This is a genomic window from Microbacterium thalassium (assembly GCF_014208045.1).
Classification (GTDB): domain Bacteria; phylum Actinomycetota; class Actinomycetes; order Actinomycetales; family Microbacteriaceae; genus Microbacterium; species Microbacterium thalassium.
In genome coordinates this window covers 2574129-2687119 of record NZ_JACHML010000001.1, presented here as the reverse complement: position 1 = coordinate 2687119, position 112991 = coordinate 2574129, and the positions used below count along the sequence as shown (strand labels likewise).

The 112991-nt window shown below is 71.5% G+C and carries 111 protein-coding genes, 4 tRNA genes and 2 pseudogenes (2 of these 117 cut by a window edge); 84 read left to right on the top strand and 33 right to left on the bottom strand.

The features are described from left to right. Positions 1-144 carry the 5' portion of a 1-acyl-sn-glycerol-3-phosphate acyltransferase gene (locus HD594_RS12440; protein WP_184751259.1) on the bottom strand. It extends 450 nt beyond the left edge of the window, so the window shows 144 of its 594 coding nt (coding positions 1-144); it begins with the start codon at positions 142-144; its stop codon lies off the left edge, out of view. 74 nt (positions 145-218) lie between these two features. Between HD594_RS12440 and HD594_RS12435 the strand changes: the two genes are divergently transcribed. The 7 genes from HD594_RS12435 to HD594_RS12405 all read left to right on the top strand — a co-directional run bounded on the left by HD594_RS12435 (position 219) and on the right by HD594_RS12405 (position 6031). Beyond that, complete coding sequence (locus HD594_RS12435; protein WP_184751258.1) at positions 219-2375, top strand: ATP-dependent DNA helicase RecG; 2157 nt, start codon at positions 219-221, stop codon at positions 2373-2375. Between the two features lie 35 nt (positions 2376-2410). Then, a complete protein-coding gene (coaD, locus tag HD594_RS12430) occupies positions 2411-2908 on the top strand; it encodes a pantetheine-phosphate adenylyltransferase (protein WP_184751257.1) in 498 nt (165 codons plus the stop codon). 51 nt (positions 2909-2959) lie between these two features. Continuing rightward, positions 2960-3514 (top strand): YceD family protein, encoded by a 555-nt coding sequence (locus HD594_RS12425; RefSeq protein WP_184752840.1) that lies wholly within the window; start codon positions 2960-2962, stop codon positions 3512-3514. A gap of 2 nt (positions 3515-3516) precedes the next feature. Beyond that, a complete protein-coding gene (rpmF, locus tag HD594_RS12420) occupies positions 3517-3726 on the top strand; it encodes a 50S ribosomal protein L32 (RefSeq protein WP_045297913.1) in 210 nt (69 codons plus the stop codon). Positions 3727-3745: 19 nt separating this feature from the next. Continuing rightward, on the top strand, positions 3746-4465 hold the full coding sequence (gene rnc / locus HD594_RS12415; RefSeq protein WP_184751256.1) for a ribonuclease III: 720 nt from the start codon (positions 3746-3748) through the stop codon (positions 4463-4465). Next, positions 4458-5402 (top strand): bifunctional DNA-formamidopyrimidine glycosylase/DNA-(apurinic or apyrimidinic site) lyase, encoded by a 945-nt coding sequence (gene mutM, locus HD594_RS12410; protein ID WP_184751255.1) that lies wholly within the window; start codon positions 4458-4460, stop codon positions 5400-5402. The genes rnc and mutM overlap by 8 nt, the downstream gene beginning before the upstream one ends. Positions 5403-5521: 119 nt before the next feature. Further along, entirely contained in the window at positions 5522-6031 is a 510-nt protein-coding gene (locus HD594_RS12405; RefSeq protein WP_184751254.1) for a hypothetical protein, read from the top strand. A 392-nt stretch (positions 6032-6423) separates the two neighbouring features. Here HD594_RS12405 and HD594_RS12400 read toward each other — a convergent pair. After that, positions 6424-6714 (bottom strand): annotated as a pseudogene (locus tag HD594_RS12400) (GNAT family N-acetyltransferase); the annotation flags it as partial. On the opposite strand from HD594_RS12400, the pseudogene HD594_RS12395 reads away from it, so the two are divergent. Next, a pseudogene (locus HD594_RS12395) lies at positions 6700-7056 on the top strand (zinc finger domain-containing protein); the annotation flags it as partial. The pseudogenes HD594_RS12400 and HD594_RS12395 overlap by 15 nt on opposite strands. Before the next feature lie 55 nt (positions 7057-7111). Further along, complete coding sequence (locus HD594_RS12390; protein ID WP_184751253.1) at positions 7112-7642, top strand: hypothetical protein; 531 nt, start codon at positions 7112-7114, stop codon at positions 7640-7642. A 1-nt stretch (position 7643) separates the two neighbouring features. On the opposite strand, the gene HD594_RS12385 is transcribed toward HD594_RS12390, so the two are convergent. The 3 genes from HD594_RS12385 to HD594_RS12375 all read right to left on the bottom strand — a co-directional run bounded on the left by HD594_RS12385 (position 7644) and on the right by HD594_RS12375 (position 10153). Then, positions 7644-8744 (bottom strand): GNAT family N-acetyltransferase, encoded by a 1101-nt coding sequence (locus HD594_RS12385; protein ID WP_184751252.1) that lies wholly within the window; start codon positions 8742-8744, stop codon positions 7644-7646. Next, the gene (locus HD594_RS12380) at positions 8741-9823 is read right to left on the bottom strand and encodes a GNAT family N-acetyltransferase (RefSeq protein ID WP_184751251.1); all 1083 of its coding nucleotides are present in this window, start codon (positions 9821-9823) and stop codon (positions 8741-8743) included. The genes HD594_RS12385 and HD594_RS12380 overlap by 4 nt, the downstream gene beginning before the upstream one ends. A gap of 78 nt (positions 9824-9901) precedes the next feature. After that, on the bottom strand, positions 9902-10153 hold the full coding sequence (locus tag HD594_RS12375; RefSeq protein ID WP_184751250.1) for a hypothetical protein: 252 nt from the start codon (positions 10151-10153) through the stop codon (positions 9902-9904). Between the two features lie 470 nt (positions 10154-10623). Between HD594_RS12375 and smc the strand changes: the two genes are divergently transcribed. Genes smc through HD594_RS12360 form a run of 3 tightly spaced genes read left to right on the top strand, consistent with a single transcriptional unit; the run spans position 10624 to position 15610 of the window. Then, entirely contained in the window at positions 10624-14169 is a 3546-nt protein-coding gene (smc, locus tag HD594_RS12370) for a chromosome segregation protein SMC (RefSeq protein ID WP_184751249.1), read from the top strand. A gap of 16 nt (positions 14170-14185) precedes the next feature. After that, positions 14186-15058 (top strand): signal recognition particle-docking protein FtsY, encoded by an 873-nt coding sequence (gene ftsY / locus HD594_RS12365; protein ID WP_184751248.1) that lies wholly within the window; start codon positions 14186-14188, stop codon positions 15056-15058. Positions 15059-15109: 51 nt separating this feature from the next. Beyond that, a complete protein-coding gene (locus HD594_RS12360; RefSeq protein WP_184751247.1) occupies positions 15110-15610 on the top strand; it encodes a DUF2004 domain-containing protein in 501 nt (166 codons plus the stop codon). A 1-nt stretch (position 15611) separates the two neighbouring features. Here the strand turns inward: HD594_RS12360 and lipA are convergent, their stop codons facing one another. Together lipA and lipB are read right to left on the bottom strand one after the other, a co-directional pair. Continuing rightward, a complete protein-coding gene (gene lipA, locus HD594_RS12355) occupies positions 15612-16640 on the bottom strand; it encodes a lipoyl synthase (protein ID WP_184751246.1) in 1029 nt (342 codons plus the stop codon). After that, entirely contained in the window at positions 16637-17275 is a 639-nt protein-coding gene (gene lipB, locus HD594_RS12350) for a lipoyl(octanoyl) transferase LipB (RefSeq protein ID WP_184751245.1), read from the bottom strand. Before lipB ends, lipA begins: the two co-directional genes overlap by 4 nt. A 125-nt stretch (positions 17276-17400) precedes the next feature. Here lipB and HD594_RS12345 point away from each other — a divergent pair, with 125 nt between their 5' ends. Together HD594_RS12345 and ffh are read left to right on the top strand one after the other, a co-directional pair. After that, positions 17401-18399 carry a TetR family transcriptional regulator gene (locus HD594_RS12345; RefSeq protein WP_184751244.1) on the top strand — a complete coding sequence of 333 codons (999 nt, stop codon included), beginning with the start codon at positions 17401-17403 and terminating at the stop codon, positions 18397-18399. 59 nt (positions 18400-18458) lie between these two features. Further along, positions 18459-20024 carry a signal recognition particle protein gene (gene ffh, locus HD594_RS12340; RefSeq protein ID WP_184751243.1) on the top strand — a complete coding sequence of 522 codons (1566 nt, stop codon included), beginning with the start codon at positions 18459-18461 and terminating at the stop codon, positions 20022-20024. 6 nt (positions 20025-20030) lie between these two features. Here ffh and HD594_RS12335 read toward each other — a convergent pair whose 3' ends face one another. Further along, positions 20031-20501 (bottom strand): methyltransferase family protein, encoded by a 471-nt coding sequence (locus HD594_RS12335; RefSeq protein WP_184751242.1) that lies wholly within the window; start codon positions 20499-20501, stop codon positions 20031-20033. After that, positions 20498-21661: a glutamate--cysteine ligase gene (locus HD594_RS12330; RefSeq protein ID WP_184751241.1), complete on the bottom strand. Its 1164-nt coding sequence runs from the start codon at positions 21659-21661 to the stop codon at positions 20498-20500. The genes HD594_RS12335 and HD594_RS12330 overlap by 4 nt, the downstream gene beginning before the upstream one ends. A 203-nt stretch (positions 21662-21864) precedes the next feature. Between HD594_RS12330 and rpsP the strand changes: the two genes are divergently transcribed. The 8 genes from rpsP (at position 21865) to treZ (ending at position 31854) form a co-directional block, all read left to right on the top strand. Further along, positions 21865-22287, top strand: a complete 423-nt coding sequence (gene rpsP, locus HD594_RS12325; RefSeq protein ID WP_184751240.1) for a 30S ribosomal protein S16 — start codon at positions 21865-21867, stop codon at positions 22285-22287. Further along, positions 22287-22517: an RNA-binding protein gene (locus tag HD594_RS12320; protein ID WP_184751239.1), complete on the top strand. Its 231-nt coding sequence runs from the start codon at positions 22287-22289 to the stop codon at positions 22515-22517. The genes rpsP and HD594_RS12320 overlap by 1 nt, the downstream gene beginning before the upstream one ends. A 1-nt stretch (position 22518) precedes the next feature. Continuing rightward, positions 22519-23181, top strand: coding sequence for a ribosome maturation factor RimM (gene rimM, locus HD594_RS12315; protein ID WP_184751238.1), 663 nt, complete (start codon positions 22519-22521; stop codon positions 23179-23181). A 30-nt stretch (positions 23182-23211) separates the two neighbouring features. Next, entirely contained in the window at positions 23212-23889 is a 678-nt protein-coding gene (trmD, locus tag HD594_RS12310) for a tRNA (guanosine(37)-N1)-methyltransferase TrmD (protein ID WP_184751237.1), read from the top strand. A gap of 141 nt (positions 23890-24030) precedes the next feature. Then, positions 24031-25461 (top strand): pyruvate kinase, encoded by a 1431-nt coding sequence (pyk, locus tag HD594_RS12305; RefSeq protein ID WP_184751236.1) that lies wholly within the window; start codon positions 24031-24033, stop codon positions 25459-25461. A gap of 90 nt (positions 25462-25551) precedes the next feature. Beyond that, the gene (gene glgX, locus HD594_RS12300) at positions 25552-27774 is read left to right on the top strand and encodes a glycogen debranching protein GlgX (protein WP_184751235.1); all 2223 of its coding nucleotides are present in this window, start codon (positions 25552-25554) and stop codon (positions 27772-27774) included. After that, complete coding sequence (gene treY / locus HD594_RS12295; RefSeq protein ID WP_184751234.1) at positions 27771-30101, top strand: malto-oligosyltrehalose synthase; 2331 nt, start codon at positions 27771-27773, stop codon at positions 30099-30101. The genes glgX (HD594_RS12300) and treY overlap by 4 nt, the downstream gene beginning before the upstream one ends. Positions 30102-30111: 10 nt before the next feature. Then, the gene (gene treZ / locus HD594_RS12290) at positions 30112-31854 is read left to right on the top strand and encodes a malto-oligosyltrehalose trehalohydrolase (protein WP_184751233.1); all 1743 of its coding nucleotides are present in this window, start codon (positions 30112-30114) and stop codon (positions 31852-31854) included. Here treZ and map read toward each other — a convergent pair. Further along, on the bottom strand, positions 31851-32633 hold the full coding sequence (gene map / locus HD594_RS12285) for a type I methionyl aminopeptidase (protein ID WP_184751232.1): 783 nt from the start codon (positions 32631-32633) through the stop codon (positions 31851-31853). The genes treZ and map overlap by 4 nt on opposite strands. Positions 32634-32753: 120 nt before the next feature. Between map and HD594_RS12280 the strand changes: the two genes are divergently transcribed. The 10 genes from HD594_RS12280 (at position 32754) to HD594_RS12235 (ending at position 40680) form a co-directional block, all read left to right on the top strand. Beyond that, on the top strand, positions 32754-33251 hold the full coding sequence (locus HD594_RS12280; RefSeq protein WP_184751231.1) for an MFS transporter permease: 498 nt from the start codon (positions 32754-32756) through the stop codon (positions 33249-33251). Positions 33252-33418: 167 nt separating this feature from the next. Beyond that, positions 33419-33766 carry a 50S ribosomal protein L19 gene (gene rplS / locus HD594_RS12275; RefSeq protein ID WP_184751230.1) on the top strand — a complete coding sequence of 116 codons (348 nt, stop codon included), beginning with the start codon at positions 33419-33421 and terminating at the stop codon, positions 33764-33766. Positions 33767-33905: 139 nt separating this feature from the next. Next, positions 33906-34697 carry a signal peptidase I gene (lepB, locus tag HD594_RS12270; RefSeq protein ID WP_184751229.1) on the top strand — a complete coding sequence of 264 codons (792 nt, stop codon included), beginning with the start codon at positions 33906-33908 and terminating at the stop codon, positions 34695-34697. Beyond that, complete coding sequence (locus HD594_RS12265; protein ID WP_184751228.1) at positions 34694-35353, top strand: ribonuclease HII; 660 nt, start codon at positions 34694-34696, stop codon at positions 35351-35353. Before lepB ends, HD594_RS12265 begins: the two co-directional genes overlap by 4 nt. A gap of 23 nt (positions 35354-35376) precedes the next feature. Further along, positions 35377-35700, top strand: coding sequence for a DUF2469 family protein (locus HD594_RS12260; RefSeq protein WP_184751227.1), 324 nt, complete (start codon positions 35377-35379; stop codon positions 35698-35700). 109 nt (positions 35701-35809) lie between these two features. After that, positions 35810-36178, top strand: a complete 369-nt coding sequence (locus tag HD594_RS12255; protein ID WP_184751226.1) for a YraN family protein — start codon at positions 35810-35812, stop codon at positions 36176-36178. Beyond that, complete coding sequence (locus HD594_RS12250) at positions 36175-37701, top strand: YifB family Mg chelatase-like AAA ATPase (RefSeq protein WP_184751225.1); 1527 nt, start codon at positions 36175-36177, stop codon at positions 37699-37701. The genes HD594_RS12255 and HD594_RS12250 overlap by 4 nt, the downstream gene beginning before the upstream one ends. Next, positions 37698-38906, top strand: coding sequence for a DNA-processing protein DprA (dprA, locus tag HD594_RS12245; RefSeq protein WP_184751224.1), 1209 nt, complete (start codon positions 37698-37700; stop codon positions 38904-38906). Before HD594_RS12250 ends, dprA begins: the two co-directional genes overlap by 4 nt. 162 nt (positions 38907-39068) lie before the next feature. After that, entirely contained in the window at positions 39069-39683 is a 615-nt protein-coding gene (locus tag HD594_RS12240; protein WP_184751223.1) for a hypothetical protein, read from the top strand. A 91-nt stretch (positions 39684-39774) separates the two neighbouring features. After that, positions 39775-40680 carry a tyrosine recombinase XerC gene (locus tag HD594_RS12235; RefSeq protein WP_184751222.1) on the top strand — a complete coding sequence of 302 codons (906 nt, stop codon included), beginning with the start codon at positions 39775-39777 and terminating at the stop codon, positions 40678-40680. A gap of 7 nt (positions 40681-40687) precedes the next feature. On the opposite strand, the gene HD594_RS12230 is transcribed toward HD594_RS12235, so the two are convergent. Next, positions 40688-41242, bottom strand: a complete 555-nt coding sequence (locus HD594_RS12230) for a murein hydrolase activator EnvC family protein (protein ID WP_184751221.1) — start codon at positions 41240-41242, stop codon at positions 40688-40690. Positions 41243-41553: 311 nt separating this feature from the next. Between HD594_RS12230 and rpsB the strand changes: the two genes are divergently transcribed. The 9 genes from rpsB (at position 41554) to HD594_RS12185 (ending at position 48289) form a co-directional block, all read left to right on the top strand. Continuing rightward, on the top strand, positions 41554-42471 hold the full coding sequence (gene rpsB, locus HD594_RS12225; protein ID WP_184751220.1) for a 30S ribosomal protein S2: 918 nt from the start codon (positions 41554-41556) through the stop codon (positions 42469-42471). Between the two features lie 100 nt (positions 42472-42571). Next, positions 42572-43399: a translation elongation factor Ts gene (gene tsf / locus HD594_RS12220; protein WP_184751219.1), complete on the top strand. Its 828-nt coding sequence runs from the start codon at positions 42572-42574 to the stop codon at positions 43397-43399. 82 nt (positions 43400-43481) lie between these two features. Further along, a complete protein-coding gene (gene pyrH, locus HD594_RS12215) occupies positions 43482-44201 on the top strand; it encodes a UMP kinase (protein ID WP_184751218.1) in 720 nt (239 codons plus the stop codon). A gap of 51 nt (positions 44202-44252) precedes the next feature. Further along, on the top strand, positions 44253-44807 hold the full coding sequence (gene frr / locus HD594_RS12210; protein ID WP_184751217.1) for a ribosome recycling factor: 555 nt from the start codon (positions 44253-44255) through the stop codon (positions 44805-44807). 10 nt (positions 44808-44817) lie between these two features. Beyond that, on the top strand, positions 44818-45858 hold the full coding sequence (locus tag HD594_RS12205; RefSeq protein ID WP_184751216.1) for a phosphatidate cytidylyltransferase: 1041 nt from the start codon (positions 44818-44820) through the stop codon (positions 45856-45858). After that, entirely contained in the window at positions 45855-46421 is a 567-nt protein-coding gene (locus HD594_RS12200) for a DivIVA domain-containing protein (protein WP_184751215.1), read from the top strand. Before HD594_RS12205 ends, HD594_RS12200 begins: the two co-directional genes overlap by 4 nt. 75 nt (positions 46422-46496) lie before the next feature. Further along, on the top strand, positions 46497-47270 hold the full coding sequence (locus tag HD594_RS12195) for an aggregation-promoting factor C-terminal-like domain-containing protein (protein ID WP_271171258.1): 774 nt from the start codon (positions 46497-46499) through the stop codon (positions 47268-47270). Positions 47271-47274: 4 nt separating this feature from the next. Continuing rightward, a complete protein-coding gene (locus HD594_RS12190) occupies positions 47275-47559 on the top strand; it encodes a hypothetical protein (protein WP_184751214.1) in 285 nt (94 codons plus the stop codon). A 1-nt stretch (position 47560) separates the two neighbouring features. Continuing rightward, complete coding sequence (locus tag HD594_RS12185; RefSeq protein ID WP_184751213.1) at positions 47561-48289, top strand: alpha/beta hydrolase; 729 nt, start codon at positions 47561-47563, stop codon at positions 48287-48289. 1 nt (position 48290) lies between these two features. Here the strand turns inward: HD594_RS12185 and HD594_RS12180 are convergent, their stop codons facing one another. Then, positions 48291-49361 carry an AI-2E family transporter gene (locus HD594_RS12180; protein ID WP_184751212.1) on the bottom strand — a complete coding sequence of 357 codons (1071 nt, stop codon included), beginning with the start codon at positions 49359-49361 and terminating at the stop codon, positions 48291-48293. 176 nt (positions 49362-49537) lie between these two features. On the opposite strand from HD594_RS12180, the gene HD594_RS12175 reads away from it, so the two are divergent. Together HD594_RS12175 and HD594_RS12170 are read left to right on the top strand one after the other, a co-directional pair. Beyond that, entirely contained in the window at positions 49538-51355 is a 1818-nt protein-coding gene (locus tag HD594_RS12175) for a DUF8094 domain-containing protein (RefSeq protein WP_184751211.1), read from the top strand. Next, positions 51352-52269 carry a tetratricopeptide repeat protein gene (locus HD594_RS12170; RefSeq protein WP_184751210.1) on the top strand — a complete coding sequence of 306 codons (918 nt, stop codon included), beginning with the start codon at positions 51352-51354 and terminating at the stop codon, positions 52267-52269. The genes HD594_RS12175 and HD594_RS12170 overlap by 4 nt, the downstream gene beginning before the upstream one ends. 60 nt (positions 52270-52329) lie before the next feature. On the opposite strand, the gene glgB is transcribed toward HD594_RS12170, so the two are convergent. The 3 genes from glgB to glgX (HD594_RS12155) are packed head-to-tail and all read right to left on the bottom strand — an operon-like array spanning position 52330 to position 58720. Next, complete coding sequence (glgB, locus tag HD594_RS12165) at positions 52330-54501, bottom strand: 1,4-alpha-glucan branching protein GlgB (RefSeq protein ID WP_184751209.1); 2172 nt, start codon at positions 54499-54501, stop codon at positions 52330-52332. After that, positions 54498-56579: a maltotransferase domain-containing protein gene (locus HD594_RS12160; RefSeq protein ID WP_184751208.1), complete on the bottom strand. Its 2082-nt coding sequence runs from the start codon at positions 56577-56579 to the stop codon at positions 54498-54500. The genes glgB and HD594_RS12160 overlap by 4 nt, the downstream gene beginning before the upstream one ends. 59 nt (positions 56580-56638) lie before the next feature. Beyond that, positions 56639-58720 (bottom strand): glycogen debranching protein GlgX, encoded by a 2082-nt coding sequence (gene glgX, locus HD594_RS12155; RefSeq protein ID WP_184751207.1) that lies wholly within the window; start codon positions 58718-58720, stop codon positions 56639-56641. A 58-nt stretch (positions 58721-58778) separates the two neighbouring features. Between glgX (HD594_RS12155) and HD594_RS12150 the strand changes: the two genes are divergently transcribed. From HD594_RS12150 to HD594_RS12135, 4 genes are read left to right on the top strand one after another with little or no spacing between them, the layout of a single operon-like run. Then, positions 58779-59963 (top strand): cysteine desulfurase family protein, encoded by a 1185-nt coding sequence (locus HD594_RS12150; protein WP_184751206.1) that lies wholly within the window; start codon positions 58779-58781, stop codon positions 59961-59963. A 9-nt stretch (positions 59964-59972) separates the two neighbouring features. Further along, positions 59973-61073: a tRNA 2-thiouridine(34) synthase MnmA gene (gene mnmA / locus HD594_RS12145; RefSeq protein ID WP_184751204.1), complete on the top strand. Its 1101-nt coding sequence runs from the start codon at positions 59973-59975 to the stop codon at positions 61071-61073. Positions 61074-61111: 38 nt separating this feature from the next. Next, positions 61112-63409, top strand: coding sequence for an NAD-dependent DNA ligase LigA (gene ligA / locus HD594_RS12140; protein WP_184751203.1), 2298 nt, complete (start codon positions 61112-61114; stop codon positions 63407-63409). A 25-nt stretch (positions 63410-63434) separates the two neighbouring features. Beyond that, on the top strand, positions 63435-63767 hold the full coding sequence (locus HD594_RS12135; RefSeq protein WP_184751201.1) for a YciI family protein: 333 nt from the start codon (positions 63435-63437) through the stop codon (positions 63765-63767). On the opposite strand, the gene HD594_RS12130 is transcribed toward HD594_RS12135, so the two are convergent. After that, positions 63768-65468, bottom strand: coding sequence for a long-chain-fatty-acid--CoA ligase (locus tag HD594_RS12130; RefSeq protein WP_184751200.1), 1701 nt, complete (start codon positions 65466-65468; stop codon positions 63768-63770). It lies immediately after the preceding gene. A gap of 55 nt (positions 65469-65523) precedes the next feature. On the opposite strand from HD594_RS12130, the gene gatC reads away from it, so the two are divergent. The 6 genes from gatC (at position 65524) to HD594_RS12100 (ending at position 71138) form a co-directional block, all read left to right on the top strand. After that, positions 65524-65823, top strand: a complete 300-nt coding sequence (gene gatC, locus HD594_RS12125) for an Asp-tRNA(Asn)/Glu-tRNA(Gln) amidotransferase subunit GatC (RefSeq protein ID WP_184751198.1) — start codon at positions 65524-65526, stop codon at positions 65821-65823. 12 nt (positions 65824-65835) lie between these two features. After that, positions 65836-67347 (top strand): Asp-tRNA(Asn)/Glu-tRNA(Gln) amidotransferase subunit GatA, encoded by a 1512-nt coding sequence (gene gatA / locus HD594_RS12120; RefSeq protein WP_184751197.1) that lies wholly within the window; start codon positions 65836-65838, stop codon positions 67345-67347. Beyond that, the gene (gatB, locus tag HD594_RS12115) at positions 67347-68876 is read left to right on the top strand and encodes an Asp-tRNA(Asn)/Glu-tRNA(Gln) amidotransferase subunit GatB (RefSeq protein ID WP_184751196.1); all 1530 of its coding nucleotides are present in this window, start codon (positions 67347-67349) and stop codon (positions 68874-68876) included. The genes gatA and gatB overlap by 1 nt, the downstream gene beginning before the upstream one ends. Before the next feature lie 70 nt (positions 68877-68946). Continuing rightward, on the top strand, positions 68947-70206 hold the full coding sequence (locus HD594_RS12110) for a DNA polymerase IV (RefSeq protein ID WP_184751195.1): 1260 nt from the start codon (positions 68947-68949) through the stop codon (positions 70204-70206). 43 nt (positions 70207-70249) lie between these two features. Continuing rightward, on the top strand, positions 70250-70570 hold the full coding sequence (locus HD594_RS12105; RefSeq protein WP_184751193.1) for a hypothetical protein: 321 nt from the start codon (positions 70250-70252) through the stop codon (positions 70568-70570). Beyond that, positions 70545-71138 (top strand): nucleoside/nucleotide kinase family protein, encoded by a 594-nt coding sequence (locus HD594_RS12100; protein WP_309297728.1) that lies wholly within the window; start codon positions 70545-70547, stop codon positions 71136-71138. Before HD594_RS12105 ends, HD594_RS12100 begins: the two co-directional genes overlap by 26 nt. A 15-nt stretch (positions 71139-71153) precedes the next feature. Here HD594_RS12100 and HD594_RS12095 read toward each other — a convergent pair whose 3' ends face one another. The 6 genes from HD594_RS12095 to HD594_RS12070 form a co-directional block, all read right to left on the bottom strand. Then, positions 71154-71651 (bottom strand): DUF2017 family protein, encoded by a 498-nt coding sequence (locus HD594_RS12095; protein WP_271171260.1) that lies wholly within the window; start codon positions 71649-71651, stop codon positions 71154-71156. Then, a complete protein-coding gene (gene clpS, locus HD594_RS12090) occupies positions 71648-71944 on the bottom strand; it encodes an ATP-dependent Clp protease adapter ClpS (RefSeq protein WP_184751189.1) in 297 nt (98 codons plus the stop codon). Before clpS ends, HD594_RS12095 begins: the two co-directional genes overlap by 4 nt. Further along, entirely contained in the window at positions 71941-72294 is a 354-nt protein-coding gene (locus HD594_RS12085; protein WP_184751188.1) for a metallopeptidase family protein, read from the bottom strand. Before HD594_RS12085 ends, clpS begins: the two co-directional genes overlap by 4 nt. Next, positions 72295-72370 (bottom strand) — tRNA-His (locus tag HD594_RS12080). A gap of 37 nt (positions 72371-72407) precedes the next feature. Next, complete coding sequence (gene orn, locus HD594_RS12075) at positions 72408-73034, bottom strand: oligoribonuclease (RefSeq protein ID WP_184751187.1); 627 nt, start codon at positions 73032-73034, stop codon at positions 72408-72410. A 47-nt stretch (positions 73035-73081) separates the two neighbouring features. Further along, a tRNA-Arg gene (locus HD594_RS12070) sits at positions 73082-73154 on the bottom strand. 101 nt (positions 73155-73255) lie between these two features. Between HD594_RS12070 and HD594_RS12065 the strand changes: the two genes are divergently transcribed. Together HD594_RS12065 and yczR are read left to right on the top strand one after the other, a co-directional pair. Continuing rightward, positions 73256-73468: a methyltransferase gene (locus HD594_RS12065; RefSeq protein WP_184751185.1), complete on the top strand. Its 213-nt coding sequence runs from the start codon at positions 73256-73258 to the stop codon at positions 73466-73468. Between the two features lie 131 nt (positions 73469-73599). Continuing rightward, a complete protein-coding gene (gene yczR / locus HD594_RS12060) occupies positions 73600-75021 on the top strand; it encodes a MocR-like transcription factor YczR (RefSeq protein WP_184751184.1) in 1422 nt (473 codons plus the stop codon). A gap of 6 nt (positions 75022-75027) precedes the next feature. Here yczR and HD594_RS12055 read toward each other — a convergent pair whose 3' ends face one another. Then, positions 75028-75345: a hypothetical protein gene (locus HD594_RS12055; RefSeq protein ID WP_246414024.1), complete on the bottom strand. Its 318-nt coding sequence runs from the start codon at positions 75343-75345 to the stop codon at positions 75028-75030. Positions 75346-75564: 219 nt separating this feature from the next. On the opposite strand from HD594_RS12055, the gene HD594_RS12050 reads away from it, so the two are divergent. The 5 genes from HD594_RS12050 (at position 75565) to HD594_RS12030 (ending at position 79693) form a co-directional block, all read left to right on the top strand. Then, entirely contained in the window at positions 75565-76065 is a 501-nt protein-coding gene (locus HD594_RS12050; protein ID WP_184751183.1) for a single-stranded DNA-binding protein, read from the top strand. A gap of 38 nt (positions 76066-76103) precedes the next feature. Further along, positions 76104-76670 (top strand): DUF6993 domain-containing protein, encoded by a 567-nt coding sequence (locus HD594_RS12045; protein WP_271171261.1) that lies wholly within the window; start codon positions 76104-76106, stop codon positions 76668-76670. A 77-nt stretch (positions 76671-76747) separates the two neighbouring features. Further along, complete coding sequence (ettA, locus tag HD594_RS12040; RefSeq protein WP_184751181.1) at positions 76748-78427, top strand: energy-dependent translational throttle protein EttA; 1680 nt, start codon at positions 76748-76750, stop codon at positions 78425-78427. After that, entirely contained in the window at positions 78420-78926 is a 507-nt protein-coding gene (locus HD594_RS12035; RefSeq protein ID WP_184751180.1) for an acyl-CoA thioesterase, read from the top strand. The genes ettA and HD594_RS12035 overlap by 8 nt, the downstream gene beginning before the upstream one ends. A gap of 119 nt (positions 78927-79045) precedes the next feature. Next, positions 79046-79693 carry a DedA family protein gene (locus tag HD594_RS12030; protein ID WP_184751179.1) on the top strand — a complete coding sequence of 216 codons (648 nt, stop codon included), beginning with the start codon at positions 79046-79048 and terminating at the stop codon, positions 79691-79693. On the opposite strand, the gene HD594_RS12025 is transcribed toward HD594_RS12030, so the two are convergent. Further along, positions 79665-80513 (bottom strand): acyl-CoA thioesterase, encoded by an 849-nt coding sequence (locus HD594_RS12025; protein ID WP_184752829.1) that lies wholly within the window; start codon positions 80511-80513, stop codon positions 79665-79667. The genes HD594_RS12030 and HD594_RS12025 overlap by 29 nt on opposite strands. A gap of 132 nt (positions 80514-80645) precedes the next feature. Here HD594_RS12025 and HD594_RS12020 point away from each other — a divergent pair, with 132 nt between their 5' ends. Further along, complete coding sequence (locus HD594_RS12020) at positions 80646-81323, top strand: DUF8185 domain-containing protein (RefSeq protein ID WP_184751178.1); 678 nt, start codon at positions 80646-80648, stop codon at positions 81321-81323. A gap of 12 nt (positions 81324-81335) precedes the next feature. Here the strand turns inward: HD594_RS12020 and HD594_RS12015 are convergent, their stop codons facing one another. From HD594_RS12015 to pepN, 4 genes are all read right to left on the bottom strand, one after another. After that, positions 81336-83006: an FAD-binding dehydrogenase gene (locus HD594_RS12015; RefSeq protein ID WP_184751177.1), complete on the bottom strand. Its 1671-nt coding sequence runs from the start codon at positions 83004-83006 to the stop codon at positions 81336-81338. 38 nt (positions 83007-83044) lie between these two features. Then, positions 83045-83524 carry a globin gene (locus tag HD594_RS12010; RefSeq protein ID WP_184751176.1) on the bottom strand — a complete coding sequence of 160 codons (480 nt, stop codon included), beginning with the start codon at positions 83522-83524 and terminating at the stop codon, positions 83045-83047. Further along, positions 83521-84615, bottom strand: coding sequence for a mechanosensitive ion channel family protein (locus HD594_RS12005; RefSeq protein WP_184751175.1), 1095 nt, complete (start codon positions 84613-84615; stop codon positions 83521-83523). Before HD594_RS12005 ends, HD594_RS12010 begins: the two co-directional genes overlap by 4 nt. 70 nt (positions 84616-84685) lie before the next feature. Beyond that, entirely contained in the window at positions 84686-87229 is a 2544-nt protein-coding gene (pepN, locus tag HD594_RS12000) for an aminopeptidase N (protein WP_184751174.1), read from the bottom strand. A 114-nt stretch (positions 87230-87343) separates the two neighbouring features. Between pepN and HD594_RS11995 the strand changes: the two genes are divergently transcribed. From HD594_RS11995 to HD594_RS11965, 7 genes are read left to right on the top strand one after another with little or no spacing between them, the layout of a single operon-like run. After that, complete coding sequence (locus tag HD594_RS11995) at positions 87344-88516, top strand: ferrochelatase (RefSeq protein ID WP_184751173.1); 1173 nt, start codon at positions 87344-87346, stop codon at positions 88514-88516. 10 nt (positions 88517-88526) lie between these two features. Then, the gene (locus HD594_RS11990; RefSeq protein WP_184751172.1) at positions 88527-89072 is read left to right on the top strand and encodes a ribose-5-phosphate isomerase; all 546 of its coding nucleotides are present in this window, start codon (positions 88527-88529) and stop codon (positions 89070-89072) included. Next, positions 89072-90076 carry an Fpg/Nei family DNA glycosylase gene (locus HD594_RS11985; protein WP_184751171.1) on the top strand — a complete coding sequence of 335 codons (1005 nt, stop codon included), beginning with the start codon at positions 89072-89074 and terminating at the stop codon, positions 90074-90076. The genes HD594_RS11990 and HD594_RS11985 overlap by 1 nt, the downstream gene beginning before the upstream one ends. A 3-nt stretch (positions 90077-90079) precedes the next feature. After that, positions 90080-90718, top strand: a complete 639-nt coding sequence (locus HD594_RS11980; RefSeq protein WP_184751170.1) for an FMN-binding negative transcriptional regulator — start codon at positions 90080-90082, stop codon at positions 90716-90718. Beyond that, the gene (locus HD594_RS11975; protein WP_184751169.1) at positions 90715-92223 is read left to right on the top strand and encodes an amidohydrolase; all 1509 of its coding nucleotides are present in this window, start codon (positions 90715-90717) and stop codon (positions 92221-92223) included. Before HD594_RS11980 ends, HD594_RS11975 begins: the two co-directional genes overlap by 4 nt. Positions 92224-92267: 44 nt before the next feature. Further along, positions 92268-94412 carry an acyltransferase family protein gene (locus tag HD594_RS11970; RefSeq protein WP_184751168.1) on the top strand — a complete coding sequence of 715 codons (2145 nt, stop codon included), beginning with the start codon at positions 92268-92270 and terminating at the stop codon, positions 94410-94412. Positions 94413-94421: 9 nt separating this feature from the next. Next, a complete protein-coding gene (locus tag HD594_RS11965; protein WP_184751167.1) occupies positions 94422-94967 on the top strand; it encodes a gamma carbonic anhydrase family protein in 546 nt (181 codons plus the stop codon). Positions 94968-95070: 103 nt separating this feature from the next. Here the strand turns inward: HD594_RS11965 and HD594_RS11960 are convergent, their stop codons facing one another. Next, positions 95071-95844: a glycosyltransferase family 2 protein gene (locus HD594_RS11960; protein ID WP_184751166.1), complete on the bottom strand. Its 774-nt coding sequence runs from the start codon at positions 95842-95844 to the stop codon at positions 95071-95073. Between the two features lie 254 nt (positions 95845-96098). After that, on the bottom strand, positions 96099-96827 hold the full coding sequence (locus HD594_RS11955) for a hypothetical protein (protein ID WP_184751165.1): 729 nt from the start codon (positions 96825-96827) through the stop codon (positions 96099-96101). Between the two features lie 195 nt (positions 96828-97022). On the opposite strand from HD594_RS11955, the gene HD594_RS11950 reads away from it, so the two are divergent. The 10 genes from HD594_RS11950 to HD594_RS11905 are packed head-to-tail and all read left to right on the top strand — an operon-like array spanning position 97023 to position 105068. Next, positions 97023-97463 (top strand): hypothetical protein, encoded by a 441-nt coding sequence (locus tag HD594_RS11950; RefSeq protein ID WP_184751164.1) that lies wholly within the window; start codon positions 97023-97025, stop codon positions 97461-97463. Next, on the top strand, positions 97460-98377 hold the full coding sequence (locus HD594_RS11945; RefSeq protein WP_184751163.1) for a hypothetical protein: 918 nt from the start codon (positions 97460-97462) through the stop codon (positions 98375-98377). Before HD594_RS11950 ends, HD594_RS11945 begins: the two co-directional genes overlap by 4 nt. Then, positions 98364-99707 (top strand): V-type ATPase 116kDa subunit family protein, encoded by a 1344-nt coding sequence (locus HD594_RS11940; protein ID WP_184751162.1) that lies wholly within the window; start codon positions 98364-98366, stop codon positions 99705-99707. Before HD594_RS11945 ends, HD594_RS11940 begins: the two co-directional genes overlap by 14 nt. Beyond that, positions 99704-100141, top strand: a complete 438-nt coding sequence (locus tag HD594_RS11935; RefSeq protein ID WP_184751161.1) for an ATP synthase subunit C — start codon at positions 99704-99706, stop codon at positions 100139-100141. Before HD594_RS11940 ends, HD594_RS11935 begins: the two co-directional genes overlap by 4 nt. Positions 100142-100144: 3 nt before the next feature. After that, complete coding sequence (locus HD594_RS11930; protein ID WP_184751160.1) at positions 100145-100372, top strand: V-type ATP synthase subunit F; 228 nt, start codon at positions 100145-100147, stop codon at positions 100370-100372. After that, complete coding sequence (locus HD594_RS11925; protein ID WP_184751159.1) at positions 100369-100905, top strand: hypothetical protein; 537 nt, start codon at positions 100369-100371, stop codon at positions 100903-100905. Before HD594_RS11930 ends, HD594_RS11925 begins: the two co-directional genes overlap by 4 nt. Continuing rightward, positions 100893-102626: a V-type ATP synthase subunit A gene (locus tag HD594_RS11920; RefSeq protein ID WP_184751158.1), complete on the top strand. Its 1734-nt coding sequence runs from the start codon at positions 100893-100895 to the stop codon at positions 102624-102626. Before HD594_RS11925 ends, HD594_RS11920 begins: the two co-directional genes overlap by 13 nt. Then, positions 102623-104041 (top strand): V-type ATP synthase subunit B, encoded by a 1419-nt coding sequence (locus tag HD594_RS11915; protein WP_221446616.1) that lies wholly within the window; start codon positions 102623-102625, stop codon positions 104039-104041. Before HD594_RS11920 ends, HD594_RS11915 begins: the two co-directional genes overlap by 4 nt. Beyond that, positions 104038-104649: a V-type ATP synthase subunit D gene (locus tag HD594_RS11910; protein ID WP_184751157.1), complete on the top strand. Its 612-nt coding sequence runs from the start codon at positions 104038-104040 to the stop codon at positions 104647-104649. Before HD594_RS11915 ends, HD594_RS11910 begins: the two co-directional genes overlap by 4 nt. Continuing rightward, complete coding sequence (locus HD594_RS11905; RefSeq protein WP_184751156.1) at positions 104646-105068, top strand: universal stress protein; 423 nt, start codon at positions 104646-104648, stop codon at positions 105066-105068. Before HD594_RS11910 ends, HD594_RS11905 begins: the two co-directional genes overlap by 4 nt. A gap of 48 nt (positions 105069-105116) precedes the next feature. Here the strand turns inward: HD594_RS11905 and HD594_RS11900 are convergent. Continuing rightward, positions 105117-105187 (bottom strand) — tRNA-Gly (locus HD594_RS11900). A gap of 136 nt (positions 105188-105323) precedes the next feature. Between HD594_RS11900 and HD594_RS11895 the strand changes: the two genes are divergently transcribed. From HD594_RS11895 to clpX, 5 genes are all read left to right on the top strand, one after another. Next, positions 105324-105397 (top strand) — tRNA-Pro (locus HD594_RS11895). 83 nt (positions 105398-105480) lie between these two features. Continuing rightward, a complete protein-coding gene (gene tig, locus HD594_RS11890; protein WP_184751155.1) occupies positions 105481-107022 on the top strand; it encodes a trigger factor in 1542 nt (513 codons plus the stop codon). Between the two features lie 156 nt (positions 107023-107178). Beyond that, positions 107179-107766, top strand: a complete 588-nt coding sequence (locus HD594_RS11885; protein WP_184751154.1) for an ATP-dependent Clp protease proteolytic subunit — start codon at positions 107179-107181, stop codon at positions 107764-107766. A 32-nt stretch (positions 107767-107798) separates the two neighbouring features. After that, positions 107799-108470, top strand: coding sequence for an ATP-dependent Clp protease proteolytic subunit (locus HD594_RS11880; protein WP_184751153.1), 672 nt, complete (start codon positions 107799-107801; stop codon positions 108468-108470). 187 nt (positions 108471-108657) lie between these two features. Beyond that, positions 108658-109926 (top strand): ATP-dependent Clp protease ATP-binding subunit ClpX, encoded by a 1269-nt coding sequence (gene clpX / locus HD594_RS11875; protein ID WP_184751152.1) that lies wholly within the window; start codon positions 108658-108660, stop codon positions 109924-109926. Positions 109927-109959: 33 nt separating this feature from the next. Here clpX and HD594_RS11870 read toward each other — a convergent pair whose 3' ends face one another. Both HD594_RS11870 and HD594_RS11865 read right to left on the bottom strand, forming a co-directional pair. Next, complete coding sequence (locus HD594_RS11870; RefSeq protein ID WP_184751151.1) at positions 109960-110439, bottom strand: GyrI-like domain-containing protein; 480 nt, start codon at positions 110437-110439, stop codon at positions 109960-109962. Positions 110440-110498: 59 nt separating this feature from the next. Further along, on the bottom strand, positions 110499-112541 hold the full coding sequence (locus HD594_RS11865) for a M3 family metallopeptidase (protein WP_184751150.1): 2043 nt from the start codon (positions 112539-112541) through the stop codon (positions 110499-110501). A 146-nt stretch (positions 112542-112687) separates the two neighbouring features. On the opposite strand from HD594_RS11865, the gene HD594_RS11860 reads away from it, so the two are divergent. Then, positions 112688-112991 carry the 5' portion of an ArsR/SmtB family transcription factor gene (locus tag HD594_RS11860; RefSeq protein ID WP_184752824.1) on the top strand. It continues 299 nt past the right edge of the window, so the window shows 304 of its 603 coding nt (coding positions 1-304); its start codon is at positions 112688-112690; its stop codon lies off the right edge, out of view.

The following is a 112991-nucleotide window of genomic DNA, read 5'->3' as shown; positions in this document are numbered from 1 at the left end:
CGCGATCGCCAGCATCAGCACGAAGTCCCAGTTCGAGGTGTGCGGAGCGCCGATGAGGACCGTGGGGCGAGTGGGGGCGGGCTCGGTGGACAGGGTCCAGCGGCTGAACGTCCAGTAGACGCGGGCGATGAGGGAGCGGATCACCCATCCACCGTAGGCGGGCCGGCTGGGCGTCCGCCGCACGCTCCGGCGTCCGGGCCGGTGCCTAGACTCGTCTCATGTCGTCGTTCTCGCTCGATTCGCGCCTCGACGGCGCGGTGGGCGGCAAGACGGCCGCCGCGCTCGAGCGCGCGTTCGGCGTGCGCACCGTGGGCGACCTGCTGGCGCACTACCCGCGTCGCTACGCGCGTCGCGGCGAGCTGACGCCCATCGTGTCGCTGCCGGTGGGCGAGCCGGTGACGATCGTCGCCGATGTGCGGCGCGTGAACGAGCGGCGGATGCAGAACCGCAAGGGCTCCCTGCTCGAGGTCCTGATCGGGGACGGCAACGGCGAGCTGTCGCTGACCTTCTTCAACCAGTCCTGGCGCGCGAAGGACCTGCGTCCCGGGCGACGCGGCATCTTCGCGGGCAAGGTGGGGGAGTACCGCGGCACGAAGCAGCTGGCGCACCCCGACTACGAGCTGTTCGACGACGAGCTCGAGGCGCAGGTCACCGCGGCGAGCTACGCCACCGTGCCGATCCCCATCTATCCCGCCACCTCGACGATCGCGAGCTGGCAGATCACGAAGATCATCCAGCTGGTCCTCGACGGTCTGGGGGACGTCCCCGATCCGCTCCCCGACTCCCTGCGGGTGCGCGAAGGGCTGCTCGACGCGCGCACCGCGATCGAGCGGATCCATCGACCCGAGAGCCTCGATCAGGTGGAGCCGGCCCGCGCGACGCTGCGCATGCACGAGGCGTTCGTGCTGCAGACGGCGCTGCTTCAGCAGCGCGCGTTCGTGCGCGCCCTGGCGGCGACGTCGCGGCCGCCCGGCGAGCTGCTCGAGCGGTTCGATGCGGCGCTGCCGTTCTCGCGCACGCCCGATCAGCGCTCCGTCGGCGATCAGATCGAGCGGGACCTCCAGGGCGACTGGCCGATGAACCGCCTGGTGCAGGGCGAGGTCGGCTCCGGCAAGACGCTGGTGGCCCTGCGGGCGATGCTCCAGGTCGCCGAGAGCGGCGGGCAGTCCGCGCTCATCGCGCCCACCGAGGTGCTGGCCGGGCAGCACCTGCGATCGATCGCACGCATGCTCGGCCCCGACCTCGCGCCCGAGCTCATGCCGACGCTGCTGACGGGGCAGCTGCCGGCGGCCGAACGGCGCCGGTCCGCGCTTCGGGCGGCAGCCGGGCAGGCGCGCATCGTGATCGGCACGCATGCGCTGCTGAGCGAGTCGACGACGTTCGCCGACCTCGGGCTCGTGGTCGTCGACGAGCAGCACCGGTTCGGCGTCGACCAGCGCGAGCAGCTGCGGGCCAAGGGCTCGTCGCCGCATGCGCTGGTGCTCACCGCGACGCCCATTCCGCGCACGGTCGCGATGACCGTGTTCGGCGACCTCGACGTCTCGACGATCCGCACGCTGCCGGCGGGCCGCGCCGGCATCGAGACGTTCGTCGCACCGCTGGCCGAGAAGCCGGCCTGGTTCGCGCGCGTGTGGGACCGCATCGCCGAAGAGGTGGCGACGGGCCGGCAGGCCTTCGTCGTCTGCCCGGCGATCGACTCCGAGGCCCTCAGCAAGGACGACACGGCCGACGATCTCATCGAGTCCGCAGAAGGCCAGCGCACCCGCTGGGGCGTCGTGCAGACGGCGAACCTGCTGGAGCGTCATCCCGCGTTCGACGGCATCCGCGTCGAGATCCTCCACGGCCGCATGCCCGGGGAGCAGAAGGACGCCGTCATGCAGGCCTTCGCGCGAGGCGAGATCGACGTGCTGGTGGCCACGACCGTGATCGAGGTCGGCGTCGACGTCCCCAACGCGTCGACCATGGTGATCCTCGAGGCCGACCGCTTCGGCGTGTCCCAGCTGCACCAGCTTCGCGGGCGCGTGGGACGCGGGTCCTTCGCCGGACTCTGCCTGCTCGTGACCGAGGCCGAGGCGGGGTCGGTCGCCAGGGAGCGCGTCGATGCCGTGGCCGGCACCACCGACGGCTTCGAGCTCGCCGAACGCGACCTCGAGCTGCGGGGCGAGGGCGACGTCCTCGGCGACGCGCAGTCGGGCGTGCGGTCCTCGCTGCGCCTGCTGCGCGTCGTGGCCGACGCCGACATCATCGCCCGGGCGCGCGTCGCCGCGGAGTCCGTGCTCGACGAGGACCCGGCGCTGCTGAGACATGCGGCGCTGGCGGCGGCGCTCGAGCGGCGCGTGGGGATGCAGGAGCGGGCGGCACTGGCCAAGACCTGAGAATCGGTCCTCGGGGGACCGGCTAGGCTGGCCGCGTGAACCCTCGGATCGCCGTCGTCCCCGGATCGTTCGACCCGCCGACCCTCGGGCATCTGGATGTCATCCGGCGCGCTGCATCGCTCTACGACGAGCTGCACGTGCTGGTCGTCCACAATCCCGACAAGGAGGCCATGCTGCCGATCGCCCAGCGCCTCGCGCTGCTGGAGCAGTCGGTCGCCGACGCCGACGTCGACGGGAACGTCGTGGTCGCGTCGTGGAGCATGGGGCTGCTGGTCGACTACGCGGTCGACGTCGACGCGGGCGTGCTCGTGAAGGGCATCCGGTCGCAGGTCGACGTCGCCTACGAGACGCCGATGGCGATCGTGAACCGGCACCTCGCCCACGTCGAGACGGTCTTCCTGCTTCCCGACCCCGCTCATGCGATGGTGTCGAGCTCGCTCGTGCGCCAGGTCGCGGCGCTCGGCGGCGACGTGTCGGCCTTCGTGCCGCCGTCGGTCGCCCGCTTCCTGGATGCCGGAGGGGCGGCCGGCTGAGCCGCAGCGGGTGCTCCGCCGCTACGATGGGGGATCGTGGTCAGGAAGCACATGACGGGTCCGTTCGTCCTCCCCGTCCGAGACATCGAGAACCGCCCCGGCGAGTCGCGGGAGATGACCATCGAGGCCCCCGCGCCGGCCAAATGGGGCGAGGGGCTCGTGGCCGTCGAACAGGGCGAGCCGGTGACGGTGGACGTGCGACTGGAGTCCGTCCACGAGGGGATTCTGGTCACCGCCGACATCGATACGACGTACACCGGGGTGTGCTCGCGGTGTCTCACCGACATCGCACAGCCTGTCGAAGTCGAGTTTCAGGATCTTTTCGCGTATCCTGGATCGGAAGCAACTGACTTCGAGGTTCAAGACGACCACGTGGATCTTGAAACTCCCGTCAGGGATGCGATCGTCCTGTCGCTTCCGTTTCAGCCGGTGTGTCAGCCGGATTGCCTCGGCCTCGATCCGGCCACGGGCGAGAGACTGACCGAGAGCACCGACACGCAGAAGGGCTCGCCCATCGATCCGCGCTGGGCCGCGCTCCAGGACTTCACCTCAGACCACGACGACGATGCGCAGCGCACCGACGTCGAGAACACAGAAGAGAGCTAGTCATGGCAGGTAACCCCCCGAAGCGGAAGGTCTCGCGCTCCAACACCCGCTCGCGCCGCGCGCAGTGGAAGGCCGAGGCTCCCACGCTCGTCAAGACCGTCGAGAACGGCAAGACCGTCTACAGCCGCCCGCACCAGGCGAAGGTCGTCACCGACTCGCAGGGCACCGAGCTGTTCCTCGAGTACAAGGGCCGCAAGGTCGCCGACGTCTGATCGCCGGGAACGGCGGATCGTGACCGAGGTCACAGCCGCGGATCGCGCGAGCTCCGAGCCCGCGACCGCGCATCCCCTTTCACAGAAGCTCGGGGTCGACATCGACCCCGAGCTTCTGCTGCTCGCGCTGACGCATCGCTCCTGGGCGTACGAGCACGGCCAGGCGCCGCACAACGAGCGCCTCGAGTTCCTCGGCGACTCCGTGCTGGGTCAGGCCGTGACCGTTCAGCTTTACCGCGCGCACCCCGACCTCGACGAGGGGATCCTCGCCAAGCGCCGCGCCGGCGTCGTGTCGACGGTGGCCCTGGCCGAGATCGCGCGCGGCATCGGTCTCGGCGAGCACCTGCGGCTCGGCCGCGGCGAGGAGCTCACCGGCGGTCGCGACAAGGACTCGATCCTGGCCGACACGATGGAGGCCGTCTTCGGCGCCACCTATCTGTCGGCGGGTCCGGATGCCGCCACCGCGCTCGTCCTGCGGCTCGTGCAGCCGCTCCTGGACGACCCCGAGCGCGTGGGCGCCGCTGTCGATCCCAAGACGACGCTGCAGGAGCTCGTCGCCCGTCTCGGCGCGCCGCCGCCGCAGTACGAGGTGACCGCGAGCGGGCCGGACCACAACCGCTCCTTCACCGCGACCGTGACGGCCGCGGACGCGCAGGCGACGGGAACCGGCACCAGCAAGAAGCAGGCCGAGATGGCCGCCGCGCTGACAGCCTGGCGCGACCTGAGCGGGCGTGCCTGAGCTTCCCGAGGTCGAGGTCGTCCGCGCCGGCCTCGAACCCGCCGTCACGGGCGCCTTCGTCGCCGACGTCGAGGTGCTCGACGAGCGCGCGCTGACGCGGCATCCGGGAACGCCGGCCGACTTCGAGGGCCGGCTTCGCGGGCGCACGATCGCCGCCGCGGCGCGTCGCGGCAAGTTCCTCTGGCTCCCGCTCGCGCCCGCCGGGCCGGAATCCGGCGACAGTGCCGTGGTGGCGCACCTCGGCATGAGCGGGCAGCTGCTGTTGCGCGAGCCGGGGGCGCCGCGCGAGCGCCATGAGCGGGTCCGCATCGCCGTCGAGCACCCGAGGCACGGCGAGCTGGCGGTGGTCTTCGCCGATCAGCGCACCTTCGGCTCGCTCGCGATGGACGCGCTCGTGCCGACGCCCGATGCCGCGGCCGGCGGCTTCGGCTCAGCCGATCCTCGCGTGCCGACCCAGGTCGCCCACATCGCCCGCGACCCCCTTGACCCGGCGTTCGCCGACCGCGCGTTCCGCGCGACGCTCGGGCGGAAGGACTCCGCGGTCAAGCGGGTGCTGCTGGACCAGACCGTCGTCAGCGGGATCGGCAACATCTACGCGGACGAGGCGCTGTGGGCGGCGCGGATCCACCCCGAGACCCGTGCCGGGTCGCTGCCGACGCGCGCCGTCAACAGGCTGCTGGCCGAGGTCCGCGCCGTGCTCGAGAAGGCGCTGGCCGAGGGCGGGACGAGCTTCGACGCGCAGTACGTCAACGTCAACGGCCAGGCCGGGTACTTCGCCCACTCGCTCAACGCGTACGGCCGCACCGGCGAGCCGTGCCCGCGGTGCGGCCGGCCGATCGCGCGCGTGTCGTTCACGAACCGTTCGAGCCATTTCTGCCCCCGCTGCCAGCGGCGGTCACGCGGCGTCGCCGTGGACGACGGCACTCCTCGCGTCTGAACACGTCGGCGTGTGCGCAGGATCGGGCTGCGTCCCGGCGTCGTCACGCGCCCGATTGACACGGACGCACGCTCCGGTAACGTGGTCGCCACGTGCACGGCTCACGACGGGATCGGTCGATGACGGACGAGACACGGGAACCACACGGTGCGGGTGTCACGCGTCGGACGGTGACGCGGGCGGTTGCCTGGGCCGCGCCGGCGATCCTGATGGCGTCGCCCGTCCCGGCCTCCGCGGCCAGCGTTCCACCCGCCCGCGTGACAGCGCGGTGCGGGGTGGGGTCCGACCTGACCGGCTACATCGATGTCTCGATCACGGACGCCCCGCTCGGAGCCCGGCTCAATCTCTCACTCGTACGCCAGACTTTCGACGGAACGCTGTCCGTGGTGCCCCCGAGCGGCTGGAGGGGGCAGGGCGGCCTCAACTCGTGGATCGGCTCGGCGACCCTCACGACCGTTCCCTACGAGGCCACGTTCACGCTGTCCTGGCAGGTGCTGGACACCTCACGGTCCTATGGTGTCAGCGCAGGCCTCTACGTCGACAATCAGTATGTCGGCAATCCTCACGGCTTCGCCGGGATGAGTGGCCTTCCAGGTGACGATGGCTGGAGAACCTGCTACGCATTCTGACCCCGGGCCGTGCGGGAACACTCGTTCCCGTGCAGGGCGGTGCGGCCGAGGTCGACGCCGCGGCGCAGTCTTCCACGCCGGGAAGCGGCTGTCGACGGCGCGGATCCAACCCGAGGTCTTCTCGCGGGGTGGCCAGGCTCGACCCTGGTGACGGCGTGACCGTCGCCGTCGTCTCGAGGGGGCCTCGATGGATTCCGCACAGAACGCCACCGAGCGCGTGGTCACTCGACGCTACCTCCGGCGCGGGCCGGTCGAAGTGGTCGTGTCCCGCGTCGTGCAGGTACGACGCGTTGCTCAGGCGCGCGAGGTCGGCGAAGACGCCGAGATCGGCCCGCGCGACCGCTGGCGGATCCGGGACCGGGGTCAGCTCGATCGAGGCATCCCGACGACGGTCATGTCAGCACCTTCTTCCATGCGCCGTTGTAGGCGATCGGGACGAACCCGATCGCCTCGTTGATGTCGAGCATCGGCCGGTTCTCCTCGGCGTTGTAGGTGAGGACCCGCGGCGAGTCGGGTGCGACCCGGCGCCAGCTCATCAGCGCCGCGCACTTTACGAGCAGCCCGAGGCGATGGCCGCGGTGTTCCTTGAGCACGAGCGTGTCCTCCTGGTGTGTGGCGCGCGTGCGATCCCTGCCGATCACCAGCTCGTTGAAGGCGACCAGCTCGCCCGACGCGAGCTGCTGGACCAGACCGTGGTCAGCGGCATCGGCAACATCTACGCGGACGGGGCGCTGTGGGCGGCTCGGATCCACCCCGAGACCCGTGCCGGGTCATTGCCGACGCGCGCCGTAGGCCGGCTGCTGGCCGAGGTCCGCGCCGTGCTCGAGAAGGCGCTGGCCGAAGGCGGCACGAGCTTCGACGCGCAGTACGTCAACGTCAACGGCCAGGCCGGGTACTTCGCCCACTCGCTCAACGCGTACGGTCGGACGGGGGAGTCATGCCCCCGCTGTGGACGCCCGATCGTCCGCGTGTCGTTCACGAACCGGTCGAGCCACTTCTGCCCCCGGTGCCAGCGGGTCCGGTAGGGTGAGAGCAGGCGACGGGGACCCCGTCGCCTGTTGTCGTCTCGAGGGGGGACTCATGGAGTACACCGAACGCGCGACCGATCGGTCCGTCAGCCGGAGAACGGTGACGAAGGCCGCGGCCTGGGCGGTGCCGGTGATCGCCGTCGCCGCGGCCGTGCCCGAGGCGACCGCGAGCGAGACTCCCACCGGAGGCGCCGGTGCGACCGGCAACGTCTCGGTCCAAGGCTCGTGCAACGGCACGGGCAGCACGGGCACCATCACCGTCACCCTCGGCCCGTTCCCACTCACGGCGCAGGTGGCGATCACGCTGACGCACACCGGAGGCGGCTCGTTCACCGCGACGCCGGGCTTCCCCATCAACAGCGGCACCGGCACGGCAGCCGACCCCTACATCGTCGACGCCCCCGGCGGCCCGTTCGCCGGCGTGATCAGCATCGCGTTCCAGCTCGGGCACAACCAGACCGGAACGGTCTCGGCGAGCGTGGCTCCCATCGCGCCGTACACGATCACCGGCGACCTGACGGGGTATGTCACGAAGCGCCGCGACGGCAACAGCAGCAACTACAACCAGTGCTCCGCCGGCTGACTCATCGGCCGCCGACGGTCTTCTGCCATGCGCCCGCGTAGGACGCGGGGACGAACCCCATCGCCTCGTTGACGTCGAGCATGTAGCGGTTCTCCTCGGCGTTGAACGTCGACACGCGCGGTGAGTCCGGCGCGATCGCCGTCCACCGCAGCAGGTTCTCGCACTTGACGAGCGTGCCGAGCCGGCGGCCGCGGTGCTCCCGCAGCACGAGCGTTCCCCACTGCCGCGTCGCGCTGCGCGGGTCCTCGCCGATCGCGAGCTCGGTGTATGCCGCGACGGCGCCCGTCGGGATGTGAATCGCGACGGCCACGCCGATCGTCAGTCCCGCGTCGGCGGAGTTCGCGTCGCGCCGCCTCACCCGTGCGCCGTCCCACTCCTCCTCCGGCCACACGAAGTCGCCTGTTGGCGCATCGGTCGACAGGCGCGAGATCGCGTACGCGTATCCCTCGAGGTGCTCGTCGGGCGTCGGCGTCGTCCACGTGACGACACGGTAGTCGGGCCCTGCCGCGGTCGCCGCGGCATCCCGCATGCGCGCGATCGGCGCCATGTCGCCGGCGAGATCGAGCACGCTGTTGCGCTCGACCTGCTGCAGCACGTAGCCGTGGTCGAGCATCAGGCGGGTCTGCCGGTCGCCGGCGGGAACCGATCCGCTGCCGGTCGGCGAGGCGATGCTCTCGCCCGACGCGCCGGGCCGATGAATGGTGAAGGTCTGCAGCACGGGACGACCCAGCTCGACGGCCTTGCGCTCGATGGCGGCGAGCAGCGACTCCTCGATGCCCTCACCCCAGCGATTCGGCTCGAGCCAGATGTCGAACTCGACGTTCGGCGCGCCATCGTCCAGCGGCATGACCGCCACCGCGGCGCCCACCGTGACGCCGCCGCGTCGGGCCAGCACGCCCGAGTGCACGCGATCGGCCCGGTCCACCCAGCGCGTGATGAGCTCGAGCGCCGGGCGGTCGAAGTGGTCGTGCCCGGCGTCGTGCCGGCAGGACGCGTTGGCGAGGCGTGCGAGCTCGGCGAACACCCGCAGGTCAGCCCCCGCCACCGACGGGGGATCGGGAACCGGCGTCACCTCGATCGAGGCATCCGCGACGACGGTCATGTCAGCACCTTCTTCCATGCGCCGTTGTAGGCGATCGGGACGAAGCCGATGGCCTCGTTGATGTCGAGCATCGGCCGGTTCTCCTCGGCGTTGTAGGTGAGGACCCGCGGCGAGTCGGGTGCGACCCGGCGCCAGCTCATCAGCGCCGCGCACTTCACGAGCAGCCCGAGGCGATGGCCGCGGTGCTCCTTGAGCACGAGGGTGTCCTCCTGGTGTGTGGCGCGCGTGCGATCCCTGCCGATCACCAGCTCGTTGAAGGCGACCAGCTCGCCCGACGCGATGTGCTGGGCCGCCGTCACCTGCAGCAGCCGGCCGCCGTCGAGGTGGATGGCGTCGTGGCGTGCGACGCGTGCGGCATCCCAGTCCTCCTCGTCGAAGTCGAGGCCGGCGGCGGGGGCGTCGGTGATCATGCGGGACTTCATCCACCCGTACGACGGCGCGTACTCCGCGGGAGTCGGCGGCGACCAGCGCACCAGGCGGTAGCCGGATGCCGCCTCCTGCGCCTCGGCCAGCAGGCGCTCCACGACGTCGAACGAGCCCTGCAGGTCGAAGGCGCTGTTGCGCTCGATCTGCTCGAGGGCGTACCCGTGCCGCAGGTAGAACCGCGCCGCGTGGTCGTGCGGGATCTCGCCGAAGCCGGTCGGCGCCGACAGCTGCGGGCCCGCCGCTGCGGGGTGCTCGGCCCACGACTGCAGGACCGTGCGGCCCCGCTCGCGCGCCGTGCGCTCGACGAGCTCGTACGCGGCGGAGCCGATGCCCCGACCCCACGCGTCGTGGAGCAGCTCGATGAGCCAGAAGGCGACGGTCGACTCGTGCTCGAGGGGGAAGTCGAGTCCGATGCGGCCGACGACGCGTCCGTCGTCGAGCACGATCCACATGCGACGCTCGGTGTCGGGCGTCGAGGGCAGATACGGCAGCAGTTCGTCGGGCGCGATGGCGTGGTCGTGGTGGCCCGAGATCTCGCGGTACACGGCGTTGCGCACGCGCACCATCTCGAGATAGTCGCCGGCGTCCGGCGCATCGATGGAGGTCGGAAGGACGAGCGGGCGCAGTTCCACGCTCGTGAGGGTGTCAGGCATGTCCAGAGGTTCGTTTCGTCTCGTCGTGACTTCGGGGGAGGGGCCGGGCGGGCCCGCCGGGTTGCCGGCGGACCCGCTTCAGCGCAGTGGCGCCTGCAGCGCGAGCGACTGCCAGTGCTGCTCGCGCGCGGCTCGGGCGGCGTCCTGCTCGCGGTGCCGGCTGTGGCGCGCGCGATCGGGCGCGGGTCGGGAGCGCTCGCTCCACAGCAGCAGCCGGATGCCGATCGCGAACGCGATGCGGTCCAGCGGCGAGGGACGGCGCGATGACGGATGGTGCTGCAGCTCGCTCGGCAGTGCCGGACTGCGCTGCGGCGCGATGAGGGTGTTCATGATGGTGTCGCTTCCTTGTGGGAGGTGGGTGCCCGGACGATCGCCGGGCGAGAACCGTGCCGCAGCACGGAGGGAGGGCGAGAGTGCGCGCCGGATGGGGCGCTTCTCAGCGGTGGCGCAGGGACGTCACGCCCGGAAATGGGCGGAGTTCTCCTGTGCGGAGGTCAGATGGCGGTGTGAACGCGACCGTTCTGACGCACCCCGAAGGAGACGGCTCCCGTGGGCGTGACGCATCCAAGCATCGGCATGAGCGTCTGCGTTGCGTAAGTGATCATCGGGGGCCTCCTCTCGACTTCGGTTGCGGGAATGAACACTATCCCCGCCGATGACGGCGCGTCAAGGATTCTCCCAGAATCGACGCCCGACGGGCGTGTCGCCCGGGTACGCGTCTTCGTCGGCTCGCCTCGACGGCGCAGGCCCCGCACTCGGGTAGCGTGGTCCGGTAATCGACCGGGGCGGAGGGCGCATCCATGCACCTGAAGAGCGTGACGCTCAAAGGGTTCAAGTCGTTCGCGCAGCCCACCGCCTTCGCGCTCGAGCCCGGCGTGACGTGCATCGTCGGCCCCAACGGATCCGGCAAGTCGAACGTCGTCGACGCGCTCGCGTGGGTCATGGGCGAACAGGGCGCGAAGACCCTGCGCGGCGGCAAGATGGAGGACGTCATCTTCGCCGGCACGGCCACGCGCGGCCCGCTCGGCCGCGCCGAGGTGCAGCTCACGATCGACAACTCCGACGGCGCTCTGCCGATCGAGTACACCGAGGTCACGATCAGCCGGACCCTCTTCCGCAACGGCGCCAGCGAGTACGCCATCAACGGCGAGGGATGCCGGCTGCTGGACGTGCAGGAGCTGCTGAGCGACTCGGGTCTGGGCCGTGAGATGCACGTCATCGTCGGCCAGGGACGCCTCGACAGCGTGCTGCAGGCGACCCCCGAGGACCGGCGCGGCTTCATCGAGGAGGCCGCCGGAATCCTCAAGCACCGGCGGCGCAAGGAGAAGACCCTGCGCAAGCTCGACGCGATGGAGGCCAACCTCACGCGCCTGAGCGATCTGGCCGGCGAGATCCGCCGGCAGCTGAAGCCGCTGGGCCGCCAGGCGGAGATCGCGCGCGAGGCGGCGACGATCGCGGCCGTCGTGCGCGACGCGAAGGCGAGGCTGTTCGCCGACGAGCTCGTCGCGATGCGTGCGCAGCTGGCCGACTTCGCGCGCACCGAGCACGAGCGTCATGCCGAGCGCATCGTGCTCGAGGACCAGCTGGACCAGGTGCGCGGCGACGTCCAGCGGCTCGAGGCCGAGCAGCGGTCGGAGGCCGTCGACGAGGCTCGCCGGGTCGCGTTCGGGCTGGAGCGCGTGCAGGAGCGGCTGCGGGCGCTGTACAACCTCGCCGGTCAGCGGCTGGCGCTGCTGGGCGAGACCGCCGCCGACGACGTCATCGAGCGCACCACGGTCTCGCAGGGCATGATCGATGACGCGCGGGCCGAGATCGACGATCTCGGCGCGGGGCTGGGCGCCGCGCAGGACGCCGCGGCGGCCGCGGCGCGCGAGGTCATCCGGGCCCGGGCCGAGCTGGATGCGCTCGACGTCGACATCGCGGCGCAGAGCGCGCTGGTCTCGGAGCACGACATGAAGATCACCGCGCTGCGCGGAAGCGCCGAGGCGGCGGAGTCCGCGCGCTCGGCGGTCCACACCGCGGTCGACCGTCAGCGCCGGGCCCTGGATGCGGCCCTCGCGCGCCGCGCGGAGGCCGAGGAGGCCCTGGCCGGCGTGGATCCCGATCTGGCCCCGGAGACGTCGTCGGCCGAACACGCGGCCGCATACGAGCGGGCCCAGCGCGATGCGACGGATGCCGAAGCCGCCGTCGGCGATCTGCGTGAGCGTCTGCACGCCGCCGAGCGCGAAGTCGAGGCGCTCACGGCGCAGACCACAGCCCTCGGCCGAGCGCTCGACGTCAAGAGCGCCGCGTCCGCGCTCGTCGCGCGGGGCGCGTCGGGAGTGCGAGGCATCGTGTCCGACGCGGTGCAGATCACCTCCGGCTACGAGCCGGCCGTCGCCGCCGTCCTCGGCTCCCTCGCGGAGGGCGTGCTGGTGGACGGGTGGGACGACGCGATCGCGCTCGCCGACGACGTGCGGGGGAGCGATCTCGGCGTCGTGGACGTGGTCGTCGCCGGCGCGGACCGCCGGACACCGCGCGGCGACGTCCCGGCGGGCCTCGTGTCGGCAGCCGACGTCGTGACCGCCCCCGAGGGCGTGCTGACGATCCTGGCCGACGTGTGGGTGGCCGACGATCTGAGCGCCGCGCGTGCGGCGGGCGGGCGTCTCGCGGACACGGCGGGCATCATGATCGTCACGCGCGCCGGCGAGCTGTGGACCCCGTACGGGCTGCGCGCCGGCACCGGCTCTTCGCGATCGCGGCTCGAGCTCGGGGCCGAGCGCGACGCCGCGGCCGAGCGACGTGACGAGATCGCGGTGGTCGCCGATTCGCTGCGCGAAGCGCTCGCGGAGCGCGCCGCCGAGCTGCAGGCGGCGCGTCAGCACGCCAAGGCATCGCTCGGCACCCTGCGCGAGAACGATGCGGCGCTGGCCGCGCACGCCGAGAAGGTCAATCGCGCGACCGTCCGCCACGAGGCGGCCGTCGCCGAATGCGACCGCCTCGCCGCCGGCCTCGCGCAGGCGCAGGCGGCGGTGGAGGAGGCCGATGCGGCCGCCAGGTCGGCGGAGGACCAGCTGACCTCCGCGCTCGAGGCGCCCCGGCCGATCCTCGACGCATCGGCTCGAGACGGTCTGCTTGAGGCGCTCGAGGCGGCGCGCGACGGCGAGATGCGCACGCGGCTGGACGTCGAGACGCTGCGGGAGAGGATCCGCGCCGAGGAGGCGCGTGTCGCGCAGCTCGAACGGCAGCGGGAACGCGAGCGCGAGGCCGCCGCCGAGGCCGCGCGCCGCGCGGTCATCCGCCGGGCGCAGCGCGAGATCGCCGAGGGCGTCGTCGAACAGCTGCCGGCCGTGCTCGACTCCGTCGACCGGTCGGTGTCGCAGGCGCGCGTCGAGCTCGCCGCGGCCGAGTTGACGCGCACGGCCGTCACCGAAGAGCTCGTGCGGCTGCGCGGCCAGGAGAGCGCCGTGCGCGAGCGGCTGGCGGCGCTGACCGAGAGCGTCCACGGACTCGAGCTGCAGATCCACGAGAAGCGCCTGCACGTGAACGGCCTGCTCGAGAGGGTCCGTTCTGAGCTCTCGCTCGACGAGGACATTCTCATTTCGGAATATGGACCTGATCAGCCTGTTCCCGGCGACGGTGCTACCGAGGGCGAGGCTGACGACGGGGAGGCGGATGCCGGGGAGCCGACGACTGTGCCGTACAGCCGCGCCGAGCAGAAGAAGCGGCTGCAGGAGGCCGAGCGCAAGCTCTCGCGCCTCGGCCGGGTGAACCCGCTGGCGCTCGAGGAGTTCGCCGCGCTGGAGCAGCGGCACGCGTTCCTGACCGAGCAGCTGGCCGACCTCACGCAGACGCGCAAGGACCTGCTGACGATCATCGCCGAGCTCGACGAGCGCATGCAGTCGATCTTCCTCGCGGCGTTCGAGGACACCCGGGTCGCGTTCGGCGAGGTGTTCCCGATCCTGTTCCCCGGCGGCTCCGGCAGCATCTCGCTCACCGACCCTGACAGCCCGCTCACCACCGGAATCGAGGTCGCGGTGCGGCCGGTCGGGAAGAAGATCGAGCGGCTGTCCCTGCTCTCGGGCGGCGAGCGGTCGCTGGCCGCCGTCGCCCTGCTGACGGCGATCTTCAAGGCGCGTCCCAGCCCGTTCTACATCCTCGACGAGGTGGAGGCTGCGCTCGACGATGCCAACCTCGGGCGCCTGCTCGGCGTCTTCGAGCAGCTTCGCGAGAACAGCCAGCTGATCGTCATCACCCACCAGAAGCGCACGATGGAGATCGCCGACGCGCTGTACGGCGTGTCGATGAGGCAGGACGGCGTGTCGGCGGTCGTCGGCCAGCGCGTGCGCGAGCGCGCCTCTGCGTGACCCCTAGGCTGGAAGCATGGCCGAGAACTCCTGGTCGCTGGGCCGCGCCCTGCGCGGCATGTTCGTCAAGCCCACGATCGACGAGACCACGTGGGACGATCTCGAGACCGCGCTGCTGACGGCCGACTTCGGCCCCGACATCGCCGAGCGCATCGTCGACGAGCTCCGCGAGAAGGTCGAGCGCTACCGCACGACAGACCCGCGCGATCTGCAGCGCATGCTCACCGAGACGCTCGAGGAGCACTTCGCGAAGTTCGACACGACGCTCAAGCTCACCGAGCGCCCGGCCGTGGTGCTCGTGGTCGGCGTGAACGGCGTGGGCAAGACCACGACGATCGGCAAGTTCGCGAAGTTCCTCCAGCGCTACGGGCGCTCGGTGGTCGTGGGTGCGGCCGACACCTTCCGCGCCGCGGCCGTCGACCAGCTCGCGACGTGGGCCGAGCGCGGCGGCGCCGAGATCGTCCGCCCCCAGCAGGAGGGCCAGGATCCGGCATCCGTCGCCTTCCAGACCATCGAGCACGCCAAGCGCACCGGCACCGAGATCGTGCTGGTCGACACGGCGGGGCGCCTGCACACCAAGGGCGGGCTGATGGACGAGCTGACGAAGATCCGCCGTGTCATCGAGAAGCAGGCGCCGATCAGCGAAGTGCTGCTGGTCCTGGATGCCACGACCGGTCAGAACGGCGTCATGCAGGCGCAGGCGTTCCTCGAGCACGCCGGTGTCACGGGGCTGGTCATCACCAAGCTCGACGGCTCGGCGAAGGGCGGATTCGTCCTCGCCGTCCAGGAGCGGACCGGCATCCCCGTCAAGCTCCTCGGCCAGGGCGAGGGCATCGGCGATCTCACCGGATTCACGCCGCACGTGTTCGCCTCGGCCCTCGTGGACTGACCCGGCGAGTCGGGACTATCCTCGCGCGGCCCCTGCTGGTTTCATGGGGGAATGGCGATCGAGCACGACTTCTTCGGACTCCTCGAGTCGGGGCCGGACGGATCGATCTTCTGGTCCGAGAACGTGGAGCTGGGAGACCAGACCGTGACGGTGGATCTCACCGCGCCCGATCAGGACGACGTGTCCGAGGCCGCCCTCGACGTCGCCGCGGGACTCATCTCGGCGATCGAGGCGATCGACCGCAGCGCGCGCAACGCGATGGTGTCGGAGCTGAGCGAGCGCACGAGCGAGGTGACGGAGTACATCCTCCAGCAGCAGGAGCAGCTCGGAGACGAGCTCGAGGACCTGCTGGTCGACATCTCGGGCGATACGCACATCGACGTCATCCGCTCGCTCCAGCTGATGAGCATGACGATCCTCGCCGACGAGCACGGCGGTCAGGACCCGTTCGCCGTGCTCGAGTACGCGCTCGACCCGGATGCCACCGACGACGTGCTGCTGGTCAACCTCGACTCGGACGGCGCGGTGCTGTCGGTCACCAGCGCCGACTGACTCACACCGCCTGGGCGAAGCCCCGCTCCACGTGCACGTCCTGCGCGATGTGGGCGAGGTGCTCGGGGATCTCGCGGCCCTTCGCCAGCATGGACTGCGCCCACAGCCGTCCGGCGCGGTACGACGAGCGCACGAGGGGACCGGCCAGCACGCCGAGGAATCCGATGCGCTCGGCCTCATCCTTGAACGCCACGAACTCGTCGGGCTTGACCCACCGGGCGACCGGCAGGTGACGCGGCGTCGGACGCAGATACTGCGTGATGGTGATGATGTCGGTGCCGGCGTCATGCAGGTCGCGGAGGGCCTGGACGACCTCTTCGGGCTCCTCGCCCATGCCGAGGATGAGGTTCGACTTGGTGATGAGGCCAGCCTCGCGCGCGCGGGTGAGCACCCCGAGCGACCGGTCGTACCGGAACGCCGGACGGATCCGCTTGAAGATCCGCGGCACCGTCTCGACGTTGTGGGCGAACACCTCGGGCCGGCTGTCGAACACGACGTCGAGCAGCGCGGGATCGCCGTTGAAGTCGGTGGCCAGCAGCTCCACCCCGGTTCCGGGGTTGAGCTCGTGTACGCGACGCACGGTCTCGCCGTTGAGCCATGCGCCGCCGTCGGGAAGGTCGTCTCGGGCCACGCACGTGATGGTGGCGTAGCGCAGCTGCATCCGCTTAACGCTCTCGGCCACCCGGCGCGGCTCGTCGGTGTCGTAGTCGGCGGGCTTGCCGGTGTCGATCTGGCAGAAGTCGCACCGACGCGTGCACTGCGATCCGCCGATGAGGAAGGTCGCCTCGCGGTCCTCCCAGCACTCGTAGATGTTGGGGCAGCCCGCCTCCTGGCAGACCGTGTGCAGCTCCTCGGTCTTCACGAGGGAGTGCAGGGCCTGGTACTCCGGCCCCATCTTCGCGCGCGTCTTGATCCACTCGGGCTTGCGCTCGATGGGCGTCTGGGCGTTGCGGACTTCGAGACGCAGGAGCTTGCGGCCGTCGGGCCCGGTCTCGGGCGCCGCCGCCGGTCCGGTCGCGCAGCCGCTCACGCGGGCACCCCGGCGTACTCGTCGTCGAAGACGTGGGCCACCGTGGCGATGATGTCGCGCGGCGAGACGTCCGCGCCGACGATCTCGCTGATGGTGGTCACGCCCGCGTCCGTGATGCCGCACGGCACGATCCCGCGGAAGCCGGCGAGCGTGTTGTCGCAGTTGATGGCGAAGCCGTGCATCGTCACGCCCTTCTCGACGCGCACGCCGATGGCGGCGACCTTGTCCTCCGACAGCGGGCGGCGCACCCACACGCCGCTGCGGCCCTCGACCTGGTAGCCGTGGACGCCGTGCCGGTCGAGCACGTCGATGAGCAGTCGCTCGATGCGGCGCACGTGCGCGACGACGTCGACCGGCTCGGGCAGCCGCACGATCGGGTAGCCGACGAGCTGGCCGGGGCCGTGCCACGTGATCTTGCCGCCGCGGTCCACGTCGATCACCGGGGTGCCGTCGGTGGGACGCTCGTGCGGCTCGGTGCGCTTGCCGGCGGTGTACACGGGCTCGTGCTCGAGGAGGAGGAGCGTGTCGGGGCGGATGCCGGCGACGACCTCGGCGTGCACGCGTCGCTGGAGATCCCACCCGTCCTGGTAGGGGACGAGGTTGGGGGACAGCCCGACGGTCTCGATGGCGAGCATCCGATCTCCTTCTGAGGCGGTTCGCACATTTCTGGAACGCGTCCAACAATACGCCACGAATCGGGCGTCACCGCACATCCCCGCGCCTGCGACGCGCGGAGGATCGGCCGGGATAGCGTGGCGGGATGAGCAGCAGCGGCCGTGTGGGCAGACCCAAGGCGTCGTCGAGGGAGACTCTCGCCGAGGCGGCGTGCGAACTGTTCCTCGAGAAGGGCTTCGAGGCGACGTCGATCGTCGACATCACCGGGCGGGCCGGCGTGAGCCGCTCGAGCTTCTTCAACTACTTCGCCTCCAAGTCCGACATCCTGTGGGCGGGGTTCGACGAGCGGCTCGAGCAGCTGACGGAGCGCCTGGGGGCCTCAGGGACGGCGGAGGACGGCGACCCCGCCGCGGCCGTGCACGGGGCGGTCGTCGCGATCGCCGACGGCTTCGCGCCCGACTCCCTCGCGCTCGGCATCGTCAACGCGTCCGCCATGGGCCTGACCGACGAGCTCGAGCGCGAGTCGGCGGTGCGGCGCACGCGCATCGGCCGCGCCGTCTCGGAGCGCTTCACCCGCGGCGGCGCCGACCGCCTGGGAGCCGAGGTCGCGGGCTCCGCGTGGGGAGGAGCTGTGCTCGCGGCGATCGACGCGTGGGCGCACGACGGGGCGGGCCGCACCGAGCTCGCGCGGTTCCTCGACCGCGCGGCCCGATCCGCCGCCACCGTCGCGACGGCGCCCGATGGGGCCGTGCGGCAGCTCCGCGTCGTGGTGACCGCGCCCGACTTCGACGACGCGGTCGCCTTCTACCGCGACGTCGTCGGGATGCCGCAGAGCGAGGCGTACGAAGCCGAGGCCGGCGCGCGCGTGGTGATCCTCGACGCCGGTCGTGCGACGCTCGAGCTGTCCAATCCCGCGCAGGTGGCCTTCATCGACCGCGTCGAGACGGACGGGGATGCGCCGAGCGACCGCATCCGCATCGCCCTCGAGGTCGACGACACGGCCGAGGCGGCGCGACGACTCGCCGATGCGGGGGCTTCGGTGGAGGCGCCCGCCCGGCAGACCCCGTGGCGCTCGGTCAACGCCCGGCTGCGGGGCCCGGCGGACCTGCAGCTCACGCTGTTCGAGGAACTCGGCGACCCCTGACGTCGCCGGGGCCGCCCGCGGGCGGGGCGGCGGCCGCACTCGCGTAGAATCGGGGGATCATGGCGACTTTCGGCACCCTCTCCGACCGGCTCACCGAGACCTTCCGCAACCTCCGCACCAAGGGCAAGCTCACGCCCGCGGACGTCGACGGCACGGTGCGCGAGATCCGTCGCGCCCTGCTCGACGCGGATGTGGCCCTCGTGGTCGTGAAGGAGTTCACCGCCAAGGTGCGCGAGCGCGCGCTCGGCGACGAGGTCAACCGTGCGCTGAACCCCGCGCAGCAGGTCGTGCAGATCGTCAACGAGGAGCTCGTCGCGATCCTCGGCGGCCAGCAGCGCCGCCTGCAGTTCGCGAAGAACCCGCCGACCGTCATCATGCTCGCCGGCCTCCAGGGCTCGGGAAAGACGACCTTCGCCGGCAAGCTCGCCAAGCAGCTCGAGAAGGACGGCCACACCCCGCTCCTGGTCGCGTGCGACCTCCAGCGCCCGAACGCCGTGAACCAGCTCCAGGTCGTCGCCGAGCGCGCCGGAGCGGCGATCTACGCACCCGAGCCCGGCAACGGCGTCGGCGACCCTGTGCAGGTCGCCCGTGACGGCGTCGAGGTCGCGCGCCGACAGCAGCACGACACCGTCATCATCGACACCGCCGGCCGCCTCGGCATCGACGCCGAGCTCATGAAGCAGGCCTCCGACATCCGCACGGCGACGACCCCGGACGAGGTCCTGTTCGTCATCGACGCGATGATCGGCCAGGACGCCGTCAACACGGCGAAGGCGTTCCAGGACGGCGTCGACTTCTCGGGCGTCGTGCTCACCAAGCTCGACGGCGACGCGCGCGGCGGCGCCGCGCTGTCGGTCGCGAGCGTGACCGGCCGCCCCATCATCTACGCCTCCACGGGCGAGGGCCTGGACGACATCGAGGCGTTCCACCCCGACCGCATGGCCAGCCGCATCCTCGACCTCGGCGACATCCTCACGCTCATCGAGCAGGCCCAGCAGGCCTTCGACGAGGAGGAGGCGCTCAAGGTCGCCGAGAAGCTCGCGACCGAGACCTTCACGCTCGAGGACTTCCTGCAGCAGATGCAGCAGCTGAAGAAGATGGGCTCGATGAAGAAGATGCTCGGGATGCTCCCGGGCATGGGCTCGATGAAGCAGCAGATCGAGGACTTCGACGAGCGCGAGATCGACCGCACCGAGGCCATCATCCGCTCGATGACCCCCGGCGAGCGCCGCAACCCGAAGGTCCTCAACGGATCCCGGCGCCTGCGCATCGCGCGCGGATCGGGCATGACCGTGACGGACGTCAACCAGCTCGTGCAGCGCTTCGACCAGGCGGCGAAGATGATGAAGACCGTCGCCAAGGGCGGCGTGCCGAACATCCCGGGCATGGGCCCGGTTCCCGGCGCGGGACGCCCTGGAGGCTCGTCCAAGCGGGGCGGCAAGAAGAAGGGCGGCGGCGGCGGTTCGCGCTCGGGCAACCCCGCGAAGCGCGCGGCCGAGAACGCCCAGCTCGCCGCTCAGGCGCCGGCCACCCCGACGGGCTCGGGGTTCGGCCTCGGCGCGGGCCAGGGCGCGCCCAGCGAGGCCGATCTCGCCGAGCTCCAGAAGATGCTCGGCAAGGGCTGAGCCCGCTCAGCGGATGCCGCGGCCCCACAGCACCAGCGGCGTGCGGTCCGCGTAGGCGCGGTAGTCGTCGCCGAACGCGTCGATCAGGTGCCGCTGCTCGACGCGCGCCTTCGTCACCAGCACGACGGCCAGCAGAGCCCACACGACGATGAGCTCGATGCGCGCGCGCCACAGCACCCATCCGGCGGCGCCGATGAGGATGCCGAGATAGATCGGGTTCCGGGTGAAGCGGTAGACGCCGCCCGTGCGCAGCGGCGCACCCGGGCGCGGGGCGACCCACGGCACGATGTCGCGGCCGATCGCGAGCAGGCCCGCGGCGGCGAGGGCCGTCCCGGCGATCGCGATCGCCGCCGCCACCGCCGTGAGCCACGGCGCGCTCCACAGCGGCGCGCCCGGCAGCAGCAGCGCGGCCAGCAGCAGGAACTGCGCCGCGACCAGCCAGTCGCCGCGCGTGCGGCCCCCCGGTTCGTCGGTCATGGAGTGTCCTTCGGCGGGCGCGCGCGCAGCGTCGGACCCTCGCGGAACTCACGGATGAGGTGCTGCACGACGACGTGCAGATCTCCGGCGGCGGCGTCCGCGACCGCGAGCTGGCGGGCGTAGCTCGCACCCGTGCGCAGGATCGCGTCGAGGCCGGCGAACTCGCGTGCGCAGTCGAGTTCGGCGGCGACGCCGGCGACGCGCTCCATCGTCTCGGCGAGGTGCTCCCGAACCGGAACCTGGCGTCCCGACCGATCGACGATGACCTCCGCTTCCAGGCCGTAGCGCGCCGCGCGCCACTTGTTCTCGCGCACGAACCACGGGGGAAGCGACGGCAGGGGCCTGCCGGCGTCCAGCTCGCGCGAGAAGTGCTCGACAAGCGTCTGCACGAGCGCGGCGACCGCCGCGAGCTCGGCGAGCGTCGACATGCCGTCGCACGCGCGCACCTCGATCGTGCCCCAGCGCGGGGCGGGCCGGATGTCCCACCGGACCTCGGTGACGTCGTGCATGACGCCGGTGCCGACCATGTCGTCCAGATACGACTCGAACTGGGTCCAGTCCGTCAGCGGCCAGGGCAGGCCCGCGGTCGGAAGCTGCTGGAACACCAGCGCCCGATTGGAGGCGTAGCCGGTGCGCTCCCCGGCCCAGAACGGGCTCGAGGCCGACAGCGCCTGGAGGTGGGGGAGGAAGGTCGACAGGGCGCCGATGAGCGGGAAGACCTTGGCGACGTCCTCGACGCCGACGTGCACGTGGATGCCCCAGATCATCATGTTCCGGCCCCACCACTGGGTCCGGTCGATGAGCGCGTGGTAGCGCGTCTTGTCGGTGACGCTCTGGTCGTACCACTGGGCGAACGGATGACTGCCGGCGCACAGCAGCGCGATGTCGCGCGGGTCGGTGACCGTGCGGACGGCGGCGATCGCGTCGGCGATGTCGGCGACGGCGGCGGCGAGGGTCGAACCGACCCCGCTGGTCACCTCGACCGTGTTGGTCAGCAGCTCGCCGGTCACGGTGAATCGCTCGCGGGCCGCGACGTCGGCGACCGCCGCGAGGACCTCGGGTGCGCGCGGGACCAGATCGCCGGTCTCCCCGTCTGCGAGCATGATCTCCCACTCGAGGCCGACCGACGAACGCGCGGACGCTGCGAACGACACGGTCACGCGCACAGTCTGGCATGCCGCCCCTGCGGCGCGTCGGCCGCGCACCGGTTCGCGGCATCCGCTTCGATCTGGCAGAATAGAGGGTCGGACGTGGCGCTCGACCCTCTATCCAGCGCCGAGGTCCATCCCAGAGCTTCCGCCGGGTGTGCACCCCACGCTCACGGCGACCGGTTCAATCCGTTTCCACACTTTTCAGGAGAATCGTGGCTGTCAAGATTCGTCTCAAGCGGCTCGGCAAGATCCGTGCCCCGTACTACCGCATCGTCGTCGCCGACTCGCGCACCAAGCGCGACGGTCGCGTGATCGAGGAGATCGGCAAGTACCACCCCACCGAGGAGCCCTCGTTCATCGAGGTCGACTCCGACCGTGCGCAGTACTGGCTCAGCGTCGGCGCCCAGCCGACCGAGCAGGTCCGCGCCATCCTCAAGATCACGGGCGACTGGGGCACCTTCAAGGGCGAGAAGGACGCGAAGTCCACCCTGAAGACCGCCGAGGCCAAGCCGGCCTTCGAGGTCGACGCCTCGAAGAAGTCGGTCGTCAAGCCCAAGGTCGAGAAGAAGGCCGAGGAGCCGGCTGCCGAGGCTGAGGCCGAGGCTCCCGCCGCCGACGAGACCGACGCAGAGTAGTGCTCGCCGCCGCGCTCGAGCACGTCGTCAAGGGGATCGTGGACCACCCCGACGACGTCCGCATCCAGTCCTCCTCCACGCCCCGCGGTGACGTGCTCGAGGTGCACGTCCACGTGGACGACCGGGGACGGGTCATCGGGCGCGGCGGCCGCACGGCCAAAGCGCTGCGCACCCTCATCACCGCCCTCGCCGACGGCCGCCGTGTGCGCGTCGACGTCGCGGACGACTGACGTGACGGGCGGCGAGGCCGGAAAGGCCGAGACCGGTCGCGCGCGCGCGACCCCGCCGGCGGGGCGGACCCAGCTCCGCGTGGGCCGGCTCGTGAAGGCCCACGGCCTCAAGGGCGCCCTCAAGCTCGAGCTGTACACCGACGACCCCGACGGACGCTTCGTCCCGGGCGCCGTCTTCACTCTTCAGGTTCCCGAGTCCTCACCCTGGCACGGGAAGCCGCTCACGGTCCGCGAGTTCAAGTGGATGAACTCCCATCCCGTGGCCTTCTTCGAGGGCGTCGACGACCGCACCGCCGCCGAGGAGCTCGTGCGCGCCATCCTCTGGATCGACGAGGACGCCACCGCCGCTCCCGCCGAGGACGACGCCTGGTACGACCACCAGCTGGTGGGCCTCGACGTCATCCGCGACGACGCGCGTGTCGGACGCGTCGTGCGGGTCGATCACATGCCCGCACAGGACCTGCTGGTCATCCGCGTGGACGACGACCGCGAGGTGCTCGTCCCCTTCGTCAAGGCCATCGTCCCCGAGGTCGACATCCAGGCCGGGCGCCTGACCGTCACGCCGCCCGACGGCCTGTTCGAGGAGATCGCCGACGAGGACGCCGGCGGCGACGCGGCCGCCGAGGCGGATGACGACGCGGCGGGCCCCGACCGCGCGGGCTGATCGCGGCACCGCATCCCTACACTCGAAGCCATGCGCATCGACATCGTCACGATCTTCCCGGCGTTCTTCGATGTGCTCGACGTCTCGCTGATCGGCAAGGCCCGCGATCGCGGCATCCTCGATCTGCACGTCCACGACCTGCGGGACTGGACGCACGACCGTCATCGCACGGTCGACGACACCCCCTACGGCGGCGGCGCCGGAATGGTCATGAAGCCCGAGCCGTGGGGCGAGGCGCTCGACGCCGTGCTGTCGCCCGACGCCGTGCTGCTGGTGCCCTCGCCGGCCGGTGAGCGCTTCACGCAGGCCATGGCGCGCGAACTCGCCGCGGAGCAGCAGCTCGTGTTCGCGTGCGGCCGCTACGAGGGCATCGACCAGCGCGTCGTCGACCACTACGCCGAGCGCGGCCGCGTGCGCCTGGTCAGCCTCGGCGACTACGTCCTCAACGGCGGTGAGGTGGCGGCCATGGCCGTCATCGAGGCCGTCTCGCGCCTGATCCCCGGCGTCGTCGGCAACCCCGACAGCCTCGTCGAGGAGTCCCATGAGGACGGGCTGCTGGAGTACCCGAGCTACACCAAGCCCGCCGTCTGGCGAGGCATCGAGGTTCCGCCGGTGCTCCTCAGCGGCAACCACGCCGCGATCGCGGCGTGGCGGCGCGAGCAGAGCCTGGAGCGCACGAAGCGGCACCGGCCCGACCTGCTCCCGTAGCGTGCGCCGGCGCCCGGGAGTTCCTGACATACTCCTGGAGGAGACCGCGTTCGCGCGACATGTGCTCGTTACCGGCGGGAAACCCGCCGGATGCCGGGTCGCGCAAGAGTGGTCCTGTTCAACTGCGAAAGGACGATGGCTATGCGCCGTGCCAAGATCGTCGCCACGCTGGGGCCTGCGACCGCCAGCTACGAGACCGTCGAAGAGCTGGTGAGGGCGGGCCTGGACGTCGCCCGCATCAACCGGAGCCACGGCGACTACGCCGACCACGAGAAGGCCTACGCCTACGTGCGCCGCGCGAGCGACACCACCGGCAAGGCCGTCGGCATCCTCGTCGACCTGCAGGGTCCGAAGATCCGTCTCGCACGCTTCGTCGACGGTCCACACGAGCTGGCGCCGGGCGACGAGTTCACGATCACGACCGAGGACGTGCCCGGCACCAAGGAGATCTGCGGGACGACGTACCCCGAGCTCGCGAAGGACGTCGAGGCCGGCGACACGCTGCTGATCGACGACGGCAAGGTGCGCCTGCGCGTGCTCGACAGCGACGGCGTGAAGGTGCGCACCGAGGTCGTCGTGGGCGGCAAGGTCTCGAACAACAAGGGCATCAACCTGCCCGGCGTCGCCGTCAGCGCGCCGGCGCTGAGCGAGAAGGACGAGGCGGACCTGCGCTGGGCGCTGCGGCTGGGCGCCGACATCGTGGCGCTGTCGTTCGTGCGCAGCCCCAAGGACGTCATCCGCGCCCGCGTCATCATGGCCGAGGAGGGGCGCGACGTCCCGCTGTTCGCCAAGATCGAGAAGCCCGAGGCGGTCGACCATCTGCAGGACATCATCGACGCGTTCGACGGCGTCATGGTGGCCCGCGGCGACCTGGGCGTCGAGCTGCCGCTGGAGACGGTGCCGCTCGTGCAGAAGCGCGCCATCGAGCTCGCGCGGCGCTGGGCGAAGCCCGTCATCGTCGCGACCCAGATGCTCGAGTCGATGATCGACAACCCGGTGCCCACGCGCGCCGAGACCTCCGACGTCGCCAACGCGGTCCTCGACGGAGCCGACGCGGTCATGCTCTCGGGCGAGACGAGCGTGGGAGCCCACCCGGTCACGGTCGTGGAGACCATGGCCCGGATCGTGTCCTCGACCGAGCGGGAGGGCCTGTCGCGGATCCCCGCGCTCGGCACGAAGCCGCGCACGCAGGGCGGCGCGATCACGCTCGCAGCGGCGAGCATCGCCGACTTCGTGGGCGCGCGGTACGTGTGCGTGTTCAGCCAGTCCGGCGACTCGGCGCGGCGCATGTCGCGGCTGCGTCACGAGGTGCCGATCCTGGGCTTCACCGACCTGCCGGGCACGCGGTCGCGCAGCGCGATCATCTGGGGCGTCGAGACGTTCCTCGTCCGACGCGGGAAGACGACCGACGAGCTGCTGGCGATCCTCGATGAGACGCTGCTGTCGTCCGGTCGCGCGCAGATCGGCGATCGCGTCATCATGACCGCGGGCGCCCCTCCCGGGATCGCCGGCTCCACCAACGACGTCCGCGTGCACACCATCGGCGCCGGCTCCGCCGAAGTCATCCGCTGACCCTCCCGACGGCGGGCACCGCGCCGGAGTGGCGCCGTGCGCCGACGCCGCTTCGGCGTCGGTAATGTGGGGAGTTCGGGAGGAGACTGCGTGGAGACCTGGCCAGGATCGGCATACCCGCTGGGTGCGACGTTCGACGGAAACGGAACGAACTTCGCCCTGTTCAGCGAAGGGGCCGAGCGCGTCGAGCTGTGCCTGTTCGGCGACCGCGGCAAAGAGACGCGCGTGCCGCTGGTCGAGGTCGACGCGTTCGTGTGGCACGCGTACCTGCCGAACATCGGGCCGGGCCAGCGCTACGGGTACCGCGTGCACGGACCGTACGACCCGGCGAAGGGGCAGCGGTTCAACCCGAACAAGCTCCTGCTGGACCCCTACGCGAAGGCCGTCGACGGCCAGGTGGAGTGGGGCCAGTCGGTGTTCGGCTACGACTTCGGCTCGCCCGACTCGCGCAACGACGAGGACTCGGCGTCGTCGATGATGAAGGGCGTCGTCATCAACCCCTTCTTCGACTGGGCGGGCGACCGCCAGCCGAAGACGCCGTACGCGGAGTCATTCATCTACGAAGCGCACGTCAAGGGGCTCACGCAGCGCCATCCCGACATCCCCCACGAGATCCGCGGCACGTACAGTGCGATCGCCCACCCCGCGATCATCGATCACCTCAAGCGGCTCGGGGTGACCGCCATCGAGCTGATGCCCGTGCACCAGTTCGTCAACGACTCGCTTCTGCAGGAGAAGGGCCTGTCCAACTACTGGGGCTACAACACCATCGCGTTCTTCGCGCCCCAGAACACCTACGCCGCCACCGGCCAGCGCGGCAACCAGGTGCAGGAGTTCAAGGGCATGGTCCGGGCGCTCCACAGCGCCGGCATCGAGGTGATCCTCGATGTGGTCTACAACCACACCGCCGAGGGCAACCATCTGGGGCCGATGCTCTCGATGCGCGGCATCGACAACGAGGCGTACTACCGCCTCGAGCAGAGCGACAAGCGCTACTACACCGACTACACGGGCACCGGCAACAGCCTCAACGTCGGCAACCCGCATGCGCTGCAGCTGATCATGGACTCGCTGCGGTACTGGGTGCTCGAGATGCACGTCGACGGCTTCCGCTTCGACCTCGCCTCGGCGCTGGCGCGCGAGTTCTACGACGTCGACCGCCTGGCGACCTTCTTCGAACTCGTGCAGCAGGATCCGGTGGTGTCGCAGGTCAAGCTCATCGCCGAGCCGTGGGACGTCGGGCCCGGCGGCTATCAGGTCGGCAACTTCCCGCCCCAGTGGACGGAGTGGAACGGCAAGTACCGCGACACCGTGCGCGACTTCTGGCGGGGCGAGCCGCAGGCGCTCGGCGAGTTCGCGTCGCGTCTGACCGGTTCGGCCGATCTGTACGCGCACTCGGGCCGGTGGCCGGTGGCGTCGATCAACTTCGTCACCGCACACGACGGCTTCACGCTGCGGGATCTCGTGTCCTACAACCGCAAGCACAACAAGGCCAACGGCGAGGACGGCCGGGACGGCGAGGACCACAACCGGTCGTGGAACCACGGCGCCGAGGGGCCCACCGACGACCCCCGGATCCTCACCCTGCGGGCGCGCCAGCAGCGCAACTTCATCGCGACGCTGCTGCTCAGCCAGGGGGTGCCGATGCTGCTGCACGGCGACGAGCTGGGACGCACCCAGCGCGGCAACAACAACGGGTACGCGCAGGACAACGAGCTCACCTGGATCGACTGGGACAGCGCCGACCAGCCGCTCATCGAGTTCACGGCGGCGCTGGCGCGCCTGCGGCGCGAGCATCCGACGTTCCGCCGCCGCCGCTTCTTCAACGGCCGCCCGGTCCGGCGCGAGGCGGGGGAGCCCGTGCCCGACCTCGTGTGGCTGCGGCCGGACGGCAGCATCATGCAGCCCGAGGACTGGGATTCGGGCTTCGGCCGTGCGATCGGGGTCTTCCTCAACGGCGACGGCATCCGCGAGCGCGATCGTCGCGGCGACGAGATCGAGGACGAGCACTTCCTCGTGCTGTTCAACGCCGGCGACGAGGACATCGCCTTCCACGTGCCCGAGGTCGACTTCAGCCCGCGGTGGGACGTGCTCGTCGACACCGCCGGCGAACTGGCCGACGTCGGGCCCATCGATCAGGGCGGCAGCGTCATGCTGCACGCCAAGGCGCTCATCGTCCTGTGCGAGCACGACGAGCAGGGAGACGTCGAGGCCGATCACTCGGTGGCGGCATCCCTCGCGCACGCCCTGACGGGAGCGATCGAGGTCGTGCCCGGTCACGCTCCCAAGATGGAGGCGAGCGGCTCGTCGTGACACCGGCCTCCACGTATCGCCTGCAGATCCGTCCGGGATTCGACCTGGATGCGGCGGCCGACGTGGCCGGCTACCTGCGCGACCTCGGCGCGGGCTGGGCGTATCTGTCGCCGCTGCTGGCCTCGGCCTCGGGGAGCGAGCACGGGTACGACGTCGTCGACACCTCGACGGTGGATGCCGCGCGCGGCGGACCCGATGCGCTCAGCCGGTTCGCCGGCGCGGCCCGGGCGAGCGGCCTCGGCATCCTCGTCGACATCGTCCCCAACCACATGGGCGTCGCGCGTCCGCGCGAGAACGCGTGGTGGTGGGACGTGCTCGAGCGCGGCCGTGCGTCGCGGTTCGCCGGGGCGTTCGACATCGACTGGGAGTACGGCGGCGGCCGCCTGCGGCTCCCCGTGCTCGGGGCCCCGCTCGACGAGGCCGTCGCCGACATCGGCATCGACGCGGAGGCCGGGGTCGCCCGGTACTTCGATCTGGAGTTCCCGCTGGCGTCCGGCACGTTCGACGACGTTCCCGCAGGCGGCGCGGCGGACCGCGATCAGGTCCTGGCGGTGCTCGCGCGTCAGCACTGGCAGGTGGTGTACTGGCGCGAAGCCGAGACCGCCCTGAACTACCGGCGCTTCTTCACGGTGACGGGCCTGGCGGGCCTGCGCGTCGAGGTGCCGTGGGTGTTCGAGGCCGCGCACGCCGAGGTCCTGCGCTGGATGCGGGACGGACTGGCCGACGGCCTGCGGATCGACCACCCGGACGGGCTCGCCGACCCCGGCCGGTACCTCGAGACGCTGGCGGCCGCGACCGGCGGTGCGTACGTCGTCGTCGAGAAGATCCTCGAGCATGCCGCGACAGATCACCCCGAGCGGCTTCCGCCGTGGTGGGAGACGGACGGCACCACCGGCTACGACGCGATGGCCGAGATCGATCGCGTGCTGGTCGACCCCGCGGGGGAGGGTCCGCTCGCCGCGCTCGACGAGCGGCTCGGCTCCCAGGCCGCGCCGGCGTGGGCGGAGCTCATCCACGGCACGAAGCGCACGATCGCCGACACCGAGCAGCACGCCGAGGTGCTGCGGCTCGTGCGCTGCCTCGACGTGCCCGTCCCGCACGCCCAGGACGCCCTCGCCGAGCTGCTGGCCTGCTATCCGGTGTACCGCTCGTACCTGCCGGCGGGTGTCGACCACCTCGAGCACGCGGCGACCGAAGCCACCCGCCGCCGCCCCGACCTCGCCGGCACGATCGCGCGCCTCGTGCCGCTGCTGGGCGACGCCGACGGCGAGCTCGCCCGCCGGTTCCAGCAGACGACGGGCCCGGTGATGGCCAAGGGCGTGGAGGACACCGGCTTCTACCGCTGGACGCGCCTGGGGACTCTCACCGAGGTCGGCGGCGACCCGTCGGTCTTCTCGCTGTCGGTCGCGGGCCTCCACCGCGCGTTCGAGCGCCGGCAGTCGGCGTGGCCGAGGACGCTGACGGCGCTGACCACCCACGACACCAAGCGCAGCGAGGACGTGCGCGCGCGCCTGTCCGTGCTCGCCGAGCTGCCGCAGCAGTGGGCGGATTCGCTCGAGAGGCTTCGCTCGGTCGCTTCGTGCGGAGACGGGCGCTTCGACGCGCTGGTCTGGCAGGCGGTGATCGGCGCGTGGCCGCTGACGCCCGAGCGCCTGCACGCCTACGTCGAGAAGGCGGCGCGGGAGTCGGGGGCGCACACCGACTGGCTCGCGCCCGACGAGGCCTTCGAACGGCGCCTGCACGGCGTCGTCGATGCGGCGTTCGGCGAAGCCCGCGCCGAGGTCGAGGGCTTCGTCGCGTCGATCCGCACTCACGGCTGGTCGAACTCGCTGGCGGCCAAGCTCATCCAGCTCGCCGGCCCCGGCGTGCCCGACGTCTATCAGGGCACCGAGCTGTGGGACCTGTCGCTGGTCGACCCCGACAACCGTCGCCCCGTGGACTTCGCGCGGCGCCGCGAGCTGCTGGCGCGCATCGACGGCGGATGGATCCCGCCGGTGGACGACACCGGAGCGGCGAAGCTCCTGGTCACGTCGCGCGTGCTGCGCGCCCGCCGCGACCGGCCGGAGCTGTTCGAGCGGTACACGCCGATGGAGGTCGTCGGCGCCGCCGCGGGACACGCGGTCGCGTTCGACCGGGGCGGAGCTCTGGCCGTGGCCACGCGCCTGCCGGCGGGGCTCGCGGCCCGGGGCGGCTGGGGCGACACGACGCTGCTGCGCCACTCGGGCCCGACCGTGGACGCGTTCACGGGTCGCGTCTTCGAGGGCTCGGCGGTCGCCGTGGCCGATGTGCTCGCGACGTACCCGGTGGCGCTGCTGCTGCCTGCGTGAGGAGATGGCGATGATCGAGGTCTGGGCTCCACGAGCCGACAGCGTCCGGCTGCACCGGCCGGGTCATGCGGATGCCGGCATGTCACGGCATCCGTCCCGTCCGGGCGTGTGGACGAGCGATATCACCTTCGAGGCGGGTGACGAGTACGGGTTCGTGCTCGGCGATTCGCTCGCCGCGCGACCGGATCCGCGCTCGCGGCGCCAGCCGCGCGGTGTGCACGACCTGTCGGCGCACGTCGACCCGGCGGCGTTCGCGTGGACCGACGACGACTGGACCGGTCGCCCCCTCGCGGGCGGCATCGTCTACGAGATGCACGTGGGCACCTTCACGCCCGAGGGGACTCTCGACGCCGCCGCCGATCGGCTCGAGCACCTGGCGCAGCTCGGCGTCACCCACGTCGAGCTGCTGCCGGTCAACGCCGTCAACGGCGTGTGGAACTGGGGCTACGACGGCGTGCTGTGGTTCGCCGTCCACGAGCCGTACGGCGGACCCGACGGCTACCGACGCTTCGTCGACGCCGCTCATGCCGCCGGCATCGCCGTCGTGCAGGACGTCGTCTACAACCACCTCGGGCCCAGCGGCAACTATCTGCCCGAGTTCGGACCGTACCTGCGGGAGAAGAGCCGAACGTCGTGGGGCGAGAGCATCGACCTCGACGAGCCCGAGGTGCGCGCGGTCATCCTCGACAACGCCCGGATGTGGTTCGAGGAGTACCACGTCGATGCGCTGCGGCTGGACGCCGTCCATGCGCTCGCAGACCACGGGCCGGTCCACATCCTGCGCGAGCTGGCGGAGTCCGCAGATGCCCTGTCCGCGCACCTGCAGCGGCCTCTCACGCTCATCGCCGAATCCGATCTGAACGATCCCACGCTGATCCTGCCGCGCGAAGCGGGCGGCTACGGGCTGACGGCGCAGTGGAGCGACGACTGGCATCACGCCGTGCACGTCCTGCTGACCGGCGAGACCGCCGGCTACTACGAGGACTTCGCCGATCCCGAGGCGCTGGGCAAGGTGTGGACGCGGGGGTTCTTCCACGACGGCACGTTCTCGTCCTTCCGCGGCCGCGCCCACGGCGCGCCGGTGCCGGAGGAGGTGCCCGCCTGGCGCCTGGTCACCTTCGCCCAGGACCACGACCAGATCGGCAACCGCGCGATCGGCGACCGGCTCTCGCAGTCGCTGTCGCCCGGCCGCCTCGCCGTCGCGGCGGTCCTCACCCTGACGGCGCCGGGGACGCCGATGCTGTTCATGGGGGAGGAGTGGGGGGCCTCCACGCCGTGGCAGTTCTTCACGTCGCACCCCGAGCCCGAGCTCGGCGAGGCGACGGCTCGGGGGCGCATCGGCGAGTTCGCGCGCATGGGCTGGGACGAGTCGCAGGTGCCCGATCCGCAGGACCCCGAGACGTTCCGGCGGTCCGTGCTGGCGTGGGAGGAGGCACGTCAGGGTGAGCACGCGCGCCTGCTCGAGCTGTACCGCGCTCTGGCGCGCCTGCGCCGGGAGCGGCCCGAGCTGACCGATCCGGCGCTGGCGTCACTGGGCGCGGCGGACGTCGTGTGGGACGATCCGTCGCATCGCGCCGTGCGCCTGGGGCGCGGCCCGGTCGAGGTGCTCGTGAACCTCACCGATCGCGAGGTGGTGTTCGACCGCGTCGGCACGGTGCTGCTCGCCACCGCGGATGCGGCTCCGGTCGGCGGGACGCTGACGCTCCCGAGCGAGTCGGCCGCCGTCGTCGAGACGGCGCGGGCGGGCTCCTAGTCGACGCCGAGGAACGAGCGGTCGGTGAGGACGATCGGGCCGTCCTCGGTGACGGCCACCGTGTGCTCGGAGTGGGCGCCGCGTGAGCCGTCCGCGCTGCGCAGCGTCCAGCCGTCGGCGTCCGTGATCAGCTCGTCGGTCGTGCGCAGGAACCAGGGCTCGAGCGCGACGACGAGCCCTGCCCGCAGCGGGTAGCCGCGCCGGGGCTTGCCGTCGTTGGGCACGTGCGGGTCGCCGTGCATGACGCGGCCGACGCCGTGTCCGCCGAAGTCGGTGTTGATCGAGTAGCCGTCGGCGTGCGCGATCTGGGCGATCGCGTGGGAGATGTCGCCGATGCGGTTGCCCACCACCGCGGCGTCGATCGCGGCCGCCAGCGCGCGCTGGGTCGTGTCGATGAGCGCCAGGTCCTCGTCGCGCGGCGTGCCGACGACGAACGAGATCGCCGAGTCGGCGACCCAGCCGTCCACGGAGACGGCGAAGTCGAGCGAGACCAGGTCGCCGTCCTTCAGGTCGTAGTCGTGGGGGAGCCCGTGGAGCACCGCGTCGTTCACGGACGTGCAGATGACCTTGCCGAACGGACTGCCGCCGAAGGAGGGGTGGTAGTCGATGTAGCACGAGGTGGCGCCGGCGCGACGGATCAGGTCGTGGGCGCGGCGGTCGATCGCGAGGAGGTTGGTGCCGACCGTGGTCTCTTCGCGCAGCGTGGCCAGGGTCTCGGCGACGAAGCGGCCGGCCGGCCGCATCGCTTCGATCTCGGCGGGGGTGCGCAGTTCGATCATGGGTGTGGTGTCCTCTCGTCCTCTACATTCTGTCGGACGCGCTCGTCCGGAACTGGGAGGTCGCCCTGTGTCGTCGCCCGACCCGGCGACACGCGGGCGCGACGGGCGTAGCATCGAGGCATGTGGCTGCGTCGCGCGTTCTTCGCCTGGATGATCCCGGCCGCGTTCGTGTTGCCGCTGTGGCTGCTCATCGGCTGGGCCGTCACCGGCGCCGGAGCGTGGGCCTTCCTGTGGGTGCTGTTCCTCGCCATCCCGGGGGTGTTCGTGTGGCAGCTGCTCATGACGCTCCTGGTGCGCGCCCGTGGCACGGTCCGCGCGCATCGCGCCGTGTCGTGGTGGGACGTGCTCGGATTCGGCGTCTGGCATGCTCTCGTGATCGCGCTCGGCTTCTTCGACCCGTCGTGGTGGGCCGCGGCCTTCGTCGTCGCGATCGTCGTCGGCGTGGGCCTGTTCTGGCTGTCGCTGTGGCAGCTGTGGCGCGAGGCGCGTCCCACGGGAGCGTTCGTGCGCGTGTCCGAGGGCATGACGTACCTCTCGCCCGAGGCGTCGAGCCGACCCGAGCCGCAGCGTGAGCCCCAGGTGATCATCGTCAACGAGAAGCAGAATCCGGCCGCCTGATCCGGTTTGGCCGAACCCCGCCCTCCGTGGCAGAATAGATTCTTGTGCCCTGACCAGGCTCTGCCTCAGGGGAGCCGCCGGACGGTCCGACCGCCGGCCTCGGGTACGCCACTTCCTTTCCCATACGTTCCGCGATCGACCTGTGGCGGTCGCAGAGAGACACGATCATGCAGATCCTCGACTCCGTCGACGCAGCATCGCTGCGTTCGGACATCCCCGCTTTCGCTCCCGGTGACACCGTCAAGGTGCACGTCAACATCACCGAGGGCAACCGCTCGCGCATCCAGGTCTTCCAGGGCGTCGTCATCGGCCGCTCGGGCGACGGCGTGCGCGAGACCTTCACGGTCCGCAAGATCAGCTTCCAGGTGGGCGTCGAGCGCACCTTCCCGGTGCACAGCCCGTCGATCGACCACATCGAGGTCGTGACCCGCGGCGACGTCCGCCGCGCCAAGCTCTACTACCTGCGCAACCTCCGTGGCAAGAAGGCCAAGATCAAGGAGAAGCGCGAGAGCTGATCTCGTCGCCGAAGAGCCCCGGTCCGCTCGGACCGGGGCTCTCGCATTTCCGGATGCGTGCGACGCCGCGGCGACCGACCCGGCGTGTGGCACCCTTGACAGGGGGTCGTGTTCGCGGCCGGCTCGCGGAAGGACGTGGATGACGAGCGAGAAGACCGCGGTGCATGCGGCACCGTCCGGCGAGGCGGCCGGACGGCGGGAGCTGCGGACGTCGCGGCGGCGAGGGTGGCTCGGCTTCCTGCGGGACGTCCTGGTCATCGTCGTCGTGGCCGTGCTGGTGTCGTTCCTCGTCAAGACGTTCGTCGTGCGCTCGTTCTACATCCCCTCGGGGTCGATGGAGGACACCCTGGAGATCCGCGACCGGATCCTCGTCGACGAGGTCACGCCGCGCTTCGGCTCCTACGACCGCGGTGACGTCGTGGTCTTCCGCGATCCGGGCGGGTGGCTGCCGGTAAGCACGGCGCCGGAGCGATCGCCGTTCGTGGAGGGCGTCGACTGGGCGCTCTCGCTGGTCGGCCTGTCGGCTCCCGACAGCGACGACCATCTGGTCAAGCGCGTGATCGGCCTTCCCGGCGACCACGTCGTGTGCTGCAACGCCCTGGGCCAGATCACCGTCAACGGCACGCCGATCGACGAGACGGACTACCTGAAGCTCCCGACGGCCGAGTCGGCCGCATCCGCGGACGAGTTCGACGTCGTCGTCCCCGAGGACAGCCTGTGGGTGCTCGGCGACAACCGGTACCGCTCCAAGGACTCCCGCTACAACACCGATCAGCCGGGCAAGGGCTTCGTCCCGATCGAGAACGTCGTCGGGCGCGTCTTCCTGATCACCTGGCCGTTCGACCGGTTCGGCCTCGTGGACTTCCACCACGAGGACTTCTCGAGCGTTCCGGACCCGGCCGATGCGCCGGACCCCGAAGCGGCGTCGTGAGCGTCGTCGAGCCCAAGCTGACGCTCGAGAGGCGTCTGCTCTCCGACAACGCCATCCTGATCGCGTGCGACGAGGTCGGGCGCGGAGCCCTCGCCGGCCCGGTCGCCGTCGGCGCCGTGGCGGTCGACGCGCCGCGGGCGCGCAAGCGCGTGCCCCGAGGTCTGCGGGACTCCAAGCTGGTGCCCGAGGCGCGCCGCGAGGACGTCGCGGCTCGGGCGACCGAGTGGGTCGCCGCGAGCGCCGTGGGGTGGGCGGGCTCCGACGAGATCGACGCCGTCGGCATCATGCGCGCCCTCGGCATCGCGTGTCTGCGCGCGATCGAGCAGCTGCGCGATCAGGGCATCGTGCCCGAGGACGGCATCGTGCTGCTCGACGGCAACTACGACTACATCACCCCGGCCGGGGCCGCCGGGCTCGAGGTGCGCCCGGTGATCAAGGCCGATCGCGACTGCGCGAGCGCCGCCGCGGCATCCGTCCTGGCGAAGGTCGCCCGTGACCGCGTGATGGTCGAGCTCGACCAGGAGCTGCCGGTGTACGGCTGGGCGCGCAACAAGGGGTACGCCAGCCCCGACCATCGCGCCGCGATCCGCGAGCACGGGCTCAGCCGGCATCATCGGTCGTCGTGGGCGATCGCCGACGCACCGACGCTGTTCTGACGCGGCTCTAGGATGGAGTCACCATGGATGACGACGTCTTCGAAGACTACGATCGCGAACTCGAGCTGGCTCTGTACAAGGAGTACCGCGACGTCGTCTCGCAGTTCCAGTACGTGATCGAGACCGAGCGCCGCTTCTACCTCGCGAACGAGGTGAATGTCGTGCGTCGCGACACCGAGAACGACTTCTACTTCGAGATCTCGATGAACGATGTCTGGGTGTGGGACATCTACCGCGCCGACCGCTTCGTGAAGTCGGTGCGCGTGCTGACGTTCAAGGACGTCAACGTCGAAGAGCTCCAGCGACGGGACTTCGAGCTGCCCGACGAGCTCTCGCTCGACAGCTGACGCGCGCAGACCCCGCGCCCTCTCCTCCCCACCCTCTGTCGTCTCGGCGTCCGTCCACCATCGGTCCTGACGGCGGATGCACGGGCCTCGCGCCCGTGAGTATTCCGTCATGGCTGACAAGGACGACCTCGGGCGTGCGGGCGAGGAGCGCGCCGCACGGCATCTGACCGAGCAGGGCTACGCGATCCTCGATCGCAACTGGAGGTGCCCGGGCGGTGAGATCGACCTCGTCGCCGCGTCGGGGGCCGACCTGGTGATCGTCGAGGTCAAGACGCGCAGCGGCGAGGCGTTCGGACACCCGTTCGCGGCCGTCGGGGCGGCGAAGCAGCGTCGCCTGTGGCGTCTCGCAGCGGCGTGGGCGGCCGCGCACCCCGAGCACGCGCGGGGGCGGATGCTGCGGCTCGACGTGATCGGGATCGTGGGACGCGACCCGGCGGCGGCACCGGTGGAGCACCTCATCGGAATCGAGGCGCTGTGACCGTCGCGCGAACGTGGGCGGTGGCGCTGTCGGGGCTCGAGGCGGGGATGGTGGCCGTCGAAGCGGACCTGTCGAATCAGACGCCCGGATTCAGCATCATCGGGCTGGGGGATCGAGCGCTCGGCGAGGCGGCGCAGCGCGTGCACAACGCGTGCGCCAACAGCGGGCTCCCGCTTCCGCGGCGACGGGTGACGGTCAATCTCTCACCGGCGAGCCTTCCCAAGCACGGTTCGAGCTTCGACGTGGGGATCGCCATCGCCGCACTCGCCACCGAGACGCCCATGGACTCCGCTCGCGTCGCGGCGACGCTGCACGTGGGGGAGCTCGCGCTCGACGGCCGGCTGCGGCCGGTGGCCGGCGTGCTGCCCGCCGTCAATGCGGCCGCGCGGGCCGGCATCCGCCGCGTCGTGGTGCCGCACGGCAACCGCGACGAGGCCGCGCTGGTCGACGGTGTGGACGTCCTCGGGGCGACGACACTCGCCGAGGTCGCCGCGTGGCACGGGGTCGACGTCGGCGTGCCCGAGTGCGATCCGCTTCCCGTTCAGGCGAGCGCGGGGGCGCCGCCGGCCCGGCCGGAGCTCGCCGACGTGATCGGGCAGCGCGAGGCGGTGGAAGCCCTCGTGGTCGCCGCCGCCGGCGGACACAACATGCTCATGTGCGGGCCACCGGGTGCCGGGAAGACGATGCTCGCGCGGCGGCTTCCCGGGATCCTGCCCGAACTCGACGATGCCGCCGCGCTGGCGGTCGCGTGCGTCCGGTCGCTGTCCGGCCACGCGGTCACCGAGATCTCACGCACCCCTCCCTTCGAGGCGCCGCACCACAGCGCGAGCACGGCCGCGCTGGTCGGCGGAGGATCGCGGGTGATCCGCCCGGGCGCGATCGCGCGAGCCTCCGACGGCGTGCTGTTCCTCGACGAGGCCGGCGAATTCACCGCGCACGCGCTCGACGCGCTGCGCCAGCCGCTCGAGACCGGTGAGATGCGGATCGACCGCGCGGGGTCGACCGCGGTGTTCCCGGCGCGCGTGCAGCTCGTGCTCGCGACCAACCCGTGTCCGTGCGGCAGCCACGGCATCCGCGGCGGCGAGTGCGTGTGCCCGCCTGCCGCCGTCCGCCGCTACCTCGGCCGTCTGTCGGGTCCGCTGCGCGACCGCATGGACGTCGAGCTGACGCTCGCGCGCGTCACGACGGTCGATGCCCCCGGCGGCCCGCCGCCCGTGAGCACGGCCGCCGCGCGGGCGCGCGTCCTGGCGGCGCGACGGCGTGCCGCGGAGCGTCTGGCGGGCACGCCGTTCCGCCGGAACGCGGACGTCACGGGGGCGTGGCTGCGCAACGGTCCGTGTGCGCCCGCGCCCGTCGTGCGGCGTCCTCTCGATGCGGCGCTCCAGCGCGGCGCCCTGACCTTGCGCGGCTACGACAGGGTGCTGCGCGTGGCGTGGTCGGTGGCCGACCTCGACGGGGCGTCGCAGCTCGGTCCGCACCACATCGGGCGCGCTCTGTACCTCAAGAAGGGGATCGCGGCGTGAGCGTGCCCGGACTGTCGCCGCGCGAGGCCCGCGAGGCGCTGCGCGGGCTGCGGGTGCGGGCCGCCGACGAGCGGGCGGCGGTCGCCGCCTATGCGTCGGCCGTCTGGTCGGTGCTCGCCGAGCCGGGTGATGGAGTCGCCGGTCGGCTCGTCGGCGCCGTCGGACCGGAGTCGGCTCTGCAGGTGCTGCTCGCCGGTGACAGGAGCGCGCCGGGTGCCGTGGCGATCGACGACGGTGAGTTCGCTCGCGCACGGGGGCGGTGGACGCCGCGGCTGTCGGCGGATGCCGTGCAGGGCTCGCTCCGTGCGGCGGCGCAGGCCGGGGTGGCGCTGATCACGCCCGCCGACCCGCTGTGGCCCCGTCGCCTCGACGACCTGGGCGAGCACGCGCCGATCTGCCTCTGGGTCCGCGGCGACCCGCGCGCGCTCGGCGTCGAGCCGGCGGTCGCGCTCGTGGGCGCACGCGCGGCCACGGGGTACGGCGAGCACGTCGCGATGGAACTGGCCGCCGGCCTGGCGGGCGGGGGCGTCGCGATCGTGTCGGGCGGCGCCTACGGCATCGACGGCGCAGCGCACCGGGCCGCGCTGAGCGCCGGCGGGACGACGCTCGCACTGTCGGCCGGAGGAGTGGACCGCCCGTATCCCGCCGGGCACGCGGCGCTGTTCGACCGGATGACGGTGCGAGGCGCCGTGGCCGCCGAGGTCCCGTGCGGCGCGGCGCCGACGAAATGGAGGTTCCTGCAGCGCAACAGGATCATCGCGGCTCTGGCCGGCGCGACGGTCGTGGTCGAGGCGGGGTGGCGCAGCGGATCGCTCAACACGGCGGGTCACGCCGCCGCCCTGGGCAGGCCGCTCGGCGCCGTGCCGGGACCGGTCACGAGCGCGGCCTCGGCCGGCACTCATCGGCTGCTGCGGGAGTACGCCGCGGAGTGCATTACGAGCGCGGACGACGTGCGGGAGCTGATGGGGTGGAGCGCGGCCGCCGACCCCGCGGCGCCCGCGGCGCTCGCGGCCGACCGTCCGCCGGAGATGACCCGCGTCCTCGATGCGCTCGCGGCGCGCACGCCTCGTTCGATCGACCAGGTGGCCGCTCGCAGCGGAATGTCGCCCGGCGAGGTCGAGGCGGAGCTCGGCGTCCTCGAACTCGAGGGAGCCGCGGTGCGCGAGGTCCACGGATGGCGCACCGCCGGGCGAGGGGATGGGTGACGCGGCTCGACGCCGGCCCGGGCGGGCGGCGCTCTGGACGGACACGCCGTTCCGGGGCTACGCTGGCGCTCAATTCCGCACCCGAGCGGAAGCATCGAACCGGCCGGAGCGGCGGATCGACGCATTCAGCCGAGAGCACCGCTCCGCGCGGAGGTGTTCGTCATGTCCGAATCGAGCTCCCCCCCCGACAAGCGCGGCGTGTCGCGCCGCACCGTCACCTCGGCGATGGCGTGGGCGGTGCCCGCGATCGCCGTCGCCGCCCCGGTCGCCGCGGTCGCGGCATCCGGTCCGCCCCCCTCTGTGCTCGTGGGCGTCGCCTGCAAGCTCCCCGGCTCGAGCCTGAGCAGGTGCCCTCCCGAGATCGCCCAGGGCATCTTCGCCGGCGACTTCGAGAAGGCGTTCGCGCTGCCGCTCCAGGTGACGAACACCACCAACAAGCCCATCGTGCTCAAGCCGAGCATCACGGTGACCAACGTGCGGGACGGCAACGGGAACCCCACGATCCCGTTCAATGTGCAGGGGATCTACCCGGACTACTGCACGCCCATCGACCCGGGCGAGTCCGTGGACGTCCTCATCTTCGCGAACTCCGACAACAGCGCGAACGACGACGTGTACGCCGACGTCACCGTCCCGTGGGGGCACACGTGTGCAGACACCGACCATGCGCCGATCTACATCCCGGACCTGTACGCGCCGTCGTTCCCGCCATGCTCGACCAACACCCCGTTCCCTGAGGGAGCGCCCACGTGCACGCCGCCGTTCTACCAGAATTGACGGCGGCCGCCTCGCGATGGCACGAGGCCGTGTGCGGTGAAGCGCGGAGCGTCGATCCGAGTGCGCCCTCCCCGAGCGGCATGCTGAGGGCATGCGCCTCTCGACCGCTGCCGAGGACTACGCCGCCCACCTGACCCAGGTGCGGCGGCTGTCGCCGGCGACGGTGCGCGCGTACCGGTCGGATCTGGCGGATCTCGCACGGGTGACGGGAGATCCGGACGTGGACCGGGTCGCGCTCGAGGACCTGCGCGAATGGCTCTGGGTCGCCACGCAGCGCGGAGACGCGCGCTCCACGCTCGCACGTCGCACCGCATCCGCCCGCGGGTTCTTCGCCTGGGCGACGGACACCGCGCGCATCGACGCCGACCCGAGCCTGCGCCTCGTCGCGCCGAAGCGGAGCCGGTCTCTGCCGAAGGTCGCTCCCGCCGACCAGGTCGCACAGCTGCTCGACGCCCTGGCCGAGCGGGCCCAGGACGGCGATCCGACCGCGCTGCGCGATCACGCCGCGCTCGAGCTGCTCTACGCCGCCGGCATCCGCGTCAGCGAACTCTGCGGACTCGACGTGGACGATCTCGACCGGTCGCGTCGCACCGTCCGCGTGATGGGCAAGGGATCCAAGGAGCGCGTGGTCCCCTTCGGCGCGCCCGCGCTCGCGGCGATCGACGCCTACCTCGTGCGCGGACGGCCGGCGCTCCTGGAGCGGGCGGAGAACCGCGGCGCGGCCCGCGCGCTGTTCCTGGGGGCGCGCGGCGGCCGGCTCGGCCCGCGCGCGGTGTACGACGTGGTCTCGCGCGTGCTCGGTCCGATCGTCGGGGGAGCGGCCGGCCCGCACGCGCTGCGTCACTCCGCGGCCACCCATCTGCTGGACGGCGGGGCCGACCTGCGCTCCGTGCAGGAGCTGCTGGGCCATGCCAGCCTGGGCACGACCCAGATCTACACGCACGTCTCCAGCGAGCGGCTCGCGGCGGCCTACCGGCTCGCCCACCCGCGGGCGTGACGCGGCGTCAGCAGCAGGGGAGCAGCACCGCCCGCGGCACACCGCCCAGCAGCGCCATCGGGTTCAGGTAGTCGCCGTGCAGGCGCACCCCGATGTGGAGCGTTCCGGGCTCGGCGTGGCCGCCTGTCGCGAGGGAGCCGAGGACCTCGCCGCGGCGGACGACCGCGCCGGGCCGGAGGTCGCACGCAACCGGCTCGAGGGTCGTGACCAGGCCCGCGCCGTGGTCGATCGTGACGACGGGGCGATCGGCCACGAGCCCCGAGAACGCGACGACGCCGTCGGCCGGGGAGAGGACCCGCTGGATGCCGACGGGCCGCACATCGACGCCGCGGTGACCGCTGCCGTAGGGGTGCGCGGGCGCCGAGTACGCGCGCTCGAGGCGGAACGCGCCGACCGGCCAGGTCCACCCGCCCGCGATCGCCTCGGACACGACGTCACCGGGCAGCGCGGGCGTGGCCGGATGGGCGGCGGCAGCGGGGACGAGGAGGCCGAGCAGCAGCGCGAGCACCAGGGCGGCGACGGAGCGCCGGACCGCGTGCGCCGGAGTGCGTGAGTCGTTCATGCGGCGATCCTCGAGCCCGCCGCGCGTGCTCGCGCCCGGCGGGGAGCATCGGTGGATCGTCTGCGCGCACCCGGCTACGGGGGAGGAGGCGCCGACTGGTACACTGGAGGTCGCATCCCGCTCGTCGGGATGACTACGCGTGCCCAGAGCGCGAGCGCCGTCCGCGAGGATCGCGCCGCGCGGCATCCACTCCCACCGGTCCCCGAGACATCTCGGGGCGGGCGTGTGCCGGGCACCAGGCACGTCGCACACAGGTGCGATACGAACACAACCGCAAGCAGGCGCGCACGCGCCAGAACAGGAGAACGGCCATGGCCGTCGTCACCATCCGCCAGCTGCTCGACAGCGGCGTTCACTTCGGACACCAGACCCGCCGGTGGAACCCGAAGGTCAAGCGCTTCATCCTCACGGAGCGCAGCGGCATCCACATCATCGACCTGCAGCAGTCGCTGTCGTACATCGACAAGGCGTACGAGTACGTCAAGGAGACGGTCGCCCACGGCGGCACCGTCCTCTTCGTCGGCACGAAGAAGCAGGCTCAGGAGATCATCGCCGAGCAGGCCACGCGTGTCGGCCAGCCCTACGTCAACGAGCGCTGGCTCGGCGGCCTCCTCACCAACTTCGCCACGGTGAGCAAGCGCCTCGCCCGCATGAAGGAGCTCGAGGAGCTCGACTACGACGACCCGGCGTCGAGCGGCCTCACCAAGAAGGAGCTTCTGATCAAGAAGCGCGAGCTCGACAAGCTGCACAAGTCGCTCGGCGGCATCCGCAACATGTCGAAGACGCCGTCGGCCATCTGGGTCGTCGACGCCAAGCGCGAGCACCTCGCCATCGACGAGGCCAAGAAGCTCGGCATCCCGGTCATCGGCATCCTCGACACCAACGCCGACCCGGACGAGTTCCAGTACCCGATCCCCGGCAACGACGACGCGATCCGCTCGGTCTCGCTGCTGACCCGCATCATCGCCGACGCCGCGGCCGAGGGCCTCATCCAGCGTCACCAGCCCGCCGACGAGGCCGAGGCCGCCGAGCCGCTCGCCGAGTGGGAGCGCGAGCTCCTCGAGCAGGCCGCTCCGGAGCAGTCGTCGGCCGAGACCGCGAAGGTCGCCGACGAGGCCGGGGCGAGGGCCGAGGCGGACGAGATCGTCGCCGAGGAGCAGGCCGCCGAGGGTCAGGCCGCGACCGAGTCGGCCGACGACGCCGCCGGCGCCGAGGCCGCCTCGAAGTAGCCGACGGTCCCGAACCGCTTCCGTCGCGGCGGGGCGCGCGCACCGGCGCGCCCCCGCCGGGACATTCACGACAACGCAGAACAAAAAGGAGCCGCCACCCATGGCAAACTTCACGATCGCGGACATCAAGGCGCTGCGCGAGCAGCTCGGCACGGGCATGGTCGACACCAAGAAGGCGCTCGAGGAGGCTGACGGCGACGTCGAGAAGGCCGTCGAGATCCTCCGCCTGAAGGGTGCGAAGGGCAACGCCAAGCGCGCCGACCGCTCGACCAGCGAGGGCCTCGTCGCCGCTCGCGAGGGCGAGGGTCAGGTCACCCTGGTCGAGCTCGCCTGCGAGACCGACTTCGTCGCGAAGAACGACCGTTTCATCGCACTGGCCGACAAGGTCGCCGACGCCGCCGCCGCCGCATCGGCCGACTCGGTCGAGGCGGCCCTCGCCGCCGACGCCGACGGCAAGACCGTCGAGCAGCTCATCCAGGACGAGGCCGCCATCATCGGCGAGAAGGTCGAGCTCCGTCGCGTGCGCACCCTGTCGGGCGACAGCTTCGAGGTGTACCTGCACAAGACCAGCAAGGACCTGCCCCCGCAGGTCGGCGTCGTGCTCGCCTACTCGGGTGAGGACGCCGAGACGGCCCGCAGCATCGCGCAGCACATCTCGTTCGCCAACCCGTCGTACCTGAACCGCGACGAGGTCCCCGAGGCCGATGTCGAGAAGGAGCGCGAGATCGTCACCGAGATCTCGCGTGCCGAGGGCAAGCCCGAGGCTGCTCTGCCGAAGATCGTCGAGGGCCGCGTCAACGCGTTCTTCAAGCAGGTCTCGCTGCTCGACCAGGACTACGCGAAGGACAACAAGCAGTCCGTCGCCAAGATCGCGAAGGACGCCGGGCTCACGCTCACCGGCTTCGCTCGCTTCAAGGTCGGCGCGTAACACGCTCGAAAGGCCCGCATCGTCGAGATGCGGGCCTTTCTCATGCCCTTTTGGATACATTCGTCACGACGAGAGGAATACCGTGAGCAGTGAATCGACCGGGCGCCGTCGCGTCCTTCTGAAGCTTTCGGGTGAGGCGTTCGGCGGGGGCCGGCTCGGCGTCAACCCCGACGTGGTGAGTCAGATCGCGCGCGAGATCGCCGCCGCGGTGGACGAGGTCGAGGTCTCGGTGGTGGTCGGCGGAGGCAACTTCTTCCGCGGCGCCGAGCTCAGCCAGCGCGGGATGGACCGCGGGCGCGCCGACTACATGGGCATGCTCGGCACGGTGATGAACGCGCTCGCGCTGCAGGACTTCCTCGAGCAGGCCGGCGCAGCCACGCGTGTGCAGTCGGCGATCGAGATGACGCAGGTCGCCGAGCCGTACATCCCGCGTCGCGCCGAGCGCCACATGGAGAAGGGACGTGTCGTGATCTTCGGCGCCGGTGCGGGGCTGCCGTACTTCTCCACCGACACCGTCGCCGCCCAGCGCGCCCTCGAGATCGGCGCCGACGAGGTCCTCGTGGCCAAGAACGGCGTCGACGGCGTCTACACCGCCGACCCGAAGAAGGACGCCTCGGCCACGCGCATCGACCGGCTTACGTACAACGACGCCCTCCAGCGCGGACTGAAGGTCGTCGACTCGACGGCGTTCAGCCTGTGCATGGACAACCGCATGGACATGCGCGTGTTCGGCATGGAGCCGGCGGGGAACATCACCAAGGCACTCCTCGGCGACGCCATCGGCACGCTGGTCACGGCGTGACGCGGCGCGGCTGAGTAGACTGAACAGGCCCATCAACGCGAAGGAGACACAGTGATCGCGGACGTCTTGGCCGAAGCCGGAACGCGCATGGACCGCGCCGTGGAAGGCGCGAAGGATGACTTCGCGACGGTGCGCACCGGACGGGCGAACCCGCAGCTGTTCCAGAAGGTGCTCGTCGACTACTACGGCTCGCCCACGCCGCTCGACCAGCTCGCGTCGCTGAACGCGCCCGAGGCGCGCTCGCTCATCGTCACGCCCTACGACAAGTCGGCGCTCAAGGCCATCGAGCAGGCGATCCGCGACATGCCGAACCTGGGCGCGAATCCCACGAACGACGGCAGCATCGTCCGCATCACGATGCCCGAGCTCACCGAGGAGCGCCGCAAGGAGTTCGTCAAGCTGGTCCGCAGCAAGGGCGAGGACGCCAAGGTCCACATCCGCGGCCTGCGGCGCAAGTCCAAGGACGAGCTGGACGCGCTCAAGGGCGAGGTCGGCGAGGACGAGCTGGTCCGAGCCGAGAAGGAGCTCGACGCTCTCACGCGTGCGCACGTCGACGCCATCGACGAGGCGCTCAAGCGCAAAGAAGCAGAACTGCTCGAGGTCTGAGGCCCTGGTGATGTCCGACGCGTCCGGGGCAGCGCCCGACGATCGGGCCGCCGAACCGCAGACCGCGCCCCCGGCGGGCGCGGACGGCCATGCCGGGCCGGAAGAGTCCGGTGCGGCGTTCCCGGCGCAGGTGCGCTCGGCCCGCGCGGAGTTCGAGCACCATGTTGCGCAGGCGCGCGCGGAGTTCGAAGAGGCGAACGAGCGCATCAAGGAGCGCACGGGCCGCGACCTGATCGTGGCGGTGCTGATCGGCCTCGGGATCGGCGCGGTCGTGCTCGGCACGCTGCTGTTCGTGAAGGACCTGTTCGCGCTGTTCGCGCTGGCGGCCGTGCTGCTGGGCGTGTTCGAGTTCTCTCGCGCGCTGGTCGGGGCCGGACACCGGGTCGACCTGGTGCCGCAGCTCCTCGCCACCGCGGGGCTGGTCACGGGAGCCTACTTCCTCGACATCCGGATGCTGTGGGTGGCGCTCTTCGTCGCCATCGCGTTCGTGCTCGTCTGGCGCATGTTCGCCCAGATGATGGCGAAGGACGCCCGCACCTACGGCGACGTGCTCGGAGACGTCGTGATCGCCGGTTTCATTCAGCTGTACGTGGCGTTCATGGGCGCCACCTGCGTCGTCCTGCTCGAGCAGGACGGCGGGCAGTGGTGGGTGCTCTCGTTCATCGTCATCGCGGTGGCCGCCGACACCGGCGCCTACATCACCGGCATCACCCTCGGCCGCCACAAGATGGCGCCCCGGATCAGCCCGAACAAGACGTGGGAGGGCTTCGCTGGGGCGGGGGCGGCGGCCATGATCGCCGGCGTGCTGCTGGCGACCCTCCTCCTCGGACTCCCCTGGTGGGCGGGTGTGGTCTTCGGCCTCGTCGTGCTGGGCACGGCGACGATCGGCGACCTGGGAGAATCGATGATCAAGCGCGATCTCGGAATCAAGGACATGAGCTCGTGGCTCCCGGGCCACGGCGGCGTCCTCGACCGGCTCGATTCGATCCTTCCGTCGGCGACGGCCGCGCTCGCCCTGTACATCCTCCTCTCACCCCTCCAGGCAGCATGACGACCTCTGACACCGCGGCGGCGGCCGCCACCTTCCCCCAGACCTCGGGGCGCACCAAGGGCTACGAGAAGCAGGCGGTGGACGACTTCCTCCAGCGCGCCCGCCGCGCGTTCGAAGGCTCCGACGATGCGATCACGGCCGCGGACGTGCGCGGTGCCGCCTTCCCGCTCGTGCGCCGAGGGTACGACGTGGCCTCGGTGGACCACGCCCTGGGACGCATCGAGGACGCCTTCGCCGCGCGGGAGCGCGAGCAGGCCGTCTCACACGTGGGCACCCGCGAGTGGGTGGGGCGCACGAAGGAGTCCGCCCAGGAGATCCTGAACCGCCTGACGCGCCCGGCCGGGCACCGGTTCGACCGCGTCGGAGCCCTCCACTACGGCTACCGCATCGACGAGGTGGACCTCGTGGCCGAGAAGATCGCGCGCTATCTCGAGCGCGGCGACGCGGTCACCGTCGAGCAGGTCCGGTCGGTCGCGTTCCGCATGCAGCGCGGCGGCTACCGCGAGCTTCAGGTCGACGCGGTGCTCGACGCCGTCGTCGAGGTGATGCTCGCCATCCGCTGAGCAGCGGCCCGGCGCCCGCTGAGCGAGACCGGCGAAATGGAACCGGCGCACGCGAATCGGTACACTCGGGGGACTGTGACCACTGGCGACGTGACCCACCCCACGCGACGCGACGCGCGAGCGCAGCGGGCCGCAGCGGAGGCATCGCAGCTCGCCCCCGCTTCGGCTCCTTCGGCTGCGCCGATCGCGGTGCGGCCGGCGCGCGTCGCCGCGGCGCCCGCGCCGGAGCGCTGGTCGCGGCGCCGCGGGGTCCTGGCGGTGTTCGCGGTCTTCGCGGTCCTCGGATTCGCCGTGGCCTACGTGGGGCCGATCGGAGCCGCGCTTCCGCCGGCGAACGCCGACATCACGGTTCCGGTGACCCTGTACGCGAGCGCCGTCGGCGATGTGCAGACACGTCCCGTGGACGCCGATGCCGAGGCGGCCGAGACACCTGATCTCGACCGGGGCGGCTACTCGGTGTACGTGACGCCCAAGCCGGAGCCCGTCGAGGCGGAGACGGCGTCCGCGTCGTCGGATGTCTGGAGCCCGCCGTTCGTGACGCCCGACCCGGGAACCGCTCAGGCGATCGCCTACGACATGGTCAAGGCGCGCGGCTGGGGCGACGACGAGTTCGCGTGCCTCGTCGCGCTGTGGAACCGCGAGTCGGGCTGGCGCGTGAACGCCTACAACCCGTACAGCGGCGCCTACGGCATCCCGCAGTCGCTGCCGGGTTCGAAGATGGCCACCGCCGGCGCCGACTGGGAGACCAACCCCGCCACGCAGATCACGTGGGGCCTCGGCTACATCGGCGGACGGTACGGCAGCCCGTGCGGCGCGTGGGGCCATTCCGAGGCCTACGGCTGGTATTGAGGCCATGCCCCGATCCAACCGCCGTCGCCCGGATGCGGCGGGCGACGATTCGTTCGATCGCCTGCTCGCGGGGTTCAAGCGCACCGAGTCGCGGCGGGGCGCGGAGTGGACCGTGCAGCCGGTGGGCGCCGGTCGTTCGCAGAAGGAGTACAGCTGTCCCGGGTGCGGGCGGCTGATCGGCGTCGGGGTCGCGCACGTGGTCGTGTGGCGAGCGGACGGCGTTCTCGGAGACAGCGCCGACCTCGCGGCGCGCAGACATTGGCATACCCAGTGCTGGAGGATCGGCTGACATGGAGATTCGCGGACCGATGATGCTGCCCGCACAGCGGGAGGACATCACGCTCGAGACGATCGACGGCGTCGAACTCGTGGGCGAACTGGCCGTGCCGCTGGACCGCGAGCCGGTCGCGACGCTGGTCACCCTGCATCCGCTGCCCACGGCGGGCGGCTTCATGGACTCCCACATCATCCGCAAGGCGGCTGCTCGGCTGCCGGCTCTCGCGGACCTCGCGGTGCTGCGGTTCAACACGCGGGGGACGACGTCGCCGCGCGGCACGAGCGGCGGCGAGTTCGACGGCGGCCGGGCGGAGGCGTTCGACGTGGCGGCCGCGGTCGACTTCGCGCGCGAGCGCGGTCTGCCGCACCTGTGGATCGTCGGCTGGTCCTTCGGGACCGAGCTGGCGCTGAAGTACGGCCGCGATCACGCCGTCGACGGGACCATCCTGCTCTCGCCGCCGCTGCACCGCACCTCGCCGGAGGAGCTGGCGGCGTGGGCCGGCGATCCCCGCCCCATGGTGGTGCTCGTCCCCGAGCACGACGACTTCCTGCGGCCGGACGCCGCCGTCGAGCGCTTCGCCGGGGTGCCGCACGCGAACCTCATCGCGGTGGACGGCGCCAAGCACCTGTGGGTCGGCGAGACGCAGACGCGTCGCGTCCTGACCGAGATCGTGGCGGCGGTCAATCCCGACGCGCTCCCGCTGCCGACCGAGTGGCACGGCAAGGTCGTCGAAGGGGTCTGAGTCACCGTTCGTTCTGCCGGGGGATGACCACCTGGCGGTAGAGGATGAGGATGCTCGCCGCGACGGGGATGGCGATGAGCGCTCCGAGCAGGCCGAGCAGCGAGCCGCCCGCGAGGGCGGCGATCACCACGACGGCCCCCGGCACCGACACGGCGCGGCTCATGATGCGCGGCGAGATCACGTACGCCTCGATCTGCATGTACACGAGGTAGTAGATCGCCGCGATGAGCGCCGTCGTCGGCGTGCTCAGACCGGGGATCAGACAGGTCAGCACGATGATCGTCGACCCGGTGAGGGTGCCCACCAGCGGGATGAGCGAGAAGAAGAACGCGATCACCGCCAGCACCGCGGGGAACGGCGCTCCGATGATCGACAGGAAGATGGCGCTCAGCACGCCGTTGATGACGCCCAGGCTCAGCTGCCCGATGACGTAGAAGCCCACCGAGTCGGTGATCTGCTCGCCGAGGTCGATGAAGCGCGCGCGCTTGGACGCCGGCACGAGCTGGTACACGGCCCGCTTCAGGCTCGGGGTCGACGCGGTGAAGTAGATCGTCAGGATGAGCACGATGAAGGCGCCCGCGAGTCCGGCCAGGATGCTCCCCGCGAAGGCGATGAGCCCCCCGCCCACCTGGCTGCCGACGGCGCTGAGGTCGAGCGAGTCGACCCACTCCTGGATGTAGAGGAAAACCTGATCGACCTCGAGCAGGGGGAAGGTCGTCGTCATCCATTCGCGCAGTTCGGTCACCGGGTCCCAGGTGCCCCGCTCGATGAGCGACTGCACCGTCGTGACGAGCTGCGTGATCTGGCCCACGATGATCGGGACCACCATGAGGACGATGCCCGCGAACATCGCCAGGACCGCCAGCACCGTCACGAGCACGGCCGCCCATCGGGGGAGTCTCCGGCGCTCGAGCCACGCGACGATCGGGTCGAGGCCGAGCGAGAGGAACAGCGCCGTGCCGACGTACAGCAGGATGGTGGAGAGCGTCTGGACGCTGCCGATCAGGAGCAGCCCGAGTCCGACGCCGAGGGTCGCGACGAATGCCACTCGGAACGGATTGTGGAACTTCATCCGGCCGTCACGCCCTCTCCCGGCGAAACTGCGCCGACTCGTGATCAGAATACGCACGCGGCGCGCCGAAACGCGGCTGCGCCGTGCTCCCACGGCGCTTTCAGGTCTATTTCGCTACGCTGATCAGTCGAGTCCAGGCACGTCCGGCATGGACGCGTCCGTGAGAGGTGTTCTGAGTGCGATTCGTATGGGCCGTGGCGGCCTTCGTCCTCGCGGCGGTGATGATCGGCGCTGGCATCGCCCAGCGAACGGTCTTCCAGGGACCCGATTCGGAGACGGCGGCCGTCCCCGCGCACGAGTCCACGCCGTACGTGATGATCGACGGCGCCGTGCTGAACCGCCTGCCGGGCGCGCAGACGCTTCGCGCGCAGGCGGACGGCGACATCTTCGCCGCCTACGGGCGCACCGCGGACATGACCGCGTGGCTCTCCGACGCGACGTACACCTCGGTCACGCTCGCAGACGACGGTGAGATCGTCGCGGAGACGGTCGTTCCCGAGCCCGAAGCGGTCGCCGAGGACGACGCGGAGGCCGAGGAGGACACGGACGCCGCGAACCCCGGCCGCAATCCCGCCGGATCCGATCTGTGGCTCGACGAGTTCACCCAGACGGATCTCATGATCGCGCCGCTGCAGCTGCCCTCGGAGATGAGCGTGATCGTCGCGACCGACGGCACCGAGCCCGCGCCCAGCACGATCACGCTGTCGTGGCCGATCCCCAACGCGACGCCCTGGGCGGGACCGCTCATCGTCGGGGGAGCCGTTCTGATGGCGATCGGCGTGCTGCTGTACATCCTCGGGTTCCGGCACGCCCGCCGCGCACGCGGACCGCGTCGCAAGGGTCTGCCGCTTCCTCCCACCGAGCCGATCGACGTCGCCGTCGAGGGCGAGGAGAAGGGCGTCATCAGCGCGTCCGGCCCGACCCGTCGCTCGCTCGGCAGCAGCCGCCGCACGCTCGTGGCGATCCCCGCCCTCGCGGTGTCGGCTCTGCTGTTCGCCGGCTGCGACGCGGATGCCTGGCCGGAGCTGGCCGCGACTCCGACGCCGAGCCCGAGCGCGACGGTCATCGTGCCCGAGGGGCAGCAGTCGCCGGCGGTCACGAAGGCCCAGGCCGAGCGCATCCTCTCGCGCATCGCCGAGACGGTCGCCCAGGCCGACGAGGACCTCTCGGTGAAGACGGCCTCCACACGGCTCAGCGGCGCGATGCTCGAAACGCGCACGACCAACTACACGCTGCGCGACGCGATCTCGGACTACAAGACCCCCGCGGCGATCCTCGCGAAGCCGCTGTCGATCGTCCTCCCGCAGGCCTACGACGGCTGGCCGCGGTCGGTGCTCGCGGTCGTCGACGACGTCGAGACCAAGACCTCCAGCATCATGGTGATCACGCAGGAGGACCCGTGGTCGGAGTACGAGCTCAGCTACCAGGCGAGCCTCGAGGCCGACACGCCGATGCCCGACCTCGCGCCCTCGTACATCGGGGCCACACAGGTCGCGCCCGATTCGCCGTTCCTCATCATGCAGCCCGATCAGGTCGCCGCGGCGTACGCCGACATCATCAACAACGGCGATGACAGCGAGTACGCCGGCCTGTTCGACGCCGAGACCGACCAGTTCCGGCTCAAGATCGAGAGCGACCGGGAGCGCCGGCTGAAGGAGTTCAACGAGACCGCGTCGAAGACCGGCAGCCTGACCTTCTCGTCGAAGGCGGGGTCGGAGGAGCCGTTCGCGATCGCGACCCTCGAGAGCGGCGCCATCGTCGCCGTCACGGTCGAGGAGTCCGACAAGGTCAAGCCGACCAACAGCGACGCGGTCATCAAGCTCGAGAACAACCCGACGGTCGAGACCCTCGCCGGTGTCGAGCAGTCGGCCTCGGGCTTCACGACCACGTTCCTCGACCAGCTGTTCTTCTACGTGCCCGGACAGGGATCGAGCGAGAAGATCCAGCTCCTGGGATACGCTTCGGACATTCTCAACGCGAAGGTGATCAAGTGACCGATGCCTCTCTGGGCGCCGCCGTGCGCGGCGCCGTCGACCTGTCGTCCCTGCGGAACAAGCCCGCTCCGAACGCCGCCGCGCCGACCGCCGGCGCAGGCTCGTTCGTGATGGACGTCACCGATGCCACGTTCGGCCAGGCGATGGAGCTGTCGCGCACCGTCCCGGTCGTGGTGGACCTGTGGGCCGAGTGGTGCGGGCCGTGCAAGCAGCTGAGCCCCGTGCTCGAGAAGGTCGTCACGGAGCACGCCGGGCGCCTGGTGCTCGCGAAGGTCGACGTCGATGCGAACCCGCAGATCTCGCAGGCGTTCCGCGCGCAGTCGATCCCGATGGTCGTCGCCCTCGTCGCCGGTCAGCCGGTTCCCCTGTTCAACGGGGCGGTGCCCGAGCAGCAGGTGCGCGAGGTGTTCGCCCAGCTCCTGCAGCTCGCCGCTCAGCACGGCGTGACGGGGTCGGTGGGCGAGCCCGCTGAGGAGGGCGCCGAGCCCGCCGAGCCGCCGCTCCCGCCGCTCCACGCCGAAGCGCACGACGCGATCGAGGCCGGCGACTACGCCCGCGCCATCGCGGCGTACGAGAAGGCGATCGCCGAGAACCCCCGCGACGCCGATGCGCGCGCGGGACTCGGCCAGGTGCGCCTGCTGGACCGCGTGCAGGGCGTCGACCTCGAGGCCGCGCGCGCCGCTGCCGCCGCAGACGCGCGCGATGTCGCCGCGCAGCTCGTGGTGGCCGACCTGGATGTGGCCGGAGGCCACGTCGCCGACGGCTTCGACCGGCTGCTCGAACTCTTCCAGGAGCTGCCCGGCGACGAGCGCGCCGCCGTGCGCGAGCGCCTGCTCGAGCTGTTCGGGGTCATCGGCGACGGCGACCCGCGCGTCGTGCGCGCCCGCTCCCGCCTGGCGTCGATGCTGTTCTGAGGTCCGTCGACATGCACGACGAGGGGGCCGCGGCGCACGCCGCGGCCCCCTCGTCATCCGTCACCCCTGCGTGGGTGAGGGGATGTGCGCGTGGGGTGCGTGCTTGAGCCACAGCACCCCCAGCGGCGGGAGGATCATCCGGGCCCGGTGGTCGTCGCCGGCGGTCACCATGCCGAGGTTGCCGACGCCCGAGCCTCCGAACTCCTGCGCGTCGGAGTTGAGGATCTCCTGCCACACACCCTTCTCGGGCATGTCGAGCTCGTAGTCGTACACGGGGTTGCCGGCGAAGTTGCACACCATCACGATCGTGTTGCCGTGCCAGTCGCGCCGCGCGATGGCCTGGACGTTCGGGTTCCAGGTCGGCGCCCCCAGCCTCGTGAAGGCCGATCCGTCGGAGTCGCGCGACCACAGGGCGGACTCGTCGCGGTACACGCGGTTGAGGTTGCCGACGAAGCTCTGCAGCTGCCGGTGGGCGGGCTGGTCGAGGATCCACCAGTCCAGCTCCCTGCCCTCGGACCATTCGGCGTACTGGCCGAACTCCTGGCCCATGAACAGCAGCTGCTTGCCCGGGTGCCCCCACATGTACGCCAGGAAGGCGCGCATGTTGGCCAGCTGCTGCCAGTGGTCGCCGGGCATCCGCCCGATGAGGCTGCCCTTGCCGTGCACGACCTCGTCGTGGCTGATCGGCAGGATGAAGTTCTCGCTGAACGCGTAGACGTACGAGAACGACAGTTCGCCCTCGTGATGCCCGCGGTAGAGCGGGTCGCGCGAGATGTACGTCAGCGAGTCGTTCATCCAGCCCATGTTCCACTTGAATCCGAACCCGAGTCCGGCGTGGTCGGTGGGCTTGGTCACGCCGGGGAAGCTCGTGGACTCCTCGGCGATCATCGCGATCCCCGGGTAGCGCTTGTACGCGGTCGCGGTGACCTCCTGCAGGAACGAGATGGCTTCGAGGTTCTCGCGGCCGCCGTGGATGTTGGGCGTCCACTCGCCCGGTTCGCGCGAGTAGTCGAGGTACAGCATCGATGCGACGGCGTCCACCCGCAGACCGTCGACGTGGAACTCCTCGAGCCAGTACAGCGCGTTGGCGACGAGGAAGTTGCGCACCTCGCGCCGGCCGTAGTCGAAGATGAGGGTTCCCCAGTCCTTGTGCTCACCGCGGTGCGGATCGCCGTGCTCGTAGAGCGTGTCGCCGTCGAACCGCGCCAGCGCGAAGTCGTCCTTGGGGAAGTGGCCCGGGACCCAGTCCATGATCACGCCGACGCCCGCCTGGTGGAGCCGGTCGATCAGGTACCGCAGGTCGTCCGGCCGGCCGAAGCGGCTCGTGGGCGCGAAGTACCCGGTGACCTGGTAGCCCCACGAACCGCCGAACGGGTGCTCGGCCAGCGGCAGGAACTCGACGTGGGTGAAGCCCAGCGAGGTGACGTAGTCGACGAGGGCGTCGGCGGCATCCCGGTACGACAGCCCCGCGCGCCACGAGCCGAGGTGCAGCTCGTACACCGACATCGGCTTGGACAGCGGCGTCGTGCGGCCCCTCGACGACATCCAGTCGCCGTCGGACCATTCGTACGACGACTCGGTGACGACGGATGCCGTCGCCGGCGGGACCTCGGCGAAGCGCGCCATCGGGTCGGCCTTGGTGACCCACGTGCCCCAGCGGGTGCGGAGCTCGAACTTGTAGGTGGAGCCGGACCCCAGACCGGGCACGAACAGCTCCCACACGCCGCTCGCGCCCATCGAGCGCATCGCGTGGCCCGTGCCGTCCCAGCCGTTGAAGTCGCCGACCACCCGGACGGCGCGCGCGTTCGGCGCCCACACGGCGAACCGGGCGCCGCGCGAGCCGTCGTGCTCGATCACGTGCGCCCCGAGGACGTTCCACAGCTGCTCGTGACGCCCTTCGGCGATCAGGTGCAGATCCAGGTCGCCGACGAGGGGTTCGTGCCGGTAGGGGTCGTCCGCCGTGTAGTCGGGGGCGTCGGCGTAGGTGGCGGTGATCTGGTATGGCCCGCGTCGGCCGTCGAGCGTGCCCTCCCAGATGCCCGACCGCACGTGCTCGAGCGGGACGCGGCGGCCGTCGTCGAAGACGGCGGTGACGGTTTCGGCGAGCGGGCGGCGCGTGCGGATCACCCACGTGCCGGGAGCGTCGCCGGCGTGGATGCCCAGCACCGCATGCGGATCGTGATGCGATCCTCCGGCGACCTCGTCGAGAAGTTCGGGGGAGAGGTGCATCATGACTCCTTCACGTGCAGGATGTGGACGGGCTCGCGGAACGCGTCGAGCATCACGAAGTTGTGATCCGTCCACGTCCAGGTCTCACCCGTGATGAGGTCTTCGACGTCGAAGGCGTCGCCGGGGGTCACGCCCCACACGCGCGTGTCGAGGTGCACGAGCGTCTGACGGACCGAGTGCGGGTCGACGTTGACGACGACGATGACGGTGTCGGACTTTCCGGTCGGCGACAGCGCGGCATCGAGGTGCTTGACGTACACGAGGATCGCGTCGTCGTCGCTCCAGTGGATGCTGAGGTTGCGCAGCTGGCGCAGCGCCGGATGCGCCGCGCGGATCTCGTTCAGCCGCGTGAGGAAGGGTGCGAGCGAGTCGCCGCGCTCCTCGGCGCCCGCCCAGTCGCGGACCTTGTACTCGTACTTCTCGTTGTCGATGTTCTCTTCGGAGCCGGGGCGGGCGACGTTCTCGTACAGCTCGTAGCCCGCGTACACGCCGTAGGTGGGCGCCGCCGTCGCGGCGATCGCCGCGCGGATGCGGTAGGCGGGGCGTCCGCCGAACTGCAGGTACTCGGTGAGGATGTCGGGGGTGTTGACGAACAGGTTCGGCCGCAGGAAGTCGTCCGTCTCGTGCGCGAGGCCGCTCAGGAACTCCTCGAGCTCCGCCTTGCTGTTGCGCCACGTGAAGTACGTGTAGCTCTGCTGGAACCCGGCGGCCGCCAGGCTCTGCAGCGGCGCCGGCCGCGTGAACGCTTCGGCGAGGAAGACCACGTCGGGGAAGTCCGTGCTGACCTTCGCGATGAGCCACTCCCAGAACTGGAGGGGCTTGGTGTGCGGGTTGTCGACGCGGAAGATGCGCACGCCCTGGGCGATCCAGTGGCGCACGACCCGCAGCACCTCGGCGCGGATGCCCTCGGGGTCGTTGTCGAAGTTGACGGGGTAGATGTCCTGGTACTTCTTGGGAGGGTTCTCGGCGTACGCGATCGAGCCGTCCGGGAGGGTCGTGAACCACTCCGGGTGCTCCTGGACCCACGGGTGGTCGGGCGCCGCCTGCAGCGCGAGGTCGAGGGCGACCTCGATGCCCTCGGCGCGAGCGGCGCGCACGAAGGCGCGGAAGTCGGCCAGCCGCCCGAGATCGGGGTGGACGGCGTCGTGCCCGCCCGCCTCGGATCCGATCGCCCACGGCGAGCCCGGGTCGCCCGGCTCGGTGCGGAGGGTGTTGTTGCGGCCCTTGCGGTTGATGTGCCCGATGGGGTGGATGGGCGGCAGATACAGCACCTGGAAGCCCATCTTCGCGACGGCCGGGAGCCGCCGCGCCGCCGTGCGGAACGTGCCCGACCTGACGGTGCCGTCCCGGCGTCGCTTGGCGCCCTCGGAGCGCGGGAAGAACTCGTACCACGCTCCGACGCCGGCGCGCTCGCGCTCCACCAGAAGCCGGCGCTCGTCGCCGAGGGTGGTCAGCGACATGAGCGGACGGTCGTGGAAGTACCCGGAGATGACGGCGTCGTCGACGATCTCGAGTGCGCCGTGGTCGGCGACGGATTCGCTGCGCAGCTGGGCGGCGGCCTCGCGGAGGCGGGCACGCTGCCCGACGGGGCGATTGCGCTCGCGAGCGGCCCGGTCGAACAGGCGCGCCCCCATCTCGCGCATGAGGGCGGTGTCGACGCCCGCCGCGATCTTGACGGACGCGGCGTGGTGCCACGTCGCGAAGTCGTCGGTGAATCCCTCGAACCGGAATCCCCACACTCCCTGCTCGAGGAGCGCCACGTGCGTCTGCCACGTGTCGAAGCCGTCCTCGAGGGCGGCCAGGCGGTGCAGCGACACGTCGCCCGACGGCGAGGTGAGGCGGACCTGCACCCCGATGCGATCGTGGCCCTCGCGGAACGACGTCACCGCGAACGGCACCACTTCGCCCTCGAACGCCGTGGGGGTGAAGTCCCCCCAGGGCACCGCCGGCCGCGGCTTGACCAGCGGCACACGGCGCGAGACGGTCGTCCGTTCGGACTGCCATTCGCGGGCTTCGCGGACGGGGATGGAGCTTGCGCTCCTCCAGGGGCGGGACTTCTGGCTACGGGACGAGCTGGCCACGACTCGAACCTATCGCGCCCGTCGCCCCGCCGACACCAGACCCGGCGGAGTGTGCAGACTCATTCGGCGCGGAACAGGTGCATCGACGTGCCCTCCAGCGACACGGTGTCGCCGGGGGCGTACGACGCGTGCTCGTCGGACGGGCGCTCGTCGGCGCTGGACCACTGCGAGACGAAGCGCGTGACGCCGTCGACGGCGGGGAGCGTGACCTCGATCGGGCTCTCGTTGCCGTGGACCATGAGCAGCACGCGGTTCGGGTGCTCGGCCTCGGGAGTGGACGTCGCGACGTACTGCAGTGTGCGGTGGGCGGGGTTGGTCCACCGCTCGCTGGACATCATCTCGCCGTGCCGGTCGTACCAGTCCATCACCGACGCCGACGGGGTGTGCTCGTCGAGCCGGGCGAACCGCACCGGCCGCAGCGCGGGGTTCTCGTGCCGGATCCCGATGAGGCGCTGCACGTGGGAGAGAAGATCGCGCTGCCACGGAGCGTGGTCCCAGGACAGCCAGGTCAGGGGCGAGTCGTGGCAGTACGCGTTGTTGTTCCCGCGCTGCGTGCGCCCGAACTCGTCGCCCGCCGTGATCATCGGGACCCCGGCCGACAGCAGGAGGGTGCCCATGAGGTTGCGCATGGCCTTGCGGCGCGTGGCGAGGATGCGCTCGTCGTCGGTGCGCCCCTCGGCGCCGTGGTTGAACGAGCGGTTCGTGTCGGCGCCGTCGCGGTTCTGCTCGCCGTTTCCGAGGTTGTGCTTGACGTCGTACGAGACCAGGTCGTTGAGCGTGAAGCCGTCGTGCGCCGTGACGAAGTTGACGCTCGCGACGGGGCCCCGCTCGGCGCTGAAGGTGTTCGACGATCCCGCGAGTCGCGTGGCGAGCCCGCCGATGCCGACCGGGGCGGTGGAGGCCCGCCGCGCGTAGTCGACGTCGCTGAGCCAGAAATTGCGGACCCGGTCGCGGTAGCGGTCGTTCCACTCGTGCCAGCCGTCGCCGAAGTTGCCGGTCTGCCATCCGCCCATGCCGACGTCCCACGGCTCCGCGATCTTCTTCACGCCCGCCAGCGCGGGGTCGTCGACGATCGCCCGCAGCAGCGGGTGCTCGGGCGAGAAGTGGTGGATCTCGTCGCGGCCGAGGGTGACGGCCAGGTCGAAGCGGAAGCCGTCGATCTGCACGTCGTTCGCCCAGTACCGCAGCGAGTCGAGCACGAGGCGCGAGGCGGCATCCGTCGCGGTGTTCACCGCGTTGCCGCACCCGGTGACGTCGATGTACGCGCCGTCGTCGTGCTGCCGGTAGTAGGCGTTGTTGTCGATGCCGCGCAGGCTCGAGCGGGGGCCGCCGATGCCCGCTTCGGAGGTGTGGTTGTAGACCACGTCGAGGATCACCTCGAGGCCGGCCTCGTGGAGCAGCCGCACCATGCCCTTGAACTCGCGCAGGACCGCCTCGGGTCCCTGCCGCCGGGCCTCGTCGGTGGCGTAGGGCGCGTGCGGCGTGAAGAAGTTGAGGGTGTTGTAGCCCCAGTAGTTCGACAGGCCGTGCTCGAGCAGGCGCGGCTCGGTGATGAACGCGTGCACGGGGAGCAGCTCGATCGCGGTGACGCCGAGTGAGAGGAAGTGGTCGATCATCGCGGGATGCGCCAGCCCCGCGTAGGTGCCGTGGAGGGCGGGCGGGATGAGCGGGTGCCGCTTGGACATGCCCTTGAGGTGGCCCTCGTAGATCACGGTGCGGTCCATGGGTGTTGCGGGCTTGGCGACTCCACCCCAGTCGAACGAGCCGTCCACGGCGACCGAGCGCCAGTCCCCGTAGCCGCCGCTGACCAGTCCGCGCGAGTACGGCTCGACCAGCAGCGTCCCGGAGTTGAACGTCGCGCCCGGACCGGGCGGCCCGTCGACCCGGATCGCGTACACGGTGCCGGGCTTCAGCCGCTTCGAGGTCGCGGCCCACACGCCGCCGCCGAGCGGCTCCATCGGCACCGTCGCGGTCGCCCAGTCGAGGTCGGCGGTGTCGAACATGACGAGCTCGACCGCGTTCGCCGATCCCGACCAGACACGCAGGGTTCCGCCCTCGGGGCCGAACCTGACGCCCAGATCGTCGAGGTCGGTGCTGAGCAGCCCCGGAGGAGTGATGACCGGGGACTGTTGACTCGACATGCGCTCTAGAGTAGTGACCGCGTGAGTCGCGGAGGTAACGCGCGAACGGGGGTGCGACATGGTGTATCTCGACCATGCGGCGACCACCCCGGTGCGACCCGAAGCCGTCGAGGCCTGGGCGCGGACCGCGTCCCTCACCGGCAACGCATCGTCCATCCATGCCGCCGGTCAGGCCGCACGACGCGCTCTCGAGGACGCGCGCGAGCGGCTGGCGGCGGTCGTCGGATGCGATCCGATCGAGGTCGTCTTCACCTCGGGCGGCACCGAGGCGGTCAATCTCGCGATCACGGGGATGTGGCGCGCCCGGGCTCGGGAGGACGGGGCGTTCGTGCTGCCCGACGGCGAGCACCATGCCGCGCTCGACGCCGTCGAGGCCCTCGCCGCACGGGAGGGGGCGACGGTCCGCCCCGTCCCGCTCGATCCGCAGGGTCGCATCGACGCCGATCGGTTCGCCGCGGCGCTGGACGGCGCGGTCGCGGCGACGGCGATCGCGGCGAACAACGAAGTGGGCACCGTCAATGACGTCCCGGCGCTCGCGCGCGCGGCATCCCTCGCCGCCGTGCCGCTGCATGTGGACGCCGTCGCGGCCTTCGGGCACGTGCGCGTGGACTACCGGTCGTGGCGGGCGGATGCCGCAGGCCCGGCGGGCCTGATCGCGATGAGCGTCTCGGCCCACAAGATCGGCGGCCCGACGGGTGTGGGAGCGCTCGTGGCGTCGCGCACCGCCGACCTCGTCCCGCTGCTGCGCGGCGGCGGCCAGCAGCGCGGCCTGCGCGCGGGCACGCAGGCCGTGGCGGGCGCGGTCGCGTTCGCCGTCGCGGCCGAGCTCGCCGAGGCGGAGCGCGAGAGCGAGCAGCGACGCCTGGCGGCGATGCGCCGCAGGCTCGTGGCGGGCGTGCTCGCGACGGTCGACGACGTCGAGCTGCTCGGCGATCCCGAGGAGCGCGTGCCTGGCAACGCCCACCTGCTCTTCCACGGCGCCGGGGGAGAGCCGCTGCTGTTCCTCCTCGACGTCGCCGGCATCTGCGTGTCGACCGGGTCGGCGTGCCAGGCAGGCGTCCCCGAGCCGTCCCACGTCGTGCTGGCTCTGGGGCGCACGGATGCCGAGGCGCGCCAGGTGCTGCGCTTCACGCTCGGGCGCACGAGCACCGATGCCGACGTCGATGCCGTGCTGGCGGCGCTCCCCGAGGCGGTCACCCGCGCGCGGGCCGCATCCGGCCGCCGTCCAGGCGCCCGCTCGTAGACTGGGCGCATGCGGATCCTGGCGGCCATGAGCGGTGGCGTGGACTCCGCCGTGGCGGCCGCACGGGCCGTCGAGGCGGGCCACGACGTCGTCGGCGTGCACCTCGCGCTCTCCCGCGCGGGCGGCACGCTGCGCACCGGCAGCCGCGGGTGCTGCACGATCGAGGACGCCATGGACGCGCGACGCGCCGCCGACCGCCTCGGCATCCCGTTCTACGTGTGGGACTTCTCGGAGCGGTTCCGCGACGACGTCATCGACGACTTCGTCGCCGAGTACCGCGCCGGCCGCACGCCGAACCCGTGCATGCGCTGCAACGAGAAGATCAAGTTCGCAGCGCTCCTCGAGCGAGCCCTCGAACTCGGCTTCGACGCCGTGTGCACGGGTCACTACGCGACGCTGGCCGACGGACCCGACGGGCTCGAGCTGCACCGTGCGTCCGACGCGGCCAAGGACCAGTCCTATGTGCTCGGCGTCCTGACGGCCGAGCAGCTAGCGCACACGATGTTCCCCCTCGGGTCCACACCCTCCAAGGCCGTCGTGCGCGCCGAGGCCGAGGCGCGCGGTCTGTCGGTCGCGCAGAAGCCCGACTCGCACGACATCTGCTTCATCCCCGACGGCGACACCAAGGGCTGGCTCGCCGAGAAGGTGGGCACCGCGACCGGCGACATCGTCGACCGCTCGGGATCGGTCGTCGGCAGCCACGAGGGAGCCCACGCGTTCACGGTCGGCCAGCGGCGCGGACTGCAGCTGGGCGTCCCGGCCCCCGACGGCAAGCCGCGCTTCGTGCTCGAGGTGCGACCGGTGAGCAACACCGTCGTGGTCGGCCCGAAGGAGGCGCTCGCGACCGCCGAGATCGCGGGGGAGCGGTACACGTGGGCGGGCGCTGCGCCCGAAGCAGACGCGTTCGCGTGCGACGTCCAGATCCGCGCGCACGCCGACCCCGTCCCCGCGCATGCCGTGATCGCGGACGGCGCTGTGACGGTGCGTCCCGCGACGCCGTTCGAAGGCGTCGCGCCCGGGCAGACGGCGGTGCTCTACGACGGCACGCGCGTGATCGGCCAGTTCACGATCGACCGCACGGTGTCGGCCGCACCCGCGGTCGCCTCGTGAGCACCGGCAGCGTCGGAGGCACTGCCTAGACTGACCGGGTGGCAGACGTTCCGACGCGACCGAGCACCGATCCGGCATCGCTGAGTCTCGACGAGGCGCGGGCCGAGGTCCAGGCGCTCATCGACCGCATCATCGACGCGCGCGACGCCTACTACGGCCGCGATGCAGAGGTGGTCGACGACGCGACCTACGACGCGTGGATGAGCAGGCTCGCCGAGATCGAGCAGGTCCACCCCGAGCTCCAGGGCCAGGACTCGCCCACGCTCACGGTGGGAGCGGCCGAGCGCTCCCTGTTCGCGCCCGTCGAGCACGCCGAGCGCATGCTGAGCCTCGACAACGTCTTCAGCGACGAGGAGTTCCTGGCGTGGACCGCCCGCGTCGAGCGCGACGCGGGACGCGCCGTGCACTATCTGTGCGAGCTCAAGATCGACGGTCTCGCACTGTCGCTGCGCTACGAGAACGGCCGGCTCGTCTCGGCGGCGACCCGCGGCGACGGCCGCGTGGGCGAGGACGTCACCGAGAACGTGGTGCAGATCCCGGGCATCCCGCACCGCCTGGCCGGAGCGGGGCACCCGCCGCTGGTGGAGGTGCGCGGCGAGGTGTTCTTCGCCGTCGCCGACTTCGACGCGCTCAACGCGTTCCAGCAGGAGCACGGCGACCGGCTCTTCGCCAATCCCCGCAATGCGGCCTCCGGGTCGCTGCGTCAGAAGACCGAGGGCAAGAACGAGCGCCAGCTGCGCGCGATGCACGAGCGCCTCTCGCGGCTGCGGCTGACCGTGCACGGCATCGGCGCGTGGCCCGATCCCCCGGTGGCGAGCCAGAGCGAGGTGTACGCCCTCCTCGCGTCGTGGGGCCTGCCGACGAGCGAGTACTTCCGCGTGTTCGACTCGGCCCAGGGAGCCGACGACTTCATCCGCCATTACGGCGAGCACCGGCACGACGTCGAGCACGAGATCGACGGCATCGTGATCAAAGTCGACGAGCTGGCCCTGCACTCCGAGCTCGGCGCGACCAGCCGCGCGCCGCGCTGGGCCATCGCGTACAAGTACCCTCCCGAGCAGGTCAACACCAAGCTCCTCGACATCGTCGTCTCGGTCGGGCGCACGGGCCGCGCCACCCCGTACGCGGTGATGGAGCCCGCGCACGTCGCCGGCAGCGTCGTGCGGCAGGCGACGCTGCACAATCAGGACGTCGTCAAGGCCAAGGGCGTGCTGATCGGCGACACCGTCGTGCTGCGCAAGGCCGGCGACGTCATCCCCGAGGTGCTCGGACCCGTCGTCGAGCTGCGCGACGGAACCGAGCGGGCGTTCGCGATGCCGACGGAGTGCCCGGAGTGCGGCTCGCCGCTGGCGCCCGCCAAAGAGGGCGACATCGACCTGCGCTGCCCGAACACACGGGCGTGCCCCGCCCAGGTGCGGGGCCGCGTCGAGCACATCGGATCCCGCGGCGCGCTCGACATCGAGGGGCTCGGCGAGGTGGGTGCGGCGGCGCTCACCCAGCCGACGGTGCCCGACACGCCGCCGCTGGTGTCCGAGGCGGGGCTGTTCGACCTCACGATCGACGACCTCGTGCCGATCCAGGTCGTGGTGCGGGATGCCGAGACGGGCCTGCCCAAGGAGCTCGAAGGCGGCGTTCCGAAGCTGCGCGCGCCCTTCCAGCGGGTGGTCGCGAGGACCTACCCGCCGGGCGCCGAGGACATGACCCCGGCCGAGCGCCGCCGCAGCGGCATCAAGAAGGACTTCGCGGTGATCGGCCCGTCCGAAGCGGCGAAGACGCTGCTCGCCGAGATCGAGCGGGCGAAGACGAAGGAGCTGTGGCGATTCCTCGTCGCGCTGAACATCCGCCACGTCGGCCCGGTGGCCGCGCGCGCGTTGGCGCAGTGGTTCGGCTCTGTCGAGGCGATCCGCTCGGCGTCGCGCGACGAGCTCGCCGCCGTCGAGGGTGTCGGCGCAATCATCGCCGACTCGCTCCTGGACTGGTTCGACGTCGACTGGCACCGCGAGATCGTGGAGCGGTGGGAGGCCGCGGGGGCGCAGCTGGCGACGCCCGGGCACCCCGGTCCGGGGGCCGCGGTCGTCGAGGGTGGCGTGCTCGACGGGCTCACCGTGGTGGCGACCGGCAGTCTCGAGGGCTACACGCGCGAAGGCGCTCAGGAGGCCATTCTGCGCGCCGGCGGCAAGGCCGCCTCGAGCGTGTCGAAGAAGACCGACTTCGTGGCCGCGGGGCCGGGAGCCGGCTCCAAGCTCGCCAAGGCCGAGCAGCTCGGGGTGCGGATCCTCGACGCCGCCCAGTTCCGCGTCCTCGTCGAGCAGGGTCCCGCCGCGCTCGACGCGTGAGGGCAGCACCGCAAGGAGTCCCCGAATGGCGCAATGGCTGTACCGGATCGTCCCCGCCCGGGCCGACATGGTCGACGACGCGACCGACGACGAAGCGGCCGTCGTCGGCGCCCACTTCCGCTACCTGGTGGAGCTGCGCGACCGCGGCGTGCTCATCCTGGCCGGGCGGACGCAGGGCGAAGGGCCGGACACCGTGGGCATCACGGTGTTCGAAGCCGACGACGAACCGGCCGCTCGCGCGATCATGAACGCCGACCCGGCCGTGGCCGCCGGCGTCTTCGCCGCGACGCTGCACCGCTACGCGGTCGCCGTCGCCCGCGACGGCCTCGACATGACGGCGCCGCCGGCGACGGACTGATCAGCTCTTCGTGAGGTCGAGCAGCTTCTCGCGCACCTGGCGGCGCAGCACCTTGCCGATGAGCGACTTGGGGAGCTCGTCGACCACGAACACACGCCGCGGGACCTTGTAAGGAGTGAGGATGCCGCGCACGAACTCGCGGATCGCGTCGACGTCGACGTCGTCGACGGACTCGTCGAGCACGACGGCCGCGACGACCTCTTCGCCCGACTTGCTGCTCGGCAGCCCGACCACGGCGGCGTCATCGACGGCCGGATGCTGCCGGAGGGCGCTCTCGACCTCGGTCGGAGCGACGTTGAACCCACCGGTGATGATGAGCTCCTTGATGCGGTCGACGATGCGCACGAAGCCCTTCTCGTCGATCTCGACGATGTCGCCGGTCCGGAACCAGTCGCCGACGAAGACCGCCTCGGTCTCCTCGGGCTTGCCGTAGTAGCCCGAGAACACCTGCGGGCCGCGCACGATCAGCTCGCCGGGCTCGCCGGGCGCGACGTCCCGCGTGGGCTCGTCGGGATCGACGACGCGGCACTCGGTGCCCGGGAGCGGCAGGCCCACGGTGCCGGGCACGCGGTTGTCGCCGACGGGGTTGGCCATCAGCACGGGGGAGCACTCGCTCAGTCCGTAGCCCTCGACGAGGTATCCGCCCGAAGCCGCCTCGAACGGGACGACGAGCTCGTGAGGGAGGGCCATGGCGCCCGAGATCGCCACATCGATCCCCTCCAGCGATACGCCCTTCTCACGGGCGCGCTTGAGCAGGCGATCGGCGATCGGGGGAACCGCCGGGAGGAATGTCGGCGGATGCTTCTTGATCGCGTCGAGGACCATGTCGGGGTCGAACCGCGGGAACAGCACGAGGCGCGCACCCATCGACATCGCGAACGCCAGGCAGAGCGTCAGCCCGTAGGCATGGAACATGGGGAGGACGGCGTAGACCACGCAGCCTTCGCCCTTCTTGATCTGCGGGACCCAGGCCCGTGCCTGAGCGGCGTTCGACACGAGATTGCGGTGCGTCAGCGATGCGCCCTTGGGCGTGCCGGTGGTGCCGCTGGTGTACTGGATGAGGGCGAGATCGTCGGTGGCCGGCCTCGGGTGCGTCGCGGGGAGCCGCTCGTGGGAGAGCAGCGTCTCCCACGGCACGGTGCCGTGCACGGGCGCGTGCAGCGCCTCGCGTGCTTCGCGGGCCTTGCGGATCGGCAGCTTCAGCGCCAGGCGCGTGCCCAGCGGCATCGCCTTGGTGATGTCGACCGAGATGATCGCCGACTGCTTCAGATCCGACGGGAACTTCTGCACGGTGTCGACGACCTTGGTCCACACGATCGAGTGCTTCGCGCCGTGGTCCTCGTACTGCTTGCGCAGTTCGCGCGGGGTGTACAGCGGGTTGTGCTCGATCACGACGGCGCCCAGACGCAGGATCGCGTAGAACGCCACGATGTGCTGCGGGCAGTTCGGCAGGACGATGGCGACGCGGTCGCCCGCGCGCACGCCCAGCTTCGCCAGGCCCGCGGCGGCGCGCTCGATCTGCTCGTCCAGCGAGCGATAGGTCGTCTCGCGGCCGAAGAACTGCAGTGCGGGAGCGTCGGGATACTCCTTCGCCGAACTCTCGACGATCTCGACCAGCGAGCCGGTCACGGGGGTCAGGTCCTCGGGGACGCCGGGCTCGTAGCTGGCGATCCAGGGGCGGGGAGGGTCGTACGTCGTCACGCGGCCAGCCTACTTCGGGTGGGGAGGAGCGCACAGGCGCTCGTAGGATGGAGGGGTGTCTGAAATCACCCCTGAACTCGTACGCCATCTCGGCGTGCTCGCCCGGATTCAGCTGAGCGACGAGGAGGTCGAGCGGCTCACCGGCCAGCTCGACGTGATCGTCGACAACATCGCGAAGGTGTCCGAGGTCGCGACCCCCGAGGTCGAGGCGACGAGCCACCCGATCCCGATGAGCAACATCTTCCGGCCCGATGTCGTCGGCGACCAGCTGACGCCCGCCGAGGTGCTGCAGAACGCGCCGGATGCCGCCGACGGCCGCTTCCGCGTGACGGCGATCCTGGGCGAAGAGCAGTAGGGACTGAGGCACATGACAGATCTGACGAAGCTCAGCGCCGCTGAGCTGGCCGACAAGCTCGCCGCCGGCGAGGTCTCGAGCGTCGAGGCCACGCAGGCCCATCTCGACCGCATCGCCGAGGTGGACGGCGCGGTCGGCGCATTCCTCCACGTGAGCGACCACGCGCTCGACGCCGCCGCCGACATCGACCGGCGTCGCGCGGCGGGCGAGGCGCTCGGCCCCGTGGCCGGCGTCCCGCTGGCCGTCAAGGACGTGCTGGTGACGACCGACATGCCCTCCACGAGCGGATCGAAGATCCTCGAGGGGTACATGTCGCCGTTCGACGCGACGGTCGTCGCGCGCTCGCGTGCGGCCGGCCTCGTGCCGCTGGGCAAGACCAACATGGACGAGTTCGCGATGGGCTCCTCGACCGAGCACTCGGCGTACGGTCCGACCCGCAACCCGTGGGACCTCGAGCGCATCCCGGGCGGCTCGGGCGGCGGCTCGGCCGCCGCGGTCGCCGCCTTCGAGGCTCCTCTCGCGCTCGGCTCCGACACCGGCGGGTCGATCCGTCAGCCGGCGCACGTGACGGGAACGGTCGGCATGAAGCCGACGTACGGCGGCGTGAGCCGCTACGGCGCGATCGCCCTCGCCTCGAGCCTCGACCAGGTGGGTCCCGTGACCCGCACGGTGCTCGACGCCGGGCTGCTGCACGATGTCATCGGCGGTCACGACCCGCACGACTCGACATCGCTCACCGACGCCTGGCCGTCGTTCGCCGAGGCCGCCCGCGAGGGCGCCCGCGGCGACGTGCTGAAGGGACTGAAGGTCGGCGTGATCTCGGAGCTGCCCGACTCCGGCTTCCAGCCCGGCGTGTCGGCGTCGTTCCGCGCGGCCCTCGCGGCGATGGAGGCGCAGGGCGCCGAGATCGTCGAGATCAGCGCCCCGCACTTCGAGTACGGCGTCGCGGCGTACTACCTGATCCTCCCGGCCGAGGCCTCGAGCAACCTCGCGAAGTTCGACTCGGTGCGCTTCGGCCTGCGTGTGGACGTGCCCGGCGGCACCGTCGAGGACGTCATGTCCGTCACGCGCGACGCCGGCTTCGGCGACGAGGTCAAGCGCCGCATCATCCTGGGCACGTACGCGCTCAGCGCCGGCTACTACGACGCCTACTACGGCTCGGCGCAGAAGGTGCGCACGCTCATCCAGCGTGACTTCGACCGGGCGTTCGCCGACGTCGACGTGATCGCCACCCCGAGCGCCCCCACGACGGCGTTCCGCCTCGGCGAGAAGCTCGACGACCCGATGCAGATGTACCTGAACGACGTCACGACGATCCCGGCGAACCTCGCCGGCGTCCCCGGCATCTCGATCCCGTCGGGGCTCGCCGACGAGGACGGACTGCCGGTCGGCATCCAGTTCCTCGCGCCCGCGCGCGAAGACGCCCGCCTCTACCGCGTCGGTGCGGCGCTGGAGGCTCTGCTCGTGGACTCGTGGGGCGGCGGTCTGCTCGACCGCGCTCCGGCGCTGGGAGGTGCCCGCTGATGGCCAAGGCCGCTCTGATGGACTACGACAAGGCTCTCGAGCTGTTCGAGCCGGTGCTCGGCTTCGAGATCCACGTCGAGCTGAACACCGAGACGAAGATGTTCTCGGCCGCGGGCAACCCCGCCAACAACGCCCACCACGGTGCGGCGCCGAACACCCTGGTCGCGCCCGTGGACATGGGGCTTCCCGGATCGCTCCCGGTCGTGAACGCGGATGCCGTGCGCTCGTCGATCAGCCTGGGCCTGGCGCTCGGCTGCTCCATCGCGCCGTCGAGCCGCTTCGCGCGGAAGAACTACTTCTACCCGGACCTGGGCAAGAACTACCAGATCTCGCAGTACGACGAGCCCATCGCGTTCGAGGGCTCGGTCGACGTCGAGATGCCCGACGGAGAGATCGTCGCGATCCCCATCGAGCGCGCGCACATGGAGGAGGACGCGGGCAAGCTCACCCATATGGGCGGCGCGTCCGGTCGCATCCAGGGCGCGGAGTACTCGCTCGTCGACTACAACCGGGCGGGCGTGCCGCTGGTCGAGATCGTGACGAAGACGATCTTCGGCGCCGAGGAGCGCGCTCCCGAGCTCGCGAAGGCGTATGTCCAGACGATCCGCGACATGGTGATCGCCCTCGGGATCTCGGAGGCGCGCATGGAGCGGGGAAACCTGCGCTGCGATGCCAACGTCTCGCTGCGCCCCCGGGTCGCGCCGGGCGAGGAGCCGGCTCCCCTCGGCATCCGGACCGAGACGAAGAACGTCAATTCGATGCGCTCGGTCGAGCGCGCCGTGCGCTACGAGATCCAGCGTCAGGCCGCGATCCTCGCCGCCGGGGGCACCATCACGCAGGAGACGCGGCACTGGCACGAGGACACCGGGACGACCAGCCCGGGGCGCCCGAAGTCGGATGCCGACGACTACCGCTACTTCCCCGAGCCCGACCTGCTTCCCGTCGAGCCCGCCGCGGAGCTGATCGAGGAGCTGCGTGCCGCGCTGCCGGAGCCCCCCGCGGCTCACCGGCGTCGGCTGAAGGCCGACTGGGGCTTCACCGACCTGGAGTTCCAGGACGTCGTCAACGGCGGCCTGCTGGCCGAGGTCGAGGCCACGATCGCGGCGGGAGCCGCCCCGCAGGCGGCGCGCAAGTGGTGGACGGGCGAGATCACCCGTGTCGCCAACGCGTCCGAGCGCGAGGCGGCGGAGCTCGTCTCGCCCGCCGACGTCGCCGCGCTGCAGGCGCTCATCGACGCCGGGACGCTCACCGACAAGCTCGCCCGCCAGGTCCTCGAGGGCGTCATCGCCGGCGAGGGCACCCCGCAGGAGGTCGTGGACGCCCGCGGACTCGCGGTCGTGTCGGACGACGGTGCGCTGCTGGCGGCGATCGACGAGGCGCTGGCCGCCCAGCCGGACGTGCTCGCCAAGATCCAGGACGGCAAGGTGCAGGCCGCCGGCGCCGTCATCGGCGCGGTCATGAAGGCCATGCGCGGGCAGGCCGATGCCGCCCGCGTCCGCGAGCTCATCCTGGAGCGGGCCTCGCAGTAGCGGGGCCCGCCTCCGGGCGGTACAGGGCGCGGCACCGCGCCCTGTCGGGCGCCTCGGGGAGAATCGGATCATGGGGCGCGGTGACGGATCGGGCCGGATCGTCTCGCCGGAGGGTGCGGACGACACCGGCGCCGGGATCCTGCATGTCGACATGGACGCGTTCTATGCGTCCGTCGAGCAGCTCGACGACCCGTCGCTGCGGGGCCGACCGATCATCGTCGGCGGAGAGGACGGCAGATCGGTCGTCTCGAGCGCGTCGTACCAGGCGCGCAGATTCGGCGTGCGCTCGGCCATGCCCGTCGGGCAGGCGCTGCGGCTGTGCCCCACGGCGATCGTCGTCCCGCCGAACTTCGCCCGCTACGTCGAGCTGTCCCGGCAGGTGATGGACCTCTTCCGGGACGTCACGCCGCTGGTCGAGCCGCTGTCGATCGACGAGGCCTTCCTCGACGTGCGCGGCGCGCGACGGCTGTGGGGGAGCCCCGGGGTGATCGCGCGCGACCTGCGAGCGCGCGTGCACGATGAGACCGGGCTCACGTGCAGCGTGGGGGCGGCCGCGACCAAGCATGTGGCGAAGATCGCCTCGACGATGAGCAAGCCCGACGGCCTGCTCATCGTCCCGGAGGCGTCGACGGCACAGTTCCTCGCCCCGCTGTCGGTGCGCGCGCTGTGGGGGATCGGGCCGAAGGCGGCCGAGGCTCTCGAGAGCCGTGGCGTCCGGACCGTCGCCGACGTCCTCGAGACGCCGGCGGCCTCGCTCGATCGGGCGCTCGGACCGGCGATGAGCCGGCGCATCCAGCAGCTCGTGCGCGGCGTCGATGCGCGGCTCGTGACGACCGAGCACGTCGAGAAGAGCGTCGGTCACGAAGAGACCTTCCACACCGACATCTCCGACGCGGGCGCCCTGCGCGCCGAGCTGCGCCGGCTGGCCGACCGCGTCGGCGCGCGTCTGCGCAAGGGCGGCTGGGAGGCCCGCACGATCGCGATCAAGGTGCGCTACTCGGATTTCACGACGGTGACCAGGTCTGTCACGCTCGCCGAGCCGACCGACGTGGGACAGCGCATCGGCGATGCCGCGCACGAGCTGTTCGACGCGCTCGATCGCCCGCTGCCCGTGCGGCTGGTGGGGGTGCGCGCCGAGAAGCTGGGGCCCGCCGGCGGGGCGCCGGCCTCGCTGTGGGACGACGACGAGGACTGGCGGCGCGTCGAGGGCGCCCTCGACGACGCCCACGCGCGCTTCGGGCGTGCCGCGGTCACCCGCGCGGCTCTGCTGGACACGTCGCGCGGCGGCGGATCGCTCCCGTCCAACCCGCGCCCGCCTCATCCGGAATGACTCGGGACTGTGCAGGTGCACCCCTCCCGGGTAGCGTGGGCTCATGCCCAACATCGCACTCGAACTCGGCAAGCAGTCCGCGACTCTCGGCGTGAAGAGCGCGTACGGCGAGCAGCAGGATCTCGACGGCATCCGCATCGTCCCCGTCGCTCTGACCTGGTCCGGGTTCGGCGGCGGTGCGGATGAGGCCGGCAACGGCGGCGGCGGAGGCGGCAGCGTCGCGATCCCCGTCGGCGCCTACATCCGGCACGGCGATGAACTGCGCTTCGAGCCCAACATCGTGTCGCTGATCGCCGTCTCGATCCCGTTCGTGTGGGTGGCCGGACGCGCCCTCAGCCGTGTCATCAAGTTCCTCAAGAAGTAGGCCGGATGCCGTCGCGGCGGCGCTGCTGCGCGCCGCCGACACCGTGACGGCCTCGGTGGCCGCTCTCGCCGCCGCGAACCCGGTGGTCATCGTCGACGGACGCAGCGGCGCGGGGAAGACCTCACTGGTGCGGGCGCTGGTCGCGCGCTGGCCGGGAGGCGGTCGCGTGCAGTCCGTTGCCCTGGATGCGATCTATCCGGGATGGGACGGACTCCAGGCGGGGGTCGACACCGCACGAGATCTCGTCCTCACACCGCACGCGCGCGGTGAGATCGGCGTGTGGCAGCGGTGGGACTGGGAGGTCGGAGAGTACAGCGAAGCCCACGCGGTCGACCCCTCGCTGCCCCTGATCGTCGAGGGGGCCGGTGCGCTTCAGCCCTCGACCGCGGGGCTGGCGGACGTTCGGGTGTGGCTGGAGTCGCCGACGGCGTCACGCCGGCGCCGCGCGCTGGCCCGCGACGGTGAGACCTATCGCCCCCACTGGGAGCAGTGGGCCGCACAGGAGGAGCGGCACATCGAGCGCGACGCCCCGCAGAGCCTCGCCGATCACGTCTTCGCGGTGCCGTAGCGCGTCGCGCGCGGCTCAGGCGAGGTCACCCGCCACGGCGCGCACGAGGCCGTCGAGCCGGTACCCCAGCCAGTCGTAGATGCCGAAACGCGGGTCGCCGTCGACGTGGTCGTCGGCATCCGCGATGCCCAGGCGCGTCGCGAGCACCAGGCGCACGGCCGCCAGCGTGCGCAGCCATGCGTGCGCGTGATCGCGGTCGAGCACGATCGGAACCGACTCGCGCAGCGCCGGATCGTCCGGGTCCTCGGGAATGTCGGCCGCCGGCGCCAGGTCGGCGATCACGACCCGGGCGTCGTCGCGTCGCCGATCCAGCAGGTCGTCCTGGGTGAGGGAGCGGAACTCGCGCGCGGCGTCCTCGTCGTCGGGATACGCATCGGGGACGAGACGCTGCACCGCCGGATCCTCGTCCGATGCGGGTTCGCTCATGAGCTCGGCGAACTGGCCGATCAGCCCGGACAGGTGCGCGGCCTCGAGGCGGGTGATCTCGAGGATCACGGACTCGGGAGGGGTCACTCGGGTGCCTGCCTCACGGTCGCCCACAGTCCGTAGTCGTGCATGGCCTGCGTGTGGAGCTCCATCTGCTCGCGTGGGCCCTCGGCGACGACGGCGTGGCCGTCGTTGTGCACCGCCAGCATGAGGCGTTCGGCCACCGGCTTGGTGAATCCGAAGTAGGACTGGAACACGTGGGTGACGTAGCTCATGAGGTTCACGGGATCATCCCAGACGACGGTCTGCCACGGGCGGGCCCGGTGGGCCTCGACGGCCTCGTCGGTCCGCTCGTCGGCGAGGGGCGCTGCGGTGCTCATGCCCAGCCCAGTTCGTGCAGGCGGTCGTCGTCGATCCCGTAGAAGTGCGCGATCTCGTGCACGAGGGTCGTGTGCACTTCGTCGCGGAGTTCGTCGAGGTCGGCGCACTGCGCGAGGTGCGCCTCGCGATAGACGATGATGCGGTCCGGCAGTTCGGCGCCGGTCCCGTACCGGTCGCGCTCGGTGAGCGCCCATCCGTCGTACAGGCCCAGAAGGTCGGGGTCGCCGTCCTCGGGGCGGTCCTCGACGACGAACACGACGTTGTCGAGACCGTCGACCATGTCGTCGGGCAGAGCGTCGAGCTCGTCGACGACGAGCTGTTCGAACGCGTCGGCATCCATCTCAAGCATTGGGGTGAGTAACGGGACTTGAACCCGCGGCCCCCTGGACCACAACCAGGTGCTCTACCGACTGAGCTATACCCACCATGCGCCTCGCTCGCGCGGGCAACCAGACGATTCTCTCACAAGTCCGAGGCGAATGACGACACGACGGAGGCGGCGAGCGCACGCGCGCCGTCGCTGGTGGGCCCGGGCTCGGGGACGAAGACCGCCTGGCGATAGTAGGCGAGCTCGCGGATCGATTCCAGGATGTCGGCGAGCGCGCGGTGGCCGCCGTCCTTGGCCGGAGCGTGGATGTAGGCGCGGGGGTACCAGCGGCGCGAGAGCTCCTTGATGCTCGACACGTCGACGTTGCGGTAGTGCAGCCAGCGATCCACGCGCGGCATGTACTTGGCGAGGAACATCCGGTCGGTGCCGATCGTGTTGCCGGCCAGCGGCGCCTTGCCCTCCTGCGGCACGAAGCGCTGGATGTACTCGAGGGCCTGGAACTCGGCGTCGGCGACGGTGACCCCGTGGGGGATCTCGTCGAGCAGCCCCGACGACTCGTGCATCTTCGTGACGAAGTCGTTCATGTTCGCCAGCGCCGACGCATCGGGCTTGATCACGATCTGGAAGCCCGGATCGAGCGGGCGAAGCTCGAAATCCGTCACGACGACGGCGATCTCGACGAGTTCATCCACCTCGAGATCGAGGCCCGTCATCTCGCAGTCGATCCACACCAGACGATCGTTGTCGGAGGATCCCACCATGCGCTCAATCCTAGTCACCGGGGTCCGACACGACGGTCCGCGCCACGTCCCCCAGACACGATTCGAACGTGTGACCGGCGGATTAGAAGGCCGCTGCTCTATCCACTGAGCTACTGGGGGTCGTCCTCCAGGCTACCGGTTCGACCCGCCGACGACGCTCTTCCGGCGCCGCCCCCCGCGGCGTAGCGTGGAGGTGCACGGGCATTCGAAGGAGATGGCTCATGAGCACGACCGAGACGCACCACCCACTCTGGGTCGCCTACGGCGCCTCCGGCGTCGCCGGATCGATCCGCAAGGATGCCGACGGGTACACCGTCACGATGGCCGGTGCCGATGCTCCGACCGGCACCTACCCCAGCATGGAGATCGCCAAGAACGCCCTGCACGCCCATATGGCGCCGGGGAGCGATTGGCCGCAGTTCCGCGAGCACTGACCCGCGCAACGGCGCGGCGGGCCGGACCCCCCTCCGGTCCGCCGTCTCCGCGTGCCCGCTGCCGGCGGCGACGGTCCACCGTCCGGGTATTGGCCTGCTCTGGCCAGTCCAATGCTCGCTACTGTGAGCGGATGGACTCCCGGGTTTCGGCGCGATCGCTGGCGACGGCATTGGGCGGCTGGCGAACGCGAGAGCCGGCCTACGAAGCGCTGGCCGACGGCATCCGCCTGCTGTGCCTGGACAATCGCCTGGCCCCCAAGACCACGCTGCCGGCGGAGCGCGAACTCGCCGGTGCTCTGAGCGTCAGCCGCAGCACGGTCTCGTCGGCGTACGCGAGCCTGCGCACGAGCGGCCACGTGTCGAGCCTGCGGGGTTCGGGGACGGTGACGCTCGCACTCCGACGTCATGAGGCCGCGGGCATCGTGACCGGCGCGGGAGCGATCGACCTGCAGCAGGCGAGCCCCCCGGCTTGGCCGGGGCTCGCGGGGATCGTCGCCGAGACCGCGCAGGACGCGGCGGCCATCGTCGCCCGGAGCGGGTACGACACCCTCGGCAGCAGGCGTCTGCGCCAGGCGATCGCCGCACGCTACGTCGAACGCGGCATCCCGACCGACGCGGACGAGGTGCTCGTGACCACGGGGGCGCAGAGCGCGATCCACCTGGTCGCGTCCGCGCTGCTCGCCCGCGGCGACCGCGTGCTCATCGAGACGCCGACGTATCCGCACGCCGCGGAGGCGCTGCGTCGGGCGGGCGGGCGGCTCGTCGGCGTGCCGGTCACGACCGGCGACGGCTGGGACCTCGACCGTGCGCAGCAGGCCTTCGCGCGGACGCTGCCGGCACTGGCCTACCTCATGCCGGGCTTCCAGAACCCCACGGGACGCACGATGACGCCGCTCGAGCACGAGACGCTCGCAGCCGCCGCGGAGCGGGCCGGGACGGTGCTCGTCCTCGACGAGACCACCGTCGATCTCGACATCGACGGCAGGTCCGCGCCGCCGGCGCGCGTGCGCTCGGAGTCGTCCGTCGTGCGCATCGGCTCGCTCGGCAAGACCGTGTGGGGCGGGCTCCGCATCGGCTGGGTCCGCGCGCGTGAGGATGTGATCCGCCGTCTCGCGGCCGAGCGGCCCGCGCACGATCTCGGCACCCCCGAGCTCGAGCAGGAGATCGCCGTGCGCGTCCTCGACCGATTCGACGACGTCCTCGCTCAGCGCGCCCGGCTGCTCGGGGCGGGGCGCGACGCGCTGGTCGGCGCGCTGGGCGAGCGGCTGCCGTCATGGCGCGTGCCGACCGTCGACGGCGGACTGTCGCTGTGGGTCGAGCTCGGCGCGGCGCTGAGCCCGGCTGTCGTGATGGATGCGCGCACGCGGGGGGTGCTGCTGTCGGCGGGACCCCGGTTCGCCGTCGACGGGGGGCACGAGCGGCATCTGCGGCTGCCGTTCACGGCCCCCGTGCCCGACCTCGTCCGGGCCGTCGACATCCTGGCGGACTCGTGGCGACGGGTTCGAGCCGGGGTGCCGCACACCGCGCTGGAGGCGCTGGACCCGGTCATCTGATCCCGGTCACCGGCTGAAGCGCAGCGCGTCCACCGCATCGTCGGCCGACCAGAACGTTCCGACATCGACGAACCCGGCGGACGACGGGCGGAACCGGCGTGCCCGGTACGGGCGCTCGTGATCGGATGCCCCGTCGGATGCTGCGCGCGACAGGTGGCCGATCACGATTCCGGCGCCGTCCGTGACGCGCCACAGGTCGCGGCCGGCCGAGACCAGGCGCACGCCGCGTGCGCGCACCAGGCGCGGTGCGGCGGGGGCGAGTCCGGTGTGCGTCGTCATCACGCCCGCTCCCTTCTGCATCGGCTTCCGTTCTGCGTCGAACATAGGTGCACCCTCCGACATCGAGGCGGTCGCTCCCGCTTGCCGCGGGCTGTCCTCCCCAGGTCGGTCCCGTCGGCGATCCGTCCACATCCCGGCGGCCGACCGCGTCCGTGCGAGCCGCACGCGGGAGTGTGTCCCTGCGCCGGTGCCCGTCGGGCACGCGGGCACCGGCGCGGCGGGGAGAGGCTCCGCCGAGACGAGAGAGGACGCACGATGTCAGACATGATCACGTTCACGGGCCGCATCGGGACCCCGCCGACGCAGAAGGTCATCGCCGGGGGAACCACGGTGACGACCTTCCGCGTCGGCAGCACGCGGCGCAGGCGCGACGCGCAGACGGGGCGGTGGAACGACGACGGGACGAGCTGGTACACCGTTTCGGCCTATCGGAGGCTCGGCGACTTCGCCGCCGCGTCGCTGCGCACGGGCGAGCCGGTGGTCGTCGTCGGCCGGCTGAAGATCCGCGAGTGGGAGAACTCCGGCGCGAAAGGCGTCGCGATCGACGTGGACGCCGACGCGATCGGCCACGATCTGAACTGGGGCACGAGCACCTTCGCGAAGCCCGAACGCGCAGCGGCCGAGTCGAGTGCGCAGCGCGACCCCGAGGAGGAGTGGGCCCGACCCGGCGGGGACGGGGAGGAACCGGATGCGTGGGTGACCGCGCCCATTCCGGCCGCGGGTGCGGCTGGAGGCTCCGACCCGTCGACCGAGACGCCCTTCTGACGGCCGAACTCCGGCGCCGGCGGTCGTAGACTCGCGGCGTGCCCCGTCTCCGACTGCGTCCGCCGAGCGCGCCCGCACGGTCGAGGGGGCTCGTGGCGCGTACGGGGAGTCTCGTCGTCTCGCTGACGCTGACGCTGGCGCTCGCGTCCAGCGGCTGTTCCGACGGCGGTGGAGCCGATCCCGACGCCGACCGTGCGATGTCGCCCTTCCCGGCGACCGCGGCACCCTCACCGTCGCCGGCGGCGCCCACTCCGACGCCGACCTCGGATCCGACGGCTTTCGATCCGGATGCCGACCTCGAGCAGAACCTCGCTGTGTTCGGTTCCGTGATCGATGACGTCTGGGCCGGTGATCGCCGCGGCGAGGGGCGCGCCTACGTCGACGCGCTCGTCGCCGCGGGTTTCGTGAAGTCGACCATGGAGCTCACCGCCGACGCCACAACGGTCGGCAACGCCGCAGAGAGCATCCAGATCGCCGTGCTGTGGCAGCAGCAGTGCCTCATCGGGCAGGTCGGCCCCGCCACCGGGGAGCCCGTCGCCGTGGCCGCGCCCGCTCTGGCCGAGGGGCGATGCCTGGTCGGGGACACGCGCCCGATCGACTGGTGACCCCGAGGCGCCGTCGCCTGCCCTCGCCCGGTAGGCTGGGACGCTGATGCTCGCGAGTCCAGGGAGAACAAACGCGCATGGCTGAGTACATCTATTCGATGGTCCGCGCCCGCAAGGCGGTCGGCGACAAGCTGATCCTCGACGACGTCACGATGGCGTTCCTCCCCGGGGCGAAGATCGGCATGGTCGGCCCCAACGGCGCCGGAAAGTCGACGATCCTGAAGATCATGGCGGGGCTCGACCAGCCGTCGAACGGCGAGGCGAAGCTCAGCCCGGGCTTCAGCGTCGGCATCCTCATGCAGGAGCCCGAGCTCGACGAGGACAAGACCGTCCTCGAGAACATCCAGGAGGGCGTGGCGATCAAGGCCAAGCTCGACCGGTTCAACGAGATCTCGGCGCTCATGAGCGACCCCGACGCCGACTTCGATGCGCTGCTGGCCGAGATGGGGACGCTCCAGGAGGAGATCGACGCCGCCGACGCCTGGGACCTCGACTCGCAGCTCGAGCAGGCGATGGACGCCCTGCGCACGCCGCCCGGCGACGCATCCGTCAAGCACCTGTCCGGCGGTGAGAAGCGTCGCGTCGCCCTCGCCAAGCTCCTGCTCCAGAAGCCGGACCTGCTGCTGCTCGACGAGCCCACCAACCACCTCGACGCCGAGAGCGTGCTGTGGCTCGAGCAGCACCTGCAGAAGTACCCCGGCGCCGTGATCGCGATCACGCACGACCGGTACTTCCTGGACAACGTCGCCGAGTGGATCGCCGAGGTCGACCGCGGCCGGCTCATCGGGTACGAGGGCAACTACTCGACCTACCTCGAGAAGAAGCGCGAGCGTCTCGCGGTGCAGGGCAAGAAGGACGCCAAGCTCGCCAAGCGACTCGCCGACGAGCTCGAGTGGGTCCGCTCCAACGCGAAGGGACGTCAGGCCAAGTCGAAGGCGCGTCTGGCGCGCTACGAGGAGATGGCGGCCGAAGCGGAGCGCACGCGCAAGCTCGACTTCGAGGAGATCCAGATCCCGCCGGGCCCGCGCCTGGGCAGCGTCGTGATCGAGGCCAAGAAGCTCGAGAAGGGCTTCGACGGACGCTCGCTCATCGACGGGCTGAGCTTCTCGCTCCCGCCGAACGGCATCGTCGGCGTCATCGGCCCCAACGGCGTCGGCAAGACCACGCTGTTCAAGACCATCGTGGGCCTCGAGCCGCTCGACGGCGGCGACCTGAAGATCGGCGAGACGGTCAAGATCAGCTACGTCGACCAGTCGCGCGGCAGCATCGACCCCAACAAGACGCTGTGGGAGGTCGTGTCGGACGGCCTCGACATCATCACCGTGGGCAAGACCGAGATCCCGTCGCGCGCGTACGTGTCGAAGTTCGGCTTCAAGGGCCCGGACCAGCAGAAGAAGGCGGGCGTGCTGTCGGGCGGTGAGCGCAACCGCCTGAACCTCGCGCTCACGCTCAAAGAGGGCGGCAACCTGCTGCTGCTCGACGAGCCGACGAACGACCTCGACGTCGAGACGCTGCAGTCGCTCGAGAACGCGCTGCTGGAGTTCCCCGGCTGCGCCGTGGTCATCACGCACGACCGGTGGTTCCTCGACCGCATCGCGACGCACATCCTCGCCTACGAGGGGACCGACGAGAACCCCGACCAGTGGTACTGGTTCGAGGGCAACTTCGAGGCCTACGAGGCCAACAAGATCGACCGCATGGGCCCCGAGGCCGCGCGTCCGCACCGCACCGCCTACCGCAAGCTCACGCGTGACTGAATCGATCCCGGACGCCGGCGGCCCCGCGACGGGCCGCCGGCTCCACCTCCCCATCCACGTCCGCTGGGGCGACCTCGACGCGTTCAACCACGTCAACAACACCTCGATGCTCAAGCTGCTCGAGGAGGCGCGCATCCGGGCGTTCTGGCAGCCGGAGCCGGGCGAACAGGCCCCCTCGACGGCGGTGCTGGACACCGGCGTCGACAGCGGCGTGCTCATGCTCATCGCGCGCCAGGAGATCGAGTACCTCGCCCCCGTGCCGTACCAGCGGGCGCCGCTGGACATCCAGCTCTGGTTCGGCAAGCTGGGCGGATCGAGCATCGAGGTCTGCTACGAGGTCTTCTCGTCGGCCGCGCAGCCCACGCTGTACGCCCGGGCCACGACGGTCGTGGTCAAGGTCGACGCCGCGTCGGGGCGCCCGATGCGACTGTCGCCGCTCGAGCGCGACGCCTGGGAGCCCTACCTCGGCCCCGCGCTGAGCTACGCCCACCGACGCTGAGGCGCGCGGAGGCGGCACGGTCCGCGCCGGTGCTGCGGCGCCGACAGCGGGGGATAGCCCCCGGAAATCGTCGGGCTCCCACCAGCGACGGTCACGTAGCCGGTTCCTAGCGTGAAGGCGTGGACCTCAACGCGCTGCTCGCCGACATCGCCGCCTCGCCGTGGGTGCCGCTCGTCGTGCTGCTCGTGTGCGTTCTCGACGGGTTCTTCCCGCCGGTCCCGAGCGAGACGACCGTCGTCGCCGCGCTGGCCGCGACGGTCGCGACCGGCGACCCGCTCCAGGTCTCGGTGATCGCGGTCGCCGCCGCGTCCGGCGCCGTGGCGGGCGACAGCATCGCCTACGGGCTCGGCCGCCGCATCGGGCTCGAGCGCTTCGCGTGGATGCGCAGGCCCGCCGTGCGGCGCGTGGCCGACTGGACGCGAGCCCGCGTGCATCGCTCGCCCGCCGTCCTCATCCTCGCGGGACGGTACGTGCCCGTCGGCCGCGTCGCCGTGAACGCGACGGCCGGTGCCTCGCGCCTGGCGTATCGGCGGTTCCTTCCGCTGTCGTCCGTCGCGGCGATCGCGTGGGCGCTGGTGTGCCTCGCGGTCGCGACGGTCTCGGCGACCTGGTTCGGGGACCCGCTGTGGGCGTCGCTCGCGGCCGTCGCCGTCATGCTCGTGCTCGGCGTCGTCCTCGACGCGATCGGCCGCCGGCGGCTGTCACCCGCGGCGCCCGCACGCCGCCCGGCCCCGCCGCTCACGACGGGTCGGGCACCCGCACCATGATCTCCTGTGCGACCGTCGCCAGCAGCTCGCCGTCTCGCGTGTAGACGCGACCTGTCGCCAGCCCGCGGCCGCCGCGGGAGCTCGGCGACTCCTGCACGTACAGCAGCCACTGGTCCACGCGCCCGAAGCGGTGGAACCACATCGCGTGGTCCAGGCTCGCGACCCTGAGCCCGCGCGTGGCCCACGGCACCCCGTGGACGCGCAGCACCGACTCCTGGATGGTGAGGTCGCTGAGGTAGGCGAGCGCCGCGCGGTGGACGGCGCGGTCGTCGCCGATCATGCGGCGCACCCGCATCCACACCGCCTGACTCGGCCGGCGCTCGCCGTCGACCGACGTGTAGATCGGCGACGGGACGTGGATGAGGTCGGCGGGACGGTCGGTGAACAGCCGCTTGGACATCGGATGCAGGCCGTGCAGGTGCGACTCCATGTCGGGCAGGTCCTCGGGGCCCGGGATGCCCTCGGGCATCGGGACCTGATGCTCGAGCCCCGGATCCTCGTCCTGGAACGACGCGATCATCGAGAAGATCGGCACGCCGTCCTGGAACGCCTGCGTGCGGCGCGTCGAGAACGAGCGGCCGTCGTGGATGCGGTCGACCGAGAACGTGATGTCGTTGGCCGAGTCGCCCGGCCGCAGGAAGTAGCCGTGCATCGAGTGGATCGCCCGGTCGTCGGGGATCGTGCGCGTCGCCGCCACGAGCGACTGCGCGAGCACCTGGCCGCCGAACACCCGTCCCAGCGGCATCGACTGCGAGTGCCCGGTGAAGATGTCCTCGGTCGTGCGCGCGTTGTGCCCCGTGATGTCGAGGACCGCGAGCATCGACGCGACCGGATCGGGCTCGCCCTGCTCGTCTGCCGGTGCGTTCTGGAGGGCGTCGCTCACGGAGCTCCCGTCGTCGATGTGGGCGGCCCGGAATCGGGTGCCGGGTGTTCGCTCGGTAGTCTAGGGCGGATGTCCCAGCGCCTTCTGTTCTCCGATTCCGCTGCGGCGGCCGATGCCCTCACCTACAGCTCGCGGACGGCGCCGTTGGGAGACGGCGCGGTGCGCCTGCGCGCGACCGGAGGGGTCATGGCGATGACGTCCGCGCCGCTCGCGCCGCGCGGCCTGCTGGATCCGACGCCGACGGTGCTGGGCATGCGCGTGCTCGCCGTCGATCCCGAGCTCGAGTGCGACCTCGTGGTCGAGGCCTCGACCCTCGTGCGGGCCGACGACGACCCGGCGGCGGTCGTCCTCCCCGACTCGTCGGTGTCGGCCGGGTGGGCCGGCGTCGCACCGCCGCGCGCGGGGTGGCAGCAGGTCGGCGCGTTCGACGCGGCGCTGCTCGCCGAACGCGCGCAGCACGGCGTGACCGCCGTCGCCGGGGCGATGCCCGAGAATCCGGGCGAGGACGTCGTACGTCAGGTCCGCGCCTCGATCTGGGGAGCGCCGGACGCCGCCCTGGACGAGCTGCCGCTCGGCGCGGCCTTCGCCGCCTACGCACTCGGCTTCCTCTCCGGCGACGAATCCGCGCGAGTGCTGACGGCGGCGTCGTGGACGCGCATCACGCTCGAGCGCGGACACGTCCTGGTGCGCCGCCCCGCGGCATCCGGGCTCACCGCCGTGCGCGCGACGGGCCGCAGCAGCGCCTGACGCCGCACGCGGTCACACGGCTGCGGCCGCCGCGCGCCCGGCGCTGCGGCCGGAGAAGAGGCATCCGCCGAGGAAGGTGCCCTCGAGCGCCCGGTACCCGTGCACGCCGCCGCCGCCGAACCCGCTCGCCTCGCCCGCCGCGTAGAGCCCGGGGACCGGCGCGCCGTCCGCGCCGAGTGCGCGGGACTGCAGGTCGGTCTCGATCCCGCCCAGGGACTTGCGCGTCAGGACGTGCAGCTTCACGGCGATGAGGGGTCCCGCATCGGGATCCAGGAGCCGGTGCGGCGACGCGGTGCGGATGAGCCGGTCGCCGCGGTACGCCCGGGCGGAGCGGAGCATCGCCACCTGCGCGTCCTTGGTGAAGTCGTTGTCCATCTCGCGGTCGCGCGCCTCGATCTCGGCGCGCACGCGGGCGGGGTCGAGCACGTCGCCCCCGGGCATGGCCCGCATGCCCGCGATGAGGTCGTCGAGGCTGTCGCGGACGACGAAGTCCTCGCCGTTGTCGAGGAAGGCCTGAACCGGCCCGGCCGCCCCCTTGCCGAGCCGCGAGCGCATCAGCAGCGCGACATCCCGTCCGGTGAGGTCGGGGTTCTGCTCGGAGCCCGAGAGCGTGAACTCCTTCTCGACGATGCGCTGCGAGAGCACGAACCACGAGTGGTCGTGGCCGGTGCCGCGCAGGTGCTCGAGCGTGCCGAGCGTGTCGAACCCCGGATACAGCGGAGGAGGCAGCCGCAGTCCGGTGGCGTCGAGCCACACCGACGACGGGCCCGGGAGGATGCGGATGCCGTGGGCGGGCCAGATCGGATCCCAGTTGTGAAGCCCCTCGACGTAGTGCCACATGCGGTCGCCGTTGATGAGCCGGGCGCCCGCGGCATCCGACACGGCCTGCATCGACCCGTCGACGTAGGCGGGGACCCCGGTGACCATGTGGTCGGGCGGCGTTCCGAGGCGCGCCGGCCAGTTCCTGCGGACGAGGTCGTGGTTGCCGCCGATGCCGCCCGACGACACGATCGTCGCCGACGCCTCGATCTCGAAGGCGCCGACGACCTCGCGGGAGGTCGCGACCCCGCGGTCGGCGGCCGACGGCGACAGGATGTCGCCGGTCGCGCCGACGACGTGCCCGTCGCGCGTCGTGAGGCCCGTGACCCGATGGCGGGGGAGCACCGTCACGAGGCCGTCGGCCTCGGCGGTCTCGAGAGCGGCGCGGAACGGCGCCACGAGGCCGGGGCCGGTGCCCCACGTGATGTGGAACCGCGGCACGGAGTTCCCCGGGCCCAGGGCGTTGTAGCCGCCGCGCTCGGCCCACCCCACGACGGGGAAGAAGCCCACGCCCTTCGACCGCAGCCACGGACGCTTCTCGCCGGCGGCGAAGTCCAGGTACGCCTCGGCCCAGCGGCGCGGCCACGCGTCCTCGTCGCGGTCGAAGCCGGCGGTGCCGAGCCAGTCCTGGCGAGCGAGTTCGAGCGAGTCCGAGATGCCGAACCGGCGCTGCTCGGGGGAGTCCACGAAGAACAGGCCCCCGAACGACCAGAACGCCTGCCCGCCGAGGTTGCTGCGCGGTTCCTGGTCGACGATCGTGACGGTCTTCCCCGCGGCCGCCGCCTCGCCGGCGGCGACGAGTCCGGCCAACCCCCACCCGATGACCAGGACGTCGCTGCGGTGGGGTGTGCCGGGTGCGGGCATGGGGAGACTCCTTCGTCGTGGGCGCGCCGGGGGAGGGGTCAGGGACGCGCGGGGCCGGTGGCGGGTCGGACGGTCAGATCGGGTCCGGCGGCGGGGCGGCTTCCGGCCGCCGGTCCGATGCCGGACGGCTCGAACGTGTTCACCATGGCATGAGCGGCGCGCTGCAGGTAGTCCCACAGCGTCGTGTCGTGCAGGGGCGACAGCTCGAGTTCGTCGACGGCGGCCCGCATGTGCGCGAGCCATCGATCGCGTGCCTCGGGATTGACGTGGAACGGCGCGTGGCGCATGCGCAGGCGCGGGTGACCGCGGCGCTGACTGTAGGTGGTCGGGCCGCCCCAGTACTGCTCGAGGAACATCAGCAGGCGCTCCTCGGCGGGGCCGAGGTCCTCTTCGGGGTACATGGGCCGCAGCACCTCGTCGTCGGCCACGCCCCGGTAGAAGGCCGCGACGAGCGTGGCGAACGTCTCGTGCCCGCCGATCTCGTCGTAGAAGGACAGCGGCGCGGATGCGTCGGTCATGGCATCTCCTCGGGGTTGCCGTCTTCGGCGGGACGCCGCTGCGGGCGCTTGGGCCGCCACAGCGGGCGCACCTGGACCTCGTCGGTGGCGGGGGTGAGCGGGGTGGGCTTGGTCTTCGGCGGGTTGGCGCCGCGGACGCGGCGGGCGGCATCCGTCCCCGTCAGCGTGACGGCCGCCAGCTGGGGGAGATCGATGCCCGCGCCCGCCATCGCGCGCCGTACGCGCACGCGCAGCTCGCGCGCGACGTCGTCCCGTGCGGCCGGCCGGGTCTTGATCACGAGCCGGATCATGAGGTGCTCGCCGCCGACGGACTCCAGGCCCCACACCTCCGGATGCTCGATCACGCGCGTGCGCCACTTGGCGTCCTGGGCGAGCTCCTCCGCCGTGTTCAGCAGCAGCGCCTCGACCTCGTCGAGGTCGGAGCCGACCGGCACGCCCAGGTCGATGATGACGCGCGACCACCCCTGCGACATGTTGCCGATGCGGGTGATCTCGCCGTTGCGCACGTACCAGAGGGTGCCGTTGACGTCGCGCACATGCGTGACGCGCACGCTCACGTACTCGACGATGCCCGTCGCCAGTCCCAGATCCACCACGTCGCCGATGCCGATCTGGTCCTCGGCGACGATGAAGATGCCGTTGAGCACGTCCTTGACGATGTTCTGCGCGCCGAAGCCGAGCCCGGCGCCGATCGCCGCGGTCAGCAGCGTCAGGCTCGTCAGGGCGTTCGGCATCAGGATCGAGACGATGAGCATCAGCGCGATGATCACGATCGCGACGTTGACGATGTTCTGCAGGATCGAGCCCAGCGTCCGCGTGCGCTGGACGAGTCGCACGGATGCGAGCGGCGAGCGCTCGAGCGCCTGCGTGTCGAGGACGTTCGCCTTGGACTTCGCACCGCGCACGACGCGATTGACGACGCGGCGGATCACGATCTTGAGCAGCCAGCTGAGGAGGATCCCGCCGACGACGATCGCGAGGATCGTGAGCAGGGTCGTCCCCGCCTCCTGGAGCCACGCGAGCACGTTCGCCCACCACTCGGGTGTGGTCGCGGCGGGCGCATCGCCTGCGGAGAGGAGCGTGGTCGGCATCGGTTGAATCCTAATGACGGATGCCTCGGCCGCACCTGTGTGCGAGCCGAGGCATCCGTGTGGACGCGGACTACTGCGCGTCGCACTCCTGTGCGGCGAGGGCCCGCTCGACGCCCGCGAGGTTCTCCGAGACGAGGCGGCGCAGCGCCGGCGACACCTCGGTGTGCTCGGTGAGCCATACGCGCGTGGCGTCGCGCAGCTCGGCGGAGGCGAGCGGCGCCGGGTACAGGCCGAAGATCAGGTACTCGGCGATGTGGTACGTGCGGGACTCCCACACCGGCAGCAGCATGTCGAAGTACGCCGGGATGAACTCGGCGAGCAGATCGCGACCGGCCGGGTGGGTGAAGCCCAGAGCGGTCGAGCGCACGATGGTGTTCGGCAGCTCGGCGCGCGAGACCAGGCCGTCCCATGCGGCCTGCTTCGCCACGCTCGACGGCAGGGCCGCCTTCGCCTGAGCGGCGAACTCGCCGCCCTTGGCGGTGTTGTCGGCGGCGCGCGCCTCGTCGATCTGCTCGGCGGTCACGAGGCCTCCGGCGGCGAGCGACACGAGCAGCGCCCACGACAGGTCGGTGTCGATCGTCAGGCCCTCGAGGGCGATCTCGCCGTCGCGCAGCTGACGGACGGTCTGCCACTGCGGGTCGGTCGCGGCCGCCGAGGCGAACGCGGTCACGAACTGCAGCTGGCTGTCGGTGCCGGCCTCGGCCGACTGGGCGAGCGCCCACAGGCCGTCGGCGACCTTGATGCGGGTCTGGTGGCGCTTGTCGGGCGCGACGTACGAGTTCGCGGTGAGCTGCAGCTGGGCGAGCGTCGTGCGGACGGTGGTCGACTCCGTCTCGCCGGCGATGTTGCGCAGCACGAGGTCGACGTAGTCGCTGGGGGAGGCCTCGGCGTCACGGGTCATGTCCCACGCGGCGCCCCACACGAGCGAGCGCGCGAGCGGGTCGGCGATGTCGCCGAGGTGCTCGATGGCGGTCCGGAGCGAACGCTCGTCGAGTCGGATCTTCGCGTAGGCGAGGTCCTCGTCGTTGAGCAGGATCAGGTCGGGGCGCTGCAGGCCCACGAGCTCCCGCACGTCGGTGCGGTCGCCGTCGACGTCCAGCTCGACGTGGTGGACGCGCACGAGCGCGCCGTCCTGCATCGAGTAGAAGCCCACGCCCAGGCGGTGCGGGCGGATCGTCGGGTAGTCGGCCGGGGCCGTCTGCAGGATCGAGAACTTCGTGATCGTCCCGTCGCGCTCGTCGATCGCCGGGGTGAGGGTGTTCACGCCCGCCGTCTCGAGCCACTTCTTCGACCAGGCCGACAGGTCGCGGCCGCTCGTGGCCTCGAGCTCGGCGAGGAAGTCGGGGAGCTCGGTGTTGCTCCACGCGTGCTTCTTGAAGTACGAGGACACGCCCGCGAAGAACTCGTCGATGCCGACCCAGCTCGACAGCTGCTTGAGGACCGAGCCGCCCTTGGCGTACGTGATGCCGTCGAAGTTGACCTCGACGTCGTGCAGGTCGTTGATCTCGGCGACGATCGGGTGGGTCGAGGGGAGCTGGTCCTGGCGGTAGGCCCAGGTCTTCTCCATCGCGTTGAACGTCGTCCAGGCGGCGGTCCACTCGGTGGCCTCGGCGGTGGCGATCGTCGACGCCCACTCGGCGAAGGACTCGTTCAGCCACAGGTCGTTCCACCACTTCATCGTCACGAGGTCGCCGAACCACATGTGGGCGAGCTCGTGCAGGATCGTGACGACGCGGCGCTCCTTGACGGCGTCGGTCACCTTGGAGCGGAAGACGTAGGTCTCGGTGAACGTGACCGCGCCGGCGTTCTCCATGGCGCCGGCGTTGAACTCCGGCACGAACAGCTGGTCGTACTTCTCGAAGGGGTAGGGGACGTCGAACTTCGACTCGAAGTACGCGAAGCCCTCACGGGTCTTGTCGAAGATGTAGTCGGCGTCCAGGTGCTGCCACAGGCTCTTGCGGCCGTAGACGCCGAGCGGGATCACGCGGCCCGAGGCGCTCGTGAGCTCCGAGAACGTCGACTCGTACGGGCCGGCGATGAGCGCCGTGATGTACGACGAGATGCGCGGGGTGGGCGCGAAGGTCCACGTCGCGGTGCCGTCGCCGTGGTCGGCGGGCTCGGGCGTCGTCTGGTTCGACACGACCTTCCAGGCCGCCGGCGCCGTCACCGTGAACTGGAACGCGGCCTTCAGATCGGGCTGCTCGAAGACGGCGTACATGCGGCGCGAGTCGGGCACCTCGAACTGCGAGTACAGGTAGACCTCGCCGTCGACCGGGTCGACGAAGCGGTGCAGGCCCTCGCCGGTGTTGGTGTACAGGCAGTCGGCGTCGATGACGAGCTCGTTCTCGGCGGCGAGATCCGTCAGTGCGATGCGCGAGTCCGCGAAGGCGACGGCGGGGTCGAGCTCGCGCCCGTTGAGGACGATGGAGCGGACCTCGCGTGCGATGAGGTCGATGAAGGTGGCGGCGCCCGGCGTCGCGGCGAAGCGCGCGGTGGTGCGCGAGCCGAAGACCTCGGCTCCCTTCGTCAGGTCGAGCTGCACCTCGTAGGACTGCGACTCGACGACGGCGCGGCGCTCCTGCGCTTCGATGCGGGTGAGGTTCTCTCCAGGCACTGCAATGCTCCCGTGGGTTCTGGGGTCGTGGGCCGCGCGGGCGCTCCTGGCGCACACGCAACCGCTCCAGCCTACGTCAGGACCCCGAAAACGCACGGATGCGAGGATGGAGGGGTGAGTACCGACGTTCCCTTCGCCTCCGAGGCGGCGTCCTCCGGCGCGCCGCACATCGAGACCCCCGTCGCCTACGACGCCATCCTCCTCGCCGGCTTCGGCGGCCCCGAGGGGCAGGACGACGTGATCCCGTTCCTGCGCAACGTCACGCGCGGACGGGGCATCCCCGACGAGCGGCTCGAGGAGGTCGCCCATCACTATCGCCACTTCGGCGGCGTGAGCCCCATCAACGCCCAGAACCGCGCGCTCAAGGCCGCGCTCGAAGCCGAGCTCACGCGCCGGGGGATCGACCTGCCGGTGTACTGGGGCAACCGCAACTGGGGTCCCTATCTCGAGGACGCCGTGCGGGAGGCCGCCTCCGCAGGCGACACGACCCTGCTGGGTCTGGCGACGAGCGCGTACTCGTCCTTCTCGAGCTGCCGTCAGTACCGCGAGGACTTCGCCCGTGTGCTCACCGAGACGGGGCTTGCCGGCACCGTGACCATCGACAAGGTCCGGCAGTTCTTCGACCACCCCGGCTTCGTGCAGCCGTTCATCGACGGCGTGCGCGACGCGGTCGGCGGCTTCCTCGCCGACGGCATCGCCCCCGGCGCGATCCGCGTTCTCTTCTCGACGCACTCCGTCCCCACGGCGGATGCCGACCGGTCGGGTCCCCGCGACGTCGACTTCGGCGAGGGCGGTGCCTACGCCGCGCAGCACCGCGCGGTCGCCGAGGTCGTCATGGCGGCCGTCGCCGGCGACATCACCGGCGCCGGCGCCGTCGGGTGGGAGCTGGTCTACCAGTCGCGCTCGGGCCCGCCGAGCCAGCCCTGGCTCGAGCCCGATGTCTGCGATGTGATCGCGGAGCTTCCGGCGGCCGGCGTCGAGGCCGTCGCGATCGTGCCGCTCGGATTCGTCAGCGACCACATGGAGGTCCTGTGGGACCTCGACACCGAGGCGATGGACGCCGCGGCCGAGGCCGGCCTGCGCGCGGTGCGCACGCAGACGCCCGGCGTGGATCCCGCGTACGTTGCGGGACTGATCGATCTCGTCGAGGAGCGGCTGAACGGCACCCCCGCGGCCGAGCGGCCGCACGCCACCGCACTCGGGCCGTGGTTCGACGTGTGCCGACCCGCCTGCTGCGAGAACGTGCGAGCCGGGTTCAAGCCCGCCGCCGCCGGTCTCGCTCCCTAGGATTGACCCCATGCGCATCCACATCGCGACCGACCACGCGGGCCTCGAGTTTTCCACGCAGCTGCAGCACCACCTGGCCGAGGCCGGCCACGAGGTCGTCGACCACGGGCCGATCGAGTACGACCCGCTGGACGACTACCCGGCGTTCTGCATCCGCGCCGCGCAGGCGGTCGTCCGCGACCAGGAGGCCGGCGTCGAGGCGCTCGGCGTCGTCTTCGGCGGATCGGGCAACGGCGAGCAGATCGCCGCGAACAAGGTGCGCGGCATCCGCGCGGCGCTGGTGTGGAGCCTCGCGACGGCCGAGCTCGCGCGCGAGCACAACGACGCCAACGTGATCGCGATCGGTGCGCGCCAGCACACGTTCGAAGAGGCGGTCGCGTTCATCGACGCCTTCGTCGCGACGCCGTTCAGCGGTGCGGAGCGCCACGCGCGCCGCATCGGGCAGCTCGCCGCGTACGAGAACGACGGCACGCTCGAGCCCGACCCGCGCGCCGAGACGGGGCGGCCGGACGTGCTGGCGTCGGACGACAGCTCGTTCGACCCCGAAGCCGGCTGATGCCGGAGGGACACTCCGTCCATCGCATCGCCCGCCAGTTCGACCGCAACTACGTCGGGCGCGCGGTGCGCGCTTCGAGCCCGCAGGGGCGGTTCGTCGAGGGCGCGTCGGTGATCGACGAGCGCACCGTGATGTCGGTGCGTGCGGTCGGCAAGCAGATGTTCCTCGAGTTCGAGGGCGACGTGTGGCTGCGCGTGCACCTCGGGATGTACGGCGCGTGGGACTTCGCCGGCGAGATCCTCGTCGACCCCACGATCGCGTCGGCCAACGGGCGCATGGGCCAGACCAATCAGCGCGGCACGGATCTCGAGGGCGAGCCGATCCTGGACGACGCGGGGGAGAACTCGCTGACCTCGATCGGCGCTCCGCGCCGCGCGCGCGTGCACGTGCGCATGTCGGAGCAGACCACGGGGCTCGCCGACGAGGGCGACCAGTGGCCGCCGCCGGTCGTCGGGCAGGTGCGCCTGCGCCTCATGACAGAGGTGACGTGCGCCGACCTGCGCGGGCCGACCGCGTGCGAGCTGCAGGATCCCGAACAGGTGCAGGCGACCATCGGCAAGCTCGGCCCCGACCCGCTCGTGGACGACGTCGCCGAGGGCGAGGAGCGCTTCACGCGGGTCGTGCGTCGCAAGCCGACGGCGATCGGCCTGCTGCTGATGGATCAGGCCGTCGTCAGCGGCATCGGCAACGTGTACCGCGCCGAGATGCTCTTCCGCGCCCGCCAGAACCCGCATACTCCGGGGCGCGACGTCCCCGAGGATGTCGTGCGCGGCCTGTGGCGCGACTGGGTGAAGCTCCTGCGGACCGGCGTCGAGACCGGCCAGATGATGACGATGGACGACCTGTCCGACGAGGATTATCGCAAGGCCATGGCCAGTCGCGACGATCGCCACTGGGTGTACCACCGCGCCGGGCTGCCGTGCCGCGTGTGCGGCACGACGATCGTCGTCGAGGAGGCGGCCGGTCGGAAGCTGTACTGGTGCCCGAACTGTCAGAAGGGGTGACGGATGCGTCAGAACCCGAGTTTCGCGATGACGGACGTGACGGAGCTGCGCCGTCTGATCGACCTGAATCCGTGGGCGACGCTGGTCAGCGCGGCCGATGACGGCCTCGTCGCGTCGCACTACGCCGTCCTGCTCGACGACCGCGACGACCTCACGATCGTCGGCCACGTCGGGCGTCCGGACGATCTGATCCACGGCCTCGGCTCGCGCGAGCTCATGGTCGTGATCCAGGGTCCGCACGGCTACGTCTCGCCGGGCTGGTACGGCGACGTCGCGGCGGTGCCGACGTGGAACTTCGTCTCGGCCCACCTGGCCGGCGTGCCCGAGCTGCTCGGGCCCGAGGAGAACCTCCGCATCCTCGACCGGCTCGTCGCGCGGTTCGAGAGCGGCAGGCCGCAGCCGCGCACGCTGTGGGAGGCGCCCAACGATCCCGCGTTCGTCGAGCGTCTCGAGCGGGGGACGGTCGGCTTCCGGCTGACTCCGACGAAGGTGGTCGCCAAGCGCAAGCTCAGCCAGAACAAGCCGGACGACGTCGTCGAGACGATCATCGCCGAACTCGGCGCCGGTGCCGGCGCGTACGCCGATCCGCGACTCGCCGGCGAGATGCGCCGGGATCTCGACACCCGCAGAGCGGCCCGATGACGCCCGGGGTCGGCGAACGCGTCTCGGTCGTCGCGGGAGTGCGGCTCACCGGGAGCGAGCGCACGGATCCGTTCGCCGACGACCTCGTCGACGTGCACCTCGCGGGCGACCGGATCGCCGACATCGCACCCGCCGGCGCGCTGCCGCATCGCGGCGCCGTGCTGCACGGCGACGGCGCGTGGCTCATCCCCGGCCTGTGGGACCACCACGTCCACGTCGTGCAGTGGGCCCTCGCGGCCCAGCGCGTACCGCTCGGCGGAGCGACGAGTCCGATGCACGCCGCCGCGCTCATGCGCGACGCTCCTGTCCTTCCCGACGGGCGCCGGATCGGCTCGGGGTTCCGCGACGCGTTCTGGGCCGACGCCCCGACGCTCGACGTTCTGGACGCGGCGACCGGCGATGTCCCGACCTATCTGATCAACGCCGACGTCCACAGCGTGTGGCTGAACTCCGCCGCGCTGCGGCGCGAAGGGCTCCTCCCGGTGGGCACCGGCGTCCTCCGCGAAGAACCGGCGTTCGAGATCTCGCGACGGCTCAACGACGTCGTCCCTGCGGCATCCGATCCTCTCGTCGCGCGCATGGCGCGGGACGCGGCCGCGCGTGGAATCGTCGGCCTCGTCGATCTCGACATGGCGTGGAACGAGGAGGCGTGGGCCCGGCGTCTGAACGCCGGTCTCGACACGCTGCGGGTGGAGTTCGGGATCTACCCCGAGCACCTCGATCGCGCGATCGCCGAGGGCCTGCGCTCGGGCGACGTCGCGCGCGGCACGGCATCCGAGCTCGCCCGCGTCGGGCCGCTCAAGGTGATCACGGACGGGTCGCTGGGCACCCGCACGGCCGCGTGCTCGCATCCGTATCCCGGCGACGCGCAGGATCGCGGTCTGCTCACGGTCGACCCGTCGTCGCTCCAGGAACTGCTCGGCCGCGCGACCGCCGCAGGCCTCGCGGTCGCCGTGCACGCCATCGGCGATGTGGCCAACAGCCACGCGCTGGACGCGTTCGCCGCGACGGGCGCGTGGGGGACGATCGAGCACGCCCAGCTCGTCGCCCACGCCGACATCCCGCGGTTCGCCCGGCTCGGCGTCGGCGCCAGCGTGCAGCCCGAGCACGCCCTGGACGACCGGGACCTCACGGATTCGATCTGGGCCGGGCAGACGGCCCAGCCGTATCCGCTGCGCGCGCTCGCCGACAGCGGCGCGAACCTCCTCTTCGGGTCGGACGCCCCGGTCGCAGCCCTCGATCCGTGGGCGGGGATGGCGGCGGCCGTCCACCGGACCCGCGACGGCCGCGAACCCTGGCAGGCGCGCGAGGCGGTGGACGGTGCCACCGCGCTGGCCGCCACGACGCACGGCGGCTCGCAGGACGCCGCGATCATCGAACCGGGCGCCATGGCCGACCTCGTGCTGTGCGAGCACGACCCGCTCACCGCGTCCGAGACGCTGCTGCGGGGGCAGCGCGTGGCGGCGACGCTCGTGGGATCCCGCATCACTCACCGCGACTCGTGAGCGCGATGGCGGGATCCGGCGGCGCGAGCGACTAGCGTCGAGGAGTGCCATCCGCCGACCACGAATTCGGGCCGCAGAATCTGGGGCATCCCACCCAGACGGTGACCCGTCAGCCGCGCGACCGGTCGCCCGAGCACGCCGAGCCGTCGCGGTTCCTTCCGCATGTGCAGGGTCTGCGGGCGATCGCGGTCCTGTTCGTCGTGCTGTACCACTTCTGGCCGGGGCGGCTGTCGGGCGGCTACGTCGGCGTCGACGTCTTCTTCGTGATCTCGGGGTTCCTCATCACGTCGCACCTCATGCGCGAGCTGACGGCGACGGGCACCGTCCGGCTGTCGCAGTTCTGGGCGCGGCGCGCCCGGCGCCTGCTGCCGGCTTCGCTCCTCGTGCTGCTGTTCTGCGCGATCGTCGCCGGCACCCCGTACCTCATGCCGATCTCGGCGCTGCAGAACGAGGTCAGCGAGATCATCGCGGCGACTTTCTACGTCGAGAACTGGTACCTCGCGCTGAACTCGGCCGACTACCTCAACCACGCGGGCGACCCGACGACCGTCCAGCACTACTGGTCGCTGTCGCTCGAAGAGCAGTTCTACGTCATGTGGCCGCTCATCATGCTGCTGGCGGCATGGATCGGCGTGCGGTCCTTCCGCGGCGCGCGCCGCCGCGCGGTGCTGGTCGCACTCGGCGTCGTCACGGCGGCGTCCTTCGTGTTCTGCGTCGTGTTCACGATCACGGATCCGGCGCCGGCGTACTTCGTCACGTTCGGCCGCATGTGGCAGTTCGGCGTCGGCGCGATGATCGCGCTGGTTCCCCTCCTCCGGGTCCGCCACGCGGTGGGGAGCTTCGTGCTCGGCTGGGCCGGGATCGCCGCGCTGCTGTACGCGGCGTTCCGCTTCGACGGCCAGACGCCGTTCCCCGGGTACATGGCACTGCTGCCGACGCTCGGGGCCGCCGCCGTGATCGCGGCGTCGAACGCCGACCGCTGGTGGTACCCGACGCGGCTGCTGGCGATCCGCCCCGCGCAGTTCACCGGCGACATCTCGTACTCGCTGTACCTGTGGCACTGGCCGCTGATCATCATCGCCCCGTCGGTGCCGTTCTGGGGGCTGACGATCTGGCACCGCGTGTCGCTCCTGGCCATCTGCTTCGTGCTGGCGTGGCTGACCAAGCGCTTCGTCGAGGACCCAGCCCGCAGCTGGAAGGTGCTCACGACGCGTCCGGCGCGCGTGACCCTGTGGTCCTCGCTCGCCGCGATGGTGCTCGTCGCCGGCGTCGCGGGCGGCGCGTGGGCGGTCAACGCGCCGGCATACCGAGAGGGTGTCGCCGAGATCGAGCAGCTGCGCGCCGACCCGCCCGAGTGCTTCGGCGCGGCATCCGTCCTGGATCCGTCGTGCGCCGGGGTCTCATTCGAAGACATCCGGCCCGATCCCGGATTCGCCGGCATCGACCGGCCCGAGCATCCGGAGTGCTTCGTCCAGCTCAACGACGCCCGGCCGGTCTCGTGCGCGTTCGGCGTCGACGACCCGGATGCGCCGACCGTGGCCCTGATCGGCGACAGCCACGCGTACCAGCTGCTGTCGACCTTCGACCGGATCGCGCAGGAGCGCGGGTGGCGCCTCGTGACGTGGTTCAAGGGCGCCTGCCCGTGGAACACCACGCCGCTGTCCACGCCCGGCGCCTTCGGCCAGGCGTGCACGCAGTGGCGGGAGGACGTCGGCGAGGCGCTGGCGGCCTCCGACGTCGACGTCGTGTTCACCGCGGCGCTCGCGACGACGCCGTACTCCGCCGCCGGATACGACTCCGCGCACGACGCCGCGGTCGCCGGATACCGCGAGGCGTGGAGCGAGATGACCGATCGCGGCGTCCCGGTCGTGACCGTGGTCGACAACCCGGTGTGGGAGACGGACCCGAACAAATGCCTGCGCACGCACGACGACGCGTCGGAGTGCGATGGGGCGCGCGACGACGTGCTCGTCGCCGACGATCCGCTGCGCGATGCCGCGGCGGGCCTCGCCGACGTCACGCTGCTGGATTTCACCGATGTGTTCTGCGACGCGGACGCCTGCTTCCCGGTCGTGGGCGGGGCGAACCTCTACCGCGACCAGGACCACATCACCGTGACCTTCGCCGACAGCCTGGGCCCGTGGTACCAGGCCGCCCTCGAGGACGCGCTGGCGGTCCGTGCGCCGTAGGGTCGGAGCATGACGATTGCCGAAGGTGCCTCCGTCCTGTCCGTCGCGGGCTCGAGCCCGCACCTCGCCGAAGGGACGTTCGTGGCCGCCGGAGCCCGCGTCATCGGCGACGTGAGACTCGGCGAAGGTGCCAGCGTCTGGTACAACGCGGTGCTGCGCGGCGACAGCGCGAGCATCACCCTGGGTGCCGGCAGCAACATCCAGGACAACGTGTCGGTGCACGTCGACGACGGCAGTCCCGTCGTCATCGGCGAGAACGTGTCTGTCGGTCACAACGCCGTCGTGCACGGCTGCACGATCGGTGACGGCAGCCTCATCGGCATGGGATCGGTGGTGCTCAGCGGCGCGGTGATCGGCGCGGGGAGCCTGGTCGCCGGGGGAGCCGTCGTGCTCGAGGGGACGGTAATCCCCGAGGGATCGCTCGTGGCGGGCGTCCCCGCCAAGGTGCGGCGCGAGCTGTCGGACGCGGAGCGCGCGAAGATCCTGCGGAATGCCGAGATCTATCGCGCGCACACGGCGAACCACATCTCGGCGGAGCCGGTCGGCGGCGAATGACCGAGTGTGCGAACGTGCGTCGGCAGCCTATCGTCGCCGCACCTTTTCTCTCCGCGGCCCAGGCGGAAATGAGGGCAGATGCACCGACGGCGCTGAGCGCCGCTCAGGGGCGCCGGCGAGACACGGCGCGAGCCGCGCGCGCGCGAACCCTCTGGATCCGGTGGACCGCTCGCCGGACGAACTCCGGGCCGACAAGGTCGACGCGGGTGAGCAGCGGAAGGGTGTGCAAGTCGATCACGATTGGGGAGCGTCCGCCGAACCAGCGGTCTAGCTCCAGGCGATCCACCGACAAGCCCTTGGCGCCGGTGAAGCCGGTGCCGCTCCTTCCGCCGAAATGGTGGACGTACCTCTCGTGCTCGAAGTATCCGCGGACCGACAGATCAGCACTCAGCAGCCCAGCCTGCTGCTTCGTGATGGCCCAGAACCACTGATGCTCTTCGTCGAGGGGCGCGCTGCGGTACAGGTCTGCGTCGATCAGATAGCAGTAGCCGTCGACTCGCAGCGGGTCGGGCACCATTCCATATGACGATGCGCCGCGCGAGTGGTGCGACAGGAGATTGCTCAACCACGCATCGTCCCGGATCTCGACGTCGCTGTTCAGGAGCAGGAAATGCGTGGCGTCGGGGGCGGCAAGGGTCGCAGCCAGATTGTTCCCGCCGGCGAACAGGGTGTTGGTGGGCGAGAAATGGAGTGTGTCGATCAGGCCCTCGTCGTCGAGACGGTGCAGAAGCCCTCTCGTCGGCTCTTCCGATGCGTTGTCCACCACGACGAGTTCGAAGTTCACATCGCATGTCCGGTCACGCACCGTGCGGACTGCGATCTCGACGAACTCGGGTGCGTTGTAGGTGAGCATCAAGATGCTCACTTTGGGCGGCACGTCGGACTCCTTCACAGCCGGCCGAATGGCATTTCGCGAACGGGTTGAATGGTCGCCGACCCGTCGACCTGCGGCGCGGCGGGGCTGCTCCACTGGTTTCGCGGCGCTCGCCCGGGTCCGAGCATAGCCACAACACGCTGATCGGCGGCGACGACGTACATCGCGCGGGACACGGTCTTCGTCTTGGCTCGTACCCCCAAGGCGCCCGTCTTCCGGCAGAGCAATCGGCGACTGAGACCGAACCGCATCGCGTGTCAGACGTGGCGCGGCGCGCCGACCGAGGAGCGGTGTGCAGACCTCGGAGCGCTTCGGTCCGAGCCGCGTCGCGGACGCAGCAGGCGCGCCAGCCCGAACCCCGTCACGGTCGCTGCGACCGCGGCCATGACCAGCCCCGCGCCGATGCCGATCGCCAGCATCAGCCAGAACGGCTGGCCATCGGTCCACAGCGGCATCGCGATGCCGAGGAAGGCGCCGAGGGCGGCGAGCCAGGCGACGGCCGTGATCCACACCCAGTGGCCGGCGCGCGGAACGTGCCGGCGCAGCTCCACCCACTGCGCCCCGCCGATCGACGCGACCAGGACGGCGCCGAGCACCATGCCGACGGGGATCAGCACCGCCGGCGGGGCCGTGACGAGGCTCGACGCCCAGGTCGAGGGCGCCATGCCGCACACGTAGGCGAGGATCGCACCGGCGGCGGTCAGCAGCACCCAGCGGCTCGCACGCACCGGCACGTCGAGGCGGCGCAGCGCCCACGCCTGCCCGGCGCCCAGCAGGGCTCCTTCGATCGCGCCCGCCCCGAGCAGCGTGGCGAGCTGCACGGACGGCGCGGCGGACGCCGTCGCGACACCCGCGGCCGCGGGCACGACGAAGCCGACCGCTTCGGCGATCGTGGCGGCCGGGATCCAGGTCCGGAGCACCCGACGGCGCGCGGCCGTCCGGATGGCGGCGGTCGCGGCATCCGATGCACGCGCGCCCGTGCTCATGGCGCCAGTGTGCGTCCTGCCCGCCGCATCGTCATGGGCCCAAGGTCCCGCGACGGTGCCCGGACCCCTGGTGCCCGCGCGTCGGCGGGAGGCACAATCGGACCGTCGGCATCGAAGCCGCCACGCCCGTCGGCTCGACGGACGCGACGGGTCGGATGCCGCGCCATTCCAGAGGGAGGTGCGTGGGTCGTGCGCGTGAGCTTCCTCGATCGCTTCCGGCCGGTCGGGGCGCCGGGTGCGGCCGCGACGGCCGTGCCGGCAGCCGACCGACACGGACCCGAGGACGAGCTCGCACCGGTCTTCGCCGCCCTCGCTCCCGCGGTGCGCGCGGCCGAGGACGCCGTCGCCGCGGCGGAGAAGTCCGCCGCCGACGCGCGGGATCAGGCGCGCGTCTCGGCCGCGGCCATCGTCGAGCGCGCGCACGCGGATGCCGCCGAGGCGCGTGCGCGCGCCGCCCTCGAGGTCGAGAGCGCCGCTGCCGAGACGGACCGGCGCGTGGTGGATGAGGCGCAGGTCGAGGCCGATCGCATCGACGCGGCCGCGGCGCAGGCGAGGTCCGAGGCCGTCGATCGCGTGATGCGACGACTGCGGGACGGCCTCCTCGAGGAGCCGGAGACGACGGAGACCGCATCGTGATCGGTGACTGGACCGCCGCCGCCGTCCGCGCGCGTGCGACGGCGGATCGGCGACTGGGGACCGCGGGCGCGGACGCCGTGGCCCGCAGGCCGGACCTGTCTGCGGCGATCCAGGCTCTCGAGCCGAGTCTCTACGGTCCGCGCCTGCCCGGTGCCGACGACCTCGCGTCCGCGCAGCGGGCGCTCGGCGCCGCGGTGGTGTGGGAGCTGCGGGTGCTCGCCGGGTGGATGCCGCCCGCGGGGACGCGTCTGGCGGGCGCCCTGGCGGCGCTGTTCGAGTACGAGGACCTGGTGGCTCTGGTGGACGCCCTCGAGCGCGGCACCCCGGCGCCGCCCCGGTACGACGTGGGCGTCCTGGCGTCCGCACCGGCGACGGTATGGGACGCCTCGTCGCCGGCGGTGCTGCGCGACGCTCTGCGACACGGCGTGTGGGGCGATCCCGGGCCCGACCCGGCCGCGATGGCGGACGTGCTGGCGGCCGCCGTGCTGCGCCGACTCACGTCGATCGCGCCCGCGAGCGGGTCGTGGGCGACGGGCGCGCTGGCCCTCCGCGCGGCACGCATGCGCGCCGTCGAGGACCGCGAGCCGCCCGACCGGTTCGTCGCGCTCGCACGGTCGGCGATCGGCGACGCGTGGATCGCGAGGCGCGATCTCGCCGGACTCCGTACCGCGCTGCCGCCGTCCGCCGCCGCCGCACTGGCGGACGTCGACGATCCCGGCGACCTGTGGCGGGCGGAGCAGCGCTGGCGGGCACGCGCGGAGACGGACGGCTTCCGGCTGCTGCGCGACAGCGGCCTGGGGCCGGAGACCGCCCTGGGGGCGTTCGCCGTGCTGCGGTGCGACGCCCTCCGGGTCGCCGAGGCGCTGGCGTCCGCCGACGCGGGGGGAGGCGAGCTGCTCGATGTCGTGGCGTGAAGCGCTCACCCCGGTGCGCATGGAGCGCGTCGCGCTCGTCGCGCCCGAAGCCGCCATCGATCCGATGCTGACCGAGATCGCCGCGAGCGGCGCGGTGGAACTCGACCTTCCGCGCCACGCCGAAGGCGCGCCGGACGAGTTCGCCCGCGCGCGCGACGCGGCGGTGCTGCGCGACGGCCTCGCCGGCTACGTCGGGTGGACGCCGTCGACGTCGCTTCCGGACCTGGCCGAGCGGCTGGCTCCCGCCGGAGCCGCCGCGGTCCCGATCCAGCGCCCGCGCGGCGTCGAGCCGCCGACGCTGCTTTCGGGCGAGGCCGAGGCGGCCGGAATGTCACGCGCACTCGTCGACACCTACGGGACCGTGCCCTATCGCGACATCGACCCCGCACGCGCTGCGGCCTTCGCGTACATCGTCATGTTCGGCATGATGTTCGGCGACGTCGGCCACGGCGCCATCCTGCTCGGGATCGGCCTGCTGCTTCGCACGGGACGCCCGCGCCGGTTCGCGGGCATCCAGCGCGCGTGGGGCTTCGTCACGGCCGCCGGCGCCGCCGCGATCGCGTTCGGCTTCCTCTACGGCGAGGCGTTCGGGCCCACCGGCCTGGTGCCGGTCCTCTGGCTGTCCCCCCTCGAGGAGCCCGTGCCGTTCCTGATCGCCGCCATCGTGCTCGGCTCGGTGCTGCTGGCCGCGGCGTACGCGATCGGAACGGTGAACCGCGTCCGCGAGGGCGGGTGGGGCTACGCCCTGTACGCGCGCAGCGGCGTCGCGGGGTCGCTGCTGTTCCTCGCCGCGGCGGTGCTGGCCGGCGGCATCGTGTGGGGCCTGATGTGGTTGGTCGCCCTCGCCGCGGCACTGGCCGTGCTCGCGATCGTGTTCCTGTCGATCGGACTGTACGTGGCATCCGGCGGGCACTTCGCCGGTGTCCTCCAGACGGTCATCGAGGTCGGCGACACGATCATCCGCCTCGGGTCCAATGTCGTCTCGTTCGCGCGTCTCGCGGCGTTCGGGCTGACGCACGCCGCGCTGCTGCTCGTGGTGTGGCAGGGCACGACGGCACTGTGGGGGCTCGGCCCCCTCGGCGCGGTCGCGGGCGTGCTCCTGTTCGTCGTGGGCAACGTGCTCACGTTCGCGCTCGAGGCGCTCGTCGCGGCCATCCAGGCGCTTCGCCTGTCGTACTACGAACTGTTCTCGCGCGTCTTCGAGTCCGAAGGGCGGCCGTTCCGCCCGTGGAGCCCGGCGGTGGACAGCGCCGCGGGTCCGACACCGTATGCCGACGAGGGTGGGGTCGCCGCCGGCGACCTGCCCGTTCCAGAGAGGAGACCCGCATGACCGTCTGGGTCATGGCCCTTCCCGTCTTCGCGATCGCCTTCGCCGGCGCGCTGCTGCTGCTGCGACGCACGCGGAGCACCGGCATGAAGGCGCTCGTGGTGGTCAACGCCGGTGTCGCGATCGCGGCCGGAGTGGTCTTCGTGCAGGCGCTCACCGCCTCGGTCCCGGCCGCCGCGAGCGGTGCGGTCGAGGCGGCGACGAGCACGACCACGTCGACCGGCGCGGGCGGCACGGCGCTCATCGCGGCGGCGATCGCCGTGGCCGGGTCGTCCATCGGCGCCGCCATCGCCGTCGCCTACACCGGTGCCGCGGCGCTGGCCGCCATGAGCGAGCGGCCCGAGATGTTCGGGCGCGCCATGGTGATCGTCGGCCTCGCCGAGGGGATCGCGATCTACGGCCTCATCATCGCGATCATCATCATCGGGCAGGCGTGAGCCATGGCCGACGCGCTGAGCATCGCCGTCATCGGCGAGGAGCACCTCGTCGACGGGTACCGCCTCGCCGGCGCGACGGTGCTGCTCGCCGCCGGCGCCGACGCGGTCAGGCGCGCGTGGGATGCGCTGCCCGGCGACGTCGGCGTCGTCGTGCTCACCGCGCAGGCGGCCGCGGCGCTCGGCGAGGACCGCGAGGACGGCCGGCGCATGGTGGCGGTGATGCCCGCATGAGCGCGCGCAGAGCCGGGCTCCCCGACGGGGCGGTCGAAGCCATGGAGCCGCTGCGGAACGCGATCGCAGCGGATGCCGAACGCCGCGCCGACGAGATCCGCGAGGGTGCCGACGAGGAGTGCGCCGCGGTGTTGCAGGCCGCCCATCAGGAGGCCGCGCGCATCGTCGACGCCGCGATCGCCGACGGTCGCGCGGCGGGCGAGATCGTCGCGCGCGACGCCTCGGCCCGGGCGCGTCGCGGCGCCTCCGGGCAGGTCCTCGCTCGCCGCGAGGCCGCACGGCAGCAGCTGCGCGACGCCGTGATGCGCGCAGCGCGCGGGCTCGCGCACGACGAGCGGTATCCGGACATGCGTCGCCGTCTCGAGGCGCGCGGACGAGCGCTTCTCGGGCCGGATGCGGTCGTGACCGAGCATCCGGCAGGGGGAGTGGTCGTCGAGGCGGGGTCGCGGCGCCTGGACCTGTCGCTTCCCGCGCTGGCCGAGGAGACGTGGGAGCGGATGCCCGAGGAGATGCGTGGCGTATGGAGCGGGTGAACACGAGCGGGTCCGTCGTGCGCGTGAGCGGGCCGCTGGTCGAGGTGGAGGGCGTCGGAGCGCTGGCGATGTCGGACGTGGTCGCGCTGGGCCCCGCGCACATGAGCGCCGAGACCGTGGAACGCGAGGGGGATCGCGCCGTCCTGCAGGCCTACGAGTACACCGGAGGGCTGCGCAGCGGCGACGTCGCCGCGTCCACCGGCGCCCAGCTGTCGATCCCCCTCGGCCCGGGGCTGCTCGGACAGGCCTTCGACGGACTGCTGCGACCTCTGACCGGAGCAGGGCTCTGGCTGGGCGCGGCCCGCACGACCGAGCCCCCGGGGCAAGACAGCTCGTGGCGGTTCGCCGCCGGCGCGGAGGTCGGCGACGCCGTGGCGGAGGGGGACGTGCTGGGAACGGTGGCGGATGCCGGCTCCGTCGAACATCGCGTGCTGGTGCCGGTCGGGGTCTCCGGCACCGTGACGTGGCTCGCCGGCGACGAGGAGCTCGCGGCCGATGCCGTGGTCGCCCGCATCGGCGACCACGAGGTGGCGCTCACCTCGACGTGGCCGATCCGGCGTCCGCGGCCCTTCCGGCAGCGGCGCTCCGAGGCGGTGCCGCTGCGGACGGGCCAGCGTGTGCTCGACCTGCTGTTCCCGGTCGCGCGGGGAGCGACCGCGGCCGTCCCCGGCGGTTTCGGGGCGGGCAAGACGCTGCTGCTCCAGCAGATCGCGAAGTGGAGCGATGCCGATGTGATCGTGTACGTCGGATGCGGCGAGCGCGGCAACGAGATGGCCGACGTGCTGGGCACCCTCACGGAGCTCTCCGACGAGCGCACGGGCGGGCGCCTCATCGACCGGACGGTGATCATCGCCAACACGTCGAACATGCCGATGATGGCGCGCGAGGCCGGCATCCACACCGGCGTGACCGTGGCGGAGTACTACCGCGACATGGGCTACGACGTCGTCGTGATCGCCGACTCGACGTCGCGCTGGGCCGAAGCGCTCCGGGAGTTCGCGAACCGCAACGGGCAGCTCCCGGCCGAGGAGGGGTATCCGGCGAGCCTCGCGAGCGAGCTCGCGGCGTTCTACGAGCGCGCGGGCCGGGTCGAGACGCTCGGCCGGAGGACCGCGTCGGTCACCGTGATCGGCGCGGTGTCGCCGCCGGGCGGCGACATGACCGAGCCGGTCACGACGGCCACGCAGCGCTTCGCGCGCACACTGTGGCAGCTCGACCGCGATCTGGCCTACGCGCGCCACTACCCGGCGGTCAGCTGGACGGCGTCCTTCGCGCGCGACGACGACGCGATCGGCCGCTGGTACGCCGAGAACGGCGACGCCGCCTGGGTCGCCCGCCGCGCGCGGGCGCTCACGCTGCTCTCCGAGTCGGATCGGCTGGCCTCGCTCGCCGAGCTCCTCGGCCATGCGTCGCTGCCGGGCCACGAGCGGATGATCCTGCTCGGCGGCCGCCTCGTGCGCGACGGCGTGCTCATGCAGAGCGCGCTCAGCCCCAACGACGCGTCGTGCTCGGCGGGCAAGGCCGCCGCGATCCTCGACCTCGTGCTCGACGTCGCCGACCGGTGCGCGCGCCTGGCCGAGGACGGCGTGCCGGCGGCCGCGATCGAGCGCATCGACTTCGGCGACGTGCTGCGCGCGCGGGACGAGACGGGCCCCGACGACGCCGCAGGGGTGGAGGCGCGGCGGGGACCCATGCTGCGCCGGCTGGAGGCGCTGCGGTGACGACCACGGAGCCGGAAGGACTGCCCGCGAGTGCGCGGCGCGTCGAGTACCGCGATGTGCACGCGCTGCGCGGTCCGCTGCTCGTGCTGGGCGAGACCGCCGACGTCGGATGGGACGAATCGGCCGTCGTCGAACTGGATGACGGGTCGGTCCGTCACGGCGTGGTGCTCGAGGTCGAGCGCGACCTCGTCACGCTGCAGGTGCTCGAGGGGACCGCCGGCATCGAGCCGGGCTCGGTCGGCGTGCGGTTCACCGGGGATCCGTTCGCGATCCCGGTGGGGCGCGGCTGGCTCGGGCGGGTGTGCAGCGGCCGCGGCGAACCGCTCGACGGCGGGCCGCCCGTCGTCGGCGAGACGACGGTGCCCGTGAACGGCGTGCCGCTGAACCCCGTGCACCGCGAGCCGCCGGCCGATCCGATCCGCACCGGCATCTCGGCGATCGACGGACTGACGACGCTCGTGCGCGGGCAGAAGCTTCCGATCTTCTCGGTTCCGGGCCTGTCGCACCTCGCGCTGGCGACCCAGATCGCCGCGCAGGCGCGTTCGGAGGGCCGGGGATTCCGCGTCGTGTTCGTCGCGATGGGACTCACGCACGCCGACATCGACACGGTGCGCGATCGGCTCGAAGAGCGCGCGGCGTCGGGGGAGCTGGTGCTGCTGCTCAACGCCGCCGACGATCCCGTCATCGAGCGCATCCTCGCGCCGCGCGTGGCGCTGACCATCGCAGAGCACCTCGCCTACGAAGAGGGCGACGACGTGCTGGTGATCATGTCGGACATGACCAGCTACGCCGAGGCCGTGCGCGAGGTGTCGGCGGCGCGCCGCGAGATCCCCGCGCGCCGGGGCTACCCCGGCTACCTGTACAGCGACCTCGCCTCGATCTACGAACGGTGCGGGCGCGTGCGCGGGCGGGACGGATCGGTGACGATCGTCCCCGTGCTGACCATGCCCGGCGGCGACATCACGCACCCGGTGCCCGACCTGACCGGCTACATCACCGAAGGGCAGGTCGTGCTCGCCCCCGAGGTGGCGGCCCGCGGCGTATACCCGCCGGTCGACACGTCCTCCTCGCTGTCGCGCCTCATGCGCGCGGGCGCCGGGCCCGGCCGCACGCGCGAGGATCACCTGCCGGTCGCCGCTCAGGCTCTCGCGTCGCTGTCGCGGTCCCTGCGGGCCGCCGAGCTGGCAGAGCTCATGGGAGCGGATGCCCTGGGCGAGACGGATCAGGCATACCTGCGCTACCGCGATCGATTCGAGAGCGCCGTGCTGAACCAGCGCGAGAACGAGGACCGCTCCTTCGGCGAGACGCTCGACCGGATCTGGGACGCTCTGGGCGTGCTGCCCGAGCGGGAGCTGTCGATGATCCCGACGGCGCTGATCGAACGCCATCGGCCGAGTGAAGGAGGGGCCTCGTGAACACCGCGGCGAGCAGGCCCGCGCGGGCGCGACTGGAGCGCCGCCTCGCCGTCGCGCGCCACGCCGCCGAGCTGCTCGAGCGCCGGCAGCGGATCATGGCCGACGAGGTCGAGCGGCTCGAGCTGCAGGTCGACCGCAGCCGCGCCGAGTGGGAGCGTCTCGCCCGTGTCGCGGCGCTCTGGCTGCGACGGGCGACGGCGCTCGACGGTCGCGAGCGCGTGCGCGAGGCGGCGCCGCTCGGCGAGGCGAGCGCGACCGTGACGTGGAGCTCCGCGATGGGAGCGCAGCGCCCCGACGAGATCACGTGCGAGCTGCCGCCGCGACGGGCCGTGGGCGGCGGTTCGGCCCTGGCCTTCGCCGTCGCGGCTCATCGCGACGCGCTGGAGGCCGCCGTCCGGCACGCCGTCATCGACCACGCACGGGCGCGCCTCGCGGCGGAGCTCCATGCCACGCAGGTCCGCCGGCGAGCCATCGAGCGGCGGTGGGTGCCGCGACTCGAGGAGGACCTGCGGCGCATGCGCGAGCAGCTCGAGCAGCAGGACCTCGAGGAGACCCTCCGGCTGCGCTGGGCGGCCGATCTGGGCGCCGAAGAGAGGAGCACAGCATGACCACGATCCTCGTCGCGGTGCACGACTCCACCGCCGCGTTCGAGGCGGCGGACGCCGCCATCGCCCTGGCCGAGCGGGTCGGCGCTCGCCTGCGCGCCGTCGCCGTCGTCGATCCCGAGCCCGTCACGGGGGGACCGCATCCCACGACGGCGATCGTGCACCTCGAGAGCGGGGCGGACGCCGCCCTCCGCCATGTGCTGCGCGTCGCCGCGGAGGCGAACGTGCCGGCGACGACGCACCGGCGACACGGCCGCATCGCGCGGGAGATCCTCGCCGAGGCGCGCGAGTGCGCGGCTGATCTCGTCGTGATGGCCGTCGTCGACCGTCCCGGCCACGCGATCCCGCGCGTCGGCAGTCACACGATGCGCGTCCTCGAGCACGCCGAGGTCCCGGTGGTCGTCGTCCCTCCCCGGCTCTGAACGGCCGAGACGACGAAACCCCCGCCGGAGCGGGGGTTTCGGGAAGCGAGGGGGCGACGGGAATCGAACCCGCACAACCAGTTTGGAAGACTGGGACTCTACCATTGAGCTACGCCCCCGCTGGCGCGGGGCCTCCGACAGTCTAGCCGCATACGCGCGCCGGTCCCGACCACGACGCCTCGCTGAGGGCATTCGTGAACGGGTCGGCTAGACTTGCCAGGGCCGTTCGGCGCACGTACGCGTGCGCACCCCGCCCGGGGCGTAGCTCAGCTTGGTAGAGCGCCCGCTTTGGGAGCGGGAAGTCGCAGGTTCAAATCCTGTCGCCCCGACATCACGGCCCGGAGAATTCCGAACCCAAAGACCTTATGACCCGCCGCGCATGCGCGCGGTCCAGACGAGGAGTGTACAAGTCATGGTCACCAGCACCGTCGAGAAGCTCAGCCCGACTCGGGTGAAGCTGCACATCACGGTCACCCCCGATGAGCTCAAGCCCAGCATCGCGCACGCCTACGAGCACATCGCCCAGGACGTCCAGATCCCCGGCTTCCGCAAGGGCAAGGTCCCCGCGCCGATCATCGACCAGCGCATCGGCCGCGGCGCCGTCCTCGAGCACGCCGTGAGCGAAGGCCTGGACGCGTTCTACCGCGAGGCCGTCGAGGCCAACGAGCTGCGCGTCCTCGGCCGCCCCAGCGCCGAGGTCCTCGAGTGGCCGAGCGACAAGGACTTCAGCGGCGACCTCGCCGTGGCCGTCGAGGTCGACGTGCGTCCCGAGTTCGAGCTGCCCGCCTTCGACGGCATCACCGTCGAGGTCGAGGCCGCCGAGACCGACGACGCCGCCGTCGACGCCGAGCTCGACAGCCTGCGCGCCCGCTTCGGCACGCTCGTGACCGTCGACCGTCCCGCCGCCACGGGCGACTTCGTCGAGCTGGACCTCGTGGCCGCGATCGACGGCGCCGAGGTCGACCGCGCCCAGGGCGTGTCGTACGAGCTCGGCTCGGGCGAGCTGCTCGAGGGCATCGACGAGGCCATCGACTCGCTCACCGCCGGTGAGGACACCACCTTCCGCTCGAAGCTCGTCGGCGGCGACCACGCCGGCTCCGAGGCCGAGGTCTCGGTCACGGTCAAGGCCGTCAAGGAGCGCGAGCTCCCCGAGGCCGACGACGACTTCGCCCAGATGGCGAGCGAGTTCGACACCATCGGCGAGCTGCGCGAGAGCCTCGTCGAGCGCGTCGGCCAGCAGTCGGTCTTCACGCAGGGCTCGGCCGCGCGCGACAAGTTCGTCGAGACGCTGCTCGAGCAGGTCGAGATCCCCGTTCCCCCGCAGCTGATCGAGGACGAGGTCCACAGCCACCTCGAGGGCGAGGGCCGTCTCGAGGACGACGTGCACCGCGCCGAGGTCGCCGAGGCCAGCGAGAAGCAGTTCAAGACGCAGATGCTGCTGGACGCGATCGCCGAGCAGACCAACGTCCAGGTGTCGCAGGACGAGCTGACGCAGTACCTGATCCAGTCGGCCGCCCAGTATGGCATGGCGCCGCAGGACTTCGTCAACGCGCTGCAGGAGAACAACCAGCTGCCGGCCATGGTGGGCGAGGTCGCCCGCAACAAGGCCCTCGCCGTCGCGCTCGGCAAGGTCACGGTCGTCGACACCAACGGCAAGGCGGTCGACCTGACCGGCTTCGTCGCCGTCGAGGACGAGGAAGAGGCCGCCGAGGAGGTCGTCGAGGAGGCCGAGGAGATCGCGGATGCCGCGGCCGAGGCCGACGCCGTCATCGAGGCCGAGGAGGCCGCCGCCGCGGAGGCCCCTGAGAAGGCCCCCGCGAAGAAGCGCGCCCCCGCCAAGAAGAAGGACGAGGCCGCCGCCGAGGAGGCGCCCGCCAAGGCTCCGGCCAAGAAGCGCGCCCCGGCCAAGAAGAAGGCCGACGCTCCCGCCGAGGAGACCCCCGCGGCGGAGTGATCGCCCCGCAGCCCTGATCGGAGGGGACGGATGCCAAGGCATCCGTCCCCTCCGTCGCATCCGCGCGGCGCGCGATCTGCCCAGGGCGAACACGACCGGATGCGGCGCGGCGCGCGGGTAGATTCGATGGCGAGACCCGAGGAATCAGGAGCACACATGGCCGCTGAACCCCTTGTCGCGACGAGCGTCTTCGACAAGCTGCTGAGAGACCGCATCATCTGGCTCGGCTCGGAGGTGCGCGACGAGAACGCGAACGAGATCTGCGCGAAGATCCTCCTCCTCGCCGCCGAGGACTCGCAGAAGGACATCTACCTCTACATCAACTCGCCCGGCGGCTCGATCACCGCGGGCATGGCGATCTACGACACGATGCAGTTCGTCCCGAACGACATCGTCACCGTGGGCATCGGCATGGCGGCGTCGATGGGCCAGCTGCTTCTGACCAGCGGCACGAAGGGCAAGCGCTACATCACGCCCAACGCGCGCGTTCTGCTGCACCAGCCGCACGGCGGCTTCGGCGGCACCGCCAGCGACATCCAGACGCAGGCGCAGCTCATCCTCGACATGAAGCGACGTCTCGCCGAGATCACCGCGGCGCAGACCGGCAAGACGGTCGAGCAGATCAACGCCGACGGCGACCGCGACCGCTGGTTCGGCGCCGAAGAGGCACTCGAATACGGCTTCGTCGACCACATCCGCGAGCACGCCGCGGACGTGTCCGGCGGCGGCGGCACGGCGAACTGACGGCATCCAGGGCGAAAGAGAGAGACATCGCGATGCACACTCCCACCTTCGGCGCAGGGGCGCCCCAGGGCCTGCAGATGCCGGGCAGCCGCTACATCCTCCCGCAGTTCGAGGAGCGCACGGCCTACGGCTACAAGCGTCAGGACCCCTACAACAAGCTGTTCGAGGACCGCGTCATCTTCCTGGGCGTCCAGGTCGACGACGCGTCGGCCGACGACGTGATGGCCCAGCTGCTCGTCCTCGAGAGCCAGGACCCCGACCGCGACATCATCATGTACATCAACTCGCCCGGCGGCTCGTTCACCGCCATGACGGCGATCTACGACACGATGCAGTACATCTCGCCGCAGATCCAGACGGTCGTCCTCGGCCAGGCCGCGTCGGCGGCGGCCGTCCTGCTGGCGGCGGGCACGCCCGGCAAGCGCCTGGCGCTGCCGAACGCGCGCATCCTGATCCACCAGCCGGCGATGGGCGAGGCGGGGCACGGGCAGGCGTCCGACATCGAGATCCAGGCGCAGGAGATCCTCCGCATGCGCACGTGGCTCGAAGAGACGCTCGCCAAGCACTCGCACAAGTCGCAGGAGCAGGTGAACAAGGACATCGACCGCGACAAGATCCTGTCGGCGGCCGAGGCTGTGGAGTACGGCCTGGTCGACCAGGTGCTGACGACCCGCAAGCGCACGCCCGCGGCGATCACGTCCTGAACCACGACGATGCCCCGCGCAGCCCCAGAACGGCGGCTGCGCGGGGCATCGTCGTGCCGGGGACGAAATGTGACGGATCACTTCACCGCATTGGGTGTCGTCATCCAGCGCATGTCGTGCGCACGGGTTAGGCTCAGAGGAAAGCTGGGGAGCAGCTCCCCGGGGGCTGCGAGAAGGAGGGGAGCCGATGGCACGCATCGGTGAGAGCGCCGACCTGTTCAAGTGCTCTTTCTGCGGCAAGAGCCAGAAGCAGGTCCAGCAGTTGATCGCGGGCCCGGGGGTCTACATCTGCGACGAGTGCGTCGAGTTGTGCAACGAGATCATCGAAGAGCGCATGGCCGAGTCGGCCTCGGGCGAAGTCGCCGACTTCGATCTGCCCAAGCCCCGCGAGATCTTCGCGTTCCTCGAGGAGTACGTCGTCGGCCAGGAGGACGCCAAGCGCGCGCTCTCCGTCGCGGTGTACAACCACTACAAGCGCATCCGCGCGCACGGGACGCTTCAGCCGGCCGACCAGCGCGCCGACGACGTCGAAGTCGCGAAGAGCAACATCCTGCTGCTCGGCCCGACCGGCTGCGGCAAGACCTACCTCGCCCAGACCCTCGCCAAGCGCCTGAACGTCCCGTTCGCCGTCGCCGACGCCACCGCGCTGACCGAGGCCGGGTACGTCGGCGAGGACGTCGAGAACATCCTGCTGAAGCTCCTGCAGGCCGCAGACTTCGACACCAAGCGCGCCGAGACCGGGATCATCTACATCGACGAGGTCGACAAGATCGCCCGCAAGGCCGAGAACCCCTCGATCACCCGCGACGTGTCGGGCGAGGGCGTCCAGCAGGCGCTCCTGAAGATCCTCGAGGGCACCGTGGCGTCGGTTCCGCCGCAGGGCGGCCGCAAGCATCCGCACCAGGAGTTCATCCAGATCGACACGACGAACGTGCTGTTCATCGTCGCCGGCGCCTTCGCGGGGCTGGAGGACATCATCTCGGCCCGCGTCGGCAAGCACGGCATCGGCTTCGGGGCTCCGCTGCACACCAAGGGCGACGACCTGAACCTCTTCAGCGAGGTGCGGCCCGAGGATCTGCACAAGTTCGGTCTCATCCCCGAGTTCATCGGCCGCCTCCCCGTCGTGGCCTCGGTGTCGCCGCTGGACCGCGAAGCGCTCATGGAGATCCTGACCGAGCCGAAGAACGCCCTCGTCAAGCAGTACCGGCGCATGTTCGAGCTCGACGATGTCGAACTCGAGTTCGACATCGAGGCGCTCGAGGCGATCGCCGACCTCGCGGTGGCGCGCAAGACCGGTGCGCGCGGGCTCCGCGCGATCCTCGAGGACGTGCTCGGACCGATCATGTTCGAGATCCCCTCGACCGATGACGTCGACAAGGTCGTGATCACGCGTGCCGCCGTCGAAGAGGGCGCCTCGCCCACCCTCGTGTACCGCCAGAAGCGCAAGAGCGCCTGACGGCCGCTCGTCTCGGCCTCCCGCCGACGAACCTCAGCCGAGCAGGGCGATGAGGTCTGTGCGCACCTCGTCGAGAGGCGTGTCCTGCGGGTCCGAGACGTAGACCTCGATCATGGTGTCGGTCGGAGTCCTGCCCGCCTCGGCGATCCCGGCCATCACGCGGCCCCATGACGCGCCCAACTCGTCGTACGGGCCGATGTGCGTCAGGACGGCCGCGGGCGTCTGCGGGAAGGACATCACGGTGACCGGACCCTCTTCGACGTCGACGAGATCGGCGGGGAAGCCGATCGCGACGTCGAAGGCGGTGTCGACGTCACCCGTGTAGACGGCGAGGAAGGGCCCCGCGGGCGTGAACCGCCCGGTCTCCATGGCCGCGCCCAGCGGGCCCATCGCCTGATGGAAGAGCGGGCGAAGCCGCTCGAGCGTCACCTGGGAGTACCGCACCACGGCGAGCGTCACGGGCGGAAGGTCGACGAATGTCACGTCGTCGTACGGGGATTCGGGATCGAGCATCGCTGCACCTCCGTGACGAGCATGGCGCGATACGGCCCGTCCCGCCAGGGGGCGCCGCGTCAGTCGGCGAGTCCGCGCCGGGCAAGCAGCGGTGCGATCTCGGCGTCGCGTCCGCGGAAGTCGCGGTAGGCCTCGAGCGGGTCCTTCGAGCCGCCGACGCCGAGCAGTCGCTCGCGGAACCGGTCGCCTCCGGACCGCGTGAGACCGCCGTTCTCGCGGAACCACTCGACCGTGTCGGCGTCGAGGACCTCGCTCCAGATGTACGAGTAGTACCCGGCGCTGTATCCGCCGGAGAACACGTGGGCGAAGTAGGTCGACGAGTACCGGGTCGGAACGGCCGGGTTGTCGAGCCCGATGTCGGCGAGCGCCGCGGCCTCGAACGCGGCGACGTCGAGGTCGGATGCCGCCTGCTCCGCCGAGAGGGAGTGCCACGCCTGGTCGAGCCACGCCGCCGCGAGGTATTCGCTGGTGGCGAAGCCCTGATTGAACGCCTCGGACTCGTGCAGCCGGTCGACGACGTCGGCGGGGAGCGGCTCACCGGTCTCGACGTGACGCGCGTAGGCGCTGAGGACCTCGGGCCACAGCATCCACATCTCGTTGACCTGGCTGGGGAATTCGACGAAGTCGCGGAAGACGTTCGTGCCCGCGAAGTGCGGGTAGGTGACGGTCGCGAACAGCCCGTGCAGCGCGTGCCCGAACTCGTGGAAGAGCGTCGTGACCTCGTCGAGGCTGAGGAGGGTCGGGCTCCCCGGCGCGGGCTTGGGCACATTCAGGTTGTTGACCACGACCGGGTGCGTCCCGCGCAGCTCGGACTGCAGGACGATCGAGTTCATCCATGCGCCGCCCCGCTTGGTGTCGCGCGTGTAGAGGTCGAGGATGAACAGGCCGAGCTCGCCGCCGTCGGCGTCGCGGATCTCGAAGACCCGTGCGTCCGGGTGGTAGGCGGGGATGTCCGGGCGCTCCGTGAACGTGATGCCGTACAGCTCGGTCGCGGCGCGGAACACGCCATCCTGAAGCACACGCTCCGCCTCGAACCAGGAGCGCAGCGCGCCGCGGTCGAGGTCGTATCGCTTCGCACGCACCTTCTCGGTGTAGAACGCCCAGTCGTGCGCCTCGAGGGGGCCGACGTCGCCGGCGACCAGCTGCAGCTCCTCCTGCTCGCGGTGCGCATTGCGCGCGGCCGGACCGGCCAGCCGGCGCAGCATGTCCTCGACCGCCGCCGGCGAGCCGGCCGTCTGGTCGGAGGTGATGTACGCGGCGTGCGACGGATAGCCGAGGAGAGCGGCGCGCTCCGCGCGAAGCCGGACGATCTCGCGGATCACCGCGCCGTTGTCGTGCTCGTTGCCGCGCGAGCCCCGAGCGCGGGACGCGTCGAGGATGCGCCGGCGGCTCGCGGGGCTGGTCAGGGAAGACAGGTACGGGTGCCCGGTGAACAGGGTCAGCGTGACGACCCAGGCATCTTCGTGGCCCCGATCGGCGGCGGCCCGGGCTGCCGCCGACAGCTCGCCCTCGGTGAGCCCGTCGAGATCGGAGGCATCGTCGAAGACGACCGCCAGCTCGTTGGTGTCGGCGAGGAGGTTCTTCTCGAAGGTGGTCGTGAGGGTCGACAGCCGCTGGTTGATCTGGGTCAGACGCGACTTCGCGTCCGCGTCGAGCGCCGCACCGGCGTGGGTCATCTCGAGGTGGTGCCGCTCGACGAGGTACCGCTGCTCGGGGGTCAGGTCGAGCCGGGGGAGTGCCTCGTGCACGGCCGACACGCGCTCGTACAGCGCCTGGTCGAGCTGAATCGAATCGTGGTGCGCCGACATCAGCGGGGCGAGTCGCTCCTCGACATCCTGGATCGCCGGCGTGGCGTCGGCCGACGACACGGTGTAGAACGTCCGCGTCACGTGCCCCAGGAGTTCTCCGCTGCGCTCGAGCGGCAGCAGCGTGTTCTCGAAGGTCGCCTCGTCCGTCGATGCCGTGATGTCGGCGATCTCGTCGCGGTGCTCAGCGAAGGCCCGCTCGAACGCGGGGAGGTAGTCCTCGGGGCGGATCAGCGTGTAGTCGGGAAGACCGTAGGGCAGGGTCCGCGGACCGAGGAGGGGATTGTCGCTCGACATGCGCTCCAGCCTATCCGCGTGCCCGCACCTTGCCCGCATTCGTTTGCAAAAAATCTGTTGCAAAGAAACGCTTGCAAAGAATGCTTTGCAAGAGTAGCGTGCAGGACATGAACGCAGACGACTTCACCGACGAGGCGCGAGAGATCATGGCTCGCGTCGAGGAACGGCACAAGGGTGACCGAGTCCTCGACGCCGGAGCGCTCCGGGCTCTCGCGCATCCGCTGCGTCTGAAGATCTACGACATCCTGAGCCAGTACGGCGCCCAGACCGCGAGCTCGCTCGCCGAGCGCCTCGGGGAGTCCAGCGGCGCGACCAGCTATCACCTCCGAGCGCTCGCGAAGCACGACCTGATCCGCGAGGTCGAAGGACGCGGCACGGCGCGCGAGCGCTGGTGGGAGCGCCCCGTCGGCGGCGTGTCGTTCGCGCACCCCGACGCCATGAGGACCCCCT

What these genes read in the sequence shown, in the direction of transcription:
- tig (WP_184751155.1), top strand. Translation starts at nt 105,481, where the DNA reads ATGGTCACCAGCACCGTCGAGAAGCTCAGCCCGACTCGGGTGAAGCTG.
- ffh (WP_184751243.1), top strand. Translation starts at nt 18,459, where the DNA reads ATGGCGACTTTCGGCACCCTCTCCGACCGGCTCACCGAGACCTTCCGC.
- HD594_RS12200 (WP_184751215.1), top strand. Translation starts at nt 45,855, where the DNA reads ATGACGACCTCTGACACCGCGGCGGCGGCCGCCACCTTCCCCCAGACC.
- HD594_RS11990 (WP_184751172.1), top strand. Translation starts at nt 88,527, where the DNA reads ATGCGCATCCACATCGCGACCGACCACGCGGGCCTCGAGTTTTCCACG.
- pyk (WP_184751236.1), top strand. Translation starts at nt 24,031, where the DNA reads ATGCGCCGTGCCAAGATCGTCGCCACGCTGGGGCCTGCGACCGCCAGC.
- HD594_RS12235 (WP_184751222.1), top strand. Translation starts at nt 39,775, where the DNA reads ATGCGCCTCTCGACCGCTGCCGAGGACTACGCCGCCCACCTGACCCAG.
- mnmA (WP_184751204.1), top strand. Translation starts at nt 59,973, where the DNA reads ATGCGGATCCTGGCGGCCATGAGCGGTGGCGTGGACTCCGCCGTGGCG.
- HD594_RS12260 (WP_184751227.1), top strand. Translation starts at nt 35,377, where the DNA reads ATGGATGACGACGTCTTCGAAGACTACGATCGCGAACTCGAGCTGGCT.
- smc (WP_184751249.1), top strand. Translation starts at nt 10,624, where the DNA reads ATGCACCTGAAGAGCGTGACGCTCAAAGGGTTCAAGTCGTTCGCGCAG.
- HD594_RS11880 (WP_184751153.1), top strand. Translation starts at nt 107,799, where the DNA reads ATGCACACTCCCACCTTCGGCGCAGGGGCGCCCCAGGGCCTGCAGATG.
- clpS (WP_184751189.1), bottom strand. Translation starts at nt 71,944, where the DNA reads ATGAGCACCGCAGCGCCCCTCGCCGACGAGCGGACCGACGAGGCCGTC.
- HD594_RS11925 (WP_184751159.1), top strand. Translation starts at nt 100,369, where the DNA reads ATGAGCGCGCGCAGAGCCGGGCTCCCCGACGGGGCGGTCGAAGCCATG.
- yczR (WP_184751184.1), top strand. Translation starts at nt 73,600, where the DNA reads ATGGACTCCCGGGTTTCGGCGCGATCGCTGGCGACGGCATTGGGCGGC.
- HD594_RS12005 (WP_184751175.1), bottom strand. Translation starts at nt 84,615, where the DNA reads ATGCCGACCACGCTCCTCTCCGCAGGCGATGCGCCCGCCGCGACCACA.
- HD594_RS12025 (WP_184752829.1), bottom strand. Translation starts at nt 80,513, where the DNA reads ATGCTCGCGGTCCTCGACATCACGGGGCACAACGCGCGCACGACCGAG.
- HD594_RS11885 (WP_184751154.1), top strand. Translation starts at nt 107,179, where the DNA reads ATGGCCGCTGAACCCCTTGTCGCGACGAGCGTCTTCGACAAGCTGCTG.
- HD594_RS11985 (WP_184751171.1), top strand. Translation starts at nt 89,072, where the DNA reads ATGCCGGAGGGACACTCCGTCCATCGCATCGCCCGCCAGTTCGACCGC.
- HD594_RS12255 (WP_184751226.1), top strand. Translation starts at nt 35,810, where the DNA reads ATGGCTGACAAGGACGACCTCGGGCGTGCGGGCGAGGAGCGCGCCGCA.
- glgB (WP_184751209.1), bottom strand. Translation starts at nt 54,501, where the DNA reads ATGATGCACCTCTCCCCCGAACTTCTCGACGAGGTCGCCGGAGGATCG.
- HD594_RS12020 (WP_184751178.1), top strand. Translation starts at nt 80,646, where the DNA reads ATGTCCCAGCGCCTTCTGTTCTCCGATTCCGCTGCGGCGGCCGATGCC.
- HD594_RS12050 (WP_184751183.1), top strand. Translation starts at nt 75,565, where the DNA reads ATGATCACGTTCACGGGCCGCATCGGGACCCCGCCGACGCAGAAGGTC.
- HD594_RS12280 (WP_184751231.1), top strand. Translation starts at nt 32,754, where the DNA reads ATGTGGCTGCGTCGCGCGTTCTTCGCCTGGATGATCCCGGCCGCGTTC.
- HD594_RS12380 (WP_184751251.1), bottom strand. Translation starts at nt 9,823, where the DNA reads ATGCCTGACACCCTCACGAGCGTGGAACTGCGCCCGCTCGTCCTTCCG.
- HD594_RS12405 (WP_184751254.1), top strand. Translation starts at nt 5,522, where the DNA reads ATGACGGACGAGACACGGGAACCACACGGTGCGGGTGTCACGCGTCGG.
- HD594_RS11940 (WP_184751162.1), top strand. Translation starts at nt 98,364, where the DNA reads ATGTCGTGGCGTGAAGCGCTCACCCCGGTGCGCATGGAGCGCGTCGCG.
- lepB (WP_184751229.1), top strand. Translation starts at nt 33,906, where the DNA reads ATGACGAGCGAGAAGACCGCGGTGCATGCGGCACCGTCCGGCGAGGCG.
- HD594_RS12435 (WP_184751258.1), top strand. Translation starts at nt 219, where the DNA reads ATGTCGTCGTTCTCGCTCGATTCGCGCCTCGACGGCGCGGTGGGCGGC.
- HD594_RS12385 (WP_184751252.1), bottom strand. Translation starts at nt 8,744, where the DNA reads ATGACCGTCGTCGCGGATGCCTCGATCGAGGTGACGCCGGTTCCCGAT.
- gatA (WP_184751197.1), top strand. Translation starts at nt 65,836, where the DNA reads ATGACAGATCTGACGAAGCTCAGCGCCGCTGAGCTGGCCGACAAGCTC.
- rplS (WP_184751230.1), top strand. Translation starts at nt 33,419, where the DNA reads ATGCAGATCCTCGACTCCGTCGACGCAGCATCGCTGCGTTCGGACATC.
- HD594_RS12240 (WP_184751223.1), top strand. Translation starts at nt 39,069, where the DNA reads ATGTCCGAATCGAGCTCCCCCCCCGACAAGCGCGGCGTGTCGCGCCGC.
- HD594_RS12335 (WP_184751242.1), bottom strand. Translation starts at nt 20,501, where the DNA reads ATGACCGACGAACCGGGGGGCCGCACGCGCGGCGACTGGCTGGTCGCG.
- HD594_RS12190 (WP_184751214.1), top strand. Translation starts at nt 47,275, where the DNA reads ATGCCCCGATCCAACCGCCGTCGCCCGGATGCGGCGGGCGACGATTCG.
- HD594_RS12015 (WP_184751177.1), bottom strand. Translation starts at nt 83,006, where the DNA reads ATGCCCGCACCCGGCACACCCCACCGCAGCGACGTCCTGGTCATCGGG.
- HD594_RS11975 (WP_184751169.1), top strand. Translation starts at nt 90,715, where the DNA reads ATGACGCCCGGGGTCGGCGAACGCGTCTCGGTCGTCGCGGGAGTGCGG.
- HD594_RS11905 (WP_184751156.1), top strand. Translation starts at nt 104,646, where the DNA reads ATGACCACGATCCTCGTCGCGGTGCACGACTCCACCGCCGCGTTCGAG.
- ftsY (WP_184751248.1), top strand. Translation starts at nt 14,186, where the DNA reads ATGGCCGAGAACTCCTGGTCGCTGGGCCGCGCCCTGCGCGGCATGTTC.
- HD594_RS12425 (WP_184752840.1), top strand. Translation starts at nt 2,960, where the DNA reads ATGACGGGTCCGTTCGTCCTCCCCGTCCGAGACATCGAGAACCGCCCC.
- treZ (WP_184751233.1), top strand. Translation starts at nt 30,112, where the DNA reads ATGATCGAGGTCTGGGCTCCACGAGCCGACAGCGTCCGGCTGCACCGG.
- trmD (WP_184751237.1), top strand. Translation starts at nt 23,212, where the DNA reads ATGCGCATCGACATCGTCACGATCTTCCCGGCGTTCTTCGATGTGCTC.
- HD594_RS12110 (WP_184751195.1), top strand. Translation starts at nt 68,947, where the DNA reads ATGGGGCGCGGTGACGGATCGGGCCGGATCGTCTCGCCGGAGGGTGCG.
- HD594_RS11870 (WP_184751151.1), bottom strand. Translation starts at nt 110,439, where the DNA reads ATGCTCGATCCCGAATCCCCGTACGACGACGTGACATTCGTCGACCTT.
- HD594_RS11955 (WP_184751165.1), bottom strand. Translation starts at nt 96,827, where the DNA reads ATGAGCACGGGCGCGCGTGCATCGGATGCCGCGACCGCCGCCATCCGG.
- HD594_RS12135 (WP_184751201.1), top strand. Translation starts at nt 63,435, where the DNA reads ATGGCGCAATGGCTGTACCGGATCGTCCCCGCCCGGGCCGACATGGTC.
- HD594_RS12375 (WP_184751250.1), bottom strand. Translation starts at nt 10,153, where the DNA reads ATGAACACCCTCATCGCGCCGCAGCGCAGTCCGGCACTGCCGAGCGAG.
- HD594_RS12105 (WP_184751193.1), top strand. Translation starts at nt 70,250, where the DNA reads ATGCCCAACATCGCACTCGAACTCGGCAAGCAGTCCGCGACTCTCGGC.
- lipB (WP_184751245.1), bottom strand. Translation starts at nt 17,275, where the DNA reads ATGCTCGCCATCGAGACCGTCGGGCTGTCCCCCAACCTCGTCCCCTAC.
- HD594_RS12065 (WP_184751185.1), top strand. Translation starts at nt 73,256, where the DNA reads ATGAGCACGACCGAGACGCACCACCCACTCTGGGTCGCCTACGGCGCC.
- HD594_RS12205 (WP_184751216.1), top strand. Translation starts at nt 44,818, where the DNA reads ATGTCCGACGCGTCCGGGGCAGCGCCCGACGATCGGGCCGCCGAACCG.
- HD594_RS12180 (WP_184751212.1), bottom strand. Translation starts at nt 49,361, where the DNA reads ATGAAGTTCCACAATCCGTTCCGAGTGGCATTCGTCGCGACCCTCGGC.
- HD594_RS11865 (WP_184751150.1), bottom strand. Translation starts at nt 112,541, where the DNA reads ATGTCGAGCGACAATCCCCTCCTCGGTCCGCGGACCCTGCCCTACGGT.
- clpX (WP_184751152.1), top strand. Translation starts at nt 108,658, where the DNA reads ATGGCACGCATCGGTGAGAGCGCCGACCTGTTCAAGTGCTCTTTCTGC.
- glgX (WP_184751207.1), bottom strand. Translation starts at nt 58,720, where the DNA reads ATGTCGAGTCAACAGTCCCCGGTCATCACTCCTCCGGGGCTGCTCAGC.
- ettA (WP_184751181.1), top strand. Translation starts at nt 76,748, where the DNA reads ATGGCTGAGTACATCTATTCGATGGTCCGCGCCCGCAAGGCGGTCGGC.
- HD594_RS11920 (WP_184751158.1), top strand. Translation starts at nt 100,893, where the DNA reads ATGGAGCGGGTGAACACGAGCGGGTCCGTCGTGCGCGTGAGCGGGCCG.
- HD594_RS12010 (WP_184751176.1), bottom strand. Translation starts at nt 83,524, where the DNA reads ATGACCGACGCATCCGCGCCGCTGTCCTTCTACGACGAGATCGGCGGG.
- HD594_RS12390 (WP_184751253.1), top strand. Translation starts at nt 7,112, where the DNA reads ATGGAGTACACCGAACGCGCGACCGATCGGTCCGTCAGCCGGAGAACG.
- HD594_RS12150 (WP_184751206.1), top strand. Translation starts at nt 58,779, where the DNA reads ATGGTGTATCTCGACCATGCGGCGACCACCCCGGTGCGACCCGAAGCC.
- HD594_RS11965 (WP_184751167.1), top strand. Translation starts at nt 94,422, where the DNA reads ATGACGATTGCCGAAGGTGCCTCCGTCCTGTCCGTCGCGGGCTCGAGC.
- HD594_RS12230 (WP_184751221.1), bottom strand. Translation starts at nt 41,242, where the DNA reads ATGAACGACTCACGCACTCCGGCGCACGCGGTCCGGCGCTCCGTCGCC.
- HD594_RS12055 (WP_246414024.1), bottom strand. Translation starts at nt 75,345, where the DNA reads ATGTTCGACGCAGAACGGAAGCCGATGCAGAAGGGAGCGGGCGTGATG.
- rpsB (WP_184751220.1), top strand. Translation starts at nt 41,554, where the DNA reads ATGGCCGTCGTCACCATCCGCCAGCTGCTCGACAGCGGCGTTCACTTC.
- HD594_RS12360 (WP_184751247.1), top strand. Translation starts at nt 15,110, where the DNA reads ATGGCGATCGAGCACGACTTCTTCGGACTCCTCGAGTCGGGGCCGGAC.
- rpmF (WP_045297913.1), top strand. Translation starts at nt 3,517, where the DNA reads ATGGCAGGTAACCCCCCGAAGCGGAAGGTCTCGCGCTCCAACACCCGC.
- orn (WP_184751187.1), bottom strand. Translation starts at nt 73,034, where the DNA reads ATGGTGGGATCCTCCGACAACGATCGTCTGGTGTGGATCGACTGCGAG.
- HD594_RS12185 (WP_184751213.1), top strand. Translation starts at nt 47,561, where the DNA reads ATGGAGATTCGCGGACCGATGATGCTGCCCGCACAGCGGGAGGACATC.
- HD594_RS12345 (WP_184751244.1), top strand. Translation starts at nt 17,401, where the DNA reads ATGAGCAGCAGCGGCCGTGTGGGCAGACCCAAGGCGTCGTCGAGGGAG.
- gatB (WP_184751196.1), top strand. Translation starts at nt 67,347, where the DNA reads ATGGCCAAGGCCGCTCTGATGGACTACGACAAGGCTCTCGAGCTGTTC.
- map (WP_184751232.1), bottom strand. Translation starts at nt 32,633, where the DNA reads ATGATCGAACTGCGCACCCCCGCCGAGATCGAAGCGATGCGGCCGGCC.
- HD594_RS11935 (WP_184751161.1), top strand. Translation starts at nt 99,704, where the DNA reads ATGACCGTCTGGGTCATGGCCCTTCCCGTCTTCGCGATCGCCTTCGCC.
- HD594_RS11980 (WP_184751170.1), top strand. Translation starts at nt 90,080, where the DNA reads ATGCGTCAGAACCCGAGTTTCGCGATGACGGACGTGACGGAGCTGCGC.
- tsf (WP_184751219.1), top strand. Translation starts at nt 42,572, where the DNA reads ATGGCAAACTTCACGATCGCGGACATCAAGGCGCTGCGCGAGCAGCTC.
- HD594_RS12085 (WP_184751188.1), bottom strand. Translation starts at nt 72,294, where the DNA reads ATGCTTGAGATGGATGCCGACGCGTTCGAACAGCTCGTCGTCGACGAG.
- HD594_RS11930 (WP_184751160.1), top strand. Translation starts at nt 100,145, where the DNA reads ATGGCCGACGCGCTGAGCATCGCCGTCATCGGCGAGGAGCACCTCGTC.